This is a genomic window from Paraclostridium dentum (genome assembly GCF_048568265.1).
In the GTDB taxonomy this organism is placed as follows: Bacteria; Bacillota; Clostridia; order Peptostreptococcales; family Peptostreptococcaceae; genus Paraclostridium; species Paraclostridium dentum.
On the sequence record NZ_CP183813.1, the window covers coordinates 2,306,857 to 2,422,199 of the forward strand.

A 115,343-nucleotide genomic window follows, 5' to 3' on the forward strand; every position below is an offset into this window, starting at 1 on the left:
TTAGTTTTAGCATTTTCTTTTTTAACAATTGGACCCATAGGGCAATTTATAGATTCTTCATCTCTTATAATATAAGATTTTGGATCTTTCCCAGCATTATTCATATGAGTAAAAAATACTAAAGCTCCGTCCATATCTTCTAAACTTCTAACGGTCTGTGCTTGTTCCATATCTACTATATTAATTTTTTTAGGATTCTCTACAATATCAGCTATAGTGTAAGCTCCTGTATCCTTAGCAGACAATTTAATAAGTCCTGATTTTTGTAACACCCTTAATCCAATATCCATATTCATTGCATCATTCATAATAGCTATAGTTGCTCCATTTGGAAATTGTTCAACAGAATCATATTTTTCTGAATACAAGCCTATACCTGTGTAGTAACCATATGGTTTTACCATTTCTAAATCCCCATTGTTATTTTCATCAAAGCTTTTTACAAATTTACTATGTTGCCCTAATGCAATATCTACATCTCCATTATTACAAGCTTCTAAAACTACTGGATTTGAATCAAAACAAATAAATTCTGTTTTGTAACCCATTTTTTCAAACTCTTTATTCATTGCTTCATAAGATATTTGAGAAATTTCAGTTCCTCCAACTTTAATTACCTTATTTTCACTTTCTTTTTTATCATTACTACATGCTACTAATGGTAAGCACAAAACGATACTCAATATAGCTAAAATTATTTTTCTAAATTTAGTTTTATTCATTCTATATACCCCTTCATTGTAAATATTTATATAATTTATTTCCTATACCTTGAATAATTGCTACAAATATTAATAAAATAGCAACTACGAAATACATAATCGCATCATCGAATCTTTGGTATCCATATGTAAGCGCTACAGCTCCTAATCCACCTGCTCCAACAGCCCCAGCAATTGATGTTATATTCAACATATTAATTAAAAGTATAGTTAAATTTGATACTAATGTTGGCAATGCTTCAACAATCATAACCTTTAAAATAATTTGCCAGTTTTTCAAACCAAAAGACTTTGCCATTTTTATAACTTGTTTATCAACAGTTTGCAATGAATTTTGAGTCATTCTCGCTGCAAATGGAGTACAGGCAACTGTAATAGTAAAAATTGCAGCATTAGCCCCAATAGTTGTGCCAACTATAATTCTAGTCAGAGGCATAAGAGCTACAATTAATATTAAAACTGGAAAGGATCTAATGATATCTATTGTTTTATTGATTATTGAATTAATTATTTTGTTTGGATTCAACCCATCATGGTCTGTAATAACTAGTACTATCCCTAAAAAAATTCCAAAGGTAATAGATAGTATAGCTGCGAAAAACATTATTTTAAGTGTAACAATTATTGATGGAATTATTATGTTAGGAAGATATTTAAATAGCCTCGTATTTGTAAACATAACTACCTCCCTCCATTTTCAATTATTTTAAATAAAATGTTTTTACTTTTTAGATAGTTTGTTGTAACACATAAATCTTCTTTAACTAAATTTATAGTTATATTGCATATTTTACCTGAAACAGAATTATAAAATTTAGCATCAACTATAGATATTTTATTTTCTGATACTTTAACTAGATCACATAAAATAGGCATATCTACAGTATTTGACAATAAATTAAAACTCAAATTAATTCCTTCTTTAGGAAGTTCTATTTCATCTTTTCCTAATAAACGCTGTAATGATTTAGGTTTATTAAGAAACATTTCTGTTACATATCCACAATCTAAAATATTTCCATCTTCTAAAATAGCCATTTTTTCACATATGTTTTGTATTACTTGCATTTCATGAGTAACAAAAACTACTGTCAACCCAATCTCTTTATGGATTTGTTTTATTAATTCTAAAATGGATAAAGTTGTTTTTGGATCAAGCGCAGAAGTTGACTCATCAGACAAAAGGTATTTAGGTTCTAAAGCTAAGGCTCTTGCTATACACACCCTCTGTCTTTGACCTCCACTTAACTCATCAGGTCTTGAATTTAGTTTATTTTCTATCCCTACCATTTCAGCTAGCTTATATACTCTATCCTTTATAAATCCTCTGTCATATCCCCAACATTCTAATGGCAATGAAATATTTTGAAATACATCTTTTCTTTTTAGTAATGAAGCATTTTGAAATATAACGCCAATATTCTTCCTCATCTCTCTAAGTTCACTTGAACTTAAACTTTCTATCTGAGTTCCATCCACTAGTATAGATCCATTTTGGTATTCATCTATTCCATTTATACAATTTAGTATCGTTGATTTTCCAGCTCCACTAGCTCCAACTAATCCAAAATTTTCTCCACTATTGATAGTTAGATTTATATTTTTTAATATTTCATTTTCTCCATATTTCTTGCTCAAGTTTTTTATTTCTATCATTTTCGATTTATCATCCCATCATTTTTATCAATTATAATACAAAGTTGCTTTATAATTATAACATTTAGTAAATATTTCCTTTTATAGTTATTTTCTATATATACCTTTACTTATATTGATTATCTTTATAGTAAATTGTTTTTTAACATAAAAAAGTTCATAGATTATAATCCATGAACTTTTTTCAAACTTTTATTTTAATGTTAAATCTATTCCTGCAGTCTTACTTAAATCATATTCGTCACTATTTCCATTGTCTTTATATGGATGCATATATCTAACTTCAAACTCTATGTCATCTGCTTTATATGTAACTGCTGTTACCCCAACCTCACTTTCATAAGTTTTATCAATCTCTTTTGCATCTTCTGGTAAAATTTCTTTTACATATGCTACAGAACCTTCCATACTACGTTGTATAGGTTCTGATTCGCTACTATATGATGCTTGCGTTAGTTTTTGTTCCAATTCTTGTATATTAATTTCCTTTGAATCTTCGTTTTCTTGATTCTGAATGTTATTTTCATTTGTTATTTCTCTAGGCTTTTCTTTAATTTTACTTGACTTGTTATAGCTTATCATAAATATAAGCGCTATCAATAATACCCCTATGACTACTAGTTTTAGTTTCATCTAATATGTCCCCCACTTATTCAATTTTTAATATTCATGAACTTTATACCAATTAATAGTCTCCATTATACCATAACTAAAATTATATTTTCTATCCCACCCTAATTCCCGTTCTATTTTAGTAGAATCAACTGCATATCTTAAATCATGTCCAGGTCTATCTTTTACAAAAGTTATTAAATCTTCACTTTTGTTTAAAGTTTCAAGTAAAAATTTTACAATTTCAATATTACTTAATTCACAATTCCCACCTATATTATAAACTTCTCCTAATTTTCCTTTATGAACTATTAAATCAATAGCATTACAGTGATCATATACATGTAACCAATCTCTTATGTTTCTTCCATCTCCATATACAGGTAGTTTTTCATTTTTTAAAATTTTACTTATCATAAGCGGTATTAATTTTTCATTATGTTGAAAAGGTCCATAATTATTAGAACATCTCGATATAGTTATTGGAGTATTATATGTTCTGTAATATGAGTTAACTAGCAAGTCTGCACTAGCTTTTGATGCTGAGTATGGAGAACTTGGTCTTATAATACTATCTTCTTTAAACAATAAATTCGGATTGTCTATTGGCAAATCTCCATAAACTTCATCAGTTGAAACTTGATGAAATCTACCTACACTATATTCTCTACAAGCATCTAATAATACTTGAGTGCCTACAACATTACTTTTTATGAAAATCCCTGGTTCAGTAATTGATCTATCAACATGAGACTCAGCTGCACAATTTATAACTATGTCGAATTTTTCATCTTTAAATAATTTAAATATACACTCTCTGTTAGCAATATCACCCTTTATAAATTTATAATTTGAGTTTCTTTCTATATCTTTTAAATTATTTAAATTAGCTGCATAAGTTAATAAATCTAAATTTACAACTTTATAATTTTTATATTTATCTATCATATATTTAACAAGATTTGCTCCTATAAATCCTGCTCCACCTGTTATTAATATCTTTTTCATTTAACTTAACCTCCATATTTAAAATATATTTTATATTATAACTTAAAAATAGGTTTATGCTATAATACAATGGGATATAATGGATATGAGGTGATTAAAATTTGGTAACATTAATGAGATTTAATATATTTTTAATATTCGTATGTATATTTGGATATATGGGTGTGAAAATAGTAGATTGTATAAAAATTGATAATAAAACTCAATTTGATAATAATATGAAAACGTGCTTTTTTATGTCTATACTATTTGTAGTAGCTTTAACCCTTTTTCCAGTTGAAATTGTAAATAAAAATTCAGTTAACTATAACTTGATTCCTTTTAAAACAATTTTAACTTTTTTAAGCAATAAAAATATAATAGATATATGTGCAAACATATTAGGAAATATAATACTTTTTGTTCCATTAGGTTTTTTTGCATATATTATATTTAAAGAAAATAAAGCAAAGACACTTTCATTGTGTTTAGCTATTACTATATCTGTGGAAATACTTCAATTATTATTACCTGCTCGTTTATGTGATGTAGACGATGTTATTACAAACTTTGCAGGTGGATATATAGGCTTAATATTAGCTTTTTATTTTGTAAAATACATAAATAAAAATAAGTTGTGTCAAAATAAATAATCAAAAAGATGACCAAGTTGATGTATAACTTAGTCATCTTTTTTAGTTTGTATTACATAAAACTACATGTTCAATTTCTTCTTTGCAAAATCAATTATCATACTTACTTCTTCAACTTTTAATATTACTATTACTACTCCGTATGTTAAAGCACCTATTCCTATAGATCCAAATAATGATATAGCTTTTTGTATTGTGCCAATTCCCAACATCCCTGATAACATACTATATATAACATATGTTGTGATTCCCATTAAAATAGATGCTATTATTGATTTAATTGTAGTTCTTATTATTTTATCTTGCCCAAAATATCCAATCTTTTTTTTAAGACTCCTAAATAAAATCAATATACATATAATCGCTGATAAGCTTGTAGCAAATGCTAATCCTGCATGACCCATAAATTTAACTAATATTAAGTTTAGTATTATATTCATTCCCATAGCCATAGCTCCATTTATCATAGGAGTTTTTGTATCTTGTAATGAATAAAATACCTTACCCAATATATCTCTGAGTCCAAATCCAACCATTCCTATAGAATAAAATATCAATGCACTTGCTGTAGTTTTAGTAGCATTTGCATCAAATGCACCTCTTTCAAACAATAAACTTACTATCGGAGTAGCTAAAACCATAGCACCTACTGATATTGGAATAACTAAAAGTATTACACTGTTAACGCTCTTATACACAGTTTTTGTAAAGCTCTCTTTATTACTATCAGACGACATTTTAGATAATGCGGGGTATATAGCTGTTCCTATTGATGCTATAAACAATCCCATTACAAAAGAATTTAATCTATTAGCATAATTTAAAGCTGAAATACTTCCTTCCAATAATGTAGATGCTAAAGTCCTATCTACCATTGTGTTTATTTGATTCACCGCAACTCCAATAAATACAGGTCCTACTAACCATATAACTTTTTTTATATAATCTTCCTTCAATCCAATTTCAAATTTATATTTATATCCATATCTACGAGCACTTGGAATTTGAAAAACCAGTCTACTTGCCATCGCAATTACAGTACCTATTGGTAGTATATATATATTTATCTTAAGGCTCAGTATAATAACTATTATTATAATAATATTGAATGGAATTCCTACAAGCCCTGGAATCATAAAATTTTCTTTAGCTTGTAAAAAAGATGTTATTATACTACTTGTTCCCATGAACAATGCTCCAAATATCATAATTCTTGTGAATTCTACGGTTAACTTGAAAGTGTAACCATCAAATCCCATTGCAAATATTTTTACTACTTGATCTGTAAATAGTAGCACTAATAATACCAGTGCCCCACTTAAAATCAAGGTTATATTAAAAATGTTATTTACAAATTTATTGCTCTCTTTTATACTTTTATTATTTTCATAGTATAAAGGTATAAAGGTTGTAGCTAATGCAATTCCTATTAAAGAAAATAATGTTCCAGGTATATTCATAGCGACTATATATGCATCACTGTAAAATGTAGTCCCATAAATCCCACCCAACACTAATTCTCTTGCAAAACCCAAAATTTTAGATATTATAGTTATTATCATTAACATCAATGTGGTTTTGGCTACTTTATTCATCTTATTCGCCTTTTATATAAAATTGGGAGCTTTATAAGAAGATATATTGCTATAAAATATATTGCATTTAATGGCATAGCAGCAAAGTATTTTTCTGCATTTAAATAAGATACTAGAGGCATCATAAAAAACGCATTTAACACAGTCCATACACCTGCATCAATTTCATTTTTCGATTTATTGTATAAAAAACCATGAAACATTCCTATTAACATATTGCATAATATAACTCCCATATATCCAAAGTCAGCCATAAAGTTTAGATTTGCAGTATATACATTAGTTCTAAATCCACCAGTTCCATATATAGTAGTACTTATAGTGTTTTGAGTTTCAAAATCAAACAATGGAATTATATTTAATGCTTTATATATTATCCTAAATGTCTGCTGCCCAAATAAATCACTTGTAAATGTTACGTTTCTATACACATTATCAAATGCACCTATCCCTCCACTTAGATAAATAGCAATATTATTCAAGCCTTCATTAGGATCTATTTTTCCTGCTAGTTTACCCGCTATAAAAAAGTAAGAAAAAATGAGCCCTATACACAAAATTCCCATGATAAGATACTTAATTTCTAATCTTTTTTTATCTCTACCATTTTCATATTTATCGCTATTTACTTGAATTTTATATGCTACAAATACAATAATTAATGAATATATTACAAGTATAGATCTTATCCCTAAAATATATCCCATTATAAACACAGCTATGGACGGCATTAATAAAATACTAACTTTTTTACTCCATCCACTAGTCATGTATTCCTTGACTGCAAAGTATAAATATACTACACCTAACATACGACATACTAATATAATATATGTCCATATACCTAAGTCCACAGCCCCATTAGATCTAGTTTCTCCTTTGTATATCATCAAGTTTCTAGTAAACTCTTTTATATTGTCCGATCCTAATATATAATCACTACCAATACTTAAATACACTATAATAGTTATTAAAATTAATATAGTTGATAAAATTGCCTTGTTGGTTGATATATTTAATATCTTTTGTTCATATTTCTTATTTTGTAAATTGTTATTGTTTTTTAAGTATAAATTTCCTCTATTTGATGTATTTGCTATCATCATTGTAAATGCAAAACCTAAGTCCACCCACATAATTGCAGTACTCAATATAAAAACTGTCATAGCTGAAATATTAATACCCCATTCTTTATGAAATATTAATAACCCTATGGACCCTAAAAATACTACACTTTTTAAAATAACTAATGGATGTAGCGTTTCTTTTAATATGATAATAGCTATTACTAGTTGAATAAATATTATTATAGTAAATAGTAATTCCATAGTAATTTTCCTTTATTATAAATTTTTTTTGTACCAATCTATCGTCAATTTTATTCCATCCTCAAAGCTATAACTTGGATTATAATTTAATAATTTTCTAGCATTTGATATATCTGCATTTGAATGTTTTATATCACCTTTTCTAGATGGTCCATATATAGGTTTTATATCTTTACATAATAGTTTATTTAAATTTTCATATAATTCATTTAGAGAAACTCTACCTCCATAGGCTATATTGTAAGCTTTTCCACAAGCTTCTTTTGGAGCTAAACAAGCTCTTAAATTAGCTTCTATTACATTATCTATATAAGTAAAGTCTCTTGAATTCTTTCCATCTCCATTTATAATAGGTTGTTCATCACTTAAAAGTAATTTAATAAACTTTGGAATAACTGCTGAGTAATAAGAATTTGGATCTTGTTTCCTACCAAATACATTAAAGTACCTCATTCCCACAGTTTCTAATCCATATAAATCAAAGTAATTTCTAGCGTATATTTCATTAACTTTCTTTGTTATAGCATAAGGAGATAATAACTTTCCTTCTCTTCCTTCTACTTTAGGTAAATTAGGTTCATCTCCATAAACAGATGATGATGATGCATATATAAACCTCTTAACCGAATTATCTCTAGCAGCTGTCATCATGTTTAGAGTTCCTTTTATATTTATTTCTTCATATAACAAAGGCATTTCTATTGATCTAGGAACAGAACCCCAAGCTGCTTGATGCAATATATAATCTATATCTTTACAAATTTCTTGGCATATTTGTATATCTCTTATATCTCCTTCTACAAACTCAAAGTTTTCATTTTCCATAAAATCTTTTATATTCTCTCTTTTTCCTATTGAAAAATTATCTAAAGCTCTTACAAAATAACCTTTATTTAATAGTGCTTCAATAATGTTGGAGCCGATAAATCCAGCTCCACCTGTTACTAAAAACTTAGTTCCTTTAGGAAATTGCACGTCTTGGTATCCCAACTTTATAACCTCCAGTATAAGTAATTCTTTAACTGAGCTTCTTTTTTATCAAATATACCTTTAACGTCAACCAACACTAATTTATCTTCACTGTTTAATGATACAGGCTTTTCTTCATACAATTTTTTTATAGATTCTAAAGTTAATTTCATATATTCCTTATGACCTACAGCCACTATAACTGCATCCATATTTTTTATATTTTCAAACTTAGTTAGCTCTATCCCATATTCTCTTTTGACATCATTTTCATCTGCTATAGGATCAGCAACAAACACATTTATTCCGTATTCTTTTAATTCATTTATTATATCTATAACTTTAGAGTTTCTAACATCTGGACAATCTTCTTTAAATGTCATACCTAAAATTGCTACTCTAGCTCCCTTTACTTGTTTATTAGCTTTTATTAGATTCTTCACTGTAGATTCTCCTACATATTTTCCCATTCCATCATTTATCCTTCTTCCTGATAATATAACTTGTGAATGGTATCCTATTTGTTCAGCCTTGTGTGTTAAATAGTAAGGGTCAACACCTATGCAGTGTCCTCCAACCAATCCAGGATAAAATTTTAAGAAATTCCATTTAGTTCCTGACGCTTCCAAAACTGCTTTCGTATCTATTTCCATCTTATTAAAAATCATAGATAACTCATTTACAAAAGCTATATTAATATCTCTTTGAGAATTTTCTATAACCTTAGCGGCTTCTGCTACTTTTATACTCTCTGCCCTATGAACCCCTGCATCTATAATTAATTCATATATACTAGCTATATTTTCTAAACTTTCTTCATCCATTCCAGATACTACTTTAGTTATATTTTCTAATCTATGAAGCTTATCTCCTGGGTTTATTCTTTCTGGAGAATACCCAACCTTGAAATCAACTCCACACTTCAGATTAGATTCTTCTTCTAATATAGGTATACATACCTCTTCAGTAACTCCAGGATATACAGTTGACTCATATACTACTATAGATCCCTTAGTTAAGTTTCTTCCTAAAACTCTACTTGCTCCAATTATTGGTCTTAAATCTGGAGTTTTATCATCATTTATTGGAGTTGGAACTGCAATTATATGAAACTTAGCTTCTTTTAATTTAGTTTCATCACTTGTCATTAAAGCTGTTGTTTCTTTTAAAGCTTTATTTCCTACCTCATTAGTAACATCAATTCCTTGTTTATATAGTTCTATTTTCTCTTTATTTACATCAAATCCTATTACATTTATTTTCTTAGCAAAAGCAATTGCTAATGGCATACCTACATATCCCAATCCAATTACTGATATATTTTCTTTTTTATCTTTTATTTTATGATACAATTCTAATGTCAATTTAAAATCCTCCTTTCAACTTATGATATATAATCATTAGTTGAAATAAATTTAGCGGGAACTCCGCCTACTATAATGTTGTTTTCTACATTTTTAGTTACTACAGATCCTGCAGCTATTAAACTTCCTTCGCCTATTGTTACCCCACTTGTAATAACAACATGAGACGCACACCAAGTTCCTTTTTTTATATGAATAGGCTTACTTTTTCCTTTGTTTTTTACAACTCCATTTTCAAATACATGATTCGTTGTAGCTAATACACTCATGGGTCCAATAATAACATTATCATCTAAGATAATTTTTCCCTTAGCATTTATATAAACATTGTGAGATATATAGCAGTTGTTTCCCACATGTAAATTTTCTGGATTATTTATGGTAACTCGAGGTGCGATTTGTAGTTTTTTACCGCTTGATCCTATAAATGGTTTAATTAAAAATCCTCTAATTAGGTTGGTATATAAATGATTTGGAAATAATGATGTAATTAAAAACACCATGTGTATTGGTATGTTTCTGAATATAAAGTTTAAATATATTGATAGCTTTTTATTTAATCTCATAATATTCTCCATTACTTAAACTAAATTTATTTAATTCAATATATCTGTAAATTGTTTAAACACTTTAAAAAATTCACTTCTTCTAGCTTCTAATTTATTATTTTCATATTCTTTTGCTTTTTTAAAATTTATAATTGCTAGTTCTTCTCTGTGCATATTTACATATTCAAAAGCATCTACAAATTCCTTGTATGATTTTTTTGGATATATACTTTTATCTAAAAGTAACTCCGGTATTCCTCCTGCATCACTTCCTATAGCTGGACATCCTCTATTTAATGCCTCAATTAATGCCCTTGGTAATCCTTCTGTTAAACTAGGTTGAACATATATATCTATAGTATCTAGCCAATCAAATACTTCATGATGCGTTAATGCTCCCATAAATTTAACATTTTCATAAGAATCATATTTTTTAGCTATATTTTTGAGGTAGGAATTATCTCCGCCTCCAACTAGCTGATACTCTATTTCATATCCTTTTTCCTTTAAAACTTTTATTGCTTTAATTACATTTTGTTGTCCTTTATATCTGGATCCTACAGTTGCACATGTTCCTAAAATAATTTTTTTATTTAATTTTTCACTTTGTATTTTTTTCAATCTATTTTGTAATATATCTTTTTCATTTTTAGGTAACATAACATTTGAACAAGATATACTTTCACCTTTGGTTGGATATCTTTTTTGTAAAAACTCGTTAGTTACATAAACAACATAATGAGCTTCTTTAATTTCTTTTTTACACAGCATATACATAATTGGTGCTAAAATTTTTCCATATATACTGTGATTCCATAAAGCATCAAATGGACAACCTACCATTTCAACTAAATAAGGTTTATTTAATTTTTTTATATATATCAAAGACATTAATCCTATAAAACTTGGTAATCTTACTATCAAATATTCACTTTGTTTTATCTCTTCTTCTATCTGTTTTCTAACTTTTCTTTTTAATATATCTTTTATACTATTAAAAGTAATAAATGATGTATTTTCGCTTATTGTATCTGAAAACTTGGTTTCATTTATATCTGCTTTAGTATGACAAGCCATAATTTTGATTTTTCCAAAGTTTTGAATATATCTATCACAAAATTTATCATCAAATCCATATGAGGAAAAATACTCATCTTTAAACTTAGGAAATTTATGATCATGTATAAATAAAAGACTCATATTTTATAAACCTCTTTCTATCTATAACATTTGTGTAATTTGATTTATCTTATCAATATAGCTTTTTATTACTATATCTCTATCAAATTCTTTTTCTGCTTTAGTCCTACTATTTAAACCCATTTCTTTCTTTTCTTCAAAAGATAGATTTATAAATTTTTCCATAGAGTTTTGTAAGCTTTTACAATCTTTAACTTTGCACAAATATCCATTGTATCCATCATCTACATTATCCTTACATCCATATGTGTCACAAGTTATCAATGGTCTTCCTATTGCTGCACCTTCTTGAAGTACCGTTCCTCTTCCTTCTCCATATGATGGTAATACTATACATGATGATTTTTTCATTATCTCTTGGATATCTGACCTATGACCTAAATAATTTATAACTTTTAACTTTTCATATTCCTTTAATTTATTTAGATATATATCTTCATCAATTGCTCCAACTACATCAAACTCTACATTTGGATATTTATCTTTTATATTTTTAGCACTTTCTAAAAACTCGTCTATTCCTTTATCTTTAATCACTCTAGCTATAAAGGTAAATTTGATTTTTTCATTATTAGGGTATTCATTGAATTGAAATTCTTTAAGATTTACTCCTGATCCTGGAACAACACTTATCTTTTGTTGATTTGCTATTATCTTTATGTTTTCATAAAAATCTTGATTTTCTTTATTTAAGAAAAATATATGACATGCGTTTTTGAATGAAAATTTGTTTAATTTTATTAATATTTTCTTTATCCATAAATCTCGTATAAATACACTACCTAACCCTGTAACTGTATGAATTACTTTTTGGTTTAAACTTCTACACGCTATGCCTCCATAAATATTAGGCTTTATAGTGTAAGTAAGAACCAAGTCAGGTTTTATTTTCTTTATAATTTTTATATATTGAATCAATAACTTTAAGTCTTGTATAACATTCATACCTCTTCTGTTCATAGGAGTTTCTATAAAATTACATCCCATATCTTTAAACTTTTCAACTTTTTCTCCATATGGTAAAGCTATTGTTACATCATATCCAAGCCTTAACAATCGCTGAGGTAATTCTTTTCTAAAGTTATACAATCCTATATCATTGTTAGCTAAAATTAGAATTTTTTTCATAAGACACTCCTTAAAACATTTGTGTAATTATATTTATTACTCTCTTTATATCCTCTTCGTTCATTTTTGTGTCTGATGGTAAACATATGCCTCTATTAAATAAATCTGCAGATACACTTTCTATATCTAAAGAACTAAAAAATTTATATTCTTTAAAAAAAGGCTGCATATGCATTGGTTTCCATACTGGTCTACTTTCTATATTTTCTTTTTCTAAAGCCAATATTATATCTAATGGTTTAATTTCAGATTTTACATTTATCGTAGCTGCAGATAACCAGTAATTTGGCTTACCAAAGTTACATACATTCATCATTTGTATATTATCTATATCTTTAAAAGCACTTTTATAAGTTTCATAAATCTCTTTTTTCTTTTCTATTCTTTCATCAAGAACTTTCATCTGCCCTATGCCGATTCCAGCAACAATATTGCTCATTCTATAATTAAACCCTAATTCTTTATGCTCATAATGTCTCTCATTTTCTCTAGATTGAGTCGCCCAAAACAAAGCTTTTTTTATATATTCTTCATTATCTGAAACCATCATCCCACCACCAGAAGTAGTGATTATCTTGTTTCCATTAAATGAATATATACCTATATCGCCTATAGTTCCACTTTGAACTTCTTTGTAAGTTGCACCTAAAGACTCCGCTGCATCTTCTATAATAGGAATATTGTATTTATTACATATATCTTTTAACTTATCGTAATCTGCACTTTGCCCATACAAATTAACTACTATAACAGCCTTTGGCATTTTGTTATTTTTCTCTGCGTCATCAAAAGCTTTTTGAAGTGCAATTGGACTCATGTTCCAAGATTCATATTCAGAATCTATAAACACAGGATCTGCACCTTGATATATTATAGGATTTGCAGTAGCTGAAAAAGTTAATGTTGAACAAAATACAATATCTCCTTGTCCTACTCCTAAACACTTAAGTGCTAAGTGTATTCCACTAGTTCCACTAGCTAAGGCTGTAGCAGCTTTTGAATTTGTGTATTCACACACTGCTTTTTCAAAGTTGTTAACATTTGGTCCAAGTGGGGCAACCCAATTTGTATCAAATGCTTCATTTATATAATTTAACTCCTCTCCTCCCATATGAGGGGAAGATAGATATATCTTCTTTTCCATTTTTATAACCCCTATTGTTTTGGTTTTGCAGGACATCCAATTGCAACAACATTTGATTGTATATCATTTATAACTGTAGCTCCTGCACCTATTATTGTTTTTGGTCCTACACTTTTATATTGAATAATAGTTGAGTTTGCACCTATATGAGTTTCTTCTCCTATAGTAACTCCTCCACATAATGTTGCTCCAGGTGATATATGGCAAAAATCACCTATTTTATTATCGTGTTCTATAATTGCTCCAGTGTTTATAATCACATGACTTCCAACTTCACTATTTGCATTTATTACGGCCCTAGCCATTACAACAGTTCCTTCTTTTATAACTGAGCTTTTACTTATAATGGCACTTGGATGAATGGCTGTAAAATATTTTAAGTTTTTAAATTTATTATATATTTTCTTTCTTGTTTGATTATTGCCTATTGCTATTATATACTCTGTATTTTCATCATTATAAAGCTTTGCATTTTCTATCTTGTCAATTATCTTATATCCCATAAATTCTGATACTTTTTCATTATCATCTAATAATCCTTTGATTTTTAAATCATTCCCAGAATTTATCATAGCTTCGATAATTTCAATTATTACAGATGAATGGCCGCCTGCACCTATAACAATAACTTCTTTCATACAATCACCTACTATTGATTACCTTTAAATTTATCCATAGTTACATGACCATCTTTGCTTATGCCATCTCTTTTTAAAACCTTAAATATAGTTAAGAAAAGAATTTTTATATCAAGTAAGAGATTCACATTATCTACATACTCAACATCCATTTTAAATTTATCATCCCAATTTAAATTATTTCTTCCATTAACCTGGGCCCACCCTGTCATTCCTGGTCTAACCTCATGTCTTCTAAATTGCTCTTTAGAATATAGATCTATATATTCAACAAGTAATGGTCTTGGTCCAACCAAACTCATATCTCCTTTTAGCACATTTATAAGTTCTGGTAACTCATCTAAACTTGTGCTCCTAAGAAAATTTCCAAATGAAGTTACTCTTTCCTTATCAGATAGTGGCTCCCCAAACTTATCATGAGCTTCTAACATTGTCCTAAATTTTACTATTTTAAAGACCTTACCATCTTTTCCTACTCTATCTTGAGTAAAAAATATTGGAGAACCTAACTTAATTCTTATTAAAATAGCTATGATAATTAAAATAGGAGAAATTAATAATCCCCCTAAAAAAGAACCTAAAATATCAATAGCTCTTTTTATAAACTGCTGCATAAATCTTTCCACCTCTTTTACATTTTGTTTGCTTCTTCAGGTGTAATATAAGTTGGAACTAACTCTCTCATAATAATATCAATTAGCTCTACTCTTTCTTTGTCTACTATCGCTTTTAAAAATTCTAAATTCATCTTACATTTTTCTACGTTAATACTGATTGGTTTTCCTATAAATATTTTTTCATGACTTGTATCAGTCAGTCCTTCCTCACTCATAAGTAGTTCTTCATATAACTTTTCTCCTGGCCTAAGTCCTGTAAACTCAATACATATATCAACGTCTGGTTCAAAACCACTAAGTTTTATTAAGTTTTTTGCTAAGTCAACTATCTTAACAGGCTCTCCCATATCAAGGACAAATATCTCTCCACCTTTTGTCATTGCACCTGCTTGTATAACAAGTTGTACAGCTTCTGGAATAGTCATAAAATACCTAGTGATTTCTGGGTGAGTTATAGTTATTGGTCCACCTTCTTCAATTTGTTTTTTAAATAATGGAATAACACTTCCATTGCTACCTAAAACATTTCCAAATCTAACAGCTACAAATTCTGTTTCGCTTTTTTCATTCATAGTTTGTATTATCATTTCTGCAGCTCTTTTTGTTGCTCCCATTATATTAGTTGGGTTAACAGCTTTGTCTGTAGATATAAGCACAAACCTTTTAACTTTGTATTTGTCTGCTAAAACTGCTACATTCTTTGTTCCAAATATATTATTTTTTACAGCTTCACTTGGGCTTTTTTCCATAAGTGGAACATGTTTATGTGCAGCTGCATGAAATACTACATCTGGTTTATACTTCTTAAATATATCATCCATACGCTTTTCTTCTCTAATTGATGCTATTACTGTAATTAAATTTAGACTCGTACCATATTTTCTTACTAATTCCTGTTGAATTGCGTATGCGTTATTTTCATAGTTATCAAGTATTACAAGTTGTTTTGGGTTTAAGCTTGATACTTGTCTGCATAGTTCGCTACCTATGCTTCCTCCTCCACCCGTAACTAATACTACTTTATTTTGTAAATATCCACTTATTTCATCTAGGTTTACTTTTACTTGTTCTCTACCTAGTAAGTCTTCGATTTGAACATCTCTAATTTTTTTTATATCTACTTTCCCATCTATAATTTCAAATATACCTGGAATAGTTTTTAATTTACATTTCGTTTTCTTACAAACTTCTATAATATTATTTTTATCTTTTCTACTTATATTAGCTATAGCTATTATAATTTCATCAATATCATATTTAGTTACTATACTATCTATATCTTTTACCATACCTATAATAGGTACGTTATGCATTCTTCTACATTGTTTTTTTATATCATCATCCACTATTCCTATAGGTTTTTTTAAAAGTTTAGGATTATTTTTAAGCTCTTGTATTACTATATCTCCTGCACTTCCTGCTCCTACAATAAGTATCTTAGATGGTTTTTCTTTTAATCTACTTCTTATTAAAACTCGTCTTCCTGTTCTGTAGGTAAGTCTTGCCCAACTGATTAGCGAGGTTGTTATTATTAAATTTAGTATATAAAAGGTTTGTGAAAATTCTATGCCTATCAATAAATGTATTGAATAGGTTGTAATTATTGATAATATACATGCAAATACTATTGCTATTAATTCTTCTTCTCCTGCATATCTCCATAGATTTCTATAACATTTGAAGATAGATAAAATCACTATACTTACAATAATAAAAGTTAAAATTTCATATAAGCCTACATCTTGTAATTTATATTTAGAATATATTATCCAGTTAGAAATTAGAAAGGCTACTACTATACATACTATATCTATTGCAATTAAAATTAGTTGCCTAATTTTGCACATAATTATCTAGAATAAACCCTGTTATATTAGCTCTTTCTTTTTCTAAATTTTTATTTGTCATTTTTTTTGACACCTTCCTTAGGTCCTATATATTCAAGTAAAAATATAATAAATAAGGATATCATGATTCCTAATATCGCTGATATCGCTATGATTGTTGCTTTGTTTGGTTTTATAGGTTGGTTTGGAACTACAGCTTTATCTATTACCTTAACGTCATTAGCTTGTGTTATTCTTTTTACTTCTTGTTGAAATGCTGTTGGTATAGCATTAGCTATGTCTGTTGCTCTTTTTGGATTTGTATCTTGAACTGATACTGAAATGATTTGCGTTTTATTAATTGATGAGACGTTTACCTTGTCTGAAAGTTCTTCATATCCACATTTTAAATCCAGTGAATTTTCTACTTCATTTAATACTGATTTTGATTTTATTATTTCTCCATAAGTTACTGCTAATTTTTCAGAAACACTGAGCTGTTCAGTTGTTATCATTTCAGACCCAGTTTTTTTGTTAATATCTACTAAAAGAGTTGTATTTGCTTCATATACTGGATTTACTCCAAAGAAGCTTACACCTGCACTTACAAATATTGCTATGAATGTTATTAAAAATATTATCCATGATTTCTTTTTAATAATTTGTAAGTATCCTTTTATGCCAATATTATCCTCCATATTTGACCTCCATTTACTTTATTTTACAATTTTATTGTTTATTCTACATGTTTTTTACCCTTCTTTATCTTATTAAATTGATTTACTTTGTGTGACTATTTTTTTATTAAAAAAGATAGCTAAATCTAGTCGCTCGAATAAAAATATAAGTTTTGCTACCAAAGCTACAGTAAAGCTTTAAAGGTAGCTGCAACTTACATTTTTTATTCTTCGCTAACTGATTTTCGTTATGTTATAATAATTTATGATATTATCTACTACAAAGATTTATTTTAGCAAATACTATGGTTTAAAGAGGTGATTTTGTGAGGAATATGCCAGAAGAACTTAAAAATTCAATAATAGATGCGTTTCCAAAAAATAATACTTTAGCTATTATAATATTTGGTAGTTATGGCACAGATAAGCAAACTTTAGATAGCGATATAGATATAGCCTGGGTTCCTATGAAAAAGGTCCCTATTACAGAACTTGCAGTCAAAACAGAAGTTCTAAAAAAAATTCTAGATATTGATTTAGATTTAAAGATAGTTACAGATAATTATACAATTGCTCTTAGAAAAGCTATTTTTGAAGGTGATGTTATTTATGAATCTAAGGATTTTAGAGATTATTTAAATTATTTTTATTTTGAAAATAGTGATGTAATAGATATTTTAGATTGGAGAGAGATGTATGGTAATAAAAAAGATAACCAACTCTAGTAGGTCGCTCGAATAAAAAGTATAAGTTTTGCTACCAAAGCTACAATAAAGCTTTAAAGGTAGCTACAACTTATATTTTTATTCTTCGCTAACTAAATTTGGTTATCTTTTTTTATTTTGTATAATTTTATTTTTGTTTATAAGGTTGTCCATATACAAACTCATGTAAAGCGTTTAAGTTATAATCCTTATCCCACTCTAGAACCCAACCTTTTTGTTTACTTATTATATGACCATTTCTATGACCATCTAATGGAAACTCCATTTGTTCTATCTTACTATCCTTGATGTTATACACAGTGTATCCTAAATCTAACATTTCCATAGGACTTATATTAGTTTTAGTATTTTCTAATAATATATCAGCTGCTTTTTTATACATCATTGGATCTTGTTTTAAAAATTCATTATAAACACTTTGTGCTACTTCTCTATGTCTGTTATCTCTAGCGTAAGCACTATCAGTATATCTAATTCTACTAAACGCTAAAGCTTGATATCCATTTAATCTTTGAACTCCAGGCTCTGTTATATACTCCTTAGGTTCTTTGTTTTTTCTATCTCCATAATACTCGTAACATGCATCTATGTATTTATTTACTTCGTTTATATCCTTAGATTTAACATCTACCTCAACTCCGCCTATTTCATCCATAACATCTATAAACGAAACAAAGTTAACAGCAATGTATTTATCAATATTTATATCAAAGTTGTTTTTAAATACTTCTTTTAATAAATCAATTCCCCCATACGCATATGCATGAGTTAATTTCTCATATCCATGACCTGGTATATCTACATAAGTATCTCTAGCTATTGATGTTATCTTTAACTGTTTGCTTTTACTATCTATAGTAGCTAACATAACAGAGTCTGATCTATTTCCTTTATCAATATTAGTTCCATCAATACCTACTAATAATATGTTAGTTATTCCATCAACTAACTTACCTTCATGTTCTTCTTTACTAGTAGCCTTTACTTTTGAATCGCTATCTTTTACATATATACCATTTAACTTAGCATACACATATCCAAATGATCCTAAAATAACAATAGCTATTGCTATAAATATACCTATGATTATCTTTGTGGACTTTTTCATATAATCCCCACCTTTGATTAGTCTAATTATTCTTCAGTTGCAGCTACTTCCTCTAATATTTCTTCTTCTACAACTTCTTCGTTATTATTTATTTTAGTTTTTAAAAACTCCATAAACTCATGTCCTAAATCTTCTCTTTTTAAAGCAAAATCAATAGTTGCTTCTAAGAATCCTAACTTATCTCCTACATCATATCTTCTACCTTCAAAGTTATATGCATATATAGCTTCGTGTTCTCCTAAAGTTTTTAAAGCATCTGTTAATTGTATTTCTCCACCTTTTCCTGGAGCTTGATTTTCAAGTATTTCAAATATAGCAGGAGTTATTATGTATCTTCCTAATATAGCTATATTTGATGGAGCTTCTTCTACTTTTGGTTTCTCAACCATATCTCTTACTTTATAAACTCTATCTTCTATAGTTTTAACATCTAATATTCCGTACTTGTCAGTGTTCTCTTTTGCCACCTCTTGAACACCTAATATAGATGTATTGTACTCGTTATATGCATTTATAAGTTGAGCTAAACAAGGAACTTCATTGTCCACTATGTCATCTCCAAGTAATACTGCAAATGGTTCATCTCCTACGAAATTCTTTGCACAGTGTATTGCATGTCCAAGTCCTTTGGGTTCTTTTTGACGTATGAAATGTATATCTACCATATTAGATATTTCTTTTACCATTTCAAGCATAGCTGTTTTACCCTTTTGTTCAAGTTCTACTTCTAACTCAATCGAACGGTCAAAGTGGTCTTCTATACTTTTTTTATTTCTACCAGTAACAACAAGTATTTCTTCTATGCCTGAATTTACTGCTTCTTCGATTATGTATTGTAAAGTTGGTTTATCAACTATAGGTAACATTTCCTTTGGTTGAGACTTTGTTGCTGGTAGAAATCTTGTACCTAAACCAGCTGCTGGTATTATTGCTTTTCTTACTTTTTTTCTCATAATATCCTCCTCACTTTATACTTAGTGTTTATCCTAAATGACTTTTATTTCTAACTATAGCTTTATCTTTTATTCTATATTAACCATAGTTCCTATTAACTTTTAATTTCTAAATTTAATTACTGCTCAAGTAATTTTTTAATTTACTTTCTTTTGTTATTTTTACATTTTTTGTAATATAAAACGCATTATTCATAATATTATTTAAATAATATTATAAATAATGCTTAATACTAAAGTTTCCCTTGAATCACTCTTCTAAATGTTCCTAGAAATGATTTCAATTTTTCTTTACTACTTATATGTACGCCCGCTCTATTTAATATAGATTTATCATAATCAGGAGTATCTTTAAAACATAGTTTCATTGCTAATAATCTGTATTTTAAGGATGCTTTCCTTGAAAATTGGTATGGTTGAATTTGTTTTAATTGTTCTATTTTTAAACCCTCAGATATATTTATATATCCATTTTTTATAGAATCTTTTAATATAGATTTACCTATTAGAGTCCTGGAAATAATTAAGCTTCTTCCTTCTTTTTCTTCAAACACAGGATATCCATTCTCATCTCCAAACCAAGCATCTCCACATACTATATCAGCAGCTTCTCCTATTCCATCCGGACATAATTTACATCTTTTAGGAAGGTATCTATTTAATATTTTCCCCCAAGAATCGTCATAACTCATCTTGAACTCTTTTCCTTCATTTGTGACTATTTTTGTATCTCCAGGCCATCCTTCGCCCCTGTATCTAAAACTTTTTACATTTTTTTTATCAACTGAATGCATTTGCAAAATTTGCTCAGTACCTTTTATACTAGGTGTTCCTGCACAGAAAAAAGATATCATATATTTTATTTTTCTTTTGGCTACCTCATTTAAATTTGTATAATTTCTCAAAGCTACAATATCACAAGGTTTTCCAACAAAAGCAAACTTTTCTTCTTCAAGCAATATTTCTTCTATTTTTTCTAATGGAGCAGATGGTGAGTATCTACTTCCCGCATTTGAAATAATTTCGTTCAAATTTCTACTAATTTTTAATTCATTTTTTATTGGGTTTGTTTTGCTTACTCCAATATGAATTACTGCATCCACTTTGTTTGTTTCCATTAGATAGGCTAAAATCCCTGTAATTCCTCCACCTGATGAAGATTCATGCCTTATTTTTTTATTAGTAGAATAACCCATAACTAAATCGTAGTATTCTCCCCAAATTTCATGATTATTACCTTCAGAATTTTTATTTAATTCATAAGTATTTATAGCAGGACAAATTTTTTCGTAAATATTGCTATTTAATCCATAAAACCCCCTAGTTGTTGACGGTCTCAAATTTCCTTGCTTGTCATACTCCATAGTTATATCTTTAAATATATTGCTGCATCCTCCACATCCACAACAAAATCCAGAATTTTGTACATCGCTTATATTCTTCAAACTACCACATCCTCACTAGCTCAAACTTTAGTTAATTTTATTTTAATTTATAAATATTATCTACATCGGTAAAGACATTTACCTTTTCCTTTATGCAATTTATGTCTAAATCCCACCACTTGCTATTCTTTAATTTTTCTATAGTTTCATCTTTAAATCGCTTTCCGATTGCTCTTCCTGGAACTCCTGCAATAATTTCATAATTTCCAACATTTTTAGTAACTACTGATCCAGCACCAATTATGGCTCCATCTCCTATGATAGACACATTACTAGTTATAATTACGTTCTGACCTATCCACACATCATTACCTACTCTCAATTTATTTCTTTGTATTTTCTCTTCTTTTACAAATTTTAAATCTGGATTATAAAAAATTGGATGTGTAGATACAAAGTCCTTTGGATGATTTGCATTGAAAACGTATATAGTAGGTGCTATAGAACAATACTTTCCAAAGCTAGTTCCTCCAGGTATTTTATCGATATCAAAGCACCCCCCATAAGTACCTATTCCAATATCAATTCCGTGGTATTCAGAATACAACTTCCTTACACTACTAGACCAAAAGTAGCCTCCTTCTAATTTCAATATGCATTTTATTATTAGCTTTTTTATTTTTCTATTTTTTATTTTGTATAATTTAATTAATATATTTAATAAAATTTTTTTCATATGGTTTCCTTTTTATAATACAAGATCTAACCCTTTTCTAATTTCTGATTTTATGTTTTTATTCTTTTCTTGTAATGTTGATTTTATAATTTCTCTATTTTTATAAGAATTTTTTAATATTTCCATTATATTTTCTTCACTATGCTCTCTTGGATCTGCGACAAATTGTCCTAATTCAAATCCATCCCATATTCCTATAAATTTTCTACTATATGCAGTTGGCATAGTGGGTACATTCGTTGATATTCCAGCTATACAAGCATGCATTCTTCCCCCAATAAAAAAATCGCACTCAGATATAATTTTTTTCAGTTCGTGTTCATGATAATCTCTGCTAACAAAAAATATTCTATCTGGATATATCTGACTAAATTCATTGTATATTATATTGCATGCATTTGTATCGTCTTCTACTCCTCCATCTTTTACTATTACATGAGGAACTAATATTATTTTTGTATTTTTATCCTCTTTCATTATCCAATTTATAATTTGTTGAATAAGATTCTTATAATTTGTTTTAAATCCAAACATGTTATCCTTAGTGTAGCCTCCACTATATAAAAGACCACTTACATTCAATCCAAAATATATATCATTTTTACACTTTGTAATCCCTAAGTCCTTTAATATATCTTGTTTATCTGGCTGCATATAAAATGCCATATCTGGTATAACCTTCAATTTATTTTTGTCTACTTTTAAATCATTTATTGCTACATCATAGCTTATTTTATCTCTAGCAAACGTAAATTTGGATTTATTCATTATTTTTCTAGCTCTCATCTTTACTAGTTTACTTTTGTAAGGACCTAATGTCTGTGGTAAAAGTACTAGAGGCTTTTTTAATTTTATTACAGATTCTTTTATATTGGAATGTATTAAAAATCTTTTTAATCCATATATGTCGCTAAAGCTATCACCTTCACTTATATCTAAAATTATATCTGCATTTTCAATAGCTTCCAGTATGTCTCTTTGGTTTCCAATTATACTATTATATATTTTTGATCCAGTAATACATCTTATTGATGTTTTTAAAAAGAAATATAACCCCTGATAGCCACCTGCTGGTATTTCTACTACCTTTATACTTTTTTCATTTATTTTTACAAATCTTTCACTTTTTTTATCTGTTGAGTAGTTTAGTAATTTTATATCTATGATGTCTCCATATTTATCTACTAAAGATGTAATCGTTCCTCTTGTTAATGCATTGCATCCTTTATTTGCAGATGTTAGTGTTCCACCTGCTATAACAATTTTTTTCATACTTTTTCTCCTATATTTTTAGTAAACTTATTGTTTTTTATTTTTTAATTATAGTTTCTCTAATTTTTTATAATTACCATTTATTATATTTTCCCACCAAGTCTTATTATCTAAATACCATTTTATAGTCTGTTGTATTCCTGTATCAAAGTTATATTTAGGTTGCCAACCTAACTCATTTTCTAGTTTAGTTGGATCTATTGCATATCTTAAATCGTGCCCTGGTCTATCTTTTACATAACTTATTAAACTTTCAGGTTTTTCTAATGATTTTAGTATAGTTTTAACAACTTCTAAGTTAGTTCTTTCATTATGTCCTCCAACATTATAAACTTCACCAACTTTACCTTTATGTATTATTAAGTCTATAGCTGAGCAATGATCTTCAACATGAAGCCAGTCTCTTACATTTTCCCCATTTCCATAAACTGGTAAAGATTCATTATTTAATGCTCTAGATATCATTAACGGAATTAATTTTTCTGGGAAATGATATGGCCCATAATTGTTAGAACATCTAGATATAGTAGTTGGTAATCCAAAAGTTCTTTGGTATGAGCTAACTAAAAAATCTGCACTAGCTTTAGATGCTGAATATGGAGAACTTGGGTTTAATGGAGTTTGTTCTGTAAAAAACAAATCAGTTCTATCAATTGGTAAATCTCCATAAACTTCATCTGTTGATACTTGATGGTATCTTTCAACTTCAAATTCCTTAGATGCATCAAGTAGTACTTGTGTCCCAACTACATTTGTTTTAACAAATATGCCTGGTTCTTCTACTGATCTGTCAACATGGGACTCAGCTGCAAAGTTTACAACTATATCAAATTTTTCTTCTTTAAATAAATTAAATATAAATCCTTTATCTGCTATATCACCTTTAACAAATTTATAATTTTGCTTATCTTCTACTCCTTTTAGAGTTTCTAAATTTCCTGCGTATGTTAATGCATCTAAATTAACTACCATATAATTTGGATACTTATTCACCATATAATGGATAAAATTACCACCAATAAAACCTGCTCCGCCAGTTACTAATATTTTTTTCATAAAATCTTATCTCCTTTTATTAATTCTTGCTTTTCAATTTTACTACTTAAAGCTACTATTATTAAATAAAATTTCATTATTTCTATAAATCCAAAAGCATCCATTGTACAATTGTATAAAACTAACATAAAAAATATATATTTTATCGTAAATATTGCATTTCCACTTAAACACTTATTTAAATAGTTAACATTTATAATTATAAAAATTATTAGTAGAATTAATCCTATTAATCCATTTTCATATAATGTCGTAAGATAAAAATTATCTATTGCATTATTAAAATTATCTCTATATGATCCAGCTCCTAGTCCCAAAATTGGTGATTGATTAAAACCATCTTTTACAAATTTATAATCTTCTAATCTCATTTCTACACTAGTATCATTCGCTCCTTGAGGAAATAACACATCCAAGTTATTCATAAGTATATTTGTTATAAAACTAAAAATTATTATAACTACCAAACAAAGCACTATTTTTTTTATAGGGTGTTGTTTCTTAGATACTATAGCCCTAATAAACATAAATATATAAAACGATATTGTAATAGCTATAGCAGTCCTTGAATATGTTAAAAATAAACAGTAATTGGTTAAAATTAACGATATTATAAGTATACTTCGCCTTACAATTTTATTATTATATAAGTAAAATAAGTACGGAATGTATAAGCTCAATACAGTCCCAAATGCTAAAGAGTGTGTATAAACAGAAGATATTCTAATTGTACTCCCTCTGTAAAATATTGTATTTAAATCAGCATATTGTTGTTGAGTTTTAGGTAGCCACCTAAAAATAGGTAAATTTAAAACATCTATTTCTAAACTTTCTAGTATGCCCACTACTAGCACAGCCATCATAATATATACAAAACACTTATTTAGTTTGTTTTTATCTTGAACTATAGAAATAACAGCTACAAATAGCGCAAACTCGACATATAAAACTATATACTTTATACTAGGAATTACATATGATTGATTTATACCTAGTATAGATTGACTCGCTAGGGATATAAGTCCAATCAGTATCATTGGCAAAAATAAGTAGACATAACTATTATTAGCTATAATCTTATTCATAATTTTAGGCCAAAATAAAAATAAAATTATAAATAGTATTATTCGATCCATAAAAAGAGTAAATCCTGCTAATTCTATACCAAATATCTTACTACCTATTAATGCACTTGATATTAGCAGGCATATAAAAAATTCATATATTTTAAATAGTTTTATTGAATTTTTATTGTTATTTAAGCTATATACGTCCATAGCATCTTCTCCTTTTAAGTTATATATTGTGGGTTAAAAATTTAGTTTTAATTGTGATAATTTTTTTTGTTTTTTATCTTTCGTTGAAAGTATTATATTCTCTACATATTCAAGTGGCCACTCTATACCCACATCTGGATCGTTCCATAAAATTCCACTATCGTACTCTGGTGCATAATAGTCTGTACACTTGTAATTGAATACTGCTTCGTCCGATACAACTAAAAAACCATGTGCAAATCCTTCTGGAACATAAAATTGCTTTTTATTTTCAGATGTAAGAAGTACTCCTTCCCATTTCCCAAATGTAGGTGATCCTTTTCTTAAATCTACAGCAACATCATAAACAGCTCCTTGAGTCACTCTAACAAGCTTTCCTTGTGTGTGCTTAGTTTGAAAATGCATCCCTCTTAATACACCTTTTTTAGATTTGGACTCATTATCTTGTACAAATACCATATCAAGCCCAGCTTCTACAAAATCTTTTCTATTGTAGCTTTCCATAAAGTACCCTCTATCATCTCCGAATACTTTAGGCTCGATTATATATAAATCTTTTATTTTTGTTTTAGTAAATTTAAAATTACCCATAATTACACCTCTACAGTCGCTGCCACTAATTCTTCTACATCTTCTTGATCATTTTTTTCCATAGATACTTTTAATAAATATTGACCATACTCTGTTTTCATTAGTGGTTGTGCTAATTTTAATAATTGTTGTTTATTTATATATCCTTTTCTATATGCAATTTCTTCAAGGCACGCTATATAAAGGCCTTGTCTTGTTTGAACTGCTTCAACATAGTTACATGCATCTAGTAAGCCTCTGTATGTTCCAGTATCCAACCACGCCATTCCTCTTCCTAGTAATTCAACTTTTAACTTACCTCTTCTTAAATATTCATTATTTATAGATGTTATTTCTAATTCGCCTCTATCTGATGGCTTTACATTTTTTGCAATGTCTACCACATCATTATCATAGAAATATAGACCTGGTACTGCATAGTTTGATTTTGGCTCTTTTGGTTTTTCCTCTATTGATAAGACATTATATTCTTTATCAAATTCTACAACTCCAAATGCTTGAGGATCTACTACATGATATCCAAATATAGTAGCTTCTTCTCTTTCAACAGCATTTTGTAGTCTTTCACTAAATCCATATCCATAAAAAATGTTATCTCCAAGAACTAATGCAACTTTATCATCTCCTATAAACTCTTCTCCTATAATAAATGCTTCTGCTAAACCATTTGGTTTATCTTGAACTGCATATTCAATATTAAGTCCTAATTCTGATCCATTTCCAAATAATTCTTTAAATGTATTTATATCTCTAGGTGTAGATATTATTAAAATATCTCTTATCCCAGATAGCATAAGAACAGACATAGGATAATATATCATTGGCTTATCATATATTGGTAATGATTGTTTCGATACTGATTTTGTTATTGGGTATAGTCTAGTTCCCGATCCCCCAGCTAATATAATTCCTTTCATGTTAAAACTCCCTTCTATTTTAATTACAAGCTAAACGTTCTTCTTTTAAGTATTCCTTTAACGCATCTTCCCAATTTCTAAATGAATTTAATCCTACTAATTTAAACATAAAATTATCCAGAACAGAGTATTGAGGTCTTGGTGCAAGGCGTTTGAATTCTTCACTTGTGACTGGGTTAACTTTTATATCTATGTCATTAATTTCAAATATTTTTTTGGCAAAATCATACCAGCTACATTGCCCTTCGCAAGTTCCATGATAAGTTCCATAATACTCAGTGTTTATTAACGCTATGATTGCTTTTGCTAAATCTACAGTACTTGTAGGACTTCCGAATTGGTCATTTACTACGTTAAGTTCTTTATTATTTCCCGATAATTTTAACATTGTTTTTACAAAGTTATTTCCATCTCCATATAACCAAGCAGTTCTAACAATAAAATATTTAGAGCAAAACTCTTTAGTGAATTGTTCTCCCATTAACTTACTCTTACCATATATTGAGTTTGGGCAAGTTCTATCATCTTCTTTGTATGGTCTCGTTCCTTTACCATCAAATACGTAGTCAGTAGATACTTGTACAAACTTGGCACCTATTTTTTCACATGTTAGAGCTAAATTTCTTGGGCCAATAGCATTTACTTTATATGCATTATCTATATCTTCCTCACATAAGTCTACTGCAGTATGAGCTGCACAGTTTATTACTACATCTGGTTTTTCTAAACTTATTTTTTCATCTACCTCATCGAAGTTTGTTATATCCAAATTACTTCTATCTGCTTTTACTAGTTTATATACTTCTCTTTGTTTTTCTAATTGAGCAATTATTTCTAATCCTAATTGTCCACTTGCTCCAGTTATAAGAATTTTCATCATATTCCCTCCGATAACTTCTACTGTTTAAAATAAAATGAGTGCATACTCATTTTTTTTACTAGTTTTAATGGAATTTTCTTGTAGTTTTTTCCTAATTTATATCCTATAAATCTAAATCCACTATCTACTATTAAATGAGGTATCAAATATACCTTTTTTTCTTTTACTAAATAACCAATTGCCGATTTTACGTATTTAATTCCCTCTGATTCAGATTTAACTCCTCTAAAATAATAACTACTATCTGTAAAAACGACCCCTACATCAAAGTTTCGCTTAAATTGCTGTATATATGTATAATCATGAGAATGTATAACTTCAGCTTTTGAACTATAACATACTTTTTTATCGTTAAATATCAATTTGGATGATATAATCATATCTTCATTCATTATAGTTTTCTCCGGAAATCCGCCTACATTCCAAAAGCTTTCTGTTTTAAATGCAGAACATACGTTGCTTAAGAAAAATGTCTTAACTCCTAATTTATAAATATCAGCTTTTGATTTTGTGATATTCTTATCTGAATAGTTGAATTTTCTTGCAAAAATTTCAATAGGACTTGCATTTTCCCTCGGTAACTGTCTTCCATAGGTTGCTACTGTATTATCGTTCAAAGGTTTAATAAGCTCCTCTATGAATCTGTCGTTCTTAGGCATAGCATCTTGTGTCATAAAAATTAAAATATCGCCTTTAGCCTGTTTTGCAGCTTTATTTCTAGTTCCTCCATGATCGAACTCTCCATCATTTATTTCCAGAAACTTTACAATGCTAAATTTATTACAAATTGATTTTGTATTATCCTTTGATGCCGTATCTATAACTATTATTTCTGACGGCTTTATGGTTTGGTTTATTAAGTTTCTAATTAATGTATCTATATACTTTTCAGCATTTCTAGTTGGGATTATAATGCTTATATCCAATACGTATCACTCCATATATTGTTAAATTTTTTCTAAATCTTTATATCCAAATTTTTTGTTGTAAAAATCTTTTATTGCATGCATTACGTACTTATAACTCACCTTTTTTCTTACAGGCTCTGCTAAAATTTTCATAAAATAAAATACATAAAATCTTAAACTATTAATTTTATTTTTACTATATTTACTATTAAATAGCAATCTATTTCTTGTCATATAGTAAACTACCATAGGAGATACCGTTCCTCCTGTAGATGCACTTACTTTATGATATATCTTACTACTTGGATCATATATTAACTTGTATCCATATTCAAATGCTCGCTTACAAAAATCAACATCCTCCATATATAAGAAATATTCATCATCATATAATCCAATATTTTGAAACACATCTCTTCTGATGAGTTGTAAACATCCTGTAAGAAATGTAACTTCTCTTATTTCATCGTTTATATCATTTTCATTTTTGTCTATACCATAATTTACTCCTATTGCTTTGTTTTCTTCAATGTATCCACCAGCTGCCCAAACTATATTTTTGTTTTTGTGATACATTATTTTCCCTCCACTAATTCCTATATTAGTATCAGTTTCCATTATATTTACCAACGGTCCTAAAAAATTAGGTTCAACTACAGTATCATTATTTAGTAAACAAATATATTCGGCTTTATGAATCAAAGCATACTCAATTCCTAAATTATTGCCTCCAGAAAATCCTAAATTCACTTCACTCTCAATAAACTTTATCTTTTCATTTTTTAATATAAAACTTTTTATAATTTTTACAGATTCATTAGTTGATTTATTATCCACAACTACAATTTTATAGTTTCTGTATTCTATACGTTCCAAACTTTTAATGCACTCTATAGTGTCACTATATCCATTGTAATTTAAAATTATTATATAAACACAAGGTTCTTTCATTCATACACCTACTAACTATTTAAAAATTTATTCAAACTATTTATTTTTGTACCATAATCATAATCTTTTTCAATTAACCTTAATCCTTCTTTTGATAATTTAGTTAGTTCAGCTTCATTAGCTAACATGTAATTAATGCTATCTATAAATTCTTTAGCATTATTATTTATGTATGCATTTATTTTGTTTTCCAAATTTATACCTTCTGCACCTATATCTGTTGTTATAACAGGAATTCCTGCCGCTAAACTTTCTAAAACTTTGATTTTGATTCCTGCTCCATATCTAAGCGGAATCACAGATAAGTCTACATAGTTAAAGTATACTGTTGGGTCTTCTACAAAACCCGTTACAATTATATCTTCACTTGCTAAGTTTTTAATTCTGTCAGTAGGATTAGACCCTACTATAAAAAATTTAATATCATAATTAGTTTTATTTATATAAGGCCATATATCATTTATAAAAAAAAGAACTGCATCTTCATTTTCTTTTCTATTCATAGCTCCCCAAAACATTATATTAAATGATTTATGTGGATGTTTAGTAGTTTTAAATTTATTAAAATATGGTACTAATACATCTACATTTTCAAATTCTGAAAGCAAATTTCGGTCTTTATGGTTTAATGTATATATATAGTTATATTTTTTAAGCATCTTTTTTTCATAGACTAAAAGTCTGTTATATTCTGCTTTTAAAATCATTCTTTTTATTATATTTTTTGAATTTTTATATTTTCTTTCAAATGATAAAAAAGACACATCATGTTCAAATACACATACTTTTAAACCAGGGGTTATATTTTTTATAATATCTATGTATGCTATGTTCTGAGTATAATCTACAAGAACATAATCATATTTTTTCTTTGAAATCAAATTTTTTAGCAAAGTTATTAACTCTTTATCAAATCGCACCCCACAAATTAATGGTTTTTCTATATTTAAAATTATATTTTTAATTTTATTAAATTTTGTTATAGGTATAAAGTATTGTTCATCTATATACTCTAAACTTATTTTTTCAAAGCAACTAAATTCATCTTTATTTATTAGCCCAATAACATCAATTTTACTAGTTGGATAGTTATTCTTAACTGTCTCTATTATGTCAAATGTCACATTTACTCCAGCCTGTGATGCATTTCTCTTTGGTACAAATGAGGTTAAATAAAGTATATTCATATACATGTCCTTTCTATAAGTAAGATACTTTCTTCTGTTCTTTTAATTCTTCAACTATGAACTTAACATCTTGTGCTCTATCCTTTGGGCAAACCATAACCGCATCTTCTGTAGAAACTACAATTAAATCCTTAATACCTACTGCAGTTACAAGCTTTTCATCAGAATAAACTACTGAATTTTGAGTATCAATTGCTATAGTTTCTCCCCTTCGTATATTTCCTTGATCATCAGTAGGGAATATACTACCTAAAACATCCCAAGAACCTACATCATTCCATCCAAAGTCACCTGGGACAACTACAACATCATTGCTTCTTTCCATTATTCCATAATCTACTGATATTGATTGAATTGTAGGGTATATTTTTTCAATCATTTCAATTTCTTGCTCAGTACTCATATATTTGCTTAATTCTTCTAACTTGTCATATAACTTTGGTAAATATCTTCTAAAGTCTTCTAAGACTTTAGATACTTTCCATACAAACATACCACTATTCCATAAATATCGTCCACTTTCTAAATATTGAAGAGCTTTGTTATACTTTGGTTTTTCTACAAACTCTATAACCTCATGTGAAAATTGTCCTACCGTTTCACCTTTATCGAAGTTTATATATCCATATCCAGTTGATGGAAATGTAGGTTTTATACCTATAGTAACTATTTTATCGCTTTCATCAGCTACTTTTATTGCTTTATTTAATACATTTAAAAATTCTTCCTCATGCTTTATGTGATGATCTGCAGGGTATATACACATAATTCCATCACCATGTTTTTTCATTATATTAAATGCTGCATATCCTATTGCTGCCGAAGTATTTCTAGCATCAGGTTCTACTAGTATATTTTGAGTAAGTAATCTATCTTTTGTTGTTTCTTTAAGTGGTTCTACTTGTTTTTTATTAGTTACAACAAACAAATTTTCTTTACATGATAATTTATTTACTCTATCAATAGTTTCATTTATTAAAGTGTCTTCTCCACTTAGGTTAAGTAACTGTTTTGGAGTTTCTTGTCTGCTAATAGGCCAGAAACGAGTTCCTCCCCCTCCAGCCATTATAACGTTAAATATTTTCATTATGCATAAACACCTTCTTTTAATATAGAATCAATTGTATTATTCATAACTTCTTTTATTTTTTCTAATTTATTATCAACTTCTACTTTATTTTCTCCATTACACCCAAAGTAGAACTTTATTTTCGGTTCTGTTCCTGATGGTCTAACCGCAATCCAAGTTCCATCTTCTAATATAAATTTAAGTACATCTGATTTTGGTAAATCATCTATACCATTTTTATAATCTTTTATTTCTATAACTTTTATATCGGCTATTTCATCAACTGCTGTATTTCTAAAGTAGCTCATTATAGATTTCATTTGTTCCATTCCATCTATTCCTTTTAAAGTAATTGACTTTAATTCTTCTTTAAAGTATCCATACTTTGAATAAACTTCTTGAAGCCCATCATATAATGACATTCCTTTATTATAGTAATAAGCTGCCATTTCAGATATTAAAAGAGCTGATACCACTCCATCTTTATCTCTTGCATGTGTACCTACTAGGTATCCGTAACTCTCTTCGTATCCCATTATAAATGTAGCTTCATTAGAAATTTCAAATTCATGAATTTTTTCTCCTATAAATTTAAATCCGGTTAATGTATTTATAAATCCAACTCCATAAGATTTTGCAATCTTTGCTCCTAGTTCTGAAGTTACTATTGTTTTAACTATTGTAGGATTATTCATAGTTTTTATTTCATCTACTCTATTACTTAATACATAATCAACTAATAATGAACCCACTTGATTTCCATTAAGAACTACATATTCACCATCATTGTCTTTTACAACAACTCCAACTCTATCACAGTCAGGGTCAGTTCCTATTATCAAATCTGCTCCATTTTTTTTTGCCATTTTTATAGCAATATCAAATACTGCTTTTTCTTCTGGGTTAGGGTACTCAACCGTAGAAAAGTTGCTATCAGGTAATTCTTGTTCCTTAACTATAGATAAATTTTTAAATCCAACTTCATCTAATACATTTCTTATAGGTATGTTTCCTGTTCCATGTATAGGTGTATATATAATTTTTAAATCTTTTCCTACTTTATTTATTAACTCTTGATTTATAACTTGTTTTTTTACTGCATCTATAAAAGCAATATCTACACTTTCATCAAGTTTCACTATTAACTCGTTATCTTCACTAGTTGTCGGAATAGTATTGTACTGTTCTATTTTATTTACTTCATTGATTATTTTCCCTGCTATTTCTGGACAAACTTGCCCTCCATCGCTCCAGTACACTTTATATCCGTTATATTCTGGTGGATTGTGACTTGCAGTTATTACAACTCCAGCTACACAATTTAAGTGTCGTACTGCAAATGAAAGTTGCGGAGTTGGTCTTAAACTATCAAATATATATGCTTTAATTCCACATGCAGCTAATGTTTTAGCGGTTTCTAAACAAAACTCTTTACTTTTGTGTCTACTATCATACGCAATTACTACCCCTTTTTTCTTACCTTCATTTCCACATTTATTTAATATGTAATTTGCAAGCCCGTATGTAGCTCTTCTTACTGTGTATTTATTTATTCTATTGCTCCCGGCTCCTATTACACCTCTCAGTCCACCTGTTCCAAACTCTAGATTTTTATAGAACCTGTCTTCTATTTCTTTTTCATTTTTCCCTATACTTAAAAGTTCTTTTTTTGTTTTTTCATCAAAGTATGGATTATTTATCCATTCATTATAATTTTCAATATAACTATTCAACTACTTTCACCCTCTTTTAATATGCTCCATCTTTTTTTATTACTTTCAAAACTGTCATAAAAATTATATATATATCTTTTAATGTACTTCTCGTTTCAACATATTCCATGTCTAGTTCTACTCTTTCTTCATAAGTAGTATCACTTCTGCCTTTAACTTGCCATAATCCTGTAAGCCCTGGTTGTACAGTTTTATAAAACTCCGAATATTCTCCATAAAACTCGAGTTCTTTAGTTACTATTGGCCTTGGCCCAACTATAGTCATTTGTCCTATTAAAATATTAAATAATTGCGGTAATTCGTCTAAGCTAGTTTTTCTTATGAAGTTTCCTACTTTCGTAACTCTTGGATCATCTTTTAACTTAAAAGTTTCTGCATACTCTTTTTTCTGAGCTGTAGTAAAGTGCTTTTTCATTTCTTCTGCATTTGCAAACATTGATCTAAATTTCAAACAAGGAAATAACTTACCGTTTTTGCCCACTCTTTTATGTCCAAATATAACCTTGCCTTTTGGATCTTCTACTTTTATTGCAATTGCAACTATAATAAACACAGGAGACAAAAGTAATATCCCTAAAAATGAACCAACTATGTCTATAGTTCTTTTTAAAAATAAATATATAAAAGAATTTTTAACTTTTATGTCTCTTAGTGCAACCGTACTTTCATTTCCTATTTCTTCTTCAAATAGAAATCTTTCTGACATTCATTCTCCCCCTTTAATATAATTTTTAAATTTTAATATAAAGTTTTTTAGGTAGCATCCGTAATATATATTTACAAGGGTGCTACCATAACCCCTAAGCAATTATTTTCAAATTTTCATAATGTTTAACTTGTTTTTGCACTGAAATTTTCGCCGATTTTAGTGCTTCTTTTTCTTTTTATGTTTAGATACCCTACTTGAATCACTTTGATCATAATAATAACTATAGTAACCATACGAACCATTTTTTTCTATATATTTATTAAGTACGGCACCAATTATATTTGCTTTAATTTTTTCTAGTCTTTCTTTCGCCATTTTTGCTCTTTCTGTTTCTACATCTTTAGATCCAACTACCAAAATTGTTCCATCTGCATAGTTAGCTAAAACCCCTGCATCCATTATAATTCCTATAGGTGGTGTATCTATAAATATATAATCGTAATAATCTCTTAATACATCTATAAATTCTCTCATTTTTTTAGACTCTAACATTTCCCCTGGGTTTGGCGGTGTAGTACCCGTTGTTAAAATCTGTAGATTTTCTAATTCTGTCATTTGCACGCATTGTTTTAATTCTTTTTTACCTGTCAAAACATCAGTTAAACCTAATGCATTAGGTTTACTAAACATTTTGTGAACACTTGGATTTCTAAGATCAGCATCGATTAGTAAAACTCTTTTTCCTTCTAAAGAAGCAAAACTTACAGCTAAGTTAGATGCAACTGTTGTTTTTCCTTCATCTTGTTTAGAACTTGTTATTACTATTGTTTTCATTTCATTGTCAAGTTTTGAAAATTGTATGTTAGTTCTAATACTTCTATATGCTTCAGCTATTGGTGATTTTGGATCATTAAATGCTGTTATATTTATCATCTTATTTACCACCTTTCTTACCTTTATTTTCATGAGGTACTACTCCTAGTAGTGGTAATCCTAAGTGTTTTTCTATATCTTGTGGTGTCTTTAATTTGTTATCTAAGTACTCAAGTAAGAATATAACAAATAAAGATATCATTATTCCTAGTACTGCGGCAATTGCAACATTCATTACTTTATTTGGTTTTATAGGTTTTTTAGGGACAATCCCTTTATCTATCACCTTTACACTGTTAGCTTTTGTTATTCGCTTAACTTCCTTAGTGAATGCTTTCGGTATAGCGTTTGCTATATCAGCTGCTCTTTGAGGATTTGTATCTTGGATTGATACTGAAATTATTTGAGTTTCATTAACTGACGAGACGTTTATTTTATCGGCTATTTCTTCGTAACCACCTTTTATACCTAGTGATTTTGTTACTTCGTCTAATACTGCCTTTGATTTTATTATTTCTCCATAAGTTACTGCTAGCTTTTCAGAAACGTTTATCTGATCAGTTGTTATGACATCAGTTCCAGGTGCCTTATCACTATTTACCAAAATAGTTGTGTTTGATTCATATACTGGACTTAGTACAAAAAAGCTTATGATTGCGCTTACGATCATTGCTACCGATGTTATCAAAACTATTATCCATGCTCTTTTTTTGATAATCTGAAAATACTCTTTTAAGTCGATAGTCTCTTCCATTTTCCCCTCCATTTTCTTGTTTTTTTGCTTGTTTTCTTCGTTTTTCTGCCTATTTTGATCTATTTTACGTGCTATATATTAGCATTTAATACCATTTTTGTATATAGTTTCTACAAAGGATCTCTTTATTTTACATATATCGACTTTTTCAGAATATTCTTTAGGATTTTTTCGACATTTCTTGTTTTTCCTTAATTTTTACTGTTCTGTACTAGTTTGAGAATCATTATTTTGTGAGTTATCAGTACTAGTATTTCCTCCATTTGTATTGCTTCCGTTATTACTTTCAGTGTTATTATTGTTATCTTCACTAGATCCATTATTTGAACCAGTGTTGTTATTATTTGAGTTATTATTGTTACTACTATTATTATTTGAGTTATTACTTGAATTATTATTGTTATCCGGTTTACTAGTAGTGTTGTTATTTGAATTATTATTATTATTATTGTGATTATTGCTTGGTTTACTTGGTTTACTAGGCTTTGTTGTAGTTTGAGGTTTTTCTTGAGTTTCTTTTTTAGGTTCTTCTTTTTTTACTTCAGAACTACTTTGAGGTACTTCTTTTTTAGGTTCTTCCTTTACTGTTGATACAGTTTCTTTTTCAACTTTGTTATTTATTATTAATTTTCCATCTTCTACATCAAAGTTTAATAAGTTAGCACTTTTCAAAAACTGTGGAGATACATATAACTCTTTATTTTCATATATTGGTTTTGTATCTATTGGAACTTTATATCCGTTAATTTCTTTTTCTTCCAATGGATAGTAATCTTCATCTACTTTTGCAAAAGATGATTTTGTTTGAATCGTTATTTTTGTTGAATTTATGTTTGCTTTTAATTCATCTTTAGATTCCTCTACTTCTCCACCTAGTTTTTTTACTAATGTTTTAAAAGGAACATAATCATGTCCATTTTTTTCAACCATTTTTATTTCATTTGCAAATGCAAGAGTTGTTGTAGATAACGCTAGTACTGTTGTTAATGCTAGTATTTTTTTATTTTTCATAGTGTACTCCTTTCTAATTTTATATTTCTACTAATTCATTTTGTATAACTAAGCTTTTGTTTTCTGATGTATATTCCCAATTTGGTGCTTGCTCATTTTTGCTATATGCTTTTATTTCTAAGTTATCTATTTTTTTATCTTTGTTTAAATTTTTTATTGTTTCTCCTAAAAACTTCATTTGACTTAATGCCTTTTCAGGTTCTTTTATACTTTCAAGACTTAATGAAATTTGAGTTTTTCCATTTACATCTTTTATAGATTCTACTGCATAATATTGAGGTACACTTTTAGGTTCTTCTTTTATTGTATGGTATGTTTGAATTTCTACTTGTTGTTGATCTACTGCTTTTATAAGAGTTTGAGTTTTATCTGATTCGTAGTTGAAATTTTGTGCTTTTTCTTTATCATCGAATATATATATATTAAAGTTTTTATTCATATCCTTTATTATATTTTTTGAAAGTTGTCCCATTTCCTCTTTATTGAAGTTCTTTTTTTCTAAAATTATAAATGTGTTTATTCCATCTTTTTCTTCTTCTTTTATAATTTCATAGTCGTCTTTAGATATGGTTATTTGAGATTTAGAGCTCGATACTCTAGATACGTAATGTTCTTCTTTAGATTTAAAAGATCCCCCCATGAGTGTAAATCCTAATACTACAACTACAGTTAAAGAGCAAGCTATAGCTATAACAAGTTTTTCATTTCTTTTATACTTCATCATTATTTCCTCCTAATATTCACTCTCTGATATAATATAACATTTACTTTTTTATTTTTTTGCCTAAACTTGTCGAATACAAAAAAGTTACCTTAAAAAATAGGTAACTTTTTTAAAAGTTTTATGCTCCATAGTAATAGTTATAGTATCCGTAAGATCCATTAGTGTCTTCAAACTTGTTAAGTACAACACCTAGTATGTTAGCACCTACTTTATCTAATCTTTCTTTTGCTATTTGTGCCATTTCTATATCTACTTCTTTTGATGCAACTACTAATATACTTCCGTCTGTATATGTAGATAGTATTCCTGCATCAGTTATTATTCCTATTGGTGGTGCATCTATAAATACATAGTCATAGTAATCTTTTAAAGATTCTAAGAATATTTTCATTTTTTTTGATGCCAACATCTCTGCTGGGTTTGGAGGTATTTTACCGCAAGTTAATACTTCTAAACCATCTACTTCTGTTTTATTAACACATTCATCAAATGATTTTTGTCCTGTTAAAACATCTGTAATTCCATGAGTGTTGCTTATATTAAACATTCTGTGTACTGTTGGGTTTCTTAAGTCTCCCTCAACTACTAGTATCTTTTTACCTTCCATAGCAGCAAAGCTTACTGCTAAATTAGCTATTACTGTACTTTTACCCTCATTTTGTTGAGAGCTTGTTACTAGTATTGACTTTATTTCTTTATCTACATTTGAATATTCTATATTAGTTCTTATAGTTCTATATGCTTCTGATATTGGTGATTTTGGATTTCTTTTAGTTATTAGTCTTTTTAGCATGCTTTTTTCTACCTTTCTTTTCTATATTTTCGTTAGGTACTACTCCTAGTGTAGGTAAGTTCAGATATTTTTCTATATCTTGAGTTGTTTTCATTTTTCTATCCATAAATTCTAATAAGAATACTATGAATAGTCCTATCATAAACCCTAATACTCCAGCTATTGCTACATTCATAACTTTATTAGGTTTTACTGGATCTTCAGGTAATCTTGCCTTATCTATTACTTCAACACTATTTGCATTCGTTATCCTTTTTGCTTCTTTAGAAAATATTGTAGGTATAGCATTAGCTATTCTCATTGCTCTACTTGGACTTGTATTTGTTACGCTTATAGATAATATTTGAGTGTCCTTAACTGGTTCTACTTTTAAGCTATTAAGTAGCTCATCATAAGTCATATTTAAATCTAATTTATTTATTACTGAATTTAGTACTGATTTTGATTTTATTATTTCACCATATGTTAACGTTAACTTTTGAGTAACATTTAACTGGTCTCCTGTTATCATGTTATTAGTTGCAGCACTTTGTTCTGCATTAACTATTAAAGTTGTACTTGCTTGGTATTCTGGTTTTAATACAAAGAAACTTATAAGTCCGCTTATTATCATTGCTATTACAGTTATTAGTGCGATTATCCACGCTCGTTTTTTAATTATTTGGAAATATTCCCTTAAGTCTATCGTTTCTTCCATTTGGCCCTCCTCTTAGTGTTTTAAAAATATATTATTTTATATAATTAAAATTCATATATTTTCCCCATACGATTTATGTATCGACCCCTTATTATAAAACTTTACACCTTTTAGCTAAATTTTTCAATTTTTTTACACATTTCGTCAAAATAAATTTCACTTTTACCAATCACAAAAAGCTATCTAATTTAGAGTATAAAATAGAAAGCCTTTAAGTTTTAGCGACCTTTAAAGCATTCTTTCCGCTTTGGGAGCAAAACTCAAAGTCTTTCTATCGATACCTACTCTAAATAGATAGCTTTATTTTACCTCACTTATTGTTGAGTATAATTTTTATAATCAAATATGAATTTTTTAAGTTGTTCGTTATTATATTCTTTATCCCAAAGAATTACCCAGCCTTTTTCTTGACTTAAAGTTTTTCCCTCTCTATGTCCATCAAGTGGGAATTCAAGTTGTGGGAATTCTGTAAAGTTCATTTTTATAACCTTATTAGCTAGCTTAAATATTTCCATTGGAGGCATATTAGTTTTTGTATATCCTAATATAGTGTTTCCTATTTCCATAAGATCTCCAGGATTGCTTGCTAGTTTGTTGTATGCAGCTTGCATAACAGTTCTTTGTCTATTGTCTCTTTGATAAGCATCATCTGCATATCTTATTCTACTGTATGCCAGAGCTTCTGCTCCATTTAAAGTTTGTTTACCAGCACTGTCTACGCCTTGGATATAACTTACCTCTTTAGGTAGCACGTCTATTTCAACTCCACCCATAGCATCTATAATTTTTTCAAAAGAACTAAAGCTTACAACAGCATATTTATCAATTTTTAGTCCAAAGTTTTTATCTATAGTTTGAAGTAAAAGTGCAGGCCCTCCATAAGCATAAGCATGAGTTAATTTCTCTTCTCCATAACCTGGAATTTGCACATAAGTATCACGTGCAAGAGAAGTTATTCTAATATCATTATTTTTTTCATCAATAGTTAAAACCATCATAGAGTCAGATCTATTTCCCTTGTCTAGGTTGTTTCCATCAACTCCAGCTAATAAGATATTAGTTATACCATCTTTGTCGTCTGCTTTTTCAATCTTATTTTTCACGTCTTTAGCTGCACTACTATCATATATAGAGTTTAGCTTAAAATAAAAATAACCAAAAGCCACAAGCGGAATAGCTATTATAAACACAACTAATCCTATGACTATTTTTTTTAAAGTACTCATAAAATCCTCCCTCATTAATATGGATATACATATATTATCATATATAAATACCTGATACTACTTATTTATATTTACATTAAATAAAACCAAGGCTTTAATCTGTCCTTGGTTTATTGATTGCATTCTATAAGTATCTCTGTTCCTATTCCAACTTCACTTTTAATTTTCAATTTGTACTTGTATAAATTAATTATTTGAGCTGCAATAGATAGTCCTATTCCAAAGCTATTGTTATATTTTCTTGATTTATCAACTCTATAGAATTTATCTGTTATCTTTGGAATTTCTTCTTTTTCTATTCCTATGCCATTATCCTTTATAGATATGTACATTTTCCTTTTTTCTCTGTACACTTTTATTTGTATTTTCTTTTCATCTTTTTCACAGTACTTTATAGCATTATCTATAAATATTATGAAAAGTTGCTTAAAATGTTTCTTGTTCATATAAATATAAGCATCTTTTTCACACTCAAATTTAAAATCAACATCTTTTCTTATGACTTCAAAGTCATATATAATTTGATCGATTGAAGCTTCTAAGTTTATTTTTTCTATTTCTTCATCAACTATTGTTTTGTTGTCTAACTTTCCAAGTTCTAATAAATCATTTACAAGTTTTGTCAATCTATCAACTTCATCTAAACTTATTTTAAGCGATTTATTTAGTGTTTCAGGATCATTTTTCCCCCATCTATCTAACATCTTTAAATGCCCTTTTAATATGGTTAAAGGTGTTCTAAGTTCGTGTGATGCGTCTTGAACAAACTGTCTTTGTACTCCAAATGAATGTTCAACTGAGTCCATCATCTCATTAAATATTATATTAACTTTATCAAACTCATCTTTTGGATTTTGTATATATACTCTACTTGTTATTCCTTTTTCTTGTACTTCTTTCATAGTGTTGCTTAAGTTGTTTAATTTTTTTATAAACTGTCTTGATATATATATTCCTGCTATTAAACTTATTATTAATCCTATTATCAACATAAAAACAATTATAAGGATTGTATTTTCCAGGAAATCATCATATAATTCACTTTCTCGCTCTAAATACATATAGTATTTATGATTGCCTATATGCACAGGTGTTATTAAACTTACCTTGTCGTTATTTACGCTCAAAGATGTATCTATAATATATGAACTTGGTTTTTGATAATTGAAATGTTTAGGTTTTTCATCCATTGTATTTAAAATTTCTTTGTTATCTGAATTATATATAATAGCGTTTAAGTTCATAGATTCTAAAATTTCTTTTTGCACTTCATCCGAGCTGTTGTTATTAAGTAAAATTTCTAATTCATTGGCTCTTGATTGAATTTCTTCTTTTTCATATTTTATAGTCCAAACTCTAAATACTATAAATTGAGATATATAAGTTATTAAAAATATTACCACTATAGATATAAACGATATAAGAGTCATTCTCCAAAATGTCGATAAAGATTTTAGTTTCTTTATAATCATCTTAAAACATATCCTACACCACGAACAGTATGTATATAATCATCATTTTTTAATTTTGATCTTAGATGCCTTATATAAACATCTACTACATTAGTTTCTGCATCGTAATCATAACCCCATACATGTTCTAATAAGTAGTCTCTAGTTAATACTTTATTTTCGTGTCTTATTAATTGAAGTAATAGTTCGTATTCTGTTGTAGTTAAATTCACTACTTCATCTCCACACTTCACTATTCTAGCTTCTATATCTATAGTTATATCTTTAAATTTCAAAGTACTTGTGTTGTTGTTGCTCAAATTAACTCTTCTTAATATTGTTTCTATTCTTGCTAAAAGTTCCTCTATTGCAAATGGCTTAACAATGTAATCATCCGCTCCCATTTGTAGTCCAGAAACTTTATCCATAACATTATCTCTTGCTGTTAACATTATTATAGGTGTGTTTTTTGATTTCCTTAAACGTCTACAGACTTCTAGACCGTTTAAGGTTGGTAACATTAAGTCTAGTATAATCATATCATAATCTTTTTCTAGGGCCTTTTCTAAGCCTTCTTTTCCATCATTACACATTTCAGTTTTGTATCCTTCATGTGATAATTCCATATTTATAAATGATGCTATATTTTCTTCATCTTCTACTATTAATACTTTGTACAAAAAACTCACCTTCTTATATATTTATTAATCCAAATTGCTTATACCTTGCTTTGTGTTTTCATAATCTATAGTTTCATTATTTTTATCTGAGGTAGAATCATAGTTTTCTATATCTACTACTTCACCAGTAACAGAATCAACTTCTACTTCTTTTATTATATTATTTTTATCTTTTATTTTAAACTCATACACTATAGACCTTCTATCATCATCTATTTCTTTATCTACCCCAATAACTTCACCTTGTACCTTTTTCAATGCAATATTTTTAAGCTCTTCTTCTGAATATTTGCTCTTAGATTTTATTTCATTATAATTATAGCTTTTTTCATCATTACTGTCATAATCTTTATCATCTTTTTCATTATGATTTTCCATATCTATTATAGCACCAGTCTTTGAATCTAACTCTATTTCATTTAACATGTTGTTTTTATCTTTTATTTTAAACTCATATACTACAGACATATTATCATCATCTAAATCCTTTTTAACTCCAACAACATCTCCTGGGATTTGCTTTAAAGCTACCTTTTCTAATTGCGCTTGTGAATAATTTTCATTCGACTTTACGTAAGCATAAGCTGCACCTGTACCTAAAACGCTCAATCCAATAGCTCCACTTATCGTTAAAACTGCAAATTTTTTAAACTTTCCTTTATAACCCTTTAAATTTTCTATCTTATTTATTACATCTTCCTTTTTCATAATCAATACCTCCATAAAGTTTTAATTTTTACTATGAGCTTATTATATATAGCCATCATGAAAACTACTTTAAACAGGCATTAACTTGACATAAAAATAATATTAAAATTTTTTAATAATCCATTTACCTATCTCTCCACACACAAAAATACTGAGCTGTACTTGAGCTCGGGATTGAATTTTATGTTGCCGCGACATTTATCTATCTCTCCATACAAAAAGACTAGGCTATACTTCGGGCGAGGGATTTGTGTGTATGTTGTAGCGACATTTACAAGCATCTTCCCAGCTTGTATGGAGCAAAACATACACACAAATCCCGAGCCCACAAGTAACCCAGTCTTTAATCATACTTAAGTTTATTTTCTACATATGCTTTATCTTGCCAAAACATATCATTCACTAAAGTATTACTTACTTTAATATTAATATTATTATTATCTTTACCTATAAATAATTTACCATCTTTCACTTTCTTTTTATCAATATTTTCTTTATCATTTACATACTCTTTGAATTTAACCCATTTAGTCCCATTATCTGTAGGATCTTTGTCTATCCATACCTGAACTTTTTCATAATTCATAGGTAAAATTTCTTCTACATCATATAAACCTTCTGTAAAATAGTTCATAGAAAAATCCTTATTACTAGATATATCAGTTTTTTCACCTTTTAAATAAAAAGGCATAGACGTTTCCATGTTTCCATTTAAATCAACTGTATATTTATGATTTTGGCTACCTGAGTTTCCAAGTATTGATATAGAAAATCTATCATTGCGATTTACATCACTATCTTTAGCTACCGTCCAGTTTCCATTTTTATCTTTCTTTACGATTTCTTTTCTTATAGTTACCTTTCCCGTTTGATAAGGTATATCAACTGCTGGCTTATTAAATACTTGTTCCTTATCACTTCCATTTATAGGATCTTTATATTTAATTTCTGCATTTGCATTTGTGGGAATTTTCTCACCCCCAAAGTATGGATCTTTAGTAGAAATATCAAAACTTACTTTAACTCCCCCTGTAAGTTTTCCATTTCCAGCTTTTTTATTTGCAATAATATTACCTATTTTAAACGTTATTTCATCTTCGCCTTTTGAATTTTCAGATACAACAATATTTTCAGGTGGTATCTGTATTTCATTTCCATCTAAATCTGTTATTTTCCAGCTTTTGTCCACTATATTAAACTCTTTTGAAACTACATCGTGTATAACAGATTCTTTAGCTACGGAAGCATTAATATTTTCTTTTATTTCATTACTTATATCATTAAATATTCCATTTATACTATTTAAATCTTGCGTATAATATTTACCTGCATATTCACTTGGATCAATTACATTTTGAATAGTTTTTAAAAAGTTTACAGCTTGACTTTTTTCCTCCGCATGAGCATTAGTAAATAATCCTACACTATAAAATTTAGCATCTTTATACCTAGGATTATTATTTACCTGTATAGTCTCTGGACGTGGTTCATATGCAATTCCTCCGATATTAACTTTTGTAGGAGCTCCATATCCTGTAAAGTAGCTATAATATTCTCTTTGTGCATGCTTAACGTGTATATCAAATCCTGTATATCCCCACTGATAAGACTCTGATGGTAGTCCATCTGAAAAAAAGACTACATATTTTTTTGCATCTTTTCTTGATTCTTTACTACTTAATATATCTTGGGCTCTCCATATACCATCTTGAGTATGAGTTCCTCCACCTGATGGTATATTTTCAATAGCACTATCTATTGTATTTAAATCTGATGTAAAGTTTGTCTGTAGTTTAGAACTTCCGCCCCTTACATTGTATTTGTATGAATCATAATAGAAATTAGCTACAGATATTTTAACTTGACCATCATTGCTTCCGTTTAAAATATTTTTGCTTAAATTTTTAGCTGCAGATTTTACTTTATTTATTTTATCATTCATACTTCCTGATGAATCTATTACAAGCACTATGTCAGCTTTTTTAGAGTTTTCAATTGATCCTTCCCCTTTTGCTTCCAACGTTATATTATATGTTCCATTTTCATTTACTTTAGCGCTTTTATTGATTTCTAAATTTTTATTACCTTGGCATCTTTCAGTATTTTGTATTGTTTGTGGTGCTGATTTATATTCTGATTGTATAGCTTCTGAATTTATTTTTTCTACGCCTTTGTCTAAAGTAACTTTAGCATTAGGGAATTTTTCTAATACTTCTTGTTCACTGTTTTCTAATTTATATCTAATCTCCGATTTTAAATTTAAAGATTCATTTTCACGTTTTTGAGCATTATCTCTTAGTTTTGCTTCAAATGATAAATCTACTTCTTTTGAAGATATATCTCCTAAATTAACGCTTATACTATCTTTAGCGTTTGTTACTTCACTTTTTATATTTTCCTTTTCTTTAATTCCGTTTACAGAAATATTCTCTGAACTTATTTCAAAGTTGTCAGATATTTTATTTTCAAAAGATGTATTTTTAATATTTACATCTTGTTCATTCCCTTTTATTTTTAAATTTACTTTCAACTGTGTATCTGATATTTTTTCAGTACTTTGTTCTAACAAAAGTTTATTATCCAATGTATGTATTGGATTTTCGCTTGCTACTTCCTTAATAGTTAAATTGTTTGTTTCTTGAGCATATGAAGTAGATTTACCTTCAATATTTCCTAAGCTTGATATAATCAACATTGTTAGTACCATTATACAAGATACTAATCTATTTTTTTTCATTTAATGTTCCTCCACACTCCTTGCCTAAACATATTTACTTTTTAGAGTTCTTGTTTTTTCTACTAATTAATAAAAGTAAAATACTAGTTATCCCTAATATTACATATATAAAAATCCCGTCTTCTCCTGTTTTTGGCGATTCACTCCACATGTCATCTTCATCTGATTCTAAATCATTTGGATATTGATCTGTTTTGTCTTTGTTGTCGACTTTATCTGATTTATCTACAGTTTCTTTATCATTATCATTACTTTCCTCTTCACTTCTAACTGCTGTAAATATCCAATCTATCTGAGCAGACTTGTTTTTATATTCATTTCCTGTAGATGCTCCATCTAATTTAACTTCCGCAATAAGATTTTCTTCCTGCCCTGGATTAAATACTCCTAAACTAATACCTTTGGTTAATTTATCTTCTCCATTAACTGCTTCATCATATATAACTTCATCTTTATATGAAATTTTTAAATCTAGTTTATCTAAAAGATCATATTCTTCTTTCGGGCTTACTCGTTCTGCCCTTAAGAAAAGTTCGTATGGATATTTATGCTTATTTTTAATTTCTAAAGTTCTTCTTATATAATCTCCTGGAATCATGTTAGGATGTTGTAGAAATAAATCATCATCAGGTATGTATACTAATTCATTCGCATTTCCCAATAATTGAACATTAGGTGGAGCCAGTGTATCTGCATCCACCTTTATAGTTGTTATTATTGAAAGAAGTGAAGTGACTACTAAAATTTTTCTTAGACAGCTTTTCACATTCTCACTCCTTTATTAGATTTTTTAATTTTAATCTTAGTTATTTTTATTTGGCTCTTTAGAATCCGTTGCAGCTACAGCCCCTTGTTTTTGTAATTCATCTAATTTTTCAAGTAATCCACTGTCTTTAGCCCAATCTTTATATGCATCATTTGAAGCTTGTATAGAAGTAGCATCAATATCTATGTCAAAACCTAATCCTCTGTACTCATTTCCTGATTCCTTATCTAATGTTACAGAATCAAGTAATGTATTAGTCCATCCTTCCGGTCCTATTTTTCCCATGTAGTAATAGTATCCATCTTTTCCAGCAAACCAAGTTCCATTAGTTTTGCTTTCATTTAAATTTTTAGTAAAGTTTAATATTATTTTATTAGTTTCTAATTTTTGTCCATTTACTTCTTTTATTTCTTTTCTAACTTCATTTCCACTACCATCTTTTGTTACTTCTACAAATTTAGGTGTAAGTTTAACTCTTACAAATTGGTCGTATGTTGTAGTATTGCTTACTTGTACATCTTTATTTACATTATCCCCTGGAAGCATGTTTGTAGGTTTTTCAAATTCCTCAATTATTTTTATTCCACTCCCATTATTATCTTTATTTGATGCTGTGTTAAAAGTATTAGTTGCTTTATCTTGAGATGTAAACCATGCAAGTGTTCCCCCTGCTACCCCTACTGTAAGTACCCCTGCTACTGCTAAAGCTTGAATTTTCTTTTTATGCATATTAACCCCTCCAAAATTAAATATTTACTCAATCTATGTAATCAGCTATTACTGTTACAGTTATTTTATGCATCCGCTTTTTCTTTTTCTTTACTTTGTCTTTCTTCTTCATCTATAGATTTTAGTTTTTTTCTAAGATTGCTACCTATAGCACTTAATGCTGTTATTGCAAATATTCCTACTATAATTAGCGATAGGTGTGACTTCATCCATGACATAATAGTTCCAACTTTCGGTATGCATTTAACAACCTTACCTACAACTGCTTTTGATTCTACTGGATTTTGATCTTGCACATTATTTGCATCACCTTGTGTTATGTATTTTATTCCTGCTCCATCTTTTATAACTTCTTTTACTCTATGTGTTGTTATATTTCCTGAATTTTCACTTTTAAATGTTATTACATCCCCTACATTTATTTGTTCAGGTGGTAATTCTTTAGCTATTACTAAATCCCCAACCATTATTGAAGGTTGCATACTTCCTGTCATTACTGTAAAAAACTTATGTCCCATTATAGTTGGCTGTTTTCCCTCTTTTACAGACTTTACCATAATAAATGATATGGATAATAAAGATATTAGAACTACATAAAAAAGTATATTTCCTATTTTTTTAAACATTTTTTTGTTTTCCATAGTATATTCTCCCTGAAATTTTTTTACCTAGTACATAAATTTTCTAGCATTTTATGTATTCCTTGATTTTCAATATTGTTCCAAGTTTTTTTATATGCATCCTTTGTAGCTTGCACAGCCTCTGCTTTTACATCTACTATCAAAGTCTTATTTTTATATCTTTCTTTTAATTCTTCCGGAATGTTCGCACTTACTGATTTTAATATTTGCTCTGTTTCTTTGTTCTTTGCAACCATAGTGTTATAGTAATAATAATTGTCGTTGCCATAGATCCATTTATTATTTTTTATCGTATTTTGATTTGCTATTATATTATTAGTTTCATAGTTTAAAGTTACTAAATTAGTATCTCCTGGCCATGCATTTCCTTTTTCATCTACCCATCTAGGGATTATCGATACTCTTATAAGTGCCGGTGATGTACTATTATTTTTTATTTTTACTGCTTTGCTATATTCATCTCCATCCCAATCCTTAGGTGGTGTAAACTTTTCACTTACTTCTATATTTATATCCCCCAAATTTAATGTATTGGTTACTTTATCTTTGGATGTCAAACTTGCATATGATATCTTTTGAACGGTGACGACACATATTAATAAAAGTATAGCTATTGCTCCAACTTTAATTCTTTTTCTACTCATTTAACTCTCCTTAATTTTTCATAATAACTAAAAATTCACTTTGCTTTATTGTGTAGATTCTCCACAAACTCTTAGTAAATACAACATTTTTAGCATAAAAATTCGCTTTGCTCATGTCGCTCAAATTTCATGTCGTCAACGTCCACTCGGTAAACTCGTGTCCCGTTACTCAAACGACTTCGTCCGTTGCTCAAAAAGCTTTTTTATGCTCAAAACATATAATATTTATATAACTAATTTTTATAGATTCTCCACAAATTCTTAGTAAATACAACATTTTTAGCATAAAAAAGGCTATTTAAATGATAAAAGTAATTTTTTACTTATATCTTTAAATAGCCGGTTGCACTATTAGCTCCATATGTTTCAAGTGCCCATATACAAAACATATTTCATAGCCTCTATATTTAAACCTATTAAATTTCTTTTTAATTTATTCTTCTTTTTTATTATACTGAAAAATATCCCTTAAAACACCCTTAATCGTTTTCCATTTTTTTACATTTTATTTAATTAATTTACTGTTTACATTGTTTTTCAACTTTTTTAATTTATATTTTAAATATTATTAATTCAATAAATTAAATTATACATTATTGCGACATTTTCACTATTTTTTTGACACAAATTGATAAGTCGATACTCATTTTAATTTATTGTAATTTTGAAAAAACATCCCAAAAAAGACTGAGTTGTCAGTTAAGTGTAGGATTTGTGTGTATATTGCAGCGACATTTACATATCATTTCCACAAAAAAAGACTGAGTTGTAGGTTTGAATGGGATTGAACTTTATGTTGCAGCGACATTTACAAGCATATTCTCAGCTTGTATGGAGCAAAACATAATTTCAATCCCATTCCTCCCACTAACTCAGTCTTCAAACTACTTCCATGGCAAGGATTCGTTTTTTAATTATTTAGCAGTATAACCTGCATCTAGAAGCATCTTAACACACGCTTCTCCTTTTCCGTCAGCAACAAGAACTATAGGACCCGTACATCCCATACCACTTTCTGCATAAATTCCATTTTTCCATAAAACTTTAACCGCATCTTCTAAATCCATTATATCTACACCAGATATTTGATGAGTAACAACTTCTTTGGCCGGCATAGCTACTTCCTCATCATTATCTTTCTTAACTTCTTTCTTAGTTAAAGCAGCTATAATATCGTCATATTTAGCATTTTTAACATTTTTAAATTCATCTTTTGATACCTTAGTAACATCACCTTTAACAACGTCATAAGCGTATCTTAATGCATTTGCAACAACTGGAGAACCAGATGCTCTAGATAATATTAATATCTTTCTATCATAGTCTTCACCTACACCAGGACCATATCCAAATCCTTGAGCTTCATAATCTCCACCAGTAGTAAATGAAGAGAATACTTTCATAAATATATTTCCACTTAAAGTATCAGTAACCATAACATCTGGAGCACCACATAATAAGTCATTTCCTCTCATTACGCAACCACCATCTGCTCTAACTGATTCAGCAAAAGATATATCATATCCATTTGCTTGTAAATCTTTTAAAGCTTTTTCTACTTGTCTAGCACCGTCAACATTTAATATACCAACAGTAGGGTTTTTGATTCCTATAGACTTAGCTGTAGATATACCGTAAACAGCATTTCTAACCATAGCTTCTATTCTGTTTGTAGCACTTGTTCCTGTAGTAGTAGCAAGTATCATTTCTTTTCCTCTACCTGGAGTTATAACTCTACCAACTGTAGAAACTCCTATAGGGAAGTTGTAATGCATAGTTACACAAGCATCTATGTAACCTGAATCTAATAATTCTTCCATTTTAGAATGCATTTCGCTTTCTTCATTAACTTCAACAACCTCAAGTTCAGTTTCAACTTTAGGTCCTATTAAAACTATATCAAATAAATTTGACTTAGCTAGGTGAGCACCTTTAACTAAATTTTCAGTTCCATGCTCACTACCTAATGTAGTCAAACCAATTCTAACTTTTTTACCAAATTCGCCGCTTTCAATAGCATTTGCTATATCTAAAAAAGTTTCGGCTATAATCTTTTTAGGCATAACCAGATCTCCCCTCAAAATGAATTTTTATAAAATTCTATACGTCTTCTATTCCTACTCTTCTATTAACATATCTTGAGCTAATTTTTTCATAGATTCAGCTATAATTTTCTTGATTTCTTCTTTAGATACTGCAGCTGCTTCTTCCTCTACACCTTGATTTCTCTCAACTATGAAAGAAACTCCATCGAATAAGTTAGTCATTCTTCCTAAGAATAAACTTCCCTTACCAACTACCATAGCTCTGTTTTTATCTCCAGAAGTTAAATCATCTATACCAAATCCTATATATGGAACTCCTGAAGGTATATGTCCTTGAGTTGGAGCCCAACCTGGTATACCTTTTTCGCTTACAAAATTCTTTAATTCTTTCTTTTCTAAGTCTCCACGCTTAACAGCAAGAGCACCTATCATTTTATAGTTAGCTTCTGGAACATCCCCAGCTCCAGCAGGCTTAGTTATATCTGGATTTTGCATTTCAACTGAGTAAACATCAACATCAGTTATTTTTAAGTTAGCTCTATCAAGTCCACTAGTTATTAATGCAGTCATAACAGCTTGTGGAGAAGATCCAGTTCCAACACTATGTTTTCCTGTTAAATCAGTTCTTATTATTGGGTTTACTCCATCGTTTTCAGAAACTAAAACAGCAAATCCTCCAACAACGTCTTCTAATACTGGAAGACCTTTTTTAACGTGGTCTTTAGCATTCATTCCAAGTTTAGCACTAGCTCCACCTGCAACTACCATAACATTTTTATATATTCCTGATTTAACAAGTGCAGCTGCATTTATTAAAGCATGAGTAGGTCCAGCACAGAAACCTCTTGTATCTGATCCTGAAGCATTTTGAAGTCCAGCCATTTCAGCTATAGCCTTAGCAAAGTTTCCTCCACCTCTTTGGTTCATATCTCCACAAGCTTCTTCTGAACATTCTATTACATAATCTATATCCAATGGATTAACATTTTCTTTTCTTATTAATTGTACTGCAGCCACCACTCCTGAAGCTTTTACAACTAAGTTTTCAAACATTGTATGTGCGTTTAAGTTAACGTCAACATCATGAGCTCTCTTAACATATCCAACTAATTGATCATTATGGTATAATCCTTCAGCATGGTGTGAATCTATTAATTCATTTGCATCATCTATATTATCACCTTTAAGCTTTCCAAAGAATGGAGCTAGCTCTGGGTAGTTCTTTTCAAAGTTAGGTCTTATATTGTTAACGAAATCTTCTTTTAATTTAACTAAGTCAAAAGCATCGCATATTTGCATCATTGCTAAAAATTCATCTTGTGGCATTATTTCTCCACGCTTACCATCTCTTTTTCCTTCCATTTTGTATTCGCACCATGGAAGAGCTATTTCTCTTAATTCTTCTGGTCTATTGTTTCCTATGTAAACTTGGTTTGGTATATAATTTACTACTTCTTCATAACTTCTTATATGATTAGTAACTTCTTTTAAAAATTCTGATTCTGGATGTGTTTCTCTCTCAACAGCACAAGTAGTACCATTTTTAACTATCATATCTGGTGTGTGAACTAAAATATAACTAGCACCTTTTAAAACTGGAAATGTCATAATATTTACCCCCAATGTATATATGTTATTATTTTTACTTGAATTCTATTATGATAAAAGACTGGATGACTTTATAAAAAATAGGTGGGAAAATAACCCACCTATTTAGTTTTAACTTTATTTAATTCAATATTAAGCGTTAGCCATTATATCCTTTAAAGTTATATCTTTTTCAAATACTGTTTGACCATCAACTTCAGTAGCTAATGCAACTAAGCATTTTTCAACTAATTTTCTTCTTAAAGCTTTTTCCTCAGCTGGATCTAACTTAGGATTACCAAGAGGATGAGGTATAGCTATAGCTGGAACTATTCTGTTAGCTCCAACAGTTAAAGATATAGGTACTACTGTACAGATATGAACAACTGGAAGACCAGCTCTTTCTATCTCTTTTACCATCGTTGCACCGCAACGAGTACAAGTACCTCAAGTAGATGTTAGTATTACAGCGTCAACGCCTGCAGCTATTAACTTTTGAGCGTATTCAGCAGCAAACTTCTTAGAACTTGCAACAGCAGTTCCGTTACCTGTAGTTGTATAGAAGAACTCATGTAAAGAACCTATAGCTCCTTCTCTTTCTAAGTCTCTTAAAACATCTACTGGTAAAACTCTATCTGAGTCTAAGTTACAATAAACTGGGTCGAATCCACCATGAGCAGTTTCGTAAGTTTCTTCAGTTAAATCGTCAACTCCTGCTATAGAATATTCACCGTATTTAGATGCAGAAGAAGATTCTATTCTATCTGGATTTCCTTTAGGAACTATACCACCAGAAGTAACTAGAGCTATTTTAGCTTTAGATAAATCTTTTATAGCTGGTTGTGGATCAACTCTATCAAAGTTTGGCATTGGATATTCAGTTACGAAATCCTCACCTTTTATTTTCTTTAATAACATATCTACAGCTCTCTTAGAACCTCTTTCTTTAGCGAAGTAGTTAACTCTTACTCCTCTTTCTATATAACCTTCTTCAGCTGGAGATCCTATTTCTTCTCCATTAGCTAACTTCTTAGCTAATGTAGCTATTTTTGGAAGAGCCTTTCTCATACCAGCAGCAGAGTCAGATGTTGATACTATATATAAATCTTTCTTGAACATATCTGCTCCTGGATTTTCAATGTACATTCCTGTTAAAGCTGGTATATTTAATTCATCTTTTACGAATTTAGTTATTGTTCCTGCAGCAACCCCGTATCTTCCTGCATTGAACGCTGGTCCAGCTATAAATAATTGTGGTTCGAAGCTCTTAACCATTCCTAATACTTCTTGGCTAGCAGACTCCATGTTTTCTCCGAAATAGCTATCTCCACAAACTACAGTTCCAACTATTTCTATTTCATCCCCTAATAACTTGTTTAATTGTAAACTTATTGGAGGTAATTTTTCAGCTATGTGTGGTTTCGTATCAGCTTTTTCTTCCCCTCCAATTCCTGCGAAGAATTGGTTTACGTAGTGAACTACTTTTATCTTTTCCATCTTTATCTCAACCCCTTTTGATTTAATTAGGCATTATATTTGCAGAATTGACCTCTTATATCGTTCATTTCTTCAACTATTTCATCAACTTCAAGAACCATTTCCATCATACTTATTTGATCTTCGTAAACTGATTCATCAAATAACTCTTTCATTTCTGGTTCAACAACATGATAAACAGCCAATCCTAACTCAACACCAGCAAGTGGTCCAGCGAAAGTTGGATCTCCAGCAGTTACTGTTTCAGCTGCAAGACCTGCAGCTTCGGCTTCAGCAGCACCTAGTAAAACCACAACATTTTCAGCACCGAATTTTTCAGTAGCATCTTTAACTCTGTTTTGGTTTTCTAAGTCCATAGCCCCAGCAGCAGTTCAGACAAAACATTCTGTTGAAGCAAAAACTATTTCAGTATTTTCTACAGTGTTTACACACTCTTCTATCGCAGGTCCCGGAATTCCGTCACGGTCACCTATGATTATGATCTTTTTATTACTTAATAAGCTCATAATATATCTCCTTTTCCCATTTATTTTAATATTGTCATTTTAATACCTTTTTAAATTCACACTCTTTAAAAATCTATTTTTATTTAACTATATTCTTCTCAGCTATATTATGAAACACTTGTATTTACGAATGTAGCGTAGTGACGTTTAAACGTTTGTTGACGTAGCACTTAAAGACTAAAAGTCTTTGTGCGAAGGAAACAATGTTTAAATGGCACGAAGCGACCTCATCGTATTACAGTTTCTAATACCCCTTAGCTGTTAAGAATCCGAATCCTGTTTCATTAGTAGCTCCAGTTATTACTTGTATCTCAGCTTCTATAGATCCATCTTCTCTTAAAGATCCAGCAGCTCCACCAGCTATAACATCAGCAACTTCAACGTGTCCTATAACTCTATCCATCTTAGGTAATACAACAACTTGGTTAGCATTTCCACCAGTTACAACAGCGTTAGCTTTAACATCAGCATCAGCTAATGATTGAGATGCTCCATCTCTACCAGCATACTCATCTGTAACTATAACAGTTTTAACACCTTGACCTTCTATTTTCTTGCAGTTCATTATAAGGTCTGTATCTGGGTTACCAAATCCTTCTTGAGATACTATTACAGCATCTAAGCCTAATTGTTTACATAATTTAGCAGTCCAGTTAGAAGATCTTTCTTTATCTGCTAAGTATACGTTTTCATTAGTTATAATAACTCCTACAAAGTTTATTTCTTTTCCGTGTTGTAGATATAAATCTTCAACTACTGAGTTATTCATGTGTACATAACTTGGGTTTTTATCACAAGCTGAAACACAGTTACCACTTACTATAGCTCCGTCCATTAATTCAGTTGGGTATAATAATGTTGGTACTATTTGCTTAGCGTCAACTCCGTAAACATATGTGTCATGTAATAATCCTTGAGTTTGAAGCATGTATACATATCCTACTTTAGGAAGTTCTGGATACTCTGCTATTGACTCTAATAATGGCTTAGTTTCGTACTCTACAACTTCATCTGGAGTTAAGTTTCTAGCAACTTCTCCTAAGTATGTAGCAGCTTTGAATCCTATCATTCTAACAGCTCTTTCGTGATCGTATTGCTTTAAACCATCTATTGGTTCAGCTATAACAACAACGTTGTTTAACTTAGAGAATGGTGTATATTCAGCTCCAGGACCAGTCATATCTATTATACCTTCTTGGAAACCAACTATTTTACCAGTTGTTACAACTCCAACATTTTTAAGTGCATGAGTTCTACCTTCTCCAACAGTGTCAACTTTTGATATAACTCCTGGGAATATTCCTCCATTACCATCAACTTTTACTCTCGGTTCTATAACGTCTTTAACTGGTATTATTCTAACGCTTTCCCCTGGACGAACTATATCTAAATCTATTGATTTTATATGTTCATCTCCACCAATTTCTTTTAACATCTCTTCTTTGTTGATGTATAATACTGAATCTTTAACTTCTGTTACTGCTCCAAATTGTACATCTTTTATAAAGATTTTCCCTAACTCAAGACGCATATTGGCACCCCCTAATTTTTTGAACTTAATTTATTTTAACGGGGAATTGAATCCCCATTAATTACTTATAAGTGCTTCTTTATCATAGCTTCTATATTAGAAACTGTAGCATCATCTTTTGTTACTTCATCTATTTTAGCTCCATCTTTGTAAATAGCTATAGTTGGAAGACCTAAAACCTTCTCTTTTATAGCAACTCTTCTAGCTTTAGTTATATCGAATTTACAGAACTTTATGTTTTCCCCATATGCTTCTGCAAATTTTTCTATATCTGGAAGTAATGCTTTACAAGGCTCACAACCTTGACTCCAGAAATCAACTAATACTAGCCCTTCTGCTTCTAATACTTCTGGATCGAATGTATTTTTTTCTAATGCTATCATTTCAGTATCCCCCTTATTGGATTTTATATATTTTAATATATTTTTAATATATTAATAGCTATTTTAATTTAAGTACCGTTCACTAAGTAATGTTTAATTTGATAAACATCATCCCCCGATAACCTTGTTAAACGTACTTTTTTATTAGCAATTAGTAACTTCTTCTTCGAAGTTTGCTTCTACATATCTTTCAGCTGTTACTGCAGCTATAGCTCCATCAGCTGTTGCTGTAACAACTTGTCTTAATGATTTAACTCTACAATCTCCTGCAGCAAATACACCTGGTATATTTGTTAACATATTATCATCTGTTTTGATGTATCCATAGTCATCCATATCTACTTTACCTTTGAATAACTCTGTTTGAGAATCAAATCCTACGAATATGAATATTCCCATAGTTCCATCTTCTTCATCAGCGAAGTATTCATTAGTTTCACCTGTTTGAGTATTTCTAAATACTACTGATTCAACTAATCCATCACCTTTTATTTCATCTATAACTGTATCTAATAAGAATTCTATTCTTTCATTAGCTCTTGCTTTATCTTCTATAGATCTAGCACATCTTAAACCTTGTCTTCTATGAACTATAGTAACTTTTCTAGCAAACTTAGTTAAGTATAATGCTTCTTCTATAGCACTATCGCCTCCTCCAACTACGAATACTTCGAAATCTTCGAAGAAGTCAGCGTCACATGTAGCACAGTAAGAAACTCCTTTACCTGTTAATTCTTTTTCTCCTGGGCATCCTAATTTTTTAGGAGTAGCTCCAGTAGCTATTATAACAGTTTTAGCTCTGTACTCACCTTTTTCACCTTTTAATACTTTTATGTTTCCTTCTAATTCAGTGTCTACTATAGAGTCTCTAACTATTTCAGCACCGAATTCTTTACATTGCTCTACCATTCTAGCTATTAAGCTTGGTCCAGTAGCATTTTCAACTGATCCTGGATAGTTAGCAACTTCATGAGTTATAACTATTTGTCCACCAGTTTTTCCTTTTTCAAGTATTAAAGTCTTCATTTTAGCTCTTGCGCCGTAAAGACCAGCTGCAAGACCTGCAGGTCCACAACCTATTATGACTATGTCATATAAATTTTCCATTATCTCGACCCCCTATTTTTATTAATATATATACACCAAAGTTTATACATATTGTATTCTTTGGATTGTATTTCTCATTATATCAAAATCAATTACTCTGAAATCGTCTAAAACTTTTTCAGTCCACATAGGAGTTAACTTGTTGTTTTTAAATTTTTCTGCTGTTTCTATGGCTTCTTCTATTAAGTTTAATGAATTTTTGTCTAGAGATTTCCCCTTTTTAATTATGACTGTACGATATGGTGTCTCATTGGGTTTTACGCTCCCATATAGCGGATGTGATAATAATTCATACCCCTTATGAACTAAATCCCTACATTCCTTTAATGTTCCTATATAGTCAGTGTCTAACATTATAACTTCTTTGTCAGTAACGTTTTCCTGAATCATAGGATTGTTAGTGATTATTAACATTTGTCTACACTCACTTTCAAAATTTCTTTTGTTAAACTAAAAAACAGGAAACTAAGTCCCCACTTAGTTCCCTGTCAAAATATCTTTCAGAGATCCGTCCAGTTAAAGTCCTTTTACCTGAGAATTTCATTTAAATCCTTTTGGGATGAATTTAAATTTGTCCCTTCGGTCATCTCTAATTTCCCCAAATTAGAGACCGTCTCTTTTAACCTTCAAACGGTTTAATTTTTAATTTTGTCTTTGCCCCTTAGGTGCTTTTCTTAATTACATTATATCTAGCTTGGTAAATATATACAATACTTTTCCAAATATTTTTTTATGTTTTTTTGTTGATATTGTCCATTTTTTGTCAAACCGTTGGTATAGCTATAATCTTTTTATTAACTTCTTTGCATAGATTTTATCTATTAAGTTAATTTTCTAACTTTCAATTTATATTTATTCTAATTTCTTTTAAGTATTCCTTTTTTATTCCTTTATTTTTTAATTTTTTTTAACCATATCATATGTTAAACAAACAGGTTTTTTTGTTCGTGGATCTTCAACAATTTCTGCATCAATATTAAAAATTTCTTTTAGATTTTCTTTTGTCATAACATCATGAGCTTCACCTTCACATACAATTTTCCCTTTTTTAATTCCTATCATATGATCTGCAAATCTAGATGCATTGTTTAACTCATGAATAACCATTACAATAGTTCGTTTTTCATTTTTATTTAATTCATCTAATAACTGTAAAATTTCTAATTGATGAGCTAAATCTAAATATGTTGTAGGTTCATCTAGTAATAATATATCTGTTTCTTGTGCAAGAGCCATTGCTATCCAGGCCCTTTGTCTTTGTCCACCAGATAAATCATCAATATTTCTATCTCTAAATTCAGATATTTTTGTAACTTCCATAGCCCAGCTTACAATATCCTTGTCTTCTTTATTCATCTTTCCAAATCCCTTTTGATGAGGAAATCTACCATAAGATATTAATTCCTCTACAGTAAGCCCGCTTGGAGCTTGTGGATTTTGTGGAAGTACTGCCATTTCTTTTGCAATATCTGTTGGGTTTTCCTCATGAAGATTTTTACCATTTATATAAATACTTCCGCTCTTTGGATTTATTATTCTTCCTATAGTTTTTAAAATAGTAGATTTACCGCATCCATTAGCTCCTATTATTGTAGTTATTTTTCCTTTTGGTATATTTAAATTTAAGTTTTTTACAATATCTATATTTCCATAAGATATGTTTAAGTCCTTAGTTATTATTGAATTCATAATTTTTACCTCTTTCTAATCTGCTAACATTAAATATATAAAATAAGGTACACCTATTATAGATATAACTATTCCTACTGGTATTTCTATTGGTGCTAGTAAATTTCTAGATACAGTATCAGCTGCTAATATAAGTAATATTCCTATTAATGCTGATATAGGTACTAATCTTTTATGTTTAGGTCCAACAAGCTTTCTAGCAATGTGAGGTGAGCCTAATCCTAAAAATGAAATACTTCCAGCTACTGATGTTGCAACTCCGGCTAATATAACTGCATAAGTTATTAGCTTTTTTCTTTCCTTTTCTACATTAACACCAAGCCCTGTAGATATTTCATCTCCTAAATTTAATGCATCTAGATATCTTGATTTATATATTGCAAGAAACATAAATACTATTATAAAAGGTAGTATTGCTAGTACATACTTCCAGTTACTACCCCATATACTTCCTGATGTCCACGCCATTACTCTATTAAATTCCTGAGTTGTAAATTTCAATTGGAAAATTGTCATTATAGATGTAAATGCTATATTTATACCTATTCCTATTAAAAGTAACCTTTGAGAGCTAATTCCATTTTTAAATGCTAATACATATATTAAAAAAGCTCCAAATAATGCTCCCAGTAATGCAACTATAGGCATTGTAAATATAGTTAAGTTGCTTACTCCATCATATACATTTCCATTCATTAGATATATATACACTACAACAAACAATGCAGCTCCTGAGTTTATACCTAATATTCCTGAATCTGCTAAATCATTTTTAGTAACTCCCTGAAGTATTGCTCCAGCTGTTGCTAACGCACTTCCTACTAATATTGCAATAACTATTCTAGGAAGTCTTAATTTAAAAATTGCTATTTCATAATTTTTCTGTCCTTGTCCTATAAATGTTTTTAATACATCTATAGGTGCTATTTTAAACGATCCCATATTTAAACTTATCAACACAGTAATAAATATAAGTGCTAATAAAATTAATGCTATTAATATAATTTTAGACTTTTTATTATTAGTTTTCATTTTATCTAGTTTCCTTTCTTACAAGATATATAAAGACCGGTACTCCGATAAGTGCAGTTATTGAACCTACTGGTGTTTCATACGGTGGATTTATCATTCTTGATAAGATATCACTGTAAACTAATAACAAAGACCCTAAAACTAAAGAACTAGGTATTATATATTTATAATCTGCTCCAACTATTCCTTTTGCAATTTGAGGCACTACAAGACCTACAAATACAATATTTCCAGCAACAGATACACTTGCTCCTGTCATTAAAACTACTACTACTAAAGATATAAATCTTACTAAGTTAGTTTTTTGTCCAAGCCCTATGGCAACTTCTTCACCTAAACTTAATATTGTAATTCTCGGAGCCATTATCATAGCTAATATAAAACCTATCCCTCCGATAATTAATAAAAGCTTTACACCTTCCCATTTAGCACTTACTAATCCTCCAGAAATCCAAAAGCTTAATTGTTGAGATAAGTTAAAGTACATAGCAAACGCCATAGCTAATGACACTAATAATGTACCTAAGGCTGTTCCTGCTAATGCTAATTTTACTGGATCAACTTTTTTTCTTGTTCTAGAACTTATAAAATAAACTAACAATCCACTTATACTAGCTCCTAAAAAAGAAAATATCATAAGTCCAAAACTTCCTGGTGCAAACCCTGGTACTACCTTTTGTAAAACTAAAGCTATAGCTATAGTAAATGTAGCTCCTTGTGTTATCCCCATTACAGATGGATCTGCTATAGGGTTTCTCGTAATACCTTGCATTATAGCCCCCGATACAGCTAAGAAACCTCCAACTAATGCCGCAGCTATAGCCCTTGGCATTCTAACATCTCTAATTATTTTTGTATCTACATCACTTGAATTGGATATAAAACTATTTATCATGGTATTTAAGCTTATATCCTTAGGTCCCATTGATACCGATATAAAAATACCAATAAAAAGAATTGCTATTCCAATTGTAATTAATAAATAAGCCGAACTCTTTTTACTTAATTTCATGTCTAAACATACCTTTCTATATTTCTATGATTAAAAACAGGTGTGAAAATGAAATCCATTATACACACCTGCTATACTAAATTACTTTATTAATTCATTTTTAACTGATTCTAATAATAACTCTCTACCTATAGGGTTATATGATTGAGTAAAGTATGGTGAAGCATCTAAGATTGTTACATTCCCATCTTTTACAGCTCTAATTTGTGACCATACTGAGCTATTTTCTAAATCTTTTTTATCAGAATCTGTAGCTATAACAATAATGTGATCTGCATCTATTTCAGTTAAACCTTCCATACTAACTGTTGGTAATGTTATACCATCTTGCTTTGGCATATTTTCAGGTCTAGCTAGTTTCATATCATCATTTACAATAGTTCCTATACCCGCATCACTAAATACCATAAATTGACCTTGAGTTGCTAAAACTGTTAAGTATGTTTGATCTCCATTTTTAGCTACAACTTCTTTTCCAAGTTCTTCAGCTTTTTTATCATAATTACTTAACCACTCTTTAGCTTTATCTTCTTGGTTAAATAACTTTGAAACATCTATTAATTTACTTCTCCAATCATTTGCGTAGTCTTTTATCATAACTACTGGAGCAATTTCTTTTAATTGATCATATATTTTTTCTTGTCTTTGACTCATTATTATTAAGTCTGGATTTGTTCCTAAAATTGCTTCAACATCCATAGTATCCATCATTGAATGTCCTACAACTTTAGTATCTTTTAATTTATCTTCTATGTATGAAGGTACTTTAGTAGTTTCATAAGAGTCTACATTAGCTGTAGCAACTGGTGTGTGTCCTAAAATTAAAAGTTCTTCACTGCTTCCTGAAATATCTACTATTCGTTTTGGATCTGCTGGTATTTCAACATCTCCTTTTACTGATTGAACCGTTCTTTTTTCATTACTTTCTTTATTTGATGAATTACCGCCTGCACACCCAGTAACTAACCCTAACGTGGCTACTACTGCTGCAAGCAATACTAATGACTTTCGTTTTTTCATGAATAAACCTCCCAATTATTTTTAATTACTATTTGAAATTAATTATCACTTTTATTTGTTCCTATTATAGCAATATTGAGAATAATAGTCAATTACTTTTATAATTTTCCATTATTTTCTTTAAATGTTTTTTGTGATTTTAAAATAATAAAGGGTATTTATTTAGTATTGACGTAACACTTCAAGTCCGCTCAACTCCCTCGCCATAAGTTTACAATAGCAAAGGGTGGTAGTTGTTATTTTCGTAATACTTCAAGTCTCTTCACACCACCTCCACTATGATTTTAAAATAATAAAGGGTGTTTATTTAGTATTGACGTAACACTTCAAGTCCTCGAACTTTAGGACTTGGTGTGAAGGAAATACTAAATAAACACCCTAGCTATCTAAATCACTTACATATTCTTATCATTTATAGATTGTAAATATTCATCAATACTTTCAATAACACTACTTACACAACCTTTTTCAAAAGGAGATATTAAGTTAGCATATTTAACAATATCTAAGAAAGACTTAGTTCCACCTATTCTACAAATATTTAGATAGTCTTGCCATCCTTTAACTCTATCAACTTGCATCTTCTTCCAGAATTGAAGTGCACAAATTTGAGCTAATGTATAATCTATATAATAGAATGGATTTTTAAATATGTGGCCTTGCTTAAACCACCATCCACCTCTTTCTAAAAAGTCATTGCCTTCATAATCTTTGTGTGGTTGATATTTCTTTTCTAAATCTCTCCAAACTAATTTTCTTTCATCTTTTGTCATGTTTGGATTTTCATATATTATGTGTTGGAACTCATCTACTAAAACTCCATAAGGTATAAACTTAATAGCACTACCTAAATGAACAAATTTATATTTATCAGTATCTTCTTTAAAGAAAAGCTCCATCCAAGGCCAAGTTATAAATTCCATACTCATAGAATGTATTTCACAACTTTCGTATGTTGGGAAGTTTATATCTGGAATTTCAATCCATCTTGACATATAAACTTGGAATGCATGTCCAGCTTCATGAGTTAAAACATCTATATCATCTGCTGTTGAATTAAAGTTTGAGAATATGAAAGGAGCCTTATATTCTGGTATATATGTACAATATCCTCCAGCACCTTTTCCTTTTTTAGTTTCTAAGTCCATTAATTCATGATCCATCATATATTTAAAGAACTCATCAGTTTCCTTAGAAAGCTCTGAATACATTAAAATACCATTTTTCATTATAAAATCAGAGTCTCCTTTAGGTTTTGCATTCCCACTATTAAACTCAAAGTTTTCATCAAAGTATCTAAATTGTTGAAGTCCTAATCTTTCCTTTTGTCTTTTATATAATTTATTTGCAACAGGAACTATATACTCACTAACTTGTTTTCTAAAGTTATCAACCATTTCTGCATTATAATCAGTTCTTAGCATTCTTATGTAACCAAGTTCTACGAAATTTTCAAAACCTAGTTTTTTAGCCATCTTATCTCTTACTTTTACTAGTTTATCGAATAAGTCATCAAATTTTTTCTCATTTGCTTCAAAGAATCCATAATATGCTTGTGATGATTTTTCTCTTTCATCTCTAAATGGAGATGTCATATAAGGCCCTAGTCCTGAAAGGTTTCTTTCTTCTCCATCAAAAGGAATTTTTGCAGATGCTAAAAGTTTAGTATATTCTGATGCTAATTTATTTTCTTCTTGCAACTCAGATATTATTTCTTTGGAAAATGCTTGTAGAGAATAGTCAGCTATAGACATAAATTGTTTGCCTAGCTCTTGTGTAAGTTTATCTTTAAATTTTGAATTCACTAGAGCTTTATAGAATAGCGAGTTTAACTCTTCATAATGAGGTCCATTTTCATCCCAATACTCTTTTTCTTTTGCATAAAATTCATCTTCAGTATTTATACTGTATCTTATAGAAACTAGCGTTGCCATACTATCTATATGATTTCTTAGTTTATTGATATCATCTATATTCTTTCTAAGCTCATCATAATTTGTACTAGTTTCCATGTTTTTTACTAGATTTTTAAATTCATCTTTTATTTTTTCATAATTAGGTCTTTTGTATTTAAAATCCTTAAATTTCATTTTATCACCTCGTTATATATTATTTGTAGTTTTAGCTTATGTTAAAAGCTATAATTTATGTAAATTTTTACTAATTTATATCTTTAAACTTACTTTACTATACGTATAATTTAAAGTCAATTAACCCACTATTCATTTAGTTTTTGTATTTTACTAGCCCCTAAGCTATTGATAAAATTTTGACTATAATATAAACTGTACTTAACAAATTAAATTGATTTATTGGGAGGAATTTATGTATAAACTAATCGCATTAGACATAGACGGTACATTACTAAATAGTGAAAAAAAAGTTACACAAGAGGTTTTTGATGCAATACAAAATGCAAAAGAAAAAGGTGTTAAAGTTGTACTATCAACTGGTAGACCACTTCCAGGGGTTCAAACTTTATTAAAAGAATTAAAGCTTAATGACGAAGAAAATTATGTTGTTACATTTAATGGTGGACTTGTTCAAGAAATTACTTCTCAAGATGTTATTTCTAATATAGAAATGAGTCATGAAGATTTCGATTATATATATAATGAATTAGCTAAAAAACATGATATAAAAATTCATATAAACACTCCAGATTCTTTAGTTGTTCCTTATACAGAAGTTCCTAAATACAGTGTTCATGAATCTACACTTAATAACATTCCTGTTATTTGTATGGATGAAAATGAAATTAATTCAGATTTAACATTCTGTAAAGTTATGCTAGTTGATGAACCTGAAGTTATAGAAAATATCATAACTAAAATTCCACAAGAGTTCCATGATAAATACACTATAGTTCGTTCAGCTCCATTTTTCTTAGAATTTTTAAATAAAAAGGTTAACAAAGGTTCAGGATTACAAGCTCTATGTGATAAGTTAGGCATAGATCCGTCTGAAGTTATAGCTGTTGGAGATGAAGAAAATGACAGACATATGATTGAGTTTGCAGGACTTGGAGTTGCTATGGGTAATGCTAGAGATAGTATAAAAGAAATAGCTAATCATGTTACTGAAACTAATAATAACCACGGTGTTGCTAAGGTTATATCTGACTTTATATTATAGATTTTAAATTTATTTTAATATTGGTGAACTATATTAATGCTTAATTCAGCAGTAATTTAGTTCACCTTTTCATTATAGTTAATATCCATTTAAATTGTATTTATATCTAATCCAACACTTTCATCTAGACCTATAATTGGTATTTCTAAATTATTTTCCTTTAATGATTTTTCTAGTTCTTCAATAAATATCCCTTTTCCATCTATCATTTTTATATCACTTAATTTTTCGGATAAATTATTACATCCACTTAACTCTCCAAACCAATTATCAGAGCTACAAGTTTTATTATATCCACAACTAGGACTTCCATCTATAGCTATTATAGCTTTAATTTTATAGTTACTTGTAATATAGTTTTCAAATTGTTTTATGTATGGATCTAGCATAATCTTACATTGATTTCTATAAAATAAATTATCAAATTGTTCTTTTACATGTCCCCACCTTTTAATTCCATACATAACCATCTCAGGACAAGGTAATTGAATTATTCCATACCCACTACTTAAAATTTGTAAAGAAACATTATGTGACCCTTTATCATTAGATAGTCCTTCCACTTTAGAGTTACAATTTAATATACAGTGGCAAACAGCTACTATTTCCCTTTTTCTTTCCATATATATCTCCTTAATTTTATTAATATTTCCATAGTATCACAGCAAATAATTGGTGTGTTATAGATTTTTACTATTTTAGACAATTTACTTATAAATATTTCCGATTTCAAAAATTGGTAGTTTTGTATTATTATTAATTATGTACTAATAATTTAATTGCGGAGGAAATCTTAATCATGAACACAAAGAAAATAACATTTAGCGCAATGTGTATATTAGTAAATATAGTTTTCGGTATGTTTGTCGGTATGTTAAACATTCCATTACTATTTTTAGATACCGTTGGAACAGTACTTGGGGCTGTTGTACTTGGACCTTTATGGGGAGCACTTATAGGGGGAGGAACAAATTTAGTCCTTGGTGTAATATCCGATCCTACAAATATACCATTTGCTTTAGTTAATATAGCACTAGGTGTTATAGTTGGATTTATAGCTAGAAAAAAATCATTTGGTTACAAAGAAGCTATACTTACAGGATTATTATTAGCTGTAGTTTGCCCTTTAATAGGAACACCTATTTCAATACTATTATTCGGAGGTTTAAGTGGAAGTGGAGCAGACTTATTGGTTGGCTTTTTAGTTCAATCTGGACAAGAAATTTTTACAGCTGCTTTTATCCCAAGAATTATTAGTAATATAGTAGATAAACCTTTATCTTGTATTTTAGTGGTTTATTTCTTAAGTAAAATGCCAAAAAACTTTATATCTCAGTTTTCTAAACAGACTTATAAAGTTTCATAATATAATAACCTTTTTAAAGCACTCTGTAAAAAAGGGTGTCGCATTAATATTTGCGACACCCTTTTTTCATGTAATATTCTATCTATTTATATAACTCAAATAATTTATCTTCTTTAATTAAAAATATATGTTCATCGATATCTTTAGTTGATCCAATTGCAGAAATATATTTAGGTTGGTCAATTATAAAATTGCTTTCTGAAGTTTCATTTTTTATAAAATTGTCTACAGTTAAAATTTCATCTACTGCAAGACCTATAAATCTATTATTTTGCATAATTACAATTACCATATCATGATAATGATCTTTAAAAATGTCTTTTGTTTTATCTAATAATTCAAGTACTTTTTCCATATATTGTTTTTCTGCTTTATTAAGCAAATCTAGCAATTTTTTTTCCCTAATATCTTCATTTTTTTCTTTTTTACATTTATCAACTTCTATAGCTATCTCATGTAGTAAAGTATGTGGTGAGTCTATCTTTTTCATATGAAAATTGATACTTTGTATATCAGTTGAAAAATTATCATACCATTTACCAAATGCACATTGATGTGGATCTGTAGTTAAAGTAAATTCTCTATTTTCATTCACTGAATTTTTCAATTCATTTACCCACTTAATATGATCATTTTTTCTAATATCTATCATAGCTTTAAAATCTTCATATTCTTCTTCAGATGATTTACATCCAAATAAACTTCTCATACTCATAACTGGTACTATTTGGTTTCTTAATTGCATAACCCCTAGTTCAAACTTTTCACTTTTTTGTATTGGAGTTATATTATCAGGAAACTCAGTTAATGCAATTGTAACTCTACTATCAATTGCATATAAATTTTCAGCTACCCTAAATATAACATGAGGCAATCTTTCTTCATTTATCATCGTTAAATTCCCTTCCTTAAAATGATATAAACCCTATAAATTCTAATAATTTATTATTAAAATTGTAATTACAAATCATTAGCTTTCTAATTATACCAAATCTTACCAATAACATTCTAGTCCTTTTGAGAATCTTTCTCACTTTTTATATATAATTTTTACTCATAAAAACGAAGTGGGATTATGTGTAAGTTTCGAAACATTCCAGGCTTTTCTCCCAGCCTGTTGTAAGAAACTTATACATAATCCCACAAAGTAACCTATACAGCTTTACTATGTCTTTTAAATATAAAATTAAAGAACCCTCTAATACCTTTAAACACTATCACTATTACAAATAGTATTAATATGCCCGTAAGAGCTCCTGACGAGTCTATAAGAACATCTTTCATACTACCTACTCTTCCAGCTACCGCTAACTGTCTCATCTCATCATAATAAGCATATGATATACTTGCTATCATGGCTACAATACTAGCTATGTATATTCTTCTACTAAGCGCATATATAAGTAAACTTATAGAAAATCCTATACCTGCATATATACTAAAATGAGCCATTTTTCTAACTATATACCCCTTATCTCCATACTGCTTAAGTTTGTCAAAAACTTTTTCTTTTACACTTATTATATTATGATCTTTTAAAGTTACTTCCGATCTAATTTTATCAATTACACTAACAGCTGTATCAGATTGTTGTTTTGATACATTTCCTTCTTGACTAGAAAAATAATACATACCTCCCACAGTCATTACTACTAGTAGTAAGCATACTATTTTTTTCATACTTCCATCACCTGTCTTTCACAATATAGGCACAAGTTTAATATATACCTAAAAGTTTAATTTAGTGATAAATCACTTTTATATAAGTACTTATTATACTACAAATCTGAAAATAGTAAATGAATTTTATTTGAAGAATCAAAAGAAGCTACCTGTTTAAGGTAGCTTCTTTTTTATCCTGTATAAAATATATCATATGAAGCATCCATAGCTTCATTTATATCTAAACAGTATATATCTTCATCATTTTCAAGTCCATTTTCTTTTACCCATTTATCAAACTCATTCTTCGTCCAGAAGAAATTCATGATGTTTCAACAGTTTGCTGCCCAATTTTCGTGCTTATCCAAATTTAAATGAAGTACTCTTAAATCAGTATTATTTAAACTTGTTACTTTTCCATCTCTTATAGATATATTGATTTCATTTCCAGTTACATAACAGTTAGATTTTATATCTATATCTTGATTGAAAGTACATCTCCATCCCATTGCATCTATTGCACACATTGCATTAAATTCTCTATTGTCTGCTAACTTAACTCTATGCATAGTTGGGTGTGCTGATACTGGATATATAAAATTTATATAGTTTTCATCATCCACTACCATTATATTTTTCTTTACAAACAATTCTAACATTTCTTTTATGTACTCTCTTTTTAAACTTAGTCTATCTTCTAAAAAAACTATACTTTCATCTATACTTACAGGTCTTTCTTTTTCGATTATCATATCCATAATTGATACTCTAATATTTTTTTGTTTTTCATCTAAACTTCTATACTTGTTGTTTTTCATTTTTAATTTATACTCCATAACATGCTGATAATTTTTTTGTTAATCTATTTTTATATTCTAAATATTCTTCGCTCTCTCTGTCTCTTGGTCTATCTAAATCTATCTTTAAATCTTCTAATATACGCCCTTTATCTCTAGACATAACTACAACTCTATCACTCATATATACCGCTTCATCTACATCATGCGTAACCATTATTGCAGTTATCTTTTTTTTCATCCAAATATTTTCTAGTTCTTCTTGAAGATTTTGTCTCATTTGAAAATCAACCGCTCCTAAAGGCTCATCCATTAAAAGAACTTCTGGGTTACATGCCAGCGCTCTTATAACAGCGACCCTTTGCTTCATTCCCCCTGATAGCTGATGTGGATACATCTTTTCTTTTCCCTTTAAATCTGATATTGATAATAGTTCTTCTAATCTCTGTTCTCTTTCTTTTTTAGACATTTTTTGTTGCTTCATTGGAAATTCAACATTTCCTTTTACTGTTTTCCACGGAAATAATGCATAATTTTGAAATACAAATGCTCTATCTATACCTGGTTTATCTACTACTTTATTATCTAGTAAAACTTGACCGTTTTCACAAGTTTGAAAACCTCCTATTATAGTTAATAATGTAGTTTTACCACAACCAGATGGACCTAGTAATGATACAAATTCCCCTTCTTTTATATCTAGGTTTATATCCTCTAATACTTTATGTTCTACTTTATTATTTATAAAGGTTTTACTTATATCGTCTATTTTTAGTTTCATTAATTATCAAACCTCCATTTGCAAAGGCTCTTGTTTATAAATTTTAATATTCTATCTATTATAAATCCTATTAATGCTGCAAATATCATAAGCCCAATTAAAAGTTCTGTATTCATCATTGTTTGAGCTTGTACCATAGAGTAACCGAGACCGGCACTCGTTGCTATAAACTCGGCTCAGATTACAGACATCCAACCAGTACTTATTGCAAGTCTCGCTCCAGTTAAAATATCTGGAAGAGCTGCTGGTAGCATTACATTAGTAAATATTACAAACGGAGATGCTCCCATACTTTTTGCTGCGTTATAATAATCTTTTGATATAGATCTAACTCCTTGAATTGTATTAAGGATTATAGGAAATACTCCTGCAAAAGCTATTAAGAATATTGTTGGTCCATCTCCTATACCAAACCATACTATAGTTAATGGAACCCAAGCCATTATAGGTACTTGTCTTGCTGAATCTACTACTGGAGAAAATACCTTCTCAAACGTTGATGAGAACCCCATAATAAGTCCTAGAGGAAGTCCAAATCCCATAGCATACATAAATCCCTTTAATACTCTTTGCATAGTAATTAATACGTTTTTTACAATTTCAGGGTCTGTTATACATGTTATAAATCCATGAAACACATCCATTGGCATAGGAAGTAAAAGTGAGCTTCCTATCCTTTGTGCACTTATTTGCCATATTCCTATTATCACTATAAATAATAATATTTTATAAAATGCATCTAAAAACTTTTTATTTAATCCTCTTTTTTTATTTATTTCTGTATTTGCAGAAACTTTAAATTCCACTTTTTAAACTCACCCCAAACTTCTTTTGATATCTCTGTATCTGTATATTTTTCTAGTTCTTTTTTAAACAAGTTTTCATCATTTAATTCTTTTACACTTTGGTTATATAGTTTTATAAATTGAGTATATAATTTATTTTGTTTAAATGATTTATTTACAACCATTACATATGTATCATAATCCTTATTTATTGCTGTGGAAAATTTTTTACCATTTAAACTAAGTGCTTTTATACTATCAATTACTATAGCATCTACTTTATCGCTTTCTAATGCATAAGCTAGTCCTCCACTTATAAAAGGTACTTCCTTTGCACTTTCATAATACTCTTTTACTAAATCAATTTGATAATTTCTATTTTGTGTAACTCCTACTTTTTTTATATTTTCATTTTTAACTAAAAATACATCAGAGTTTTGAACTACAGTATCTAAAATTTCAAAATTTTTATCATACTCTACAAATTTTTTCGCCGCTTCTTTGCAAATTATAGCCATATCTATTTGCTCTGAACTCAGAGCCCACTGCATAGTGCTCGCTCAACAATCATTTATAGAATATGGCTCTATTAAATTTTCAATTTCAACATCTGTAAAATAATCTTTGTTTATCATATAATCAATGATAAAACCAGAGGTATCATCTGATACCCCTATTCTTATATTTCCATCTATTTTTTCAGTCTTAGGATTAAAAAATAATATTCCTAAGCTTCCTATTATAATAATTAAACCTAAAATTATATTTTTAGTTTTGTCCATCTATCTCCATTGCCTTTGCTTTCCAATCTTCATAGTTCATACCTTTAGGGAATACTGGATCTACTTTTTCTTTTATAAATTTATCAAAATCATCTGCTCCACAAGATTTTAAAAGCTTATCATTTACAACTTTATCATAATCAGGTATTTCCTCTAATGCCTTATTATCTTTATACATATCTAAATTGTTTTTATATTCGTCTCCAGTTATTTTCCATGTAAGAGTTCTTCCTTCTCCTACAGTCTTTTTATATATAGTCATTAATGCTACTTCTTCATCTACACTATAGTTTTTAGCAAATATTTTAGCTGCTTTAACTGGATTTGTGTATATATACTCTATAGCTTTTGTATGTGCTAAAACCATTTTTTCAGCTAAGTCTGGATGTTCTTTTATAAAGTTTGTATTTAATGAGAATGAACAACAGTTGTATTCTTTTCCTGTATTTTTTTCTTTATATTGAGTCGATGAAATTATCTTTCCAACTCCTTCTTTCTCCGCTACAGATCCCCATGGATCACATGTACTGAATGCTTTTATTTGTCCTGTTTTTAATGCTAAATATGCGTCTTTGCTAGAGTCTATATTTACAACTTGATATTTAGATGAGTCTACTGGAAGTCCTGTTTCTGGGCCGTAGTCTGTAGTCCATAATAAATCACCATCTGGGTCTGAAGCTATTTTTTGTCCTATTAATTCTTTAGGATCTTTTATATCATTTGCAACTACTAAGTATTCAGATCCACCTCTATGGTTATTTGCAGCTACAACTATTGGTGATCCTTTTGGAATAGCACCCACTAACCCTTTAGTCCCAATATATCCTGCATCCATTTGTCCAGCTGCCATAGCTTCTGGTACTTTTCCGTTTCCTACAGCTTGAACGTTAAGTCCTAAATCTTTATAAATACCAGCATCCACAGCAACTGGAGCAGCCGTCATATGGTCACAATTATAATAACCTAATTTAATTGCATAATCTGAACTCCCTTTTGTTGCCGTTTCTTGCTTGTTTTCCTTACTACCACATCCTGTTAAAACTGTAGTGCTTATTGCACCTATTAGTACTAATGACTTTACCTTCTTTGAAATTTTCATTTTTAATTCTCCCCTTTGTTGAATTTGTATTAGCAACATGCATTCATGCCTTCGCCGAATAAATCTACTAATTTTTTATTTTCTAATCTATATATTGCATATCCTACATTTCCATTTTTAGATCCAGATAATATAAGTTCCATTTCATCTTTATCATCTATATCTTTAAATTCTATTAAAATATCGTCTATTGGTGCTCTTATAGGCTCTGTCATATAAACGTTTTCATCATCACTTATAACTCCAACCATTTCATTATGATTTTTGCCTTTTTTATAAACAACTAATAAATCATCGACTTTATCGTTATTTATATCGTGCTGTGTGTACGTAAGTATTTTTTCATATTTAGCATTTTTTTTAAAATAATTTAAATACTCTTCATTTACATTTGGAAGGCTACTTTCTTGCTTCTTTTTCTCTTTGCTATATACTGCAATTCCTATTAATAAAACTATTATAGAAAGTATTATTAAAATTTTTTTACGCTTCATTTTTTACAACCTTTCTTAAGCTAGGCATTATAGCTTTTATGAAAAATATGAATATTATAAATGAGCATATGTATTTTACTGAATCAGGTATGTTTAACATTATAGTATTAGCTATGCTTATAGATTCCTGCTTGTAACTTATATTTATATTTGTTGCCTTTCCCATTAAAAGGAAGTTTGTTATATATCCAATAACTAGCGAGCAAGTCGTAAGTGTTATAGAATATATAGCTACAGTTCTCTTTCCTATTACTTTATACATACTTATAAGTTCTGGTAAGTTTGTAGCAGCTCCAGCTATTAAAAATGTTATAGCAATTCCTGGTGATGCCCCACTTGCTACTAATGCTGCAATAAATGGTATATGTCCAACTGCACAAACATACATAATACATGCAAGTACTGCTATACTACCTAAAGACAGTACCCCTGGATTTCCTAAGTATTTTTGAATTATGCTACTTGGAAATACAGTTGTTATAAATCCTGCAACAAGCATACCTATCACAACATATTTACTAATTGTAAGTGCTAATTCAGAAAATGACCATTTTAATCCTTCTATCACTTTTTCTTTAAAGCTTAACCCATCTTCTTTTAGCTCAATAGCTATTTCTTCATCATCTTGTTGGTTTATACATAATTCATTTTTACCTAAGTAGTTTCCTAAAAGTCCTACTATTATTGGCACGACAAATCCCGATATAACATAAATAATAGTTATATCTGGCCCTAATAATCCTAAACTTAATACTACTGCTATTGGATTTATAATTGGAGTTGATGTCATAAAAGCTAAAACTGGCCCTAGATAAGCTCCAGAATAGTACATGCTTATTCCTATAGGTATAACTCCACAACTACATATTGGTAGTAACATTCCTGAAACTGTACTCTTTAATAATGATGATATTTTTTTATTTCCAAGAGATTTTTGAAATTTTTCTGGACTTATTAGATTATGTAGTAGACCTGCTATTATAAAACTTATTATTAACCAACCTGAAGCTCCATTTAATATACTTATAGATGCTAGTAGTACATCTTTGAAAAAATCTAAAATATACATTTAATTCTCCCCTAATTATTTATAGCGTCTGTTATTGCTTTTTCTATGATATCCTTTGAAAGCCTATCATATTTTTTTCTTTGGTTTATAATCATTGTTCCTTTTGTTATAATTCCGTATTTTTTTAAATAAGTAAAATCTTTTCCCGCTTGATATAATTTTATATCAATCTTTTCTTTATAAAGTTCCCCTAGCTTTCTTATTAGCATTCCATGCTCATCACATGTAGGTCATGTATTTATAAACTCTACTAAAACTTTTGCCATTTCTCCTCCTTTGTTTTTTCCTTTTTCCCGTTTTATTTACATTTTTTTACACTCAAGCTCTTTTATTATACATAGAATTTTCAGACATTGTAAAATAGAATATATCTATATAACAACGTTATAGTATAGATATATTCTATTTCGTTTTTTATCTATTTATTTTTCTTGCAAGCGTTGCTGTCCAAATACCAACCATTGTTACCCCTAAAAACATTTCTATTCCTGATAAAAATATGCTATATCCAAATGGAGTTATATCTCCATAACCAACCGTTGTAAATGTAACTATACTAAAATGAAATGCTCTCACAAAATCATCTATCATCACATTTGCTGATTTTTCTGTAAAAAATAGTTCTTTATACGATATAATTTCACTTCCTATTTTAAGTCCAAAGATTAGATATAATATAGTAAATAAAAATATAAGTTCTAAAGATGTTATAAGTGCATAAGTTGGTCTTTCTCCATATCCGCAAATTAACCAAAGTGCATCTGATTTAAATCTTTTTATTCCCTTTAAAGTTTTTCGTTCTATAGTTTTATAAATATATAAGTATTCTCCATACTTAGCTAATAAATTATTTTCTTGAAATTTATAAGCTATAGTTCTATAAAATTTATAACAACTTTCATAACTTTCATTATTTAATTCGTCAAAGAATGTATCTTCATTGAACTTAGTCACTAAACTATCATCAAATTCTAAATTATATATATAAGATTCAGTTAATTTAAATGATTTTAAATCACAATCCTTAATTGTCATAAAATCTATATGAGAATTAATAAAAATACTTTTTTTAAAGTTGCTATGTTCAGTTATAAGATTATTTAATTGAGTGTATCTTAATATTGAATTTTTAAAGTTACAATCTATAAACCTAACTTTATTAAATTTACAGTTTATGAATATACTATTTTCAAAACTACAATTTATAAATTCTATATTTTCAAATTGCATATCCTTTATCTTTCTACTTTCAAACTTTGTGTTTTTAACAACTTTTAAATCTAAAATCTCATCTATTTTTATATATTTATTAAATTCATAAGAACTTATATCTTTTATATTTTTGTCATTAAGTCTATTATTAACTTCGTGGTTAGCGACTTTTCTTAATTTATTAAATTCAATAGTTTTCATATTTATTCTCCAAAAATAATTTTATAATATTAACTATTTCGGTTTAATATTTTGAGAATCCTTTGAAATAAAATTTTTGTCATATCATTTTTATCATAATGTCCTACTTTTCTTAATATACTTGTACAAATAACCATTTGGGGGAGGATAAATTTATGAATACAAAGATAAAAGTTTTAGAGGAAAAACTACCAAAAAAATGTTGCTCCTACTGTAATCATCTTTCTTTAGAGGGTCCTAATGATGATTTTACTTATGATATAAAATGTGTGCTTTCAAATAGTACTCCTTTAAATGGAGATTCATGCAATGATTTTAGCCCAGAATATACTAATTTAAATCATGTTGACTTAGATACTCTATATTTAAAATTTTTAGAGTCAGCTATTCAAGTTGATTATGCATCTTACTTAAACTCGCTACATTGGAAATTATTTAAAGAAAAAACTTTAGATTTTTACGACTATGAATGTTCTAAGTGTGGATGTAGTAACAATTTAAATGTTTATCATATAAATGATAACTTCGGCCGAGAAACTTTCGATGATGTAAATGTACTTTGTGAAAATTGTTTAAGAAATTAAATTTATATACTACTAATATTTTTTAAAAATAAACAAATAATAAATTCATAGTCAACTGACTATGAATTTATTTTATTTTGGAGGTATTTATATGTCAAATCCTATAAACTGTTCAGCTACAAGTTGTGCATATAACAACAGTGGAGGCTGTTATGCATCTGGAATCCAAGTAAAAGGTTCTAGAGCAAAAACAACAGCTCAAACAAACTGTGCAACTTACCAAGATAAAGCATCAAGTTCATTCACTAACTGTTCTGGAGAATGTACTTGCGCTAAAACTCATTCTATCTCTTGTGGTGCTGATCACTGTAAGCACAATAGCAATGGATGCTGTAAGGCTGAGTCTGTTCAAATAAACATGCAAGATGCATCTTGCGAAACTTTTGTAACTAAATAGTCCCCACACTATATTATTTACAAAATAAAAAAGAGCTGACTATAATATATAGCTGATGATAACTTTGTATGATTTAGCGACATTTTGAAAGCGCATTTTGCTTTCATGGAGCAAATCATACAAAGTTATCTTAAGCGTTTTATATATTAATCAGCTCTTTTTATTTTAATTGAAACTTAGATCTTCGATTAGTTCTTCATATTCTCTATAATTCTCTTCACCTTTTAAAATTCTTAACGCTCCATAAGAAAGAGCTTCTAACTCATTTTCTCCTGCTAGTACAGTTACTGGTGCAATAAATCTTACTTTGTCACTTAGTTTTTTAGTTAAATTTTTAGAGTATGCAATTCCTCCAGTTAAAATGATTGCATCCACATCACCATCTAAAACTGTAGATAACTCCCCAATTCCCTTTGCAACTTGGTAAATTAAAGCCTCATATATTAATTTAGCTTTTTCATCACCGTTTTCAATCATTTGTTCAACTTCTCTAATGTCTACAGTATTTAAATGGCCTACTATTCCACCTTTTCCTCTAATTTTTTTCAACATTTCTTTTTGAGTATATTTACCACTAAAGCACATATCTACAACCTTTTTAACAGGTATTCTTCCACTTCTTTCTGGAGAAAATGGACCCTCGTCATCAGATACTACATCTACCATGTGCCCATTTTTATGTGCAGCTATAGTTATTCCTCCTCCAAGATGTGCTACTATTAAATTCATATCTTTATAATCTCTATTGTTTTCCTTTGAAAATTTAATAGCCATAGCTCTTGAGTTTAATGCATGGCTCAAGCAGTTTCTCTTTATTTCTGGAAACCCTAATACTCTAGCTACATCATCTAATTCATCAACTGCTACACTGTCGTATATATATGCATTTACTCCTATTTCTTTAGCTATTTCATAAGAAATAAGCGCTCCTAAATTTGATGCATGTTCTATTATAGGTTTATTCTTTAACCTATCTACCATAGCATCATTTACTAAATAAGCTCCTGATTTTACAGGCGGAAGTATCCCTCCTCTTCCAACTATAGAATCTAACCCTTCTTTCTTAAAATCGTTTTCCTGAAGGGTATTTAAAATGCTTTCTTTTCTCATTTCAAACTGATCAGTTATACTATTATATTTTTCTAATTCATTTGCACTATGATTTATACTTTTCGAAAAAAGAATATTTTCATCTTCATATACTGCAATTTTAGTAGATGTTGAACCTGGATTAATCGCTAATATTTTGTACCCCATAAACTACTCCCCTTTGACTAAATTCATTCCTACTTTAAATGCTTCTATATTTATGTCTACAAACTCCTTTTTTACATTATCACTTATAATTTGATTCCAGTCAATATGTTCAAGGTTCATAGATTTCACTAAGCTTCCAAGTAAAATTATATTCATTGTTTTTGGATTTCCAAGTTCAATAGCACTCTTTGATGCATTTATCAATTTAGCTCCTACTCTCAATAACTCTTCACTTATTTCATTCCCTTTGTATTCAGCTTTTCCATTTAATATTGGCATTGAATTTATTTGATAGTCATTGACTATTATTTTTCCATTATCTTTTAAGTAATCTAACCATCTTAATGCTTCCATTTTTTCAAATGAAACTAAAATATCTGCTCCACCTTTTTCTATAACTGGAGAATAAACTTTATCACCATATCTAACTTGAGAAGATACAGATCCACCACGCTGACTCATACCATGTATTTCACTCATCCTTACATCATATCCTGACTCCATAAGACCAATTGTTAGAAGCTTACTCGCAAGTATAGTACCTTGACCACCAACTCCAACTAAAAGTACGCTCTTTGTCATTTATTTATCCCCCTTATATATAGCTTGTTTTGGACATATTTGTGAACATACTTCACATCCTACACAGCTAGTTTTTTCAATACATGCTTTTTTAGTTTCTTTATCAAATGATATTGATGGACAGCCAGATTTTATACATAACTTACATCCTATACATAAATCTTTATCTATATTGCATTTTTGTCTAAACGCACCTCTAAACTCTGCTTTATCTTCTTTAGAAAACTTTTTAAGAACACATGGCCATCTTGTTATTATAACGCTAGGTTCATCTAATTTAAGTGCCCAATCTAGTGCATCATTTACTTCTTTTAAGTTGTTTGGATCTATGGTTCTTACATGATTTATACCGCAAGCTAAAACTAATTTTTCAATATCTAATTCTTTTACTTCTTTTCCTTGTAATGTATATCCTGTTCCAGGATTTTGTTGATGACCGGTCATACCTGTTATTCTATTATCTAAAATTACAGATATTGCATTACTTTGGTTGTATGCTATATCTATAAGTGAGTTTATTCCAGTATGGAAGAATGTAGAGTCTCCTAAAACTCCAACTACTCTCATGTTATTATTTTCTTTCATATTAAACACTTGTTGTGCTCCATGGCCTACACTTAAACTTGCTCCCATACATACTATTGAATCTAATGCGTTGTATGGACTTGCAAAACCTAGTGAATAACATCCAATATCTCCTGAAACCATAACATTTTTTCTCTTTCCTATTTCATAGAAAAATCCTCTATGTGGACATCCTGAACATAATGTTGGCGGTCTTCCAACTACTAAATCTTCATTATATTCTATAGTTTTTTTCTCTTCACCTAACATAACCTTTCTTATTACATCCGGAGTCATTTCTCCTGTGTATGGGAATATATCTTTTCCTATTACATCTATTCCCATAGCTTTTACTTGGTCTTCTATAAATCTATCGTTTTCTTCTATTACATATATTTTCTTAACTTTGCTAGCAAATTTTTTTATTTTTACATCTGGTAATGGATTTGTAAATCCTAATTTTAAATATGATACATTATCTTTAAATACTTCTTTTGCATAGTTATAGCATACACCACTAGCTATTATGCCTATATCATTACTATTAAGTTCTATGTAGTTTAAATCCGTTGCATTTGAGTAAGCTCTTAACTTGTTTAATCTTTCTTCAACCTTTACTCTAAGATTTCTAGAGTGCGCTGGAACAGTAACTCGTTTTTGTACATCTTTTACATAATCTGCTACTCCTACTTCTTCTCTTTCTGAGCAATTTACTACACCTTTTGAATGACATAATCTAGTTGTAACTCTGTATAAAACTGGAGTATCAAATTCTTCACTTACACTATAAGCTTCTTTTAGCATATCTTTAGCTTCTTGGCTAGTTGATGGTTCAAATAAAGCTATTTTAGCAAACTTAGCATAATTTCTATTATCTTGTTCATTTTGAGATGAATGCATTCCCGGCTCATCAGCTGAAACTAATACCATTCCTCCATTTACTCCTGTATATGCAAATGTGAATAATGGGTCTGCTGCTACATTGACACCTACATGTTTCATACACGCTAGCGTTCTAGCCCCTGCTATAGAACCGCCTATACTTGCTTCAAGTGCTACTTTTTCATTTGGTGCCCACTCTGCTAATATGCTATCTTTGTATGTAGCTACATTTTCCAATATCTCAGTACTTGGAGTTCCAGGGTATGCAGATGCATACTTAACCCCTGCTTCATAAACTCCACGAGCTATTGCTTCATTTCCAGTCATTAATAATTTCATTTTTATCCCCCTATTTTTATAATCTTTAAGTTTTTCTACTTTAAATTTAATCAACTAAGTCAATTGCTTCTTTTAAAATCCTAGGTGCAACCTTACACTTTTCTTTATTTACAGCACATACAGCAAATCTTACTCCCATTTTTAACGGTATAGTATATAAATTGCTTTCTATTGCTTTTTCACATACTTTCATAGGACTTTTACAAGGTATACTTACAAAGAATCCATCTCTATATGGAAGTATATTTAACCCTATATCTCTAGCTTCATCTACAAATGCTTTAGCTCTTTCTTTTAAAACTGATTTATATGAATTTTTTTCATCTTCATATCTTTTTAGCTTTTCTTCATCATTTATAATTGTTGTTAATAACTCCATAGCCCCTCTATTGCAATTTGACCAATTTGCTCTTGCAGAATGTGAGCATGAATAATAAAATTCATCAGCTATATCTTTATTACTAGATACACATAAGCAAGCCCCACTTCTCATTCCATATGCCGTATATCCTTTTGACATACTAAACCCTATAATTACCAATATGTTTTCAGGTAGATTTTCAAACTTTTTGAAAAATCTTCTAGTATCATTAGATCCTTTACCTGAAAAATCTATATATGCTACATCTACAAATAAAGTTATTTTTTTATTTGTATCTTTTACAGTTTGCTTACATAAATTTAATATTTTGTCCCACTCTTCATCAGAAACTGTATATCCAGTTGGATTATGAGCTGGTGTATTAAATATAGAAAAAATTCTATCTTGTTTTTGTGATAAATTTATAAATTGATCTTTAAATGATTCAAAATTAAAATTGCCTTCTTTATTAAATAATTCATAGTTTGTAATATTTCTATTTATCTCTTCACAAATAATTTTATATGGTCCCCAATACCAATCTGGTACAAGTATAGTTTCTTGTTTTTCTGTATAATTAAAAACTGCTAACTTTATAGATCCAGATCCTCCTGGAGATGCAACTACTCTTATATTGCTGTTTGGCATAAATTCTTTAAAACAAGCTTTTTTTACTGCTTCTATATAGTCGCTTTGCCCTGCAATTTGAGCATATGCCGCTATTTGTTTGTTGTCTAAGTTTTTATATTCATCATAAACTGACTTTAAAGTTATAAGGTTTCCCTTATCATCCATAAGTGCTCCTATAGTAGCATTTATAACATTTTCTTTTCCATTTTCTTTTTCACATATTTGTGCCCTTTTAGATAAATTGAATATCATATCTTCTTCTTTTGGCCAAATAGCATGTTTAGCCGCCATTGACGTAATCATTAAATCCCTCCTAAATACTTGTATATTAATACATATTACAATTAGTTAGATTTAATGATTATTTATGAAAAAAAAATAAGACATCCTTATGGATGTCTTATCTTTTATAATTAATTAGACTTTAACTTTTCTAATTCTTCTATTAATTTGTCGTTAAGAACTTTTATATGAGTTCCTTTCATTCCTAGAGATCTAGATTCTATAACCCCTGCACTTTCAAACTTTCTTAATGCATTTACTATTACAGATCTTGTTATTCCAACTCTATCTGCAATTTTACTTGCAACAAGTAGTCCTTCTCTTCCGCTTAATTCTTCGAATATATGCTCTACAGCTTCTAATTCAGAATATGATAATGTTCCTATAGCCATTTGAACTACAGCTTTCTTTCTCATTTCTTCTTCTAGCTCTTCACCTATAGATCTTAATATTTCAAGACCTATAACTGTTGCACTATATTCTGCTATTACTAAGTCGTCATCTGTAAACATTTGGTCGTATCTCGCAAGTATTAATGTACCTAATCTTTGTCCACTACATAATATTGGAACTATTGTTAAATATTTTTCTTTTCTATCTTCTTCGTATGGAAGAAGTTCTATCATTTCTGTCCCAGTTAAGTTTTCTTTTGTTTCGTTTATTTTTAATATATTTTTTGAATATGCTTCTGGGAACATCTTTTTATGTGTTTTTTCATCTTCTATAACTGAGCTGTCTTTTTCAACATTAAGGTAAACACCTAATATTTTACCTTTAGTACTTACAACATAAGCATTCGAACTTAAAACTTCACCTAATGCTTCAGCTAATAAATTAAATGACACATTACTTCCACCACTAGTTTGTAATGTTTTATTAATTTTTCTTGTTTTTTCTAGCATTTCACTTGCCATCTATTATCATCTCCTCATGAAGTTTGGCCACTTTTATACCCTTAATACATTTATATTATTTTAACGTTCTTACTTTAGCACTGTCATATTATCATAATTTCAAATCTTTTTCAATACTATAAATTGGTTTTAGACACATTATTTGACATTATTCATTGCTTTTATCATTATTTTCTAAATTTTTCTCTTTTTTACACTCTTTATTAGAACAAATTACCTTAGTTTCTGATTTTGTTACCTTCTCTACTAAGTATGAATTACATTCACTACATAATTCTCCAGTAGGTTTGTTCCATGATATAAAATCACACTCTGGATAATTCGAGCATCCATAAAAGGCCTTACCTTTTTTTGATTTTCTAAGAATTATATCACCTTTTCCACATTTAGGACACTTTACCCCTACCTTATTTACTAGTGGTTTAGTTGTCTTACATTCTGGATAATTCTTACAAGCTATAAACTTACCAAATCTTCCATATTTTATAACCATGTTAGATCCGCAATTTTCACAAATTTCATCAGTTTCTTCATCCATGTTTACTTTTTCAATATTTTCAATCGCTACTTCTATAGCCTCTTTTAGTGGTGCATACACATCTGCTACAACTTCTTTCCAGTATGTATCTCCCTCTGCAACATCATCTAGCATATTTTCCATCTGTGCTGTAAAATCTACATCAACAAATTTTTGGAAGTTTTCTTCTAATATATTAGTAACTATTTTCCCTAACTCAGTTGGGCATAAACTAGATGCATTTTTTTCAACATATTCTCTATTTAATATAGTAGCTATTGTTGGTGCATAAGTAGATGGTCTTCCTATACCTAGTTCTTCTAAAGTTTTTACTAAACTAGCTTCTGTATATCTAGCTGGCGGTTGCGTAAAATGTTGAGAAGGTCTAACTTCTTCTGATGATAATAAATCTTTTTCGTAAACAGTTGGAAGAATTTTATCTTCTCTATCTGTAAAATTATATACTTTAGTATAACCATCAAATTTTAATGTTGATCCTGTGGCCTTAAATATTAGATTATCTACTTTACAAGTTAAATTTAAAGTATCAAATACTGAGTCTTCCATCTGACTTGCAACAAATCTTCTCCATATTAAATCATATAACTTATATTGATCTCTACTTAGAGATGCTTTTATGTTGCTTGGTGTTCTATCTACAGATGTCGGTCTTATGGCTTCATGAGCATCCTGAACTTTTTTAGACTCAGTTTTAGCTTTTTTATTTTCTTCAAATTTATAATATTTTTCACTATATTCTTCTAATATAAATTCTTTAGCTTTTTCTTTAGCTTCTTCTGATATTCTCTTTGAATCAGTTCTTATATATGAAATTAAACCTAGAGTTCCTTCTCCGTCTATATCTACACCTTCATATAATTCTTGTGCTACCATCATAGTTTTCTTAGTTGTAAAACCAAGTTTATTTGCAGCTTCTTGTTGTAACATACTTGTTGTAAATGGCTTAGGAGCTGATTTTCTTCTTGATTTTGACTCTATACTATGTACAGTTAAATCTTTACCTTTTATTTTTTCTAGTATTTCATTTACTTGACCTTCGTTTTCAAGTTCTACCTTTTTATCATTTTCTCCATAATATTTTAAGGTAACTTCCTTACCTTCTTTTGTTTTAGCATCTAATTCTATTGTCCAATATTCTTTTGGATCAAAAGCTTCTATTTCTTTCTCTCTATCACATATTAATTTTGTTGTAACAGATTGAACTCTACCTGCACTAAGCCCTTTTCTAACTTTTTGCCAAAGTATAGGACTTATTTGGTATCCTAATAATCTATCTAAAACACGTCTTGCCTGCTGCGCATCTACTAAATCTAGTTTAATATTTCTAGGACTTTTTATAGCTTTTTTTATAGCATCTTTAGTTATTTCATTGAATTCAATTCTACAATTTTCAGTCTCATCCAATGATAATATATGTGCTAGATGCCAAGATATAGCCTCTCCTTCTCTATCGGGGTCGGTTGCTAGAAAAACTTGTTTTGCTTTTTTAGCTTCTTTTTTTAATTCCTTTATTACATCCCCTTTACCTCTTATATTTATATACTGAGGCTCGAAATTATTCTCTATATCTACTCCTAATTTACTCTTAGGTAAATCTCTTATATGCCCTACAGATGCCTTTACTGTATAATGACTTTTTCCTAAAAATTTTTCTATGGTTTTAGCTTTTGCAGGCGACTCAACGATGACTAAGCTTTTTGCCATATATCCACACCCCCACAATTTTTATTTTACACTATATATCTTGTTTCGCATTTCTATTATCTTACCTTCTATTTCAAGCATATTTAAAATGCAATTTATATCTTGTATATTCATATTAGTATAATCACAAATTCTATCTATATGCAAGCTTCCTTTTGTTTTAATAATATCAAAAATGCTTTGCTGTACATATGTTAATCCATTGCTATTGCTATTATTAGCTATTTTGTTAAATTTTTTTAAATTATATTCATTTATTATATCTTCTATATCATCAACAAGCTTTGCACCATCTTTTATTATCATATGGCAACCTTTACTCATGTCTGAGTTAATATTACCTGGAATTGCAAAAACGTTTTTACCCTGTTCAAGTGCAAAGTCAACAGTTATTAATGCTCCACTTTTCTTTGTTGCCTCTACTACTATAACCCCATCACTTAACCCACTTATAATTCTGTTTCTAGCTGGATAATTTGATGGAGCCACTGGATGTCCTACATTGTATTCTGATACTAAAAGACCTCCATCTTCTAATATTTTATTAGATAGGTTAAAATTTTTCTTAGGAAGTGGATTCTCTACACTTGATCCTAGAACAGCTACAGTCTTTGATGATCCTTTAATACATCCTTTGTGAGAATGTTCATCTATGCCCATAGCCATGCCACTTACTATGTTTATATTATAGTTAGATAATTCTTCACTTAAACTTTGAGCACACCAAACTCCATAAGATGTAGGTTTTCTAGATCCTACCATAGCTAAAGATAACTTATTTAATTGATTTACATCTCCTTTGTAAAAGAGTACACTAGGAGCATTGTAAATATGTCTTAATTTAGAAGGGTATGTACTCTCATTCTTTCCTATATAGCTTACCTCATGCTTATATAACTCCTCTTTTAGCGAATCTAGATAAGCGCGACTTTTATATTTTACTATATTCTGTTTAATATTTAAATTTAAATTTTCAATTTTTAGTATCTCTTTATCAGGTAGGTCCATAAGCTCCTCTATATCATCTACACTGTCTTCAATTTTTTCTATAGTTTTATTTCCTATACCTCCTATAGACAATAACCATAAGTATATATCTTTCTTATTCATAACTCACCTCTAAATTAAAACATATTTATTCATTCATAAAGTAATTATAGTAAGCTTTTCTAAATGAAAATGCCTCTAGCACATGGTTTTGTTCAATTAATTTTTTATTATCTAAATCAGCTATAGTCCTAGCAGTTTTTATTAACTTTGTGTAACTCCTATTTCCTAGCCTATATTTATTGAAAATTAACTTCAATACTTCCTCAGCTTCATCATTTAACCTACAATATAAATTTAATTTAGAAGATTTAATCTCATTATTAAAATCTATAACATCATTTTTAAATCTATCTTTTTGAATTTTCCTTGCATTTTCTACTCTTAGTTTTATGTCTATTGAACTCTCTTCTTTTTTATTACTATTGAATTCCTCATAAGGTATAGAGTTTACTTCTATAAACATATCAAATCTGTCTAATAGAGGCCCTGAAATTTTACCTAAATACCTATTTATATCGCTTGTACTGCATTTACATTCTGTATTTGACATATAGTATCCGCATGGGCATGGATTCATTGCTCCTATAAACATACTATTACATGGATATTTAAAATTGATCTTTACTCTTGATATATTTATATATTTATCTTCTATTGGTTGCCTTAGAGTTTCTAATATTTTCCTATCAAATTCAGCTATCTCATCTAAGAAAAGTATCCCTCTATGTGCTAGTACAACTTCTCCAGGTTTTGCATCAACGCCACCTCCTATCAATGCCTGTTTAGTTGCAGTATGATGAGGAGATCTAAATGGTCTATTTAAAACAATTCCTTCATTTGATTTTAAAAGTCCTGCTGCACTATATATCTTACTTACTTCCAGTGTTTCTTCTTCATTAATACTTGGAAGTATTGTTATCATTCTTTTTGCAATCATAGTCTTTCCTGATCCAGGAGGTCCTATCATTAAAAAATTATGATTACCTGCAGCTGCTATTTCTGCTCCTCTTTTTACAAAATAGTTTCCTTTTATATCTGAAAAATCTTCATCATAATTTTCTTTACTTTGAATAAATTTTATTTTTTCTTTCTTTATATCTATTTCTTTATTTATAAATCCTATGCACTCTTTCAATGTTTCAATAGGTATTATTTCTATTTCTTTTACAAATAAAGCTTCTCTTTCATTTTCTTTAGGTAAAAACACTCTTTTTATACCCTTATTCTTAGCATTTATAACTAAAGATAAAATGCCTTTTACTTTTCTCAATTTTCCATCTAATGATAGTTCTCCTATAAATAAGCTTTCATTTAAATATTCATCACTTTCATTTATAAAGTTTCTTAGTATTCCTATGGATATAGGTAAGTCGAAGTAAGCTCCTTCTTTTTTCATATCTGCAGGAGATAAGTTTACCACTATCCTTGAATTAGGAAATTTATATCCACTATTTAATATTGCAGACTTTACCCGTTCTCTAGATTCTTTTATAGATGCTCCTGCTAATCCAACAATATTGAAACTTGGTATTCCATTAGTTATATCAACTTCTACCTCTACTATTATTCCTTCAATACCTACCAAGGTACTTGAGTTTATAATACTTAACATTTTATTACCTCTTTTTTTATTACTATTAAAAAGCATTTTCAATATGGTTTATTTCGTTATTTTTCAAATAAACTTCAATAACATCAAACCTTATTGGAACTTTTTCTAATTTATTTTTAACTATATAATATTTAGCAACATTTTTTATCTTCATTTTCTTTTTATAATTTACAGCTTCTGATGGATATCCAAAGTTTATATTACTTCTTGCTTTTACTTCTACAAATACCAATTCTTCATTCAATTTTACTATTATATCAATTTCTCCAAATTTTAATTTGTAGTTGTTTTCTAATATGTAAGCTCCTTTAGATTTCAAATAATTTGTTGCTAATTTTTCACCTAAACTACCTTTTTGTATATTATTCATAAAAATTACCTTTTATTTTGATTTTTTTATAAAGTATAGTCAATACTGTTGTTTAGTATACAATTTTTTAAATGTAACTTTTTAAGCCTTGATAATTAGTTTTCATAAGATTATGATTTAATATATATTAATTTTGGGCATTTGGAGGAAGTATGAAGAGAACATCAAAGAAAAGGAAACTAAAAAATAAGAAAAGTGAAATTATTATAATTTCTGCAATTTCATTGTGCTTATTTTTTATAATGTCATTTTTAGCAGTAAATATATTTAAAGGAAAGGTTTTCGAAATTAATGCAACAAAAATAGCAAATGATGATAGTAGTGTAAAAAATATAACTATAAGTGCAATAGGGGATATAATGGCTCACGATGATCAATTAAAAGCTCAGTTTGATAAAGATAATAATACATATTCATTCAATAATAACTTTAAATATGTAAAACCATATATATCTAATTCAGATTTAGCTATAGCAAATTTAGAGACAACTTTAGCTGGTCCTAAGGCAAAGTACAGCTCATTTCCAAAATTCAATTCACCTGATGAATTGGCTGATGCAATAAAAGATAGTGGGGTGGATATAGTATCCACAATAAACAATCATACATATGATAGGGGTTCTGATGGAGTTTATAGAACATTAGATGTTTTAAATTCTAAAGACCTAGAACATGTCGGTACTCAAAAAAATGATGAAGACGAAAACTTTTTAATAAAAGACGTTGATGGAGTAAAGCTAGGTATAACTGCTTACTCATATGGACAAGTGTATGGAAGTACTACAGCACTTAATGGATTGAATATAGATTATAATGACCTTAATAATTTAAATATTTTCAACTCAAGTTATGTAGATATAGCCTTTAATGAAATTAAAGATACTTTAGATGTTATGAATAATAAAGAGTCTGATCTTCAAGTTGTTATACTACACTGGGGCGATGAATACACAAGACAACCTAATGAGTTTCAAAAAGAGTTAGCTAAAAAATTATGTGACTATGGAGTTGATATAATCATAGGTTCTCATCCTCATATGGTCCAACCTATTGAAATGATAAAATCTGATGAAAATGATAATGAGACTTTGGTTATATATTCATTAGGAAACTTCTTAAGCAATCAAAGAAATGAAATTTTAAATAAAAAATATACTGAAGATGGTGTTATTGCCAACATAGGCATAAATAAAAACTTAAATACCGGAGAAACTAAAATTTCAAATGTTGAATACATACCTACATGGGTTAATAAATATAACAACAAAAATGGTAAACTTACATATGAAATAATACCTTTAATAAACGAAAAACAACTTTCTAAAATAGATAATTTACCACTTGATAAGGCAAAAAAATCATACGATAACACTACATCTATAATAGGCTCTTCCGACATTATAAATGTGGCAAAATAAAAAAATCTATTTCAAAATAAAACAATATAGTAAAAGGTTAAAATGTAAAGTTTAGCGACTTTTAAAGCATCTTTCCAGCTTTAGGAGCAAACCTTACGTTTTAACCTTTTTACTAATACGCTATTTTGAGATAGCTTTTTTAATTTATGCTTTTTTAAATATTACTTTCTCATCTATATCTTTTATAGTTTGACACCCTGTTAAAATCATAGTAGATTCAATTTCATTTATAACCTTCTTAACATACATATCTACACCTTCACTAAGTCCGCCAAATGAAGCTGTCACAAATGGTCTTCCTATTAAAATTCCATCTGCTCCAAGTCCTAGCATTTTGACCACATCAACCCCAGTTCTAACTCCTCCATCTGCAAGTATAGTAACCTTACCTTTAACAGCTGAAGCTATATCTTCAAGTACATCACATACTCCTGGAGTATGGTCTAAAACTCTACCTCCATGGTTAGATACAACTATAGCATCTACACCAGCTTCTACAGCCATTAAAGCATCTTCCTTAGTCATTATACCTTTTAATATAAACGGTAGGTTTGTAGATGCTTTTAAATCCTTTATAGCATCAATTGACTTTGGTTCTACAGTTTTACCATGCATAGATAAAGTAACTAGTCCGCATGCATCTATATCTACTCCTACTGCAAATGCTCCAGCTTCTTCAGCTAATTTAATCTTTCTTTTTATATCTGAATTCTCCCAAGGCTTTATAAATACTATTCCATTTCCATCAAACTCTTTTATTACTCTTAAGTTTTCTATTAAAAATTCATCTACTGCGGTATCTCCTACCATAGGATAAATTTCATTTTTTAAACATCCATCTACAACACTAGTTATATATTCTCTTTCACTTAACTTACCACCCATATTAAGTGTTGTGCCTGTTATAGGCGCAGCAAATATAGGAGCTTTCATTTTTTTCCCAAACATTTCTACTTTTGTGTCTGGATTTTTCACATTATGAATAACCCTCATATTTAATTTTACTTTATCTAAGCTTTCATAGTTTTCTATAAATGCACTTCCAGTCCCTTTCCCTCCCATTCCAGGAACTTCACTTGCACAAACTACTCCATTACAAACTTTGCAAACTCTACAGCTTCCATTTAGATTTTCTCTTGCTTGTTTTAACATTTCTTTATAGTCCATAAAAACCTCTCCCTTAGCATAGTTTATAATTAAATTATATCACTATAATATATTTTTTAAAAAACTTCTTCTGTGTATAGTTGTTATTCCATGCTCTCTAATAGCTTTGTAATGTTGGTCTGTTCCATATCCTTTATGAGAAGCAAACCCGTACTCAGGATACATTTTATCATATTCATACATTATACTATCCCTTGTAACCTTTGCTAATATACTAGCTGCAGCTATAGATATAGATTTAGAGTCACCTTTAATAATAGACTTTTGATCTATACTCACATCTGGAACATGTGCAGCATCAACTAATAAATAATCTGGTGCTTTCTTCAAGCAGTTTATAGCTTTTTTCATCGCCATATATGTTGCATTTAATATGTTATATTCATCTATCTCTTCTCTTTGAACTATACCTATTCCATAATCAAGAGCTTGATCTCTTATTATATCAAATAATTCATCTCTTTTAGCTTCACTCAATTTTTTAGAGTCATTTATACCTTCTATCTTAGTTCCTGGTTTAAAAACTACAACAGCTGCAACAACAGGACCTGCTAGTGGACCTCTACCTGCTTCGTCTATTCCTCCAATATATGTATATCCGTTTTCATATCCTTCATTTTCAAATGTGTTTATAAGCTCTAATCTTTCATTTTCCGCTCTTATTTTATCTAGTTTTTTAGCTAATTTTATAGCTATATTTTTAACTGATTTTCTCTCATCATCCTTTAAAATGTCTATATACTTTAAATACTCATCTGTGCTTATCGAGTCAATAATTGCATTTATTTCCTTAACACTTTTATCTTTCATCTTTTATCTCCTTATTTTTTATCTTTACTTTATATTTTATCAAAAAATTAAAGTGCTTAATATAAATTTAAGCACTTTAATTTTAAATTTTATTAATTACACCCGCTGTATCCACACTTTAAGCAAATACTACATCCTCCTGTATTTGCCATTTGTTCATTTCCACACTCTGGGCATATGAATTTTTCATTTTTATTATCTTCAGTTACACATATTTCTTCTTTTTCATCATTTTCTTCTTTTTGATCTTTAGGTTTTTCATTTATAAGTACTCCACTTCGTTTACATCCATCTCTAAATATAGTTATTCCTTTTAAGTTGTGTTTCCAAGCCTTAATATAAATTTCATACACATCTTCAACTGTTGTTTCATAAGGAAGATTTATAGTAGATGAAATTGATGCATCAATATATTTTTGCCATGCTTGTTGCATTTTTATTCTATCTTCATAATCTAAATTCATAGCTGTTACAAATATATCAGGTAAATCTTTTTCATCAGTTATATTTTTTAAATCCATATATTCTTTTACTATAGGAGTATATACTTTGTAATATACATCTTCGTCATGTAAACTTTCAGTTTTTCTTATATACGAAATGTTAAATATAGGTTCAATTCCACCACTTATTCCTAACATAGTAGATATAGATCCAGTAGGTGGTATAGTTAGAAGTTGAGAGTTTCTAAGTCCATATAATTTAACTAATTCTTTTATATCATCATCTATATTATCATTGAAAAATTTAGATTTTAAAATAGCTTCTTTTTTATATTCTTTAAATGGACCATATTCTTTTGCTAGTAATGATGACTGTTTAACTGCTTCATTTAGCATTGTTCTAGCTATGAATTTACATAGATCTATTGATTTATCAGACCCATATCTCATATTCATTTTTATAAGCATATCCCCTATACCCATAACACCTAATCCGATTTGTCTATATTTATCAACACTTGTCTTTTGTTCTTGTAATGGATGTAAATCCAGGCCTTCATCTAAAACTTGATTTAGAGCTATTACAGACTCTCTAACACACGCTTTAAATTTATTACTATCAAACGTAGCACTTGTCCCAAATGGTTGTATTACAAACTCAGCTAAATTTATAGACCCTAGTAAACAACTTCCCCCACTTGGCAATGGCTCTTCTGCACAAGGATTTACTCCTGAATAGGCAAATTCTTTATCTTCACTCATAAGATGATGTTTCTTTATATTATCCCAAAATAATATTCCTGGTTCTGCATAGTCCCAATTATTTTTACATAATTTCATGAATAACTTTTTAGCATCTACTTTCTTTATAACATGTTCATTATTTCCTTCTACTATAAATTCACATCTATAAGTTTCATTATTTTCAACAGATTTCATAAACTCATCATTTATTCTAACTGATATGTTAGCTTTTGTTATTTTAGTTAAATCCGTTTTTATATCTATAAAGTCCTCTATATCTGGATGACTTACTTCCATTGAAATCATAAGTGCTCCACGTCTTCCTCTTTGACCTATTAATCCTGTAGTCATACTATATAATTCCATAAATGAAACTGACCCAGTTGTATTTTTAGCAGAATTATTAACCTTAGCTCCTCTAGGTCTTAATTTAGATATATCAATTCCAACTCCACCACCATAGCTAAATGTTCTTGCAAGTTTTTTTGCTGTATCGAATATATCTTCTAAATTATCTTTTGGTGGTTCTAAAACGTAGCAATTTGAGTATGTAACTTTTAATCCATCTTTATATAATCCTCTATTAGCTAAAATTCTACCTGCAAATAAAAACTTTTTCTGTCTTATTAACTTTCCTATTCTAGTATTTTTAGCAGATATTCTGTTTATCCATTCATCAAAGTTTTCTTTATTATATCTATATTTATTTTTCCATATAGATTTTTGTAATTCATCCATATCCCAAGGTTTTTTTCTTATATTAGCTCTTTTTTCTCTATATAAAATATAGTGTTTTGCTACATCTTTTCTATTAGATTCCATAAGTAATACTTCTACTAAGTCTTGAATTTCTTCAACATTTAAAGACTTATCACTGTTTTCAAAATTTTTCTCAACTTTATTTGCTATTTCATTTCCTAGATTTTTATCTATTCCTTTTTCACTATTTATTGTTGATTTATAAACTGCATCTGCAATTTTTACTTTACTAAATTTTTCGATACTGCCATCTCTTTTTATGATTTTCTTCATACTATACCTCCAAACTATAAATTATAAACGTTCTTATATAAATACACTTTTTAAACGCTATATTAAACATTAAATAATTTATTTTTTTATATAACTGTTTAAATTATATTGTGCATATTTATTATTTTTATAATTTATAGCATTTTTAGGACAATTGTGTATACATCTTGTACATAGCATACACTTATTTAAGAATTTTATTTCCTTATTATCATCAAATATTATATTTTTTTCTGGACAATTTTTTACACATATACCACACTTAACGCAATCTTCATCTACCGAGAAATTTTTTCCCATGAATTTAGCCATCACCGAAAAAGTTTCTGCTAATAAATCTTTTCCTAAAACTCCTTTATTTTCTGTATCTGCTAAATATAATTTTCCTTTATTCAATCTATCAACTAAAATGTCCATTTGTTTATTTGTGTTTTTTATCATATCATTTACTTCTTGCGTTGTGTTTTTAGGATATTTTCCAAAGTAAAAATTTCTAGGCATTACATATGTTTCTTTAGCTAAAATATTGTATCCTTTTTTATCTAACTTCTTTGCTAAAGAGTCAACTCCATTAGCATTTTTAAGACCCGCTGAGGTAGAGTATACTATGCAATTTGCATTTTTGTTTTTTATGTTTCTAAGTATCCATCTTATCATTTTTTCAGGTACATTACCTGCATAAATCGGTCCTCCTAAAATTAAAAGTTCTACATCTTCATCTATAGTAGGATTTGTATCTATACCATTAATCTTAACATCATGTCCAGTATTAACTAATTTTTCACCTAAATAATCTGCTACATATTTTGTGTTTCCTGTTCCCGAAAAATGTAATATATTAACCTTCATAAATTTTCCTCCTAAGTAAAATTATTTTATAACCTTAAAATTTTTAATATCATATTTTTAATTTTCTTTGTTTATCAAGTCTATTTATTTTAAAGTTATTATAATATATTTTAGTTGCGTGCGCAACATTATTTTCATTGTAAGTTTTCCCATTTATTAAATATATAAACTACTAATCCTATCAGATATTCTTTTCCTAAGCTAGTTGGAGATATAAGTATTAAAAGAAGTAATATAAACCGTAAATTTATAGATTTTATAAAATCAGACAAAAGATGTTTTTGTTACTAATACAAAAAGCCGTTGATAGTTTTATCAACGACTTTTTACTTTCTTATATTAACTTTTATTATTCGTATTCTACACTCATGCAGTTACTTGTCTTAACAAAGTTTCCTAATATTCCACCTACTATTGCAGGTACTATCCAGTTAAATCCTATCTTAGCAAATGGTAATACTTCTAAGAATGGTATGTGTACTGGTAATCCATAAGTTTTAGCTAATGAATTAACTACACCTAATATACTTATTATTAAAGTTACATATGCTGCACCTTTTATAGCATTATCATTTTTAATTTGATCTTTAAATAATGTTGTTATTACTAGTAGTATAGTTACTGGGTAAACCATATCAAGTATTGGTGCTGAGAATTTAATTATAGTGTCAACTCCAAAGTTAGATACTATAGCACTGAATACACATACAACAACTACTACTACTTCATATTTTAATTTATTGTTAGTAATTTTAGTGAAATATTGTCCTGTAGCTGATGTTAATCCTATAGCTGTTGTTAAACAAGCTAGAGCTACTATTATTCCTAGTATAGCTTTACCTGGATATCCAAGTAATTGTTCTGTTATTCCAACTATTAATGAAGCTTGAGATATTGAGCTTATATCTTGTCCTGCAAAGTTTTGAGATATAGTTGCTCCTAAGAATGTAAGTCCTCCATAAACAAAACATAAAGCTACTCCTGCTACTATACCAGCTTTTATTGTTAAACTCACTTTTTCTGAGTTACTTTCATATCCTTTATTGTGTAAAGATGCAATTATTATAGTTGAAAGTGCAACTGCTCCTAACGCATCCATTGTTTGATATCCTTGTGATACTCCATTTGAAAATACGTTGTCTACTAAAGTGTCTGGGCTTATTTGTCCTAATGGTGTTATTATACCTTTTATTATTAAAAGAGCTAACGCAACAAGTAATGCTGGTGTTAACACTTTTCCTATTATATCTACAACCTTAGATGGTCTTATTGTAAGTAATAACACTATTGCAAAGAATATTATAGAGAATATTACTGGAGATACAGCATTTCCTATTATAGGTTGTACACCCATTTCAAATGTTGTAGCTGCTGTTCTAGGTATTGCTAATAAAGGTCCTAGACAAATCATTATAGCTATTCCTACAACTTTTGATAAAGATTTACCTGCTCTTCCTAAAATCTTATTAACATCTCCTCCGCATTTTGCTGCTGCTGCTATAGCTAGTAATGCTAGTCCTACGTCAGCTAATATAAATCCTGAGAATCCCGTCATCCAACTTTCACCAGATATAAGTCCTAAAAATGGTGGGAAGATAAGATTTCCTGCTCCAAAGAACATAGCAAAAAGTGCAAATCCCACTATAATTATATCTTTGTTCGTATTTTTCATATTAAAGCCCCCTAAAAAATTTCTTTTTATTTAGATTAAATATTCTGAAAATATTATATGATACTTTTTTCTAACTGTCAATAATATTGTCAATATACAAAATATTATGAATATTCTGTCTAAAATTACATATTTCTAGAGTTAAGTTATTCCAAATATTTCAGCCTTTAAGTTAAATTTTTATCATAAAAATTTTTTTTTATGGCTTATGTATAAATGAAAAAAAATAGAGTTTAGACTTTATAAAAATAGCCCCTTTACAGTGAAAATACTGACTTTGAAGGATTCTATTTTTTTATCTAATCTCTATTTTTTTTATCGCTTTAACAATCAATCATATCTTTAGGTACTTCTAAAGTTATTCTTCCCATCTTACCATCTCTGAATTCATTTAGAACTGTTGTTGCAATTCTTGTATAATCCAACTCATTTTTTCTCAAAATAAGACCTCTTTTAATTCCTATTTTATCCATAGTTTCTATAGGAGTTTCTCCAAGCTCTTCCAGTTTATATCTTTCTTTTAATTTTTCTGGTTCTATTTCCATTAATTTCTCTATTAATTTAAGACCTAAAGTGTCCACGTCTAAAACTTCATCTTTTATAGCTCTACAAAATGCTAATTTTAAAGCTACTTCTTCATCTTCAAATTTAGGCCATAATATACCCGGAGTATCTAATAGCTCTAAGTTACCTTTTAGCTTAACCCATTGCTTACCTTTAGTTACTCCTGGCTTATCTCCTGTTTGAGTACTTTTTCTTCCTGTAAGCTTATTTATAAGAGAAGATTTACCTACGTTTGGAATTCCAACTATCATTATTCTTATAGGTCTCTCTATTCTTCCCTTTTTAACTAAAGCTTCCATTTTTTCTCTAGTTTCATTTTTACATTCTTCTATTATTTTATTTACGCCTTTTCCCTTTAAAGTATCTACTGGGATAGCTTTTATTCCTCTTTTTTTGTAATAATCAACCCATTGATTTAATTTATTTTGATCTGATATATCACTTTTGTTTAAAACTACAACTCTTGGTTTATCTCCAACGAATCTATCTATATCAGGATTTCTACTACTAAGTGGTATTCTTGCATCTAAAAGTTCTACAACAACATCGACTAATTTTAAGTTGTTTCTTACTAAGTCTTTAGTTTTTTTCATATGCCCTGGATACCAGTTTATATGTAAACTATCATCTCTTAAGTATTCATCTGTCATTCTTTGTATTTTCATATATTTTCTCCTTTTTCTAATATTAAAAACACAAATTATTTTATCTAAACTTATAATTTATATTTATAAAAATTTATTTTAATCTAATTAATAGTAAAAAAGGAGACTGAAATCTCAGTCCCCTGTATAGTAAAGTTTATTATCTAGCTTCTTTTATCTTAGCAGCTTTACCTACTCTACCTCTTAAGTAGTTTAGTTTAGCTCTTCTTACTTTACCTTTTCTAGTTACTTCTATCTTCTCTAATTTTGGAGAATGAACAGGGAATGTTCTTTCTACTCCAACGTTGAAAGATATTTTTCTTACAGTGAAAGTTTCTCTAGCTCCTCCACCTTGTCTCTTTAATACAACACCTTCGAATATTTGTATTCTTTCTCTTTTTCCTTCAACTATTCTAACGTGTACTTTTACAGTGTCCCCAGGTCCAAAGTTAGGAACTTCATTTTTTAATTGCTCTTGCTCTAATGATCTTAATATTTCGTTCATTTTAATCCTCCTGGTATCATAGACGCTCTTAATTACTTGACCATTTGTAAGCAGAGGAACGCCCGTTTTATTTTTTCAACAGATTTTATTATACTATATGTCCTATTTATTTACAAGCTTTTTTGTATAAATCAGGACGTCTTTCTTTAGTTATTTCAATAGATTTCTCATGTCTCCACTCATCTATTTTCTTATGATTTCCAGATAGTAAAACTTCCGGAACTTCCATTCCCATAAATTCTCTAGGTCTAGTATAATGAGGGTACTCTAATAAATCATCTTTAAATGATTCCTCTTCAAAGGATTCATTTTGACTTAATACACCTGGTATAAGCCTTGAAATTGAGTCTATAAGAATTAGTGCAGGAAGTTCTCCTCCTGTTAATACATAATCTCCTATAGATATTTCATCGGTAACTATAGAATCAATAATTCTTTGATCTATTCCTTCATAGTGCCCACATAAAAGTATTACATCTTCAAATGTTGACATTTCACTAGCTATATTTTGATTGTGAACTTTACCCTTAGGAGTTAAATATACAACTCTAGGATCTTTTATATCAAACTTATCTGTAATATGTTTATATGTATCATATATTGGTTGTGGAGTCATTACCATACCTGCTCCACCTCCAAAAGGATAATCATCTACCTTTTTATGCTTATTAGTAGAAAAATCTCTTATATTGTATATGTTTACTTCAATAATACCTTTTTCTACAGCTCTTTTCATTATACTCTCATTCATATAAGAGTTGAATATTTCTGGGAATAGTGTCATTATATGAAATCTCATAATATCACCTTAAAATTAATCTAACATTCCCTTTATAGGGTCTATTATCATTTTTCTTTCTTCTATATCTATCTCAGGTACAAACTTCATAACAGCTGGTATAAGATATTCTTTATTATCTTCACCTTTAATTACATAAACATCATTAGCTGCATATTGTAAAACATCATCTAATACACCTACATGTTTATTATCTACTGTATAAACGTCTATACCAATCATATCAGCAATAAAGAACTCGTCTTCATCTAATTCTTTTGACTCTTCTCTAGATACATAGATATTTTTGTTAACTATCTTTTCAGCCATTTCTACTGTATCTATTCCTTTTATTTTCATTATAACTAAGTTACCTTTATATCTAACATTTTGTACTTTATATTCTGTATCAAGGTCTTTTCCTATATAAAAAGTATCCAAGTCGTCATATCTATATATATCATCCGTTGTGGAGTAAATTCTTACTTCACCTTTTAAACCTTGTGTTTTTACTATTTGTCCTATTTTAAAATGAGTTAATTTATTTTCCATAATCTCACCTTCTTTAAAAATTATGCTTTATCTTTGCGTAATATATACACAGTATATACAAAAAGGACTAGGTTAATACCTAATCCTTTATATTATTTCAAGAGTAACCTTTTTGTGGTCTCTATTTGAAGCAGATTTTATAACAGTTCTTATAGCTTTAGCTATTCTACCCTGCTTACCGATAACCTTACCCATGTCATCAGGGGCTACTTTTAATTTTAAGATAGTTTCTCCATCATTAAAAGTTTCCTCTACTTCAACTGCCTCTGGATTATCGACAAGAGCCTTTGCTATATCTAGTACTAGCTCTTTCATATCAATTCACTCCTAAAAGAAAATTACTTAGCTTGCTTAGAAGCTTCGAACTTTTCCATTACTCCGTTGTTAACTAATAAAGTTTTAACTGTATCAGTTGGTTGTGCTCCACATCCTAACCATTTAACAGCTTTCTCATCGTTTATTTTAACTTGCTTTGGTTGAGATATTGGATTGTAGAATCCTATTTCTTCTATGAACTTTCCATCTCTTGGAGCTCTAGAATCTGCTACTACTATTCTGTAGAAAGGTTTTTTATTTGATCCCATTCTTTTTAATCTTATTTTAACTGCCATATCGACACCTCCGAAAAATTTTTATCTTTTTGTTTTCTATTATTTAAAGAAAGGTAAACCGGCAAAGCCTCCCCTTTTCTTCATGCTTTTTTGAGTTCCTGTAAACATCTTCATCATTTTTTTCATCTCATCAAATTGCTTTATAAGTCTGTTTACATCTTGAACACTAGTACCACTACCTCTTGCTATTCTTTTCTTTCTTGAAGCATTTAAGATACTAGGATTTCTTCTTTCTTCTATTGTCATAGACTGTACGATTGCCTTAGTCCTAACAATTTCTTTATTATTCATATCGATGTCCCCAAGTTGGTCTTTGACTTGACCCATACCAGGAATCATTTCAATTACCTTGTTTAAAGGACCCATCTTTTGAATTTGTTCCATTTGTTCTAAGAAATCTTCAAAATCAAGATCTTGCTTTTTAATTTTGCTTTCTAATTCCTTAGCTTTTTCTAAATCTATATTTTCTTGAGCCTTTTCTATTAAGCTTAGGATGTCTCCCATACCTAATATTCTAGATGCCATTCTATCTGGATGGAAAGGCTCTAAGTCATCTAGCTTTTCTCCCATACCTATAAACTTTATAGGCTTTTGTGTTACAGCTCTTATTGAAAGTGCTGCCCCACCTCTAGTATCACCATCAAGCTTAGTTAAAACTACTCCATCAACCCCAAGAGCATCATTGAAGCTTTGTGCAACATTAACTGCATCTTGTCCTGTCATAGAGTCTACAACCAATAGTATTTCATGTGGCTTAACTTCAGATTTTATATTTTGTAACTCTTCCATTAAAGTCTCATCTATATGAAGTCTACCCGCTGTATCTATTATAACTAAATCGTGGTTATTTTTTACTGCATGATTATATCCAGCTTTTGCTATATTTACTGGGCTTTCTTTATCTCCCATGCTAAACACTGGTATATCTAATTTTTCACCTACAACTTGTAATTGCTTTATCGCCGCAGGTCTATATATATCACAAGCCACTAGTAAGGGCTTCTTACCTTGCTTTTTAAAGTATCCTCCAAGCTTACCAGATGTAGTTGTCTTACCTGCACCTTGTAAACCTACCATCATTATAACTGTTGGTGGCTTTGGCGATATCATTATTTTACTTTGAACATCACCCATTAAACTTGTAAGTTCTTCATTAACTATTTTTATAACGTGTTGTGCTGGTGTCAAGCTTTCCATAACATCTTGTCCAACAGCTCTTTCTTGAACTTTCTTAACAAAGTCTTTAACTACTTTAAAGTTAACATCAGCTTCTAATAAAGCTAGCTTAACTTCTCTCATAGCATCTTTAACATCTTTTTCAGTAAGCTTACCTTTAGATTTTAATTTACCTAAAGCGCCCTGTAGTTTATCTGCTAATCCTTCAAATATCATTTTAACATCTCCCTACATAAATCTTCTATATTTTCTACCTTAGGGATTAAATTAGCACAATCTCTATTTTGCAATAAATCTTGTTTAATGTCAACAACTTTATTATATATGTCTTGTGTAATTTTTTCACGTTCTTTTGACTTTTTAACTAAGCCTAATTTTGATTCATAATCCTTCAAAATTTTTTCAGAACGCTTTAATGTATCATATATTCCTTGTCTTGAAACACTTAGATTTTCACTGATTTCTCCAAGAGAATAATCTTCATTGTAATAAAGTGATACAATTTCTCTTTGCTTATCAGTTAGAAGCATTTTGTATTGTTCAAATAACAACCCAATTTCTACTAATTTTTCTAGATTCATTATTACACTTCCCACTTGCTTTACTGTAAAGGTTAATTCCTTTACACATTGTATTTTATATCATACTAATAAAGTTGTCAACAATTATTTTAAAAAGCTAATTAGTTCCCAAACAACGCATCTATAAATGCTTTTGAATCAAAATCTTGTAAGTCTTCTACTTTCTCTCCAACACCTATAAGTTTCACAGGAACATCAACTTCAGATTTAACAGCTAAAACAACTCCACCTTTTGCTGTACCATCTAATTTAGTTAAAACTATTCCTGTTATATCAGCTACTTCTTTAAATGTTTTAGCCTGAGATACCGCATTTTGACCTGTTGTAGCATCTACAACTAATAAAACTTCTTTTTGCGCTTCTGGATATTCTCTATCAACTATTTTGAATACTTTACCTAACTCATTCATTAAGTTAGTTTTATTATGAAGCCTTCCTGCTGTATCACAAATTAATACATCTGCTTTTCTAGCTTTAGCAGCTTTAACAGCATCAAATATTACAGCTCCTGGATCAGCTCCTTCTTGGTGCTTTATTATATCCACATTGCTTCTGTTAGCCCATACTTCTAGTTGTTCTATTGCTGCTGCTCTAAATGTATCACCTGCTGCAAGGAGTACTTTTTTACCTTCTTTAGTGTATCTATTAGCTAGCTTACCTATTGTAGTAGTTTTACCTACCCCATTTACTCCTACCATTAATATTATACTTGGACCAGGCTCTATGTTTAATTTAGAATCTTCTTCGCCTAACATATCGCATATTACAGCTTTTAACTCACCTCTTACAGCTAAAGGATCTGTAATACCTTTAGTTTTTATAGCATCTCTTAGTCCATCTATCATTTCCATAGTAGTGTTTACACCAACATCTGCTGTTATTAGTATTTCTTCAAGTTCTTCAAGAAGATCTTCATCTATTGTAGTATATGAATTTAAAACAGCATCAATTTTATCTGTTATTCCTTGTTTAGCTTTAGTAAGTCCTTGTTTAAGTCTTGCAAATAAACCTTCTTTTGTAATTTCTTCTTCTTCTTCTTCTTCTTCTTCTTCTTCTTCTAGCGAAGTTTGTTCAATTTGATCTTCCTTGTCAATATCTATTATTTCTTCTTTATTTTCTGACTCTTCATCTAAATGATGTTTTTCTTCTAATTCAAACTCTGCGCCTTCAACTACAGTTTCTTCTTTGTTTTCTTCTTTAGACTCTACTAGTTCTTCTTTTTGCTCTTCTTCATCAGTAGCTGATTCTTCACTAACTTCTTCGATTTGAATATCTTCTTCAACTACAGCTTCTTCTTCTTTTTTCTTTCCAAATTTGAATAACTTCTTAAACATTTTGCCTCCTTATATTATATCTTCAGTTAATTTTTTAGCTTCTTTTAGATCTAGGCTTATCACCTTAGAGATTGCTTTTTCTTGCATTGTAACTCCATATATATAGTCTGCAACCTCCATAGTACCTCTTCTATGAGTTATAGATATAAATTGAGTATCTTTAGACAGTTCTTTTAAAAACTCTCCAAATCTATATATGTTTGCATCATCTAGTGGGGCTTCTATTTCATCTAGTATACAAAACGGAGTTGGCTTAGCTAATATTATTGAAAATAATATACTGATTGCAGTAAGTGCTTTTTCTCCTCCTGATAAAAGATTTAAATTTTTCATTTTCTTCCCAGGTGGCTGAGCTACTATTTCTATGTCACTTTCTAGAATATTATCTTTATCTACTATTCTAAGTTCTCCATTTCCTCCACCAAATAATTTTTTATAAACAACTTTAAAGTTTTCATTTATTAAAATAAAGTTTTCATTAAACTCTCTTTTCATATTTTCTTCTAGTTCTTTAATAAGTTTATATATAACTTCTATAGAGTCTTCTAAATCTTTCTTTTGTTCACTATAAAAATCATATCTTTCTTTTATTTCTTCATATTCTTTTATAGAGTCTATATTTACATTTCCAAGACTTTTTATTTGTCTTTTTAGGTTTTCTAGCTCTTTTTTATCAATAACTACAGATTCATCTTTTAATGACTTTGCTTCCTCTAAACTTAATTCGTATTCTTCTATAAGTTTAGCTATATAATTTTCTTTAGATGATCTTAGTCTTTCTATTTTATTTTCTATCTTAAATAAACTTTCTTTAACTTCCATATACTGTCTATCTATATTTTTAGATTCAGTAGTTATAGCGTCTCTATTTTTCTTAATAGAATCTTTTTGTTCTTTTTGCAGACTTAATTTTTTATTTTCATCTATAATTTGATTCTCCAAGTTTTCTTTTTCTGAAGTTTCTATTTTAATCTGATCTTGAATTTTAACAGTATTAGATTTACTTTCTTCAAGTTGTTCTTTTGTAGTTCTAAGGACATCATTTTGTGATTTTATTTCTTTTTGAATTCTATCTATATCCTTTATTGTAGCTTGGTGAATTTGATTTAATTTAGCATATTCTATATTTAAATCATCAAATCTGCTTTTATCTACTTCATAACCATCATTTATTTCTTTTAATTTTGAATTTAATGTGTCTATTTCATTTTTATTTAACAGATGATTTTGTTCTATTTCATTTATATTTTCTTTTAATGACTTAGTTTTTGTTAGTGTATATTCTAAATTTTCACCTAAACTCAACTTCTCATTTTCAAATTTATTTAAGTTATTATTTAAATTTGAAACTTCGTCATTTGCACTTTTTATGTTTGCATTAATAACAACTACATTTTTATCACTTTCACGTAATTCATTATTTATTTTTTCGATTTTTGTAAGGTTCGAATCTATAGAGCCTCTTAAACTAATTTTTTCTTGTTCTAATGAATTTAGTTTTTCTTGTTCTTTTTCTATATTCTCTTTAAACTCTTCTATCAATCTTTTTCTTGAAAGTATATTTCCATTAGTTCTTACCGTTCCTCCAGTTAAAGATCCTCCTGGATTTAGAATTTCTCCATCTAAAGTTACAACTTTATATCTATGGTTAGTTTCTCTAGCAAACTTTATAGCTTCATCCATGCTTCCTATAACTATAGTTCTTCCTAAAACATTTTCAATTATATTTTTATACTTTTCATCAAACTTAACTAATTCACTGGCTATACCTATGTATTTAGTACTGCTTTTTATTGCATTCTTATCTATTTTATTAGATTTAATTATATTTAAAGGTAAGAATGTAACTCTTCCTAAATTATTTTTCTTTAAGTAATTTATAGCATTTTTAGCGCTATTTTCATCTTTAGTTATTATATTTTGCATATAACTTCCAAGCGATGCTTCTAGTGCTTTTTCATATTTTTGACTAGATGATATAACCTGACCTAATGCTCCATATATACCTTCTAAATTTTTATTCTTTAACACTTCTTTTACACCTTTATTAAATCCTTCATAGTGCTTTTCCATATCAGTGTATATGTTTAATTTAGAGTTATACTCATTTATTTTAAGTTTAGAGCCTTGTATATCATTACTTATTTTGTCATATTCTATTTTTAGAGAATTTACCTTTTTATTAATATCTTCAAATTCTTGTTTTAAGTTTTCTATTAAACTTAATTTTTCTTGTTTTTGAGAATTAAATTTTGATATTTCATCTTTTTTATTACATATATTTTTTTGTATATGTTCTATATCTATATCTATAGTTTTAGTTCTATTTTCTATATTTTCAATGTTTGCATTTAAAGTAGACAGTTTATTTGCACTATTTTGTTTAATATCCAGTAAGTTTATTATTTCATCTTTTAAAGTTTCAATAGTCTGACTTACTTTATTTATACTTTCTTTTTTATCTTTATTCTTTATTTCAACTTCATCTATTTTATTTTCTATATCTTTTAAATTTTTAAAAGCATTATCTTTACTTTCATTTAATTTTTTTAATTCTAAACTATCATCATTTATTTTTTTGTTTATATAGCTAATTTCATTTGTATATCTTTGTATATCACTGTTACAATTTTTTATCTTTTCATTAAGAACGCTAAGTTCTGAATATTTTTTGTTTATTACACCTTTTATAGTGTTTATATATTCAATAGTCTTGTTTATTTTAACGTCAATTTCTTCAAGTTCCTCATCACAATCAGTTATAGATTTTTCTAAAGTTTCTTTTTTAGATTTAACTGAAACCATTTGATCTTTCAGCACTTTATCATGATTCAATGTTTCTTCCGCTTGAATCTCTAATTCTTCAATTTCGCTTATATAACTATTTACTTCAATCTTTTTTAACTCTTCTTTTATTTCTAAATATTTTATAGCTTTTTTCTGTTGAGTTTCTAAAGGTTTTAACTGATTCTCTATCTCAACATATATATCTTCTATTCTATTTAAGTTTTCTTTTGTATTCTTTAAGTTTCTTTCCGCTTCTTGTTTTTTATATCTATATTTTGATATTCCACAGGCTTCATCAAATACTTTTCTTCTATTTACAGGGTTATTGCTTAAAATTTCATCAACTTTACCTTGTTCTATTATAGAATATCCATCTTTACCTATTCCTGTATCTAATAGTAATTCTTTTATATCCTTTAATCTACACGACTTATTATTTAAGAAAAACTCACTTTCCCCACTTCTGTAAGCTCTTCTTTTTATAGTAATTTCACTATATTCTATGTCTAATTTTTTATCACTATTATCTATAGTTAATGCTACCTCACAATAGTTCATTGCTTTTTTTGTGTCTGTTCCGGCAAATACTACATCTTCTAGCTTATCGCCTCTTAAACTTTTTATACTTTGCTCCCCTAATACCCATCTTACTGCATCTGATATATTACTTTTTCCACTTCCATTTGGACCAACTATAGCTGTTATACCTTCGTTAAAAAGCACATCTGTTTTAGTTGGAAAGGATTTAAATCCTTTAAGTTCTAATCTTTTTAAATACAATACCTTTCTCTCCCTTCAAAATAAAACTAAAGGTTGTATATATCGCTTAATTTCATATATATATCTTTTGTATCAAACTTTATAGTTTTTTCATCATCTAATACAAATTCTAATTCATTTATATCTAAATTTGCTTCCTTAGTTTTTAATAAAACATCGTATTTTTCTTTTATTTCTATTACATTAGATTTTTTATTTCCTAATATTCTAGATACATTTCTTTTGTTAACTAAAACTACTAAATTTTTCTTAACCTCATATGTTTTAATTAAGTGTTCAATAAAATCTCCATACATCTTACTTTCAACTAACTCTCTATAAGCTGGATGGTATGGGCCTGCAAGAACTTCTTTTCCTATTGCTATATCTTCAGTTGCTTGCAATCCAACTCTAATTACATTTATATTGTTTATATAAAATAAAACCAAAACTTTTTTTACTATATCTATACTTTTCTCAAGTGTAAATGAATTATATTTGCCTTCCTTTAATAGTTTTTCAAGACCTGTCTCTTTAACTACTAAAGTAGGATATACTCTTACGCAATCCGGTTTTAATTCTATAAATTTTTTTGCTGTTTTTATGCATTTTTCTTCTGTGTCTGATGGTAACCCTACCATCATCTGTAATCCTAAATTTATACCATAATCCTTTATAAGCTTTGAGCTTTTAAATACATCTTCATCACTATGACCTCTTACACTATCTATTAATACTTTCTCATCTAAGGATTGAACTCCAAGTTCTATAATACTTGTTTTGTATTCTTTTAGCATAGTTAGTATTTCATCATTTATACAATCAGGTCTCGTAGACATCCTTATATCATCTACGATATTTTTATCTACATATTCTTTAGCTACAGAAAGTAAGCTTCTTTGAATATCAATATCTATAGCAGTAAAACTACCTCCAAAAAATGCAATTTCAATACTTGCATCTTTATCTATTGTAGTTAAATATTCTTCAATTATATTTCTTACATCTTCACTTGTAATATCTGTGCTTACTCCAGTAATTTTCTTTTGATTACAGAAAATACAATCATGAGGGCATCCCCTATGAGGCACAAATATAGGTATAATTCTCTTTTTCATATTAAATCATCCTTCTTAATGCTTGTTTTGCAGCTGATTGTTCTGCCTCTTTTTTGCTCTTACCTTCTCCTCTTCCTAAAACTTCACCGTCTAGAGTAACTTCCATTACAAATCGTTTATTATGGTCTGGTCCAATTTCTTCTACTAAGTTATATGAAATTATACTTTCACCTTTACTTTGTACAACCTCTTGTAAATGAGTCTTATAGTCTCTGAAGATTCTTCCTTTTATAGAGTCTTGAATTATACTTTCCATATGATCTAATATAAATTCTTTTGCATTTTCAATTCCACCATCTAGGTATATTGCAGCTATTACCGCTTCAAATGCATCGGCTAATATAGATATACGATCTCTACCTCCTGTAGCTTCTTCTCCTCTTCCTAAAAGAATATGACTTCCTAAATTTATTTCTTTAGCAACGTCACTTAAAGACTCTTCACAAACTATATTGGCTCTTAATTTTGTTAACTCACCTTCAGGTAAATCTTGTTCCTTTTGGAATAAATAATCACTTATTACTATCCCTAATACTGAATCCCCTAAGAATTCTAATCTCTCATTGAATAAATAAGATTTATTCTCATTAGAGTATGAACTATGTGTTAATGCCTCTAATATAAATTTTTTATTTTTAAATTTATATTTAATAATATCTTCAAATTTTGATATATTAACTAATATACTTGATTTTATTTTCATTTATTTACCTCCATTTAAATATCTATAGACTATAGTGTACTATTTTTCTAAAATTATTGCAAAACATAATATAAACTTTTTTTACGCCCAAAACAGTTAATATAGATATAACTAAGTGCCATAAACTATCCATAACTTTTTAGTAAGTGTCATTTAATTAGGCGTAAAAAAGCCTATGAATCTTATATAACTTCATAGGCTCTATAAATTCTTCACTTATACAGTTTTATTTTTCATCGTCGCAATCACATATGCATTCATCTGAACATTCACACTCATCTTCTGATGATAATATAACTGCTTGACAATTAGGGCATACTATATCTATGTCTTCATTATATAGTAAGTCCTCATCTATCTCTACAAAATCATTACAATTAGGACATTCCATTTCTATGTAGTTATATTCTTCATCATCTTCATCGTCTTCATCTTCTTCTTCGTATATATCATCTTCTATATCTGATAAATCTTCGTCTATAGATTCTACATAATCTATAAGTTCTATCTGTTCTTCTTCTAATTCTACTATTGCATCTGCAAAACTTTCTAAAACATCTACTATTTTATTTATTATTTTGCCTTCTTTTGTTTCTTCACTTATTTCCAATCCCTCTGCAAGACCTTTTAAGTATGCAACTTCTTCATATAAATATTTCATTAAAACCCCTCACTTTCCTTATTTTTTTGTATAAATTTAAAAGCCCATATACCTATTATTAGATATATAAGCTTTTATATTCATAAATTATTAAACTCTTGATAAATATTCTCCAGTTCTTGTATCTATCTTTATTCTATCTCCTGTATTTATGAATAAAGGTACTTGAACTACTGCACCAGTCTCAACTGTAGCTGACTTAGTAACGTTGCTTGCAGTATCTCCTTTGATTCCTGGCTCTGTTTCAACTATTTCAAGTTCTGCAAAGTTTGGAGCTTCTACTTGGAATGGTTGCCCTTGGTAGAATCTTATTGTTGCAGTTTCATTTTCTTTTAAGAATTTGATTGCATCTTCAACTTTTTCATAGTCTAGTGGTATTTGCTCGAAAGTTTCGTTATCCATAAAGTAGTATAACTCACCATCGTTGTATAGATATTGCATTTGTCTAGTGTCTATATGAGCTTTAGGGAACTTGTCACTTGGGTTAAAAGCTTCTTCTCTTATTGCTCCTGTTTTTAAGTTTCTGTACTTAGTTCTGACAAACGCAGCACCTTTTCCTGGCTTAACATGTTGGAAATCAACTATTAAACATGGTTGACCATCCTTCTCAAACGTTACACCTTTTCTAAAATCACCTGCTGTTACCATATGTGTCCCTCCATAATTATACTTAAAATTCTAATTCTATTAATTCCTTTGGTGATGAATTTAATACTTCACATCCATCTTCTGTTATTATAAGTAGATCTTCAATTCTTACACCACCAAAATCTTCTATGTATATACCTGGCTCATCACTTATAACCATATTAGGCTTTAATAACTTTTCTCCTAATGTATTAACATTTGGAAGTTCATGTACATCAAGGCCTATTCCGTGTCCTAAGCCATGACCAAATTTATCACCATATCCTTTTTCAATTATATATTGTCTTGCGATATTGTCAAGTTCTATTCCACTCATATTAGCTTTCGCAGCTTCTATAACCTTTAATTGAGCTTCTAATACTATATTGTATATTTCCTTTTGCTTTTCATTAGCTTTTCCTACAACTATAGTTCTTGTCATATCTGAGCAATATCCATTATATACACATCCAAAATCTATTGTTACGAAATCGCCTAAATCTATAACTTTATCGCTAGCTACTCCATGAGGCATAGATGATCTTTTTCCTGATGCTACTATAAAATCAAATGATACTCCAGTTGCACCTTGTTTTCTCATGAAAAACTCAAGCTCTAAAGCTACGTCACTTTCCTTCATTCCTGGTTTAATAAATCCTAATATATATTTAAATCCATTATCTGCAATTTTAGAAGCTTGTCTTATAACTTCTAATTCTTTTTCATCCTTTATAGCTCTTAAATCTAGCATTAATCCTTTTAATGGAACCATTTCTGTACTAGATAAAGCTTCTTTATAATTTGAATATGTTGAAAAACTCATTTTATCATCTTCAAATCCTAGTCTTTTCATATCCATTTTTTTCAAGAAATTTGTGATCGGGTTTGTTCTAGATATTTCAACTATTTCAAAATCCTCTGTTTGATTTTTAGCTTGTTGTGTATATCTAAAGTCTGTAAATAATATGTTTTTTTCTTTAGTTATTATTATAGAACCAGCAGTTCCTGTAAATCCAGATATGTATCTTTTATTTTTAGACTCTTCAATTAAAATTGCATCTAAGTTTAATCTTTCCATCTCTGCTCTTAATTTTAAAACTCTATTTTTCACCTATACCCACCTCACAATTTATTATTGCATTTACCCCTAAAATATATCCATAAAATCCAAATCCTGTAATTTGCCCTATGCACGCACTAGCTGTTACGCTTTTTTGTCTAAATTCTTCTCTTTTGTGCACATTTGATATATGTACTTCTACTACTTTAGTACTAATAGATTTTATGGCATCTGCTATAGCATAGCTATAATGTGTAAACGCTCCAGGATTTATAATAATTCCATCAAAATTACAATTAGCCTCATGTAATTTATCTATTATACATCCTTCATGATTACTTTGAAAAAATTCAAAATCAATAGTATCTTTAAATGTTTGTTTTATGCTATATTCTAAATCTTCTAATGTATTTTTCCCATATACATCAGGTTCTCTTTTTCCTAACATATTTAAATTAGGACCATTAATTATTAATATTTTTATAGCATCCACCAACCTTTTGTTAAAAACTCGTTTATACTCTATATAATAACATATTTTGTTAAATATAAACAAGTATCTCACTAACTACTTGGGCTATATTTTTATCATCAATATTTATTTTGATATCTGAACATTTTCTATATTTTTCATATCTGTGATTTAATAGTTCTTGGATATAGTTTTTTAAATCATTTATATCTTTTAGTTTTGGTCTTTTGTCTATTTCATTTTCTAAATTGTTAACTATAGTATTAACATTTCCATCTAACCATATTACAGTTTTCATATTTTTTAAAACTTTAGCACTTCTTTCATTCTCTATAATTCCACCCCCAGTAGATATTATAGTATTTTCTAGACAAGATATTTCTTTAAGTAAGTCTGATTCTTTCTCTCTAAAATATGATTCTCCATGTTCTTTGAAAATTTGGTTTATTGTTTTATTTTCTTTTTTTTCAAGTTCTAAATCCATATCTAAAAAATCCATACCTTTAATTCTAGCTAATTCCTTTCCAACTGTAGTCTTTCCAGTCCCCATAAATCCAATTAAGATTATATTTTTCATACAAGTTCTCCTATATCATCATTGTATATTGAAAATTCAATGCAATGTTTTTGCTTATTCTTAGATAGTTCTAATTTTATATTAACAATTCTACCATCTTTTTCTTTAGATATGTATATGTCATCTATATAATCTCCTACTTCATATCCTGATTTGTATCCCATTCTCTTTATAAAAAGCTTATTAGTTTTTTTATTTAAAAATAGTTCATCACAGTCATTGCATTCCAAATTTGTTTTGGATTTATAGTAAATAGATTTTACTTTTGTAAATTCAAACTCCTTACCAGTTAAAATTTGACTATTTTCTGTTTTTACATCAGTTATTTCTATATCTCCACTTAGCTCTTTTTCCATATGCTTTTGAATTTCTAAACCCTGCTGCTGTATTTCTATACTACTGTAAATTCTTTTGTACATATTCATTGAAGTAAATAATAAACTGTACAGTATAATTAATACGATACTCGTTATTACCATAGATATTGAAATTTCTAATATAAGATAACCCTCTCTACGTTTCATACATATCCTCTTTTAATAAAACTCTTCCGCTAAATGGAATTATAGTTATTTTTATTTTTCTATCTTTTGAATCAATTATTATAGTTTCTCCTTTTGAGCTAAGTGTTCCATCTGATTTGAATTTTATTGTTGATGATGGATATGATAAACTCGAATTTTTAGGCAGGTATACCGTTTTCACTATGTCGGTATTTTCTTTTATTACATATCTAGGATTATCTTGTGTACTAATATTTTCTAGAAAAACACTAAGATTTCCATTTGAATTCATACTTCTAACATATCTTATATCTCCTACTAGCTGTCTTGCAAAAGAATCCATTTCATATTTTTGTGATTTTTCTTTTGGAAAACTTATCATTAATATAGTCATAATTATTCCTATACCTATTACAACTTCAACTAAAGTCACATTCCTTCTCTTTTCATTTCTCTAAGTCTCCTTATAATTGTATTTGAATACTCTCTTTTCATTTTCTTCGGTTGATTTAATATTTATTTTTACTGAGCATATAGCAGTTTTCTTAAAGTTGCTATCTTCTTTTTTTGATTCTATATCTAATTTTATATAACCATCGTCTAGGTAAATGTCATTATTTACAACTCTTATTTTTAATTGATTATCTCCCATAGATTCTATAGATTTTATTATATTTATTTTGTTATTTCCTAAAAAGTGATTTTTAAAATTGCATTCTAAATCATTCTCTTCTATATTATTTTCAATTAAATTATTAACTTCTTCTACAATTTTGCTACATCCTAAATTTATGCCTCCTTTTACCTCATATTCCATCTTCACTGACTTTTCCTTTGTAGAAACTATATCATTATTTGTTTTAACCAGTTCTATACATCCTAAGCATATACAACTTAATATAAAGCAACACAATAATGTTACTATCAGCACTGATCCATTTCTTTTTTTCATGTTCTCACCACATAACTATCTATCATCATTTTTTTCTCTTCACAACTAACACAAACAGAAACATGATAACAATTAAAGTAATCTCTTTCTTTTATCACTTCTGATTTTACAGTGTATCCTTCAATATTTTTGCTAGTCCTTTTAAATAAATTTTCTTCTTTATTGTTTTGAATTCCATACTCTATACTACACATTTCTTTTTTTGCCAAATTTATCATTTTACTTGTATTGTATGATTTTTCCAAATTAAAAACACTAGTTGAAAATATGCTTACAACTAGTGATGCCATTATTCCTATTAAGCTTAAAGATACAATATTCTCTAAAATTAAATATCCGTTCCTCTTATGTTTATAGTTATACATTTTTTAGTATATCCTTTAACTTTTCATGCTCATTTGCATAAATACCTGTCCATATGTTAAATCCTTGTACAGCTTGATTTATAAGCATATCTATTCCATATACAATATCAAATTTATTTTTTTTAGCCCAAGAAATAAATTTAGTTTCATGAGGATTGTAAACAATGTCACATACAAGTATATCTTTATTAATTAAATTGACGTTTTCATCTATTGGACAACTATCTTTATCTTTATCCATTCCAATAGGAGTCGTATTAATTATTATATCTATATTTTCTAAATCATCCTTAGTTATTTCATCTGTTGAAAATTTTGAATTTATACCAAAACTATCAATTAAAACACCAGATATTTCTTTAGCATTTTTTATAGTCCTATTTCTTAAATTTATTTCTTTAGCTCCATTTGATGCCATTTCTATAGCTATGCTTCTGGCAGCTCCTCCCGCTCCTATTATTAAAACTTTTTTATTGTTAATATCATAGCCCTTGTCTGTTATTGATTTTACAAATCCAATACCATCAGTATTGTATCCAATTAACTTTCCACCTTCATTTTTTATAGTATTTACAGCTCCAATCAATAGAGCATTCTTATCTACTGCGTCTAAATGTTTAATTATTTCCACCTTATGGGGAATAGTTACATTGCATCCTTTAATACCTAAAGCTTTAATTCCTTTTATAGCATTTTCCAATTCATCACTTTTAACATTAAAGCACATGTATTTCATATTCAGATTATTTTTTTTTATTAAATAGTTATGTATATTAGGTGAAAAACTATGTTCAACAGGACTTCCTATTAAACATAATAAATTTGTCTTTGCATTTATATCCATAATTACCTCCTGTTAGCTTTTATTTCCATTTGTTATATATATTATACAGCTTTAATTGTTCTTTTTTAAACTCAAAATAGGATATCTCAAATTTAAATTTGAGATATCCTATTTTATAAAGCATTTATCATAGAGTATTCAGCGTATATAGATTCTTTATTTAGTGTGCAAATTTTCTTTTCATTATAGTCTAAACTTTCTTTAATATCGAGGTTTATATCTATCTCTATACTATTTTTATTTTCAACTATATTTATTGAACCTCCATAAATATTGATTATAGATTTTGCAACTTCTACATTCATGTTTATATTATCTCTGGATTGATTGTTTAGACATATGTCTTTGTCATATCCCCCTATATTTTTTATATATATATTTAAGCCTTTTATATTATCTAAAAGCTCAATATATATAGTACTATTTTGTTTTGACTGTTTTATCAATTTACTAAAAAGTAGTAATATTATTCTTTCTATATCATAAGGATCTACTCTTACTAGCTTTTCTTCTATATTTGTATCAAATATAAATTTTATTTTATCATCTATTGAATATTTATTAATTTCAATTATTATGTCTTCAACTAAACTTACAACATCATAACAATCTACTTCTGGTTTGTAAAAATCAGCTTCTAATTTAGTTAATGTCATTATATTTTCTATAAGCCTTAGAGAAA

Annotated in this window: 117 protein-coding genes and 2 riboswitches (2 of these 119 only partly in view); of the genes, 7 read left to right on the top strand and 110 right to left on the bottom strand. The window is 28.8% G+C overall.

Annotation, left to right across the window (positions count from 1 at the left end; all coding sequences use genetic code 11):
• The 5 genes from ACN6I1_RS10610 to rfbB (ACN6I1_RS10630) form a co-directional block, all read right to left on the bottom strand.
• A protein-coding gene (locus tag ACN6I1_RS10610; RefSeq protein WP_419741900.1) for a MetQ/NlpA family ABC transporter substrate-binding protein crosses the window boundary here: on the bottom strand, positions 1–722 show its 5' portion. Its footprint begins 115 nt before the window's first position; 722 of the gene's 837 nt are visible here — the first part of the coding sequence; the start codon lies at positions 720–722; its stop codon lies beyond the left edge, outside the window.
• A 13-nt stretch (positions 723–735) separates the two neighbouring features.
• Positions 736–1,401: a methionine ABC transporter permease gene (locus ACN6I1_RS10615; RefSeq protein WP_419741901.1), complete on the bottom strand. Its 666-nt coding sequence runs from the start codon at positions 1,399–1,401 to the stop codon at positions 736–738.
• 2 nt (positions 1,402–1,403) lie between these two features.
• Complete coding sequence (locus tag ACN6I1_RS10620; protein ID WP_419741902.1) at positions 1,404–2,378, bottom strand: methionine ABC transporter ATP-binding protein; 975 nt, start codon at positions 2,376–2,378, stop codon at positions 1,404–1,406.
• A 192-nt stretch (positions 2,379–2,570) separates the two neighbouring features.
• Positions 2,571–3,011 (bottom strand): hypothetical protein, encoded by a 441-nt coding sequence (locus ACN6I1_RS10625; RefSeq protein WP_419741903.1) that lies wholly within the window; start codon positions 3,009–3,011, stop codon positions 2,571–2,573.
• Between the two features lie 27 nt (positions 3,012–3,038).
• Complete coding sequence (gene rfbB, locus ACN6I1_RS10630) at positions 3,039–3,998, bottom strand: dTDP-glucose 4,6-dehydratase (protein WP_419741904.1); 960 nt, start codon at positions 3,996–3,998, stop codon at positions 3,039–3,041.
• A gap of 101 nt (positions 3,999–4,099) precedes the next feature.
• Between rfbB (ACN6I1_RS10630) and ACN6I1_RS10635 the strand changes: the two genes are divergently transcribed.
• Positions 4,100–4,630: a VanZ family protein gene (locus ACN6I1_RS10635; RefSeq protein ID WP_419741905.1), complete on the top strand. Its 531-nt coding sequence runs from the start codon at positions 4,100–4,102 to the stop codon at positions 4,628–4,630.
• Between the two features lie 62 nt (positions 4,631–4,692).
• Here the strand turns inward: ACN6I1_RS10635 and murJ are convergent, their stop codons facing one another.
• From murJ to ACN6I1_RS10695, 12 genes are read right to left on the bottom strand one after another with little or no spacing between them, the layout of a single operon-like run.
• Positions 4,693–6,225: a murein biosynthesis integral membrane protein MurJ gene (murJ, locus tag ACN6I1_RS10640; protein ID WP_419741906.1), complete on the bottom strand. Its 1,533-nt coding sequence runs from the start codon at positions 6,223–6,225 to the stop codon at positions 4,693–4,695.
• Positions 6,222–7,553, bottom strand: coding sequence for an O-antigen polymerase (locus tag ACN6I1_RS10645; protein WP_419741907.1), 1,332 nt, complete (start codon positions 7,551–7,553; stop codon positions 6,222–6,224). Before ACN6I1_RS10645 ends, murJ begins: the two co-directional genes overlap by 4 nt.
• A gap of 15 nt (positions 7,554–7,568) precedes the next feature.
• Complete coding sequence (locus ACN6I1_RS10650) at positions 7,569–8,543, bottom strand: SDR family oxidoreductase (RefSeq protein WP_419741908.1); 975 nt, start codon at positions 8,541–8,543, stop codon at positions 7,569–7,571.
• Between the two features lie 2 nt (positions 8,544–8,545).
• On the bottom strand, positions 8,546–9,886 hold the full coding sequence (locus tag ACN6I1_RS10655) for a nucleotide sugar dehydrogenase (protein ID WP_419741909.1): 1,341 nt from the start codon (positions 9,884–9,886) through the stop codon (positions 8,546–8,548).
• A gap of 20 nt (positions 9,887–9,906) precedes the next feature.
• Complete coding sequence (locus tag ACN6I1_RS10660) at positions 9,907–10,452, bottom strand: acyltransferase (protein WP_343454775.1); 546 nt, start codon at positions 10,450–10,452, stop codon at positions 9,907–9,909.
• 30 nt (positions 10,453–10,482) lie between these two features.
• Positions 10,483–11,634 (bottom strand): glycosyltransferase, encoded by a 1,152-nt coding sequence (locus tag ACN6I1_RS10665; protein WP_419741910.1) that lies wholly within the window; start codon positions 11,632–11,634, stop codon positions 10,483–10,485.
• Between the two features lie 21 nt (positions 11,635–11,655).
• Entirely contained in the window at positions 11,656–12,762 is a 1,107-nt protein-coding gene (locus ACN6I1_RS10670) for a glycosyltransferase family 4 protein (RefSeq protein ID WP_419741911.1), read from the bottom strand.
• A 10-nt stretch (positions 12,763–12,772) separates the two neighbouring features.
• Positions 12,773–13,906 carry a DegT/DnrJ/EryC1/StrS family aminotransferase gene (locus tag ACN6I1_RS10675; RefSeq protein ID WP_419741912.1) on the bottom strand — a complete coding sequence of 378 codons (1,134 nt, stop codon included), beginning with the start codon at positions 13,904–13,906 and terminating at the stop codon, positions 12,773–12,775.
• An 11-nt stretch (positions 13,907–13,917) separates the two neighbouring features.
• Positions 13,918–14,544 carry an acetyltransferase gene (locus ACN6I1_RS10680; RefSeq protein WP_419741913.1) on the bottom strand — a complete coding sequence of 209 codons (627 nt, stop codon included), beginning with the start codon at positions 14,542–14,544 and terminating at the stop codon, positions 13,918–13,920.
• 11 nt (positions 14,545–14,555) lie between these two features.
• Positions 14,556–15,158 carry a sugar transferase gene (locus ACN6I1_RS10685; protein ID WP_419741914.1) on the bottom strand — a complete coding sequence of 201 codons (603 nt, stop codon included), beginning with the start codon at positions 15,156–15,158 and terminating at the stop codon, positions 14,556–14,558.
• 17 nt (positions 15,159–15,175) lie between these two features.
• Entirely contained in the window at positions 15,176–17,008 is a 1,833-nt protein-coding gene (locus ACN6I1_RS10690) for a polysaccharide biosynthesis protein (RefSeq protein ID WP_419741915.1), read from the bottom strand.
• A 50-nt stretch (positions 17,009–17,058) separates the two neighbouring features.
• Positions 17,059–17,685 carry a YveK family protein gene (locus ACN6I1_RS10695; RefSeq protein ID WP_419741916.1) on the bottom strand — a complete coding sequence of 209 codons (627 nt, stop codon included), beginning with the start codon at positions 17,683–17,685 and terminating at the stop codon, positions 17,059–17,061.
• Positions 17,686–17,999: 314 nt separating this feature from the next.
• Between ACN6I1_RS10695 and ACN6I1_RS10700 the strand changes: the two genes are divergently transcribed.
• A complete protein-coding gene (locus ACN6I1_RS10700; protein WP_419743306.1) occupies positions 18,000–18,389 on the top strand; it encodes a nucleotidyltransferase domain-containing protein in 390 nt (129 codons plus the stop codon).
• 127 nt (positions 18,390–18,516) lie between these two features.
• Here the strand turns inward: ACN6I1_RS10700 and ACN6I1_RS10705 are convergent, their stop codons facing one another.
• The 44 genes from ACN6I1_RS10705 to ACN6I1_RS10920 all read right to left on the bottom strand — a co-directional run bounded on the left by ACN6I1_RS10705 (position 18,517) and on the right by ACN6I1_RS10920 (position 64,994).
• Positions 18,517–19,497: an LCP family protein gene (locus ACN6I1_RS10705; RefSeq protein ID WP_419741917.1), complete on the bottom strand. Its 981-nt coding sequence runs from the start codon at positions 19,495–19,497 to the stop codon at positions 18,517–18,519.
• 26 nt (positions 19,498–19,523) lie between these two features.
• Positions 19,524–20,450 carry a UTP--glucose-1-phosphate uridylyltransferase GalU gene (gene galU / locus ACN6I1_RS10710; protein ID WP_419741918.1) on the bottom strand — a complete coding sequence of 309 codons (927 nt, stop codon included), beginning with the start codon at positions 20,448–20,450 and terminating at the stop codon, positions 19,524–19,526.
• Positions 20,451–20,683: 233 nt separating this feature from the next.
• The gene (locus ACN6I1_RS10715; protein WP_419741919.1) at positions 20,684–21,895 is read right to left on the bottom strand and encodes a Coenzyme F420 hydrogenase/dehydrogenase, beta subunit C-terminal domain; all 1,212 of its coding nucleotides are present in this window, start codon (positions 21,893–21,895) and stop codon (positions 20,684–20,686) included.
• A 37-nt stretch (positions 21,896–21,932) separates the two neighbouring features.
• Positions 21,933–22,571, bottom strand: coding sequence for a CatB-related O-acetyltransferase (locus ACN6I1_RS10720; protein WP_419741920.1), 639 nt, complete (start codon positions 22,569–22,571; stop codon positions 21,933–21,935).
• A 12-nt stretch (positions 22,572–22,583) separates the two neighbouring features.
• Positions 22,584–23,843 carry a polysaccharide pyruvyl transferase family protein gene (locus ACN6I1_RS10725; protein ID WP_419741921.1) on the bottom strand — a complete coding sequence of 420 codons (1,260 nt, stop codon included), beginning with the start codon at positions 23,841–23,843 and terminating at the stop codon, positions 22,584–22,586.
• Between the two features lie 48 nt (positions 23,844–23,891).
• The gene (gene rfbB / locus ACN6I1_RS10730; protein ID WP_419741922.1) at positions 23,892–24,899 is read right to left on the bottom strand and encodes a dTDP-glucose 4,6-dehydratase; all 1,008 of its coding nucleotides are present in this window, start codon (positions 24,897–24,899) and stop codon (positions 23,892–23,894) included.
• Positions 24,896–26,176, bottom strand: a complete 1,281-nt coding sequence (locus tag ACN6I1_RS10735) for an O-antigen ligase family protein (RefSeq protein ID WP_419741923.1) — start codon at positions 26,174–26,176, stop codon at positions 24,896–24,898. Before ACN6I1_RS10735 ends, rfbB (ACN6I1_RS10730) begins: the two co-directional genes overlap by 4 nt.
• A gap of 33 nt (positions 26,177–26,209) precedes the next feature.
• Positions 26,210–26,767, bottom strand: a complete 558-nt coding sequence (gene rfbC / locus ACN6I1_RS10740) for a dTDP-4-dehydrorhamnose 3,5-epimerase (protein ID WP_419741924.1) — start codon at positions 26,765–26,767, stop codon at positions 26,210–26,212.
• Between the two features lie 2 nt (positions 26,768–26,769).
• Positions 26,770–27,684 (bottom strand): glucose-1-phosphate thymidylyltransferase RfbA, encoded by a 915-nt coding sequence (gene rfbA / locus ACN6I1_RS10745; protein WP_419741925.1) that lies wholly within the window; start codon positions 27,682–27,684, stop codon positions 26,770–26,772.
• Positions 27,685–27,703: 19 nt separating this feature from the next.
• A complete protein-coding gene (gene rfbD / locus ACN6I1_RS10750) occupies positions 27,704–28,561 on the bottom strand; it encodes a dTDP-4-dehydrorhamnose reductase (protein WP_419741926.1) in 858 nt (285 codons plus the stop codon).
• A gap of 20 nt (positions 28,562–28,581) precedes the next feature.
• Positions 28,582–29,490, bottom strand: coding sequence for a glycosyltransferase family 2 protein (locus ACN6I1_RS10755; RefSeq protein WP_419741927.1), 909 nt, complete (start codon positions 29,488–29,490; stop codon positions 28,582–28,584).
• 21 nt (positions 29,491–29,511) lie between these two features.
• Positions 29,512–30,423, bottom strand: coding sequence for a glycosyltransferase family 2 protein (locus tag ACN6I1_RS10760; RefSeq protein WP_419741928.1), 912 nt, complete (start codon positions 30,421–30,423; stop codon positions 29,512–29,514).
• 11 nt (positions 30,424–30,434) lie between these two features.
• The gene (locus ACN6I1_RS10765; RefSeq protein ID WP_419741929.1) at positions 30,435–31,610 is read right to left on the bottom strand and encodes a glycosyltransferase; all 1,176 of its coding nucleotides are present in this window, start codon (positions 31,608–31,610) and stop codon (positions 30,435–30,437) included.
• 13 nt (positions 31,611–31,623) lie between these two features.
• Complete coding sequence (locus ACN6I1_RS10770) at positions 31,624–32,697, bottom strand: mannose-1-phosphate guanylyltransferase (RefSeq protein ID WP_419741930.1); 1,074 nt, start codon at positions 32,695–32,697, stop codon at positions 31,624–31,626.
• On the bottom strand, positions 32,697–34,412 hold the full coding sequence (locus tag ACN6I1_RS10775; RefSeq protein WP_419741931.1) for a phospho-sugar mutase: 1,716 nt from the start codon (positions 34,410–34,412) through the stop codon (positions 32,697–32,699). The genes ACN6I1_RS10770 and ACN6I1_RS10775 overlap by 1 nt, the downstream gene beginning before the upstream one ends.
• A 16-nt stretch (positions 34,413–34,428) precedes the next feature.
• The gene (locus ACN6I1_RS10780; RefSeq protein WP_419741932.1) at positions 34,429–35,118 is read right to left on the bottom strand and encodes a sugar transferase; all 690 of its coding nucleotides are present in this window, start codon (positions 35,116–35,118) and stop codon (positions 34,429–34,431) included.
• 159 nt (positions 35,119–35,277) lie between these two features.
• A complete protein-coding gene (locus tag ACN6I1_RS10785) occupies positions 35,278–35,994 on the bottom strand; it encodes a CpsD/CapB family tyrosine-protein kinase (protein ID WP_419741933.1) in 717 nt (238 codons plus the stop codon).
• A gap of 1 nt (position 35,995) precedes the next feature.
• A complete protein-coding gene (locus ACN6I1_RS10790; protein ID WP_419741934.1) occupies positions 35,996–36,688 on the bottom strand; it encodes a YveK family protein in 693 nt (230 codons plus the stop codon).
• A gap of 198 nt (positions 36,689–36,886) precedes the next feature.
• Positions 36,887–37,699, bottom strand: coding sequence for a stalk domain-containing protein (locus ACN6I1_RS10795; protein WP_419741935.1), 813 nt, complete (start codon positions 37,697–37,699; stop codon positions 36,887–36,889).
• A 19-nt stretch (positions 37,700–37,718) separates the two neighbouring features.
• Positions 37,719–38,420 (bottom strand): hypothetical protein, encoded by a 702-nt coding sequence (locus ACN6I1_RS10800; protein WP_419741936.1) that lies wholly within the window; start codon positions 38,418–38,420, stop codon positions 37,719–37,721.
• Between the two features lie 121 nt (positions 38,421–38,541).
• Positions 38,542–39,216 (bottom strand): CpsD/CapB family tyrosine-protein kinase, encoded by a 675-nt coding sequence (locus tag ACN6I1_RS10805; RefSeq protein WP_150843222.1) that lies wholly within the window; start codon positions 39,214–39,216, stop codon positions 38,542–38,544.
• The gene (locus tag ACN6I1_RS10810) at positions 39,194–39,913 is read right to left on the bottom strand and encodes a YveK family protein (RefSeq protein WP_419741937.1); all 720 of its coding nucleotides are present in this window, start codon (positions 39,911–39,913) and stop codon (positions 39,194–39,196) included. The genes ACN6I1_RS10805 and ACN6I1_RS10810 overlap by 23 nt, the downstream gene beginning before the upstream one ends.
• Before the next feature lie 314 nt (positions 39,914–40,227).
• Positions 40,228–41,139, bottom strand: coding sequence for an LCP family protein (locus ACN6I1_RS10815; protein WP_419741938.1), 912 nt, complete (start codon positions 41,137–41,139; stop codon positions 40,228–40,230).
• A 110-nt stretch (positions 41,140–41,249) separates the two neighbouring features.
• Positions 41,250–42,611 carry a sensor histidine kinase gene (locus ACN6I1_RS10820; RefSeq protein WP_419741939.1) on the bottom strand — a complete coding sequence of 454 codons (1,362 nt, stop codon included), beginning with the start codon at positions 42,609–42,611 and terminating at the stop codon, positions 41,250–41,252.
• Positions 42,608–43,270 carry a response regulator transcription factor gene (locus ACN6I1_RS10825; protein ID WP_419741940.1) on the bottom strand — a complete coding sequence of 221 codons (663 nt, stop codon included), beginning with the start codon at positions 43,268–43,270 and terminating at the stop codon, positions 42,608–42,610. Before ACN6I1_RS10825 ends, ACN6I1_RS10820 begins: the two co-directional genes overlap by 4 nt.
• 24 nt (positions 43,271–43,294) lie before the next feature.
• Entirely contained in the window at positions 43,295–43,978 is a 684-nt protein-coding gene (locus ACN6I1_RS10830; RefSeq protein ID WP_419741941.1) for a PepSY domain-containing protein, read from the bottom strand.
• 343 nt (positions 43,979–44,321) lie between these two features.
• A complete protein-coding gene (locus ACN6I1_RS10835) occupies positions 44,322–46,715 on the bottom strand; it encodes a vWA domain-containing protein (protein WP_419741942.1) in 2,394 nt (797 codons plus the stop codon).
• 34 nt (positions 46,716–46,749) lie between these two features.
• Complete coding sequence (locus ACN6I1_RS10840) at positions 46,750–47,481, bottom strand: LPXTG cell wall anchor domain-containing protein (protein WP_419741943.1); 732 nt, start codon at positions 47,479–47,481, stop codon at positions 46,750–46,752.
• A 36-nt stretch (positions 47,482–47,517) separates the two neighbouring features.
• On the bottom strand, positions 47,518–48,210 hold the full coding sequence (locus ACN6I1_RS10845) for a BsaA family SipW-dependent biofilm matrix protein (protein ID WP_419741944.1): 693 nt from the start codon (positions 48,208–48,210) through the stop codon (positions 47,518–47,520).
• 65 nt (positions 48,211–48,275) lie between these two features.
• Positions 48,276–48,851, bottom strand: a complete 576-nt coding sequence (locus ACN6I1_RS10850) for a signal peptidase I (protein WP_419741945.1) — start codon at positions 48,849–48,851, stop codon at positions 48,276–48,278.
• 23 nt (positions 48,852–48,874) lie between these two features.
• Entirely contained in the window at positions 48,875–49,495 is a 621-nt protein-coding gene (locus tag ACN6I1_RS10855; protein ID WP_419741946.1) for a BsaA family SipW-dependent biofilm matrix protein, read from the bottom strand.
• A 328-nt stretch (positions 49,496–49,823) separates the two neighbouring features.
• Positions 49,824–49,907, bottom strand: a riboswitch (cyclic di-GMP riboswitch).
• Between the two features lie 502 nt (positions 49,908–50,409).
• Positions 50,410–51,558 carry a glycine/sarcosine/betaine reductase complex component C subunit alpha gene (gene grdD / locus ACN6I1_RS10860; protein ID WP_114542127.1) on the bottom strand — a complete coding sequence of 383 codons (1,149 nt, stop codon included), beginning with the start codon at positions 51,556–51,558 and terminating at the stop codon, positions 50,410–50,412.
• Positions 51,559–51,612: 54 nt separating this feature from the next.
• Entirely contained in the window at positions 51,613–53,148 is a 1,536-nt protein-coding gene (gene grdC / locus ACN6I1_RS10865) for a glycine/sarcosine/betaine reductase complex component C subunit beta (RefSeq protein WP_021433739.1), read from the bottom strand.
• A gap of 132 nt (positions 53,149–53,280) precedes the next feature.
• Positions 53,281–54,624: a glycine reductase complex selenoprotein B gene (gene grdB, locus ACN6I1_RS10870; protein ID WP_081949212.1), complete on the bottom strand. Its 1,344-nt coding sequence runs from the start codon at positions 54,622–54,624 to the stop codon at positions 53,281–53,283.
• Between the two features lie 26 nt (positions 54,625–54,650).
• Positions 54,651–55,130, bottom strand: coding sequence for a glycine/sarcosine/betaine reductase complex selenoprotein A (grdA, locus tag ACN6I1_RS10875; protein WP_082367534.1), 480 nt, complete (start codon positions 55,128–55,130; stop codon positions 54,651–54,653).
• Between the two features lie 244 nt (positions 55,131–55,374).
• Positions 55,375–56,661 carry a glycine/sarcosine/betaine reductase component B subunit gene (locus tag ACN6I1_RS10880; protein ID WP_114542128.1) on the bottom strand — a complete coding sequence of 429 codons (1,287 nt, stop codon included), beginning with the start codon at positions 56,659–56,661 and terminating at the stop codon, positions 55,375–55,377.
• Positions 56,662–56,726: 65 nt separating this feature from the next.
• A complete protein-coding gene (gene trxA, locus ACN6I1_RS10885; RefSeq protein WP_021429589.1) occupies positions 56,727–57,044 on the bottom strand; it encodes a thioredoxin TrxA in 318 nt (105 codons plus the stop codon).
• 144 nt (positions 57,045–57,188) lie between these two features.
• Positions 57,189–58,151, bottom strand: a complete 963-nt coding sequence (trxB, locus tag ACN6I1_RS10890; RefSeq protein ID WP_021433742.1) for a thioredoxin-disulfide reductase — start codon at positions 58,149–58,151, stop codon at positions 57,189–57,191.
• 42 nt (positions 58,152–58,193) lie between these two features.
• Entirely contained in the window at positions 58,194–58,565 is a 372-nt protein-coding gene (locus ACN6I1_RS10895) for a GrdX family protein (RefSeq protein WP_419741947.1), read from the bottom strand.
• Between the two features lie 95 nt (positions 58,566–58,660).
• Positions 58,661–58,781, bottom strand: a riboswitch (glycine riboswitch).
• A gap of 267 nt (positions 58,782–59,048) precedes the next feature.
• Positions 59,049–59,840: an ABC transporter ATP-binding protein gene (locus ACN6I1_RS10900; protein ID WP_021429629.1), complete on the bottom strand. Its 792-nt coding sequence runs from the start codon at positions 59,838–59,840 to the stop codon at positions 59,049–59,051.
• A 15-nt stretch (positions 59,841–59,855) separates the two neighbouring features.
• A complete protein-coding gene (locus tag ACN6I1_RS10905; protein WP_419741948.1) occupies positions 59,856–60,872 on the bottom strand; it encodes a FecCD family ABC transporter permease in 1,017 nt (338 codons plus the stop codon).
• A 1-nt stretch (position 60,873) separates the two neighbouring features.
• A complete protein-coding gene (locus ACN6I1_RS10910; RefSeq protein WP_419741949.1) occupies positions 60,874–61,884 on the bottom strand; it encodes a FecCD family ABC transporter permease in 1,011 nt (336 codons plus the stop codon).
• A gap of 81 nt (positions 61,885–61,965) precedes the next feature.
• A complete protein-coding gene (locus ACN6I1_RS10915; RefSeq protein ID WP_278548751.1) occupies positions 61,966–62,904 on the bottom strand; it encodes an iron-hydroxamate ABC transporter substrate-binding protein in 939 nt (312 codons plus the stop codon).
• Positions 62,905–63,299: 395 nt separating this feature from the next.
• Entirely contained in the window at positions 63,300–64,994 is a 1,695-nt protein-coding gene (locus ACN6I1_RS10920; protein ID WP_419741950.1) for a M3 family oligoendopeptidase, read from the bottom strand.
• Between the two features lie 235 nt (positions 64,995–65,229).
• On the opposite strand from ACN6I1_RS10920, the gene yidA reads away from it, so the two are divergent.
• Positions 65,230–66,039 (top strand): sugar-phosphatase, encoded by an 810-nt coding sequence (gene yidA, locus ACN6I1_RS10925; protein ID WP_035115261.1) that lies wholly within the window; start codon positions 65,230–65,232, stop codon positions 66,037–66,039.
• 89 nt (positions 66,040–66,128) lie between these two features.
• Here yidA and ACN6I1_RS10930 read toward each other — a convergent pair whose 3' ends face one another.
• Positions 66,129–66,662, bottom strand: coding sequence for a CD3072 family TudS-related putative desulfidase (locus ACN6I1_RS10930; protein ID WP_021429758.1), 534 nt, complete (start codon positions 66,660–66,662; stop codon positions 66,129–66,131).
• Between the two features lie 176 nt (positions 66,663–66,838).
• On the opposite strand from ACN6I1_RS10930, the gene ACN6I1_RS10935 reads away from it, so the two are divergent.
• Complete coding sequence (locus ACN6I1_RS10935; RefSeq protein ID WP_021429691.1) at positions 66,839–67,405, top strand: CD3073 family putative ECF transporter S component; 567 nt, start codon at positions 66,839–66,841, stop codon at positions 67,403–67,405.
• An 82-nt stretch (positions 67,406–67,487) separates the two neighbouring features.
• Here the strand turns inward: ACN6I1_RS10935 and ACN6I1_RS10940 are convergent, their stop codons facing one another.
• The 11 genes from ACN6I1_RS10940 to ACN6I1_RS10990 form a co-directional block, all read right to left on the bottom strand.
• Complete coding sequence (locus ACN6I1_RS10940; protein WP_419741951.1) at positions 67,488–68,297, bottom strand: chemotaxis protein CheW; 810 nt, start codon at positions 68,295–68,297, stop codon at positions 67,488–67,490.
• Between the two features lie 260 nt (positions 68,298–68,557).
• On the bottom strand, positions 68,558–69,085 hold the full coding sequence (locus ACN6I1_RS10945; protein ID WP_419741952.1) for a VanZ family protein: 528 nt from the start codon (positions 69,083–69,085) through the stop codon (positions 68,558–68,560).
• A gap of 173 nt (positions 69,086–69,258) precedes the next feature.
• Positions 69,259–69,885, bottom strand: coding sequence for a MerB-like organometallic lyase SaoL (saoL, locus tag ACN6I1_RS10950; protein WP_419741953.1), 627 nt, complete (start codon positions 69,883–69,885; stop codon positions 69,259–69,261).
• Between the two features lie 7 nt (positions 69,886–69,892).
• On the bottom strand, positions 69,893–70,645 hold the full coding sequence (gene saoA / locus ACN6I1_RS10955) for an ABC transporter ATP-binding protein SaoA (protein WP_419741954.1): 753 nt from the start codon (positions 70,643–70,645) through the stop codon (positions 69,893–69,895).
• Complete coding sequence (saoP, locus tag ACN6I1_RS10960; RefSeq protein ID WP_247011944.1) at positions 70,645–71,451, bottom strand: ABC transporter permease subunit SaoP; 807 nt, start codon at positions 71,449–71,451, stop codon at positions 70,645–70,647. Before saoP ends, saoA begins: the two co-directional genes overlap by 1 nt.
• Positions 71,418–72,212 (bottom strand): ABC transporter substrate-binding (seleno)protein SaoB, encoded by a 795-nt coding sequence (gene saoB / locus ACN6I1_RS10965; RefSeq protein WP_419741955.1) that lies wholly within the window; start codon positions 72,210–72,212, stop codon positions 71,418–71,420. Before saoB ends, saoP begins: the two co-directional genes overlap by 34 nt.
• On the bottom strand, positions 72,199–73,311 hold the full coding sequence (gene saoX, locus ACN6I1_RS10970) for an ABC transporter substrate-binding subunit SaoX (protein ID WP_419741956.1): 1,113 nt from the start codon (positions 73,309–73,311) through the stop codon (positions 72,199–72,201). The genes saoB and saoX overlap by 14 nt, the downstream gene beginning before the upstream one ends.
• A 29-nt stretch (positions 73,312–73,340) precedes the next feature.
• A complete protein-coding gene (gene saoC, locus ACN6I1_RS10975; protein WP_419741957.1) occupies positions 73,341–73,805 on the bottom strand; it encodes a Cys-Cys-COOH (seleno)protein SaoC in 465 nt (154 codons plus the stop codon).
• Complete coding sequence (gene saoE / locus ACN6I1_RS10980) at positions 73,795–74,874, bottom strand: efflux transporter SaoE (protein WP_419741958.1); 1,080 nt, start codon at positions 74,872–74,874, stop codon at positions 73,795–73,797. The genes saoC and saoE overlap by 11 nt, the downstream gene beginning before the upstream one ends.
• Before the next feature lie 11 nt (positions 74,875–74,885).
• A complete protein-coding gene (gene saoT / locus ACN6I1_RS10985; RefSeq protein WP_264318815.1) occupies positions 74,886–75,140 on the bottom strand; it encodes a thioredoxin-like (seleno)protein SaoT in 255 nt (84 codons plus the stop codon).
• A gap of 148 nt (positions 75,141–75,288) precedes the next feature.
• Positions 75,289–76,287 carry an ion channel gene (locus ACN6I1_RS10990; protein ID WP_419741959.1) on the bottom strand — a complete coding sequence of 333 codons (999 nt, stop codon included), beginning with the start codon at positions 76,285–76,287 and terminating at the stop codon, positions 75,289–75,291.
• A 155-nt stretch (positions 76,288–76,442) separates the two neighbouring features.
• On the opposite strand from ACN6I1_RS10990, the gene ACN6I1_RS10995 reads away from it, so the two are divergent.
• Both ACN6I1_RS10995 and ACN6I1_RS11000 read left to right on the top strand, forming a co-directional pair.
• Positions 76,443–76,871: a hypothetical protein gene (locus tag ACN6I1_RS10995; protein WP_085282367.1), complete on the top strand. Its 429-nt coding sequence runs from the start codon at positions 76,443–76,445 to the stop codon at positions 76,869–76,871.
• A 91-nt stretch (positions 76,872–76,962) separates the two neighbouring features.
• Positions 76,963–77,268, top strand: a complete 306-nt coding sequence (locus tag ACN6I1_RS11000) for a DUF1540 domain-containing protein (protein ID WP_021429618.1) — start codon at positions 76,963–76,965, stop codon at positions 77,266–77,268.
• A gap of 165 nt (positions 77,269–77,433) precedes the next feature.
• On the opposite strand, the gene buk is transcribed toward ACN6I1_RS11000, so the two are convergent.
• The 9 genes from buk to ACN6I1_RS11045 all read right to left on the bottom strand — a co-directional run bounded on the left by buk (position 77,434) and on the right by ACN6I1_RS11045 (position 88,353).
• Complete coding sequence (gene buk, locus ACN6I1_RS11005) at positions 77,434–78,525, bottom strand: butyrate kinase (protein ID WP_419741960.1); 1,092 nt, start codon at positions 78,523–78,525, stop codon at positions 77,434–77,436.
• A 3-nt stretch (positions 78,526–78,528) separates the two neighbouring features.
• Entirely contained in the window at positions 78,529–79,107 is a 579-nt protein-coding gene (locus tag ACN6I1_RS11010; protein ID WP_025162195.1) for an indolepyruvate oxidoreductase subunit beta, read from the bottom strand.
• A complete protein-coding gene (iorA, locus tag ACN6I1_RS11015) occupies positions 79,108–80,892 on the bottom strand; it encodes an indolepyruvate ferredoxin oxidoreductase subunit alpha (protein WP_419741961.1) in 1,785 nt (594 codons plus the stop codon).
• 46 nt (positions 80,893–80,938) lie between these two features.
• Complete coding sequence (locus ACN6I1_RS11020; RefSeq protein WP_419741962.1) at positions 80,939–82,186, bottom strand: aminotransferase class I/II-fold pyridoxal phosphate-dependent enzyme; 1,248 nt, start codon at positions 82,184–82,186, stop codon at positions 80,939–80,941.
• A 110-nt stretch (positions 82,187–82,296) separates the two neighbouring features.
• A complete protein-coding gene (codY, locus tag ACN6I1_RS11025; RefSeq protein ID WP_021429555.1) occupies positions 82,297–83,079 on the bottom strand; it encodes a GTP-sensing pleiotropic transcriptional regulator CodY in 783 nt (260 codons plus the stop codon).
• Between the two features lie 148 nt (positions 83,080–83,227).
• Positions 83,228–85,321, bottom strand: a complete 2,094-nt coding sequence (gene topA, locus ACN6I1_RS11030; protein WP_419741963.1) for a type I DNA topoisomerase — start codon at positions 85,319–85,321, stop codon at positions 83,228–83,230.
• Positions 85,322–85,342: 21 nt separating this feature from the next.
• Positions 85,343–86,431, bottom strand: coding sequence for a DNA-processing protein DprA (dprA, locus tag ACN6I1_RS11035; RefSeq protein WP_419741964.1), 1,089 nt, complete (start codon positions 86,429–86,431; stop codon positions 85,343–85,345).
• Positions 86,432–86,456: 25 nt separating this feature from the next.
• The gene (locus tag ACN6I1_RS11040; RefSeq protein WP_419741965.1) at positions 86,457–87,983 is read right to left on the bottom strand and encodes a YifB family Mg chelatase-like AAA ATPase; all 1,527 of its coding nucleotides are present in this window, start codon (positions 87,981–87,983) and stop codon (positions 86,457–86,459) included.
• A 25-nt stretch (positions 87,984–88,008) separates the two neighbouring features.
• Positions 88,009–88,353, bottom strand: coding sequence for a YraN family protein (locus ACN6I1_RS11045; protein ID WP_021429588.1), 345 nt, complete (start codon positions 88,351–88,353; stop codon positions 88,009–88,011).
• A 152-nt stretch (positions 88,354–88,505) separates the two neighbouring features.
• Between ACN6I1_RS11045 and ACN6I1_RS11050 the strand changes: the two genes are divergently transcribed.
• Positions 88,506–89,771, top strand: coding sequence for a CapA family protein (locus tag ACN6I1_RS11050; protein ID WP_419741966.1), 1,266 nt, complete (start codon positions 88,506–88,508; stop codon positions 89,769–89,771).
• 144 nt (positions 89,772–89,915) lie between these two features.
• On the opposite strand, the gene ACN6I1_RS11055 is transcribed toward ACN6I1_RS11050, so the two are convergent.
• From ACN6I1_RS11055 to ACN6I1_RS11190, 28 genes are all read right to left on the bottom strand, one after another.
• Positions 89,916–90,938 (bottom strand): alpha-hydroxy-acid oxidizing protein, encoded by a 1,023-nt coding sequence (locus ACN6I1_RS11055; protein ID WP_220796635.1) that lies wholly within the window; start codon positions 90,936–90,938, stop codon positions 89,916–89,918.
• Positions 90,939–90,980: 42 nt separating this feature from the next.
• Positions 90,981–91,748: a ribonuclease HII gene (locus tag ACN6I1_RS11060; protein WP_021429635.1), complete on the bottom strand. Its 768-nt coding sequence runs from the start codon at positions 91,746–91,748 to the stop codon at positions 90,981–90,983.
• Between the two features lie 92 nt (positions 91,749–91,840).
• Entirely contained in the window at positions 91,841–93,967 is a 2,127-nt protein-coding gene (locus ACN6I1_RS11065) for an adenosylcobalamin-dependent ribonucleoside-diphosphate reductase (protein WP_419741967.1), read from the bottom strand.
• 78 nt (positions 93,968–94,045) lie between these two features.
• Positions 94,046–94,816, bottom strand: a complete 771-nt coding sequence (locus tag ACN6I1_RS11070) for an EFR1 family ferrodoxin (RefSeq protein WP_419741968.1) — start codon at positions 94,814–94,816, stop codon at positions 94,046–94,048.
• Between the two features lie 349 nt (positions 94,817–95,165).
• Positions 95,166–96,488 carry a branched-chain amino acid transport system II carrier protein gene (brnQ, locus tag ACN6I1_RS11075; RefSeq protein ID WP_053831720.1) on the bottom strand — a complete coding sequence of 441 codons (1,323 nt, stop codon included), beginning with the start codon at positions 96,486–96,488 and terminating at the stop codon, positions 95,166–95,168.
• A 323-nt stretch (positions 96,489–96,811) separates the two neighbouring features.
• On the bottom strand, positions 96,812–97,717 hold the full coding sequence (gene ylqF / locus ACN6I1_RS11080; RefSeq protein ID WP_226887891.1) for a ribosome biogenesis GTPase YlqF: 906 nt from the start codon (positions 97,715–97,717) through the stop codon (positions 96,812–96,814).
• A 139-nt stretch (positions 97,718–97,856) separates the two neighbouring features.
• A complete protein-coding gene (gene rplS, locus ACN6I1_RS11085; protein WP_021433783.1) occupies positions 97,857–98,201 on the bottom strand; it encodes a 50S ribosomal protein L19 in 345 nt (114 codons plus the stop codon).
• Positions 98,202–98,307: 106 nt separating this feature from the next.
• Positions 98,308–99,000, bottom strand: a complete 693-nt coding sequence (trmD, locus tag ACN6I1_RS11090; RefSeq protein WP_419741969.1) for a tRNA (guanosine(37)-N1)-methyltransferase TrmD — start codon at positions 98,998–99,000, stop codon at positions 98,308–98,310.
• 15 nt (positions 99,001–99,015) lie between these two features.
• Positions 99,016–99,531, bottom strand: coding sequence for a ribosome maturation factor RimM (gene rimM / locus ACN6I1_RS11095; RefSeq protein WP_419741970.1), 516 nt, complete (start codon positions 99,529–99,531; stop codon positions 99,016–99,018).
• An 87-nt stretch (positions 99,532–99,618) separates the two neighbouring features.
• Positions 99,619–99,846 carry a KH domain-containing protein gene (locus ACN6I1_RS11100; protein WP_021429642.1) on the bottom strand — a complete coding sequence of 76 codons (228 nt, stop codon included), beginning with the start codon at positions 99,844–99,846 and terminating at the stop codon, positions 99,619–99,621.
• Between the two features lie 23 nt (positions 99,847–99,869).
• On the bottom strand, positions 99,870–100,142 hold the full coding sequence (gene rpsP, locus ACN6I1_RS11105; protein ID WP_021429667.1) for a 30S ribosomal protein S16: 273 nt from the start codon (positions 100,140–100,142) through the stop codon (positions 99,870–99,872).
• Between the two features lie 39 nt (positions 100,143–100,181).
• Positions 100,182–101,534 carry a signal recognition particle protein gene (gene ffh, locus ACN6I1_RS11110; RefSeq protein WP_021429709.1) on the bottom strand — a complete coding sequence of 451 codons (1,353 nt, stop codon included), beginning with the start codon at positions 101,532–101,534 and terminating at the stop codon, positions 100,182–100,184.
• Entirely contained in the window at positions 101,531–101,899 is a 369-nt protein-coding gene (locus ACN6I1_RS11115; RefSeq protein ID WP_419741971.1) for a putative DNA-binding protein, read from the bottom strand. Before ACN6I1_RS11115 ends, ffh begins: the two co-directional genes overlap by 4 nt.
• A gap of 101 nt (positions 101,900–102,000) precedes the next feature.
• Positions 102,001–102,861: a signal recognition particle-docking protein FtsY gene (ftsY, locus tag ACN6I1_RS11120; RefSeq protein WP_332841152.1), complete on the bottom strand. Its 861-nt coding sequence runs from the start codon at positions 102,859–102,861 to the stop codon at positions 102,001–102,003.
• Between the two features lie 381 nt (positions 102,862–103,242).
• Entirely contained in the window at positions 103,243–106,800 is a 3,558-nt protein-coding gene (smc, locus tag ACN6I1_RS11125; RefSeq protein ID WP_419741972.1) for a chromosome segregation protein SMC, read from the bottom strand.
• 26 nt (positions 106,801–106,826) lie between these two features.
• Positions 106,827–107,897 carry an elongator complex protein 3 gene (locus ACN6I1_RS11130; RefSeq protein WP_419741973.1) on the bottom strand — a complete coding sequence of 357 codons (1,071 nt, stop codon included), beginning with the start codon at positions 107,895–107,897 and terminating at the stop codon, positions 106,827–106,829.
• A 1-nt stretch (position 107,898) separates the two neighbouring features.
• A complete protein-coding gene (rnc, locus tag ACN6I1_RS11135; protein WP_053831725.1) occupies positions 107,899–108,600 on the bottom strand; it encodes a ribonuclease III in 702 nt (233 codons plus the stop codon).
• 226 nt (positions 108,601–108,826) lie between these two features.
• Complete coding sequence (locus ACN6I1_RS11140; protein WP_419741974.1) at positions 108,827–109,261, bottom strand: CD1247 N-terminal domain-containing protein; 435 nt, start codon at positions 109,259–109,261, stop codon at positions 108,827–108,829.
• Positions 109,262–109,351: 90 nt separating this feature from the next.
• Positions 109,352–109,909, bottom strand: coding sequence for an elongation factor P (efp, locus tag ACN6I1_RS11145; RefSeq protein WP_021429540.1), 558 nt, complete (start codon positions 109,907–109,909; stop codon positions 109,352–109,354).
• Between the two features lie 22 nt (positions 109,910–109,931).
• Entirely contained in the window at positions 109,932–110,999 is a 1,068-nt protein-coding gene (locus ACN6I1_RS11150; RefSeq protein ID WP_419741975.1) for a M24 family metallopeptidase, read from the bottom strand.
• The gene (aroQ, locus tag ACN6I1_RS11155; protein WP_332840796.1) at positions 110,989–111,441 is read right to left on the bottom strand and encodes a type II 3-dehydroquinate dehydratase; all 453 of its coding nucleotides are present in this window, start codon (positions 111,439–111,441) and stop codon (positions 110,989–110,991) included. Before aroQ ends, ACN6I1_RS11150 begins: the two co-directional genes overlap by 11 nt.
• 49 nt (positions 111,442–111,490) lie before the next feature.
• Positions 111,491–111,997 (bottom strand): shikimate kinase, encoded by a 507-nt coding sequence (locus ACN6I1_RS11160; RefSeq protein ID WP_419741976.1) that lies wholly within the window; start codon positions 111,995–111,997, stop codon positions 111,491–111,493.
• A complete protein-coding gene (locus tag ACN6I1_RS11165) occupies positions 111,994–112,521 on the bottom strand; it encodes a hypothetical protein (protein ID WP_419741977.1) in 528 nt (175 codons plus the stop codon). The genes ACN6I1_RS11160 and ACN6I1_RS11165 overlap by 4 nt, the downstream gene beginning before the upstream one ends.
• Positions 112,511–112,933 carry a hypothetical protein gene (locus tag ACN6I1_RS11170; RefSeq protein ID WP_025161748.1) on the bottom strand — a complete coding sequence of 141 codons (423 nt, stop codon included), beginning with the start codon at positions 112,931–112,933 and terminating at the stop codon, positions 112,511–112,513. The genes ACN6I1_RS11165 and ACN6I1_RS11170 overlap by 11 nt, the downstream gene beginning before the upstream one ends.
• 21 nt (positions 112,934–112,954) lie before the next feature.
• Entirely contained in the window at positions 112,955–113,452 is a 498-nt protein-coding gene (locus ACN6I1_RS11175) for a hypothetical protein (protein ID WP_053831730.1), read from the bottom strand.
• The gene (locus tag ACN6I1_RS11180; protein WP_419741978.1) at positions 113,449–113,817 is read right to left on the bottom strand and encodes a hypothetical protein; all 369 of its coding nucleotides are present in this window, start codon (positions 113,815–113,817) and stop codon (positions 113,449–113,451) included. Before ACN6I1_RS11180 ends, ACN6I1_RS11175 begins: the two co-directional genes overlap by 4 nt.
• A complete protein-coding gene (gene aroE / locus ACN6I1_RS11185) occupies positions 113,810–114,661 on the bottom strand; it encodes a shikimate dehydrogenase (protein ID WP_419741979.1) in 852 nt (283 codons plus the stop codon). The genes ACN6I1_RS11180 and aroE overlap by 8 nt, the downstream gene beginning before the upstream one ends.
• A gap of 113 nt (positions 114,662–114,774) precedes the next feature.
• Positions 114,775–115,343 carry the final stretch of a histidine kinase dimerization/phospho-acceptor domain-containing protein gene (locus ACN6I1_RS11190; RefSeq protein WP_419741980.1) on the bottom strand. 1,714 nt of this gene lie beyond the right edge of the window, so only the last 569 of its 2,283 coding nucleotides appear in the window; the start codon falls outside the window, past its right edge — the gene reads right to left on this strand; it ends in the stop codon at positions 114,775–114,777.

Bases quoted from the DNA above. Each gene is read 5' to 3' on its own strand.
- ACN6I1_RS11065 (WP_419741967.1), bottom strand. From the start codon at position 93,967: ATGAAGAAAATCATAAAAAGAGATGGCAGTATCGAAAAATTTAGTAAA.
- saoX (WP_419741956.1), bottom strand. From the start codon at position 73,311: ATGAAAATTTCAAAGAAGGTAAAGTCATTAGTACTAATAGGTGCAATA.
- ACN6I1_RS10660 (WP_343454775.1), bottom strand. From the start codon at position 10,452: ATGAGATTAAATAAAAAGCTATCAATATATTTAAACTTTATATTCAGA.
- rimM (WP_419741970.1), bottom strand. From the start codon at position 99,531: ATGGAAAATAAATTAACTCATTTTAAAATAGGACAAATAGTAAAAACA.
- grdD (WP_114542127.1), bottom strand. From the start codon at position 51,558: ATGCCTAAAAAGATTATAGCCGAAACTTTTTTAGATATAGCAAATGCT.
- efp (WP_021429540.1), bottom strand. From the start codon at position 109,909: ATGGTAACAGCAGGTGATTTTAGAAAAGGTGTAACGTTTGAGAAGGAT.
- ACN6I1_RS11045 (WP_021429588.1), bottom strand. From the start codon at position 88,353: ATGAATAATATACAAAAAGGTAGTTTAGGTGAAAAATTAGCAACAAAT.
- ACN6I1_RS10945 (WP_419741952.1), bottom strand. From the start codon at position 69,085: ATGAAAAAAATAGTATGCTTACTACTAGTAGTAATGACTGTGGGAGGT.
- ACN6I1_RS11180 (WP_419741978.1), bottom strand. From the start codon at position 113,817: ATGTATAACTATAAACATAAGAGGAACGGATATTTAATTTTAGAGAAT.
- ACN6I1_RS10680 (WP_419741913.1), bottom strand. From the start codon at position 14,544: ATGAAAGAAGTTATTGTTATAGGTGCAGGCGGCCATTCATCTGTAATA.
- ACN6I1_RS10675 (WP_419741912.1), bottom strand. From the start codon at position 13,906: ATGGAAAAGAAGATATATCTATCTTCCCCTCATATGGGAGGAGAGGAG.
- rfbB (WP_419741922.1), bottom strand. From the start codon at position 24,899: ATGAAAAAAATATTAGTAACTGGCGGAGCAGGTTTTATTGGTGGTAAT.
- ACN6I1_RS10815 (WP_419741938.1), bottom strand. From the start codon at position 41,139: ATGAGTACTTTAAAAAAAATAGTCATAGGATTAGTTGTGTTTATAATA.
- ACN6I1_RS10935 (WP_021429691.1), top strand. From the start codon at position 66,839: ATGAACACAAAGAAAATAACATTTAGCGCAATGTGTATATTAGTAAAT.
- ACN6I1_RS10665 (WP_419741910.1), bottom strand. From the start codon at position 11,634: ATGAGTCTTTTATTTATACATGATCATAAATTTCCTAAGTTTAAAGAT.
- ACN6I1_RS11020 (WP_419741962.1), bottom strand. From the start codon at position 82,186: ATGATTACGTCAATGGCGGCTAAACATGCTATTTGGCCAAAAGAAGAA.
- saoC (WP_419741957.1), bottom strand. From the start codon at position 73,805: ATGAAGCGTAAAAAAATTTTAATAATACTTTCTATAATAGTTTTATTA.
- ACN6I1_RS10920 (WP_419741950.1), bottom strand. From the start codon at position 64,994: ATGAAATTTAAGGATTTTAAATACAAAAGACCTAATTATGAAAAAATA.
- ACN6I1_RS11165 (WP_419741977.1), bottom strand. From the start codon at position 112,521: ATGAAACGTAGAGAGGGTTATCTTATATTAGAAATTTCAATATCTATG.
- rfbB (WP_419741904.1), bottom strand. From the start codon at position 3,998: ATGAAAAAGATATTAATAACAGGTGGAGCAGGATTTATAGGAGCAAAT.
- murJ (WP_419741906.1), bottom strand. From the start codon at position 6,225: ATGAATAAAGTAGCCAAAACCACATTGATGTTAATGATAATAACTATA.
- ACN6I1_RS10670 (WP_419741911.1), bottom strand. From the start codon at position 12,762: ATGAAAAAAATTCTAATTTTAGCTAACAATGATATAGGATTGTATAAC.
- ACN6I1_RS10765 (WP_419741929.1), bottom strand. From the start codon at position 31,610: ATGAATATACTTTATTTAACCTCATTTGTACCAAAGAGAAATGCATCA.
- ACN6I1_RS11140 (WP_419741974.1), bottom strand. From the start codon at position 109,261: ATGAAATATTTATATGAAGAAGTTGCATACTTAAAAGGTCTTGCAGAG.
- topA (WP_419741963.1), bottom strand. From the start codon at position 85,321: ATGGCAAAAAGCTTAGTCATCGTTGAGTCGCCTGCAAAAGCTAAAACC.
- ACN6I1_RS10835 (WP_419741942.1), bottom strand. From the start codon at position 46,715: ATGAAAAAAAATAGATTAGTATCTTGTATAATGGTACTAACAATGTTG.
- ACN6I1_RS10850 (WP_419741945.1), bottom strand. From the start codon at position 48,851: ATGGAAAACAAAAAAATGTTTAAAAAAATAGGAAATATACTTTTTTAT.
- galU (WP_419741918.1), bottom strand. From the start codon at position 20,450: ATGAGAAAAAAAGTAAGAAAAGCAATAATACCAGCAGCTGGTTTAGGT.
- ACN6I1_RS11160 (WP_419741976.1), bottom strand. From the start codon at position 111,997: ATGAAAAATATAATCTTAATTGGATTTATGGGGACTGGAAAGACTACA.
- ACN6I1_RS10700 (WP_419743306.1), top strand. From the start codon at position 18,000: ATGCCAGAAGAACTTAAAAATTCAATAATAGATGCGTTTCCAAAAAAT.
- ACN6I1_RS11100 (WP_021429642.1), bottom strand. From the start codon at position 99,846: ATGAAAGAGCTAGTACTAGATATAGCAAAGGCTCTTGTCGATAATCCA.
- ACN6I1_RS10910 (WP_419741949.1), bottom strand. From the start codon at position 61,884: ATGAAATTAAGTAAAAAGAGTTCGGCTTATTTATTAATTACAATTGGA.
- ACN6I1_RS10995 (WP_085282367.1), top strand. From the start codon at position 76,443: ATGAATACAAAGATAAAAGTTTTAGAGGAAAAACTACCAAAAAAATGT.
- ACN6I1_RS11175 (WP_053831730.1), bottom strand. From the start codon at position 113,452: ATGAAAAAAAGAAATGGATCAGTGCTGATAGTAACATTATTGTGTTGC.
- brnQ (WP_053831720.1), bottom strand. From the start codon at position 96,488: ATGAAAAATACGAACAAAGATATAATTATAGTGGGATTTGCACTTTTT.
- ACN6I1_RS11060 (WP_021429635.1), bottom strand. From the start codon at position 91,748: ATGAAAGATAAAAGTGTTAAGGAAATAAATGCAATTATTGACTCGATA.
- ACN6I1_RS10905 (WP_419741948.1), bottom strand. From the start codon at position 60,872: ATGAAAACTAATAATAAAAAGTCTAAAATTATATTAATAGCATTAATT.
- ACN6I1_RS10810 (WP_419741937.1), bottom strand. From the start codon at position 39,913: ATGGAAGAAACGATAGACTTAAGGGAATATTTCCAAATAATTAAAAAA.
- ACN6I1_RS10895 (WP_419741947.1), bottom strand. From the start codon at position 58,565: ATGTTAATAATCACTAACAATCCTATGATTCAGGAAAACGTTACTGAC.
- ACN6I1_RS10830 (WP_419741941.1), bottom strand. From the start codon at position 43,978: ATGAAAAAGGAAGATGTAATAAATAAGATAGAAAATTTAAAGGGTTAT.
- ylqF (WP_226887891.1), bottom strand. From the start codon at position 97,717: ATGAAAATACAAAGAATGACAGATGAATACTTAAGAGATGATAGTTTA.
- rfbA (WP_419741925.1), bottom strand. From the start codon at position 27,684: ATGAAAGGAATTATATTAGCTGGGGGATCGGGAACTAGACTATACCCA.
- saoA (WP_419741954.1), bottom strand. From the start codon at position 70,645: ATGAAACTAAAAATAGACGATATAAGTAAAACCTTTATAAATAATAAA.
- iorA (WP_419741961.1), bottom strand. From the start codon at position 80,892: ATGAAATTATTAATGACTGGAAATGAAGCAATAGCTCGTGGAGTTTAT.
- trmD (WP_419741969.1), bottom strand. From the start codon at position 99,000: ATGAGATTTCATATAATGACACTATTCCCAGAAATATTCAACTCTTAT.
- codY (WP_021429555.1), bottom strand. From the start codon at position 83,079: ATGGCAAGTGAAATGCTAGAAAAAACAAGAAAAATTAATAAAACATTA.
- ACN6I1_RS10930 (WP_021429758.1), bottom strand. From the start codon at position 66,662: ATGGAAAGAAAAAGGGAAATAGTAGCTGTTTGCCACTGTATATTAAAT.
- ACN6I1_RS10805 (WP_150843222.1), bottom strand. From the start codon at position 39,216: ATGCTAAAAAGACTAATAACTAAAAGAAATCCAAAATCACCAATATCA.
- ACN6I1_RS10900 (WP_021429629.1), bottom strand. From the start codon at position 59,840: ATGAATTCAATAATAACTAAGGACTTAAACATATCTTATGGAAATATA.
- ACN6I1_RS11115 (WP_419741971.1), bottom strand. From the start codon at position 101,899: ATGAATCTAGAAAAATTAGTAGAAATTGGGTTGTTATTTGAACAATAC.
- ACN6I1_RS10685 (WP_419741914.1), bottom strand. From the start codon at position 15,158: ATGCAGCAGTTTATAAAAAGAGCTATTGATATTTTAGGTTCTTTTTTA.
- ACN6I1_RS10855 (WP_419741946.1), bottom strand. From the start codon at position 49,495: ATGAGTAGAAAAAGAATTAAAGTTGGAGCAATAGCTATACTTTTATTA.
- ACN6I1_RS10820 (WP_419741939.1), bottom strand. From the start codon at position 42,611: ATGATTATAAAGAAACTAAAATCTTTATCGACATTTTGGAGAATGACT.
- ACN6I1_RS10690 (WP_419741915.1), bottom strand. From the start codon at position 17,008: ATGTGCAAAATTAGGCAACTAATTTTAATTGCAATAGATATAGTATGT.
- rpsP (WP_021429667.1), bottom strand. From the start codon at position 100,142: ATGGCAGTTAAAATAAGATTAAAAAGAATGGGATCAAATAAAAAACCT.
- trxA (WP_021429589.1), bottom strand. From the start codon at position 57,044: ATGATAGCATTAGAAAAAAATACATTCGATCCAGAAGTATTAGAAGCA.
- ACN6I1_RS11050 (WP_419741966.1), top strand. From the start codon at position 88,506: ATGAAGAGAACATCAAAGAAAAGGAAACTAAAAAATAAGAAAAGTGAA.
- ACN6I1_RS10790 (WP_419741934.1), bottom strand. From the start codon at position 36,688: ATGGAAGAGACTATCGACTTAAAAGAGTATTTTCAGATTATCAAAAAA.
- ACN6I1_RS10780 (WP_419741932.1), bottom strand. From the start codon at position 35,118: ATGTCAGAAAGATTTCTATTTGAAGAAGAAATAGGAAATGAAAGTACG.
- ffh (WP_021429709.1), bottom strand. From the start codon at position 101,534: ATGATATTTGAAGGATTAGCAGATAAACTACAGGGCGCTTTAGGTAAA.
- yidA (WP_035115261.1), top strand. From the start codon at position 65,230: ATGTATAAACTAATCGCATTAGACATAGACGGTACATTACTAAATAGT.
- ACN6I1_RS10845 (WP_419741944.1), bottom strand. From the start codon at position 48,210: ATGCATAAAAAGAAAATTCAAGCTTTAGCAGTAGCAGGGGTACTTACA.
- ACN6I1_RS10940 (WP_419741951.1), bottom strand. From the start codon at position 68,297: ATGATAAATGAAGAAAGATTGCCTCATGTTATATTTAGGGTAGCTGAA.
- ACN6I1_RS11055 (WP_220796635.1), bottom strand. From the start codon at position 90,938: ATGGACTATAAAGAAATGTTAAAACAAGCAAGAGAAAATCTAAATGGA.
- dprA (WP_419741964.1), bottom strand. From the start codon at position 86,431: ATGAATAAGAAAGATATATACTTATGGTTATTGTCTATAGGAGGTATA.
- rnc (WP_053831725.1), bottom strand. From the start codon at position 108,600: ATGAAAATAAAATCAAGTATATTAGTTAATATATCAAAATTTGAAGAT.
- buk (WP_419741960.1), bottom strand. From the start codon at position 78,525: ATGGGGTACAAAATATTAGCGATTAATCCAGGTTCAACATCTACTAAA.
- ACN6I1_RS10725 (WP_419741921.1), bottom strand. From the start codon at position 23,843: ATGAAAAAAATTGTTATAGCAGGTGGAACACTAACATCTGCAAATAAA.
- ACN6I1_RS10770 (WP_419741930.1), bottom strand. From the start codon at position 32,697: ATGAAAATATTTAACGTTATAATGGCTGGAGGGGGAGGAACTCGTTTC.
- ACN6I1_RS10720 (WP_419741920.1), bottom strand. From the start codon at position 22,571: ATGAAAAAAATTTTATTAAATATATTAATTAAATTATACAAAATAAAA.
- ACN6I1_RS10990 (WP_419741959.1), bottom strand. From the start codon at position 76,287: ATGAAAACTATTGAATTTAATAAATTAAGAAAAGTCGCTAACCACGAA.
- ACN6I1_RS10695 (WP_419741916.1), bottom strand. From the start codon at position 17,685: ATGGAGGATAATATTGGCATAAAAGGATACTTACAAATTATTAAAAAG.
- ACN6I1_RS10880 (WP_114542128.1), bottom strand. From the start codon at position 56,661: ATGCGTCTTGAGTTAGGGAAAATCTTTATAAAAGATGTACAATTTGGA.
- saoE (WP_419741958.1), bottom strand. From the start codon at position 74,874: ATGTATATTTTAGATTTTTTCAAAGATGTACTACTAGCATCTATAAGT.
- ACN6I1_RS11070 (WP_419741968.1), bottom strand. From the start codon at position 94,816: ATGAAGGTTAATATATTACATTTTTCGGGAACAGGAAACACAAAATAT.
- ACN6I1_RS11040 (WP_419741965.1), bottom strand. From the start codon at position 87,983: ATGTTAAGTATTATAAACTCAAGTACCTTGGTAGGTATTGAAGGAATA.
- rfbD (WP_419741926.1), bottom strand. From the start codon at position 28,561: ATGAAAATTCTTATAACTGGAGCAAGTGGACAATTAGGATTAGAAATA.
- ACN6I1_RS10785 (WP_419741933.1), bottom strand. From the start codon at position 35,994: ATGATAAATATAACAGCATTTAATGATCCAAAATCACCAATAGCTGAA.
- ACN6I1_RS11000 (WP_021429618.1), top strand. From the start codon at position 76,963: ATGTCAAATCCTATAAACTGTTCAGCTACAAGTTGTGCATATAACAAC.
- ACN6I1_RS10795 (WP_419741935.1), bottom strand. From the start codon at position 37,699: ATGAAAAATAAAAAAATACTAGCATTAACAACAGTACTAGCGTTATCT.
- ACN6I1_RS10625 (WP_419741903.1), bottom strand. From the start codon at position 3,011: ATGAAACTAAAACTAGTAGTCATAGGGGTATTATTGATAGCGCTTATA.
- ACN6I1_RS10620 (WP_419741902.1), bottom strand. From the start codon at position 2,378: ATGATAGAAATAAAAAACTTGAGCAAGAAATATGGAGAAAATGAAATA.
- ACN6I1_RS11010 (WP_025162195.1), bottom strand. From the start codon at position 79,107: ATGACAAAGAGCGTACTTTTAGTTGGAGTTGGTGGTCAAGGTACTATA.
- rplS (WP_021433783.1), bottom strand. From the start codon at position 98,201: ATGAACGAAATATTAAGATCATTAGAGCAAGAGCAATTAAAAAATGAA.
- ACN6I1_RS10615 (WP_419741901.1), bottom strand. From the start codon at position 1,401: ATGTTTACAAATACGAGGCTATTTAAATATCTTCCTAACATAATAATT.
- trxB (WP_021433742.1), bottom strand. From the start codon at position 58,151: ATGGAAAATTTATATGACATAGTCATAATAGGTTGTGGACCTGCAGGT.
- ACN6I1_RS10705 (WP_419741917.1), bottom strand. From the start codon at position 19,497: ATGAAAAAGTCCACAAAGATAATCATAGGTATATTTATAGCAATAGCT.
- ACN6I1_RS11130 (WP_419741973.1), bottom strand. From the start codon at position 107,897: ATGAAAAAGAGAATTATACCTATATTTGTGCCTCATAGGGGATGCCCT.
- rfbC (WP_419741924.1), bottom strand. From the start codon at position 26,767: ATGGGTAATTTTAAATTTACTAAAACAAAAATAAAAGATTTATATATA.
- ACN6I1_RS10915 (WP_278548751.1), bottom strand. From the start codon at position 62,904: ATGAAAAAACGAAAGTCATTAGTATTGCTTGCAGCAGTAGTAGCCACG.
- ACN6I1_RS10735 (WP_419741923.1), bottom strand. From the start codon at position 26,176: ATGGACGTATATAGCTTAAATAACAATAAAAATTCAATAAAACTATTT.
- ACN6I1_RS10800 (WP_419741936.1), bottom strand. From the start codon at position 38,420: ATGAAGTATAAAAGAAATGAAAAACTTGTTATAGCTATAGCTTGCTCT.
- ACN6I1_RS10760 (WP_419741928.1), bottom strand. From the start codon at position 30,423: ATGAAAGAACCTTGTGTTTATATAATAATTTTAAATTACAATGGATAT.
- aroE (WP_419741979.1), bottom strand. From the start codon at position 114,661: ATGGATATAAATGCAAAGACAAATTTATTATGTTTAATAGGAAGTCCT.
- ACN6I1_RS10645 (WP_419741907.1), bottom strand. From the start codon at position 7,553: ATGGAATTACTATTTACTATAATAATATTTATTCAACTAGTAATAGCT.
- grdC (WP_021433739.1), bottom strand. From the start codon at position 53,148: ATGACATTTCCAGTTTTAAAAGGTGCTAGTTATATTTTAGTTCACACA.